We start from the raw sequence: 93561 nt of genomic DNA on the forward strand, positions 1-93561 counted from the left end.
GCGTGCTGCCGGACCCAGGCGTGGGTGGCGGACCCGGCGACCTCCCCGCGCCGCACGGCCTCCAGCGCGACCACGACGCGCGCCGCGGAGGCGCGGGCGGCGACCTCGTCGAGCAGCTCCATCAGCTCACCCAACCCGTCCCCGCACGCTCCGGTCAGGACCTCGTCGAGCCCGGTCAGGGCGTCCCGGGCAGCCTCGAGCCGGGAGCGGCGCTCCTCGAGTTCGGCTGTCCCCGTTGACATGTGACCATCCTGGCACCGCCCACCGACAGGACATCAGGTCAGGACGGGCACCTGTGGACGACGGTCGTCGCGAGCCGGGGCTGTGGAAAACCGCTGTCCTGCAGTCACGACCGAAATCGCTCGGCGCTAGGAGAGCAGCCCGCGCTTCGTCGCCTCGTAGACCGCCTCGGCGCGCCCCGACACCTCGAGCTTGCGCAGGATGTTGCCGACGTGGAACTTCGCGGTGGTCTCCGAGATGTAGAGCCGCTTGCCGATCTCCTTGTTGGACAACCCTCGTGCCAGGAGCTGGAGCACCTCGTCCTCGCGCGCCGACAGGGTCGGGGCGACCGGCTGCGGCGGCGCCTGCATCCCGCGCACCATCGCCGCCGCGGACCGTGCGTCAAACGCCGACTCGCCCTTGCTCACGTCGTGGATGGCGCGCACGAGCGCCGCGGTGTCGACGTCCTTGACGACGTAGCCGCGTGCACCCGCGCGCACCGCCTCGAGGACGAGCTGCTCGTCGAGGAACGTCGTCAGCACGAGGACGGCCACGCTCGGGTGGCCGGCGCTGATGGCCTGCGCGAGCTCGAGGCCCTCGGTGTCGCTCGACGACGACAGCTTGAGGTCGAGGAGGACCACACGCGGGGTCACGCGCTCGAGGACGGCCAGCGCCTCTCCGCGCGAGGAGGCCTCCGCGACGACGGTGATGTCGGGCTCGCGCTCCAGGACGGACCGCAGGCCCTGCCGGACGATCGCGTGGTCGTCGACGAGCATGACGCCGATGGTCTCGCGGTCGGCGGGGGTGTCTCGGACGTCGGCGGTGCTCAGCACGGCGTGGCCTCCTCGGCGGTCGGGGGAGCGAGCCCGGCGGGGACCCGGACGACGGGCAGGGGGACGCGGAAGGTGAGCCGGACGCCGCCCAGCCGCGAGCGACGGAAGGCCAGCGTCCCGCCCAGCCCCCGGACACGGGAGTCCATGTTGGCCAGGCCCTGGTGCCGGCCGTCTCGCACCGTCCGACGCTCGAGCTGGAGCATCCGGCGCAGCGCGGCGGGCTCGCCGTCGCCGTCGTCGGACACCGACACGACGAGGGCGTCCGGCATCCACCGCACCCGCAGGACCGCGCGCCGCGCCCCGGCGTGGGTGACGACGTTGAACAGGGCCTCGCCGACGACCCGGGCGACCTCGTGGTGCACGTCGTGCCCGAGCGCGGTCGTCCGCCCCGCGACGCGCACCTGGATGTCGAGCATCGGCCGGTGGTGGTGGACGACCTCGCGCAGCAGGTCCTCGAGCGACGCGACCGAGTCGGTGTGCGGACGGGTCAGGGCGAAGATCGCGGTGCGCAGCTGCTCGACCGCCGTCTGCGTCAACGACTTCGCGGTCTGCAGCTGCGCCCCGACCTGCCGCGCGCCGAGCGCCTCGGCCTCCCCGCGCGCGACCTCGACGGCCATCCCCGCCGAGAGCACGTACTGCGTCACGCTGTCGTGCAGCTCGCGGGCGATGCGGTGCCGCTCGGCGTCGACGAGCTCGCGCTGCTCGGCGACCGCGAGCCGGTGCTCCGCCGCCTCGAGTTCGGCCGTGCGTGTCGCGAGGTCGCGCGCCTGCGCCCGTGCCTCCTCGTGCAGCCGCTGGGCGCGCCGGTGCAGCGACAGCCCGGCCTGGTACTGCTCGCTCGTGTGCAGCGAGACCGCCGCCTGGTTGGCGAGGATGCGCAGCACGGCGAGGTCTTCCGGCTCCGGCTCCTCGTGGAGCCCGTGGCGTGCGGCGAGCCCGCCGACGCGGCGCCCCTCGAGGTACATCGGGACGCGGACCCAGACGTCGGTGCGCGCCGAGGGCCCGGCGTAGCCCGAGCGCACCGCCGACAGCTCGAGGCGCACGGCCTCGGGCACCTCGGTGGGGTCGCCGACGCTGCGGCGGTCCGGGCCGATGACGACGAAGCGGGGCCGCGCGCGCTCGAGGTGGCTGTCGGCGAGGGCCAGCACCGCCCAGTCGGCGTCGAGGTGGTCGGCCGCGGCCCGCGCCACCTCCTCGAGCAGCCCCCGCGGGCCCTCGACGGTGCGGACGACGGCCCGCGAGATCGTGTCCATCGCGCGCACCGCGCGCTGGGTGCGCTCGGTGGAGCGCACGTACGCCGGGTAGTAGGAGTTCTTGCCGGACCGCACCCCGGTCAGGCGCGAGAGGTCCGTCGCGCCCTCGGTCACAGCGCCGCCCGGAAGATGCGCTCGATGTCGGCCGCGTCCGTGGGGCGCGGGTTGGTCGTCAGGCAGGCGTCCTCGAGCGAGTTCTGCGACAGCGTGACGAGGTGCTCCTCGGTGATGCCGAGCGAGCGCAGCGACCGCGGTACCCCGACCTCGTCGGCCATGACGCGCACCTTCACCGCGAGGGCCTCGGCGGCCTCGGCCGGCGGCATCCCGTCGACGGCCAGCCCGGCGGAGCGCGCGAGCGGCACGAAGCGGTCGGGGGAGGACTCGGCGTTGTAGCGGATGACGTGCGGCAGGAGGATGCCGTTGATGACGCCGTGCGGGGCGTCGAGCAGCCCGCCGACCTGGTGGCTCATCGCGTGCGTCGCGCCGAGGATCGCGTTGGTGAAGGCGAGACCGGCGGCGAGCGCCGCCTCGGCCATCCCGGTGCGGGCCTCGGGGTCGTCGGGGGCCCGCATCGTCTGCACGAGGTGCTGGTTGACGAGGCCGACCGCGTTGAGCGCGTGGACGTCGGCGAGTGCGTTGTGCGCCCGCGAGACGAAGGCCTCGATGCCGTGGGTCAGCGCGTCGAGGCCGGTCGCCGCGTTGAGCCACTCGGGCATCGTCGTCAGCAGGCGCGGGTCGGTGATGGAGATGTCGGGCACGAGCGCGCGGCCCATGATCGTCACCTTCACGTGGCGCGTGGTGTCGGTGACGATGCAGAACTGGCTGACGTCGGCGCCCGTGCCGGAGGTCGAGGGCACCATGAGCAGCGGCGGGATCTCGCGGTGCACCTGGTCCACGCCCCGGTAGTCGAGGATCGAGCCGCCGTTGCCGGCGAGCACCGCGACCCCCTTGGCGGCGTCCATCGCGGAGCCGCCGCCGAGGCCGATGATGACGTCGCAGTCGTTGGCCCGGTAGAGGTCGTGCGCGGCCGCGACCTCGACGTCGCGCGGGTTGGGCGAGACGTCGCTGCAGACGACGGGGGAGAGGCCGACCTCGCGGAGGTGGCCGAGCAGCTCGTGGGCCCACCCGGCCTCGACGATGCCCGGGTCGGTGACGACGAACGGCCGGCGCGCCCCGAGCCGGCGGGCGGCGTAGCCGGCCTCGGCGAGGGCACCGATCCCGAAGACGATCTCGGGGGCCTGGAACTTGACGAGCGCGGAGGCGTCGAGCGGCCACGTCGTGGTCGTCGTCCCGGCTCCGTTGCCGTCCAGCGCCGTCATCGCGGCCCTCCTGCACCCCTCGGGTGGCAGCAACGGTAGCCCGCTCGGCCGGGACGCGCACCCGTCCGCCCGGCCCGTGGCAGCGACCGGCCACCCCCTCTCCGAACGGTCAGGTCGTGTGGCCCTCGGCGAGCGTGTCGCCCGCCGCCGACACGACCTCGAGGGTGGCGATGCGGCCCGCCGGGAGCGACGTCGCGCCGACGACGCGCACGACGTCGCGGTCGGTGGCCGACCACGTCGCGCCGGTCTCCCGGCGGCCGTCGGTGGCGTGGACGACGAGGGTGTAGCGGCCGGTCCGGGGGAGGTCGGCGAGCTCGAGCGCCACCTGGGTGCCCCAGGGGCGGGACTCGAGGTCGGCCCGTCCGCTCGGGCCCGAGCCCACGGTGGACGCGAGCGTCACGGCCGTGGTGGAGGCGGGTGGCGACGCGGCGTCGGCCAGGCGCGCCCCGAGGACGACGCCGGCCAGGAGGGCGACGGCCGCGGCGAGGGCGCCGAGGGCGACGGCGCGTCGGCGAGCGGCGCGGCGCCGCGCGGCCACGGCGCCGAGGAGCGGGGCCACCTCCTGCTCGGGTGTCGTCGCCCGGGCGGGCTCGGCCCACACGTCCTCCGGGACACGGCGCAGGAGGCCGGCCACGGGGGTGGAGGCCTCCACCTCCGCCCGGCACCCGTCGCAGGCGGCGAGGTGGGCGCCGAACCGGGCGCGGTCGGCGGCGTCGAGCCCGCCGAGCACCCAGGGCCCGAGCAGGTGCCGCAGCTCGTCGTGGTCCTCGGTCACCGGGTCACTCCCATCTCCTCGAACGCGACGCGCAGGGCGCGCACCGCGTAGTGGCTCCGTGACTTCACGGTGCCCTCTGGCACCCCGAGCCGGGCGGCGGCCTGGCGCACCGACATCCCCTCGTGGAACAGCAGCCGGACGACCTCGCGGTGGGCCGGCGCCAGCCGCCGCAGCGCCTCCGCCACGAGCCAGCCGTCGACGGCCTCCTCGAGGCCGTCGTCCCCGGCCAGGGCCTCGAGGACCGAGCCGTCGTCGAGGAGCTCGGGCCGGCGGCCCGCGGAGCGCCACGCGTCCGTCGCGACGTTGCGGGCGACGGTGAGGACGTAGGCCCGCACCTCGCGCTCGTCGCGCCCGGGCTCGAGCCGTCCGATGGTCCGCCACACCCGCAGGAACGTCTCCTGGAGCAGGTCGTCGGCCACCTGCGGGGAGGCCGCGCGGCGCCGCAGGTACGCGCGCACCGCCGGGGCGTGCGCGGCGTACACCGTGGCCAGCGCGGCCTCGTCCGCCGGTGGGGTCATGGGGGTGATGGTGGACCGTTCAGGGCCCGGTGACCACGAAGTCCACCGAGGCGACCTCGGACGCCAGCCCGAGTGCCCGCAGGTCGCGGGCGTCGACGTCGCCGTCCCCGTCCGCGTCCGGGACGACGGCGGGTGCGTCGTCGTAGCGGCCGTCGTGGTCGAGGTCGGCGACGACCGCGGCGAGGATGGTCGAGCGGGTGCCCGTGCCGAAGGACGGGGCGCCGACGATCCACGTGTCCATGACCGACACCCGGTCGGGCCGGTTGTCGGTGAGCGCCGTGAGGTTGAACAGGCCCGCGAGGTTCTGGCCCGCCCCGGCGCCGACCGCGGTCGTCGAGTCGAGGACGACGAGCCCCGGCAGCGCCTCGTCGGCGCCCGCGGCGAAGGCGCCGGGGAACGGGGCGGTGCTCGCGTGCGCGGCGGGGCCGGTCAGCTGCGGCGTGAACGCGGACCGGGTCAGCGCGTCGGGGCCGTGCACGGTCACGCGCAGGTCGACGGCCCAGGCGCGCCCGGCGACGCCGACGACGTCGTGGCGGGCGGGGGCGACGATCCGCACCTCGGCGCCGCGCTGCCGGTGGCCGTGGTCGCCGTCGGCGGCCGCGGGGCTCGGCGAGGCGGCGGCCACCGCGACGACGGCGGCGGTGCTCGCGATGGCGACGGTCAGGGCGGTGCGTGGTCCCACGGTGTCCTCCTCGGGCCGGCGGGTACCTCCCGCCGTCGAGGGGAGGTACGCCGGCGGGGCCCGGTCGGTTCAGCCGGCGACCGAGGGCACCGCTCCGGCGCGCTCCTGGCGCAGCGCGGGGAGGTAGCAGAGCGCACCGAGGACGCTGAAGGCCCCGGCGACGAGGATGCCGGTCGCGGTGCTCGTCGCCTCGGCGAGCGGGCCCAGGACGAGCAGGCCGAGGCTGTAGCAGCCGCCGGCCACCATCGAGTTGACCGACAGGACCGTGGTGCGGTTGGCGGCGTCGGCCTGGCGGTGCAGCAGGGTGCTGTGGACCGGGCCCGCGGTGCCGTGCAGCGTGTAGACGACGAAGAAGGCGGTGACGAGCCCGACCGGGCCGGTCATCAGGGCCATGACGACGACGAACCCGCCCTGGAGGACGCGGGAGGCGATGGCCGTCCACGTGACGCCGACCCGGCGGGCGGCGAGCGCGGCCGCCGCCGAACCCGCCGCGAACAGCCCCCACGCCGCGGCGGACACCGGGCCCATGAGCGCGCCGGCCTCGGTCTCGCCGCCGACGAGCTCGGAGAGGCGGACCGGCATGAACGTCTCGAAGGCGATCATCCCGACGCTCCAGAAGACCTCGACGAGCACGAGCGCCCGCAGGACGCCGTTGCGGCCGAGCAGCCGGACGCCGGCCACGACGACACGGGGCGCCTCGCGCGCGGAGTCGAGGGCGCGGCGCACGCCGCGGGCGTCGACGTGCGTGCTCGGCTCGTGCAGGAGGACGAGCGTGGCGACGAGGTTGACGACGACGAAGGCGATGGAGAGCCAGTACGCGTTCTCGAGCGCGGTGAGCGCGCGCACGGGGTGCCACGCGATGACGCCACCGGAGACGACGGCACCGAGCGCGATGGCGACGCCCAGGACCGTGCCGGCGCGGGCCAGGCCCTGCTCGACGGGGACGTCGGGGTCGTCGGCCTGGGCCGTGTCGACGTACCAGGACTCCAGCGGCCCGGAGTCGAGGGCCCGGAAGACGCCCTGGAGCAGGAGCGCGACGCAGAAGGCGGCGAAGGTCTGCGCGAGGACGAAGACGAGCGCCGACACGAGCGCGACGACGCTCGAGGCCACGAGGAGCGGGCGGCGACCGAGGGCGTCCGCGAAACCACCGGTCGGCAGCTCGAGCGCGAGCACGACGAAGCCCTGCATCGAGAGGATGACGCCGAGCTGCGCGAGCGACATCCCGCGCTCGAGGGCGAGGAGCGTCGTCACGCCGATGACCAGCCCGACGGGGAACCAGCGGGTGAAGGTCAGCAGCAGGAGGACGCGCAGCGCCTGCCGCGCGGTGAGCGGGGCGGTGCTCGACGCCGTCGTGCTCATCGCTGCTCGCCACCCCGCGGGGCGCGGTCGAGGTCGACCGGGTACATGACGGCGTAGACGGCGACCCGGCGGGCCGAGGGGTTGCCCTGGCCGACGCGGCGGTAGCGCGCGACGACGTCGTCGAGCTCCTGGCGCAGGGCCCGCGCCTGGTCCGGGGTGGCGACGACCCACGAGTCGTCCATCCCCATCGCGTCGCGCCAGTCGACCGGCCACGTCGACTCGACGTCGAGCCAGCGCTCGTAGCGCTCGCCGAGGTGGCGGGAGTAGTCGCGCTGGAGCCAGCCGAGCGCGCTCTCGGCGTCGTCGTCGCCGGCGAAGTCGCTCGGCTCCCACTGGTGGCTCTCGGTGGCGGCGCGCCACAGCCGGCGCTTGCCCTCGCCGTCGCCGGTGTCGGCGACGAGGCCGACCGCCTCGAGGCGGCGCAGGTGGTAGGACGTCGCCCCGGAGTTGGTGCCGAGCGCCGCGGCGAGGTCGGTGGCGGTCGCCGGGCCGCCGACCCGCAGGGCCGAGAGGAGGCGGCTGCGCAGCGGGTGGGCGAGGGTCTTCAGGGCCGCGGCGTCGAGCCGCAGGCCGGTCAGGTGCCCGTCGTCGGTGGGGTCGGAAGAGGCCATGTGTGCACACTACCTGTGCACAGTTTGTTTGCACAAGAGTCGTGCAGAGAGGATGTGGACGGCATCGCCGCAGGTCAGGGAGCGTCCGCCGGCGATTTGGGGGAGCGGGGCACGGGTCCGTAGCATGGACGACTGGTGTGCCGTGCGCTGTCACGAGGGCCGTCGCTCCCTCGCGGGAGCACTCGGCACACGCCATCCGACCCGCAACAAGAGGACTCTCATGCGTACCTTCACCCCGAAGCCGGGCGACGTGACCCGCGCGTGGCACGTCATCGACGCCACCGACGTCGTGCTCGGTCGGCTCGCGAGCCAGGCGGCCGTGCTGCTCCGCGGCAAGCACAAGCCGACCTTCGCGCCGCACGTCGACACCGGTGACTTCGTCATCATCATCAACGCCGACAAGGTCGCCCTGACCGGCTCCAAGGCCGAGCAGAAGAAGGCCTACCGCCACTCGGGCTTCCCGGGCGGTCTGCGCTCGACCTCCTACACCGAGCTGCTCGCCAAGAGCCCGGAGAAGGCGATCGAGAAGGCCATCCGCGGCATGGTCCCCAAGACCTCCCTCGGCCGCCAGCAGCTGACCAAGCTCAAGGTCTACCGCGGCGCCGAGCACCCCCACGCTGCCCAGCAGCCCAAGCCCTTCGAGATCACCCAGGTGGCCCAGTGATGTCCGAGAACGCCCAGATCGACGAGACCGCCGGGACGGACGTCAACGACGCCCCCGTCACCGAGTACACCTCCGAGTCCGACGGCACCGTCGCGACCGAGTCGACCCGCCGCCCGAGCGCCTCGGCGCCCGGTGGCGCGACCGGCCGCCGCAAGCAGGCCGTCGCCCGCGTCCGGATCGTCCCGGGCAGCGGCGAGTGGAAGATCAACGGCCGCTCGCTCGAGCAGTACTTCCCGAACAAGGTCCACCAGCAGATCGTCAACGAGCCGCTCAAGGTCCTCGAGCTCGACGGCGCCTACGACGTCCTCGTGCGCGTGCACGGCGGTGGCCCCTCCGGCCAGGCCGGCGCCGTCCGCCTCGGTGTCGCCCGCTCGCTCAACGGGGTCGACGAGGAGCTGAACCGCCCGGCGCTCAAGAAGGCCGGCCTGCTCACCCGTGACGCCCGCGTCCCCGAGCGCAAGAAGGCGGGTCTCAAGAAGGCCCGCAAGGCGCCGCAGTACAGCAAGCGCTGACCCGCGCCCCGCGCGACGAGCCGACGGCGGCACCCCTCGTGGGTGCCGCCGTCGCCGTGTCCCGGCCCGCCACACGGTAGGTTCGGTCGCTGCCCCACCACCGAAAGGCCCCCAGCATGTCCCGACTCTTCGGCACCGACGGCGTCCGTGGTCTCGCGAACCGCGACATCACCGTCGAGCTCGCGCTCGACCTGAGCATCGCCGCGGCCCACGTCCTCGGTGACGCCGACCGGCAGGCGGGCCGCCGCCCCCGCGCGGTCGTCGGCCGCGACCCCCGGGCCAGCGGCGAGTTCCTCTCCGCCGCGGTCACCGCGGGCCTGGCCTCGGCCGGTGTCGACGTGCACGACGTGGGGGTCCTGCCGACCCCAGCGGTCGCCTTCCTCACCGCGGACATGGGCGCGACCTTCGGCGTGATGCTCTCGGCGTCGCACAACCCGATGCCCGACAACGGCATCAAGTTCTTCGCCGAGGGCGGCCACAAGCTGCCCGACGCCGTCGAGGACGAGATCGCCGCCCGCATCGGCCAGGACTGGGACCGCCCGCAGGGCGCTGAGGTCGGCCGCATCCAGAGCAACCGCGCCGGGCAGGCGCGGTACATCGCGCACCTGCTGCGCACGCTGCCGAACCGCCTCGACGGCCTGACCGTCGTCATCGACGGCGCGCACGGCGCCGCGAGCGCGGTCTCGCCGGAGGTCTTCCGGCTCGCCGGCGCCGACGTCGTCGAGATCGGGACCGACCCCGACGGCCTCAACATCAACGACGGCTACGGCTCGACGCACCTCGACCGGCTCAGGGCGGCCGTCCTCGAGCGCGGGGCCGACCTCGGCATCGCCCACGACGGCGACGCCGACCGCTGCCTCGCGGTGGGCCACGACGGCCGCGAGGTCGACGGCGACCAGATCATGGCCGTCCTCGCGGTCGCCCTCAAGGAGCGCGGCGTGCTGCGCGAGAACACCCTCGTCGCCACCGTCATGAGCAACCTCGGCCTGATCCAGGCGATGGAGCGCGAGGGCGTCAAGGTGCGCCAGACCGGTGTCGGCGACCGGTACGTCCTCGAGGAGATGCGCCGCTCCGGCTACTCCCTCGGCGGCGAGCAGTCCGGGCACGTCATCATGCTCGAGCACGGCACGACCGGCGACGGGGTCCTCACCGGCCTCATGCTCGCGGCGCGCGTCGTCGAGACCGGCACGCCGCTCGCCGAGCTCGCGACCGTGATGTCGCGCCTGCCGCAGGTCCTCGTCAACGTCAAGGGCGTCGACAAGTCGCGCGTCGAGAGCGACGAGGAGCTCCAGGCCGCCGTCCGCGCCGAGGAGGAGGCCCTCGCCGGCACCGGCCGCGTGCTGCTGCGCAAGTCGGGCACCGAGCCGGTCGTGCGCGTCATGGTCGAGGCCGCGACCGAGGAGCACGCCCGCGAGGTCTGCGACCGGCTCTGCGCGGTCGTCAAGGAGCGACTGGCCCTCTGACGGGAATGGCCGCGCCGGGGGTTCGGTTGGCACGAGGGACCACCTGTCGACATCGAAGGAGAGCCTCCGTGCCCCACGAGTCCGTGACCAAGAAGTTCTACAGCATCTCCGCCACCTCCACCGGCGGCCGTGACGGCCACACCAAGAGCGCCGACGGCACCGTCGACGTGAAGCTGGGCAAGCCGAGCACCTCGAACCCGGTCGCCAACCCGGAGACGCTCTTCGCGGCCGGCTACGCCGCCTGCTACAACGGCGCGCTCGCGCACGTGGCGCAGCAGGACGGCATCGACGTCACCGGTGCGGAGACGACCGCCGACGTCACCCTCGGCGAGACGGCCACCGGTGTCGGCCTCGCGGTCGAGATCGTCACGACCATCCCGGGTGTCGACGCGGAGACCGCGCAGGCGCTCGCCGACAAGGCGCACGAGTTCTGCCCCTACAGCAAGGCGACCCGCGGCAACATCGACGTCACCGTCGTCGGCAAGCCCGCCTGACGCCCCCTGCACCACCCCACCGGCCTCCTCCCGTCACGACGGGAGGAGGCCGTTCTGTGAGCCAAGGAGTTGATTGAGGTACTTGTCTTCCTAAGCCCGCTTGGCCTCCGCCTTGTGTCGGGCGATCGCCAACGCCGCGGTGGCCGCCGGCGAGGACGCGTTGAGGACGTGCACGCAGCGGCCGGAGCGCTCGACGAGGAAGTCGTCGACGAGCGTGCCGTCGGGGCGCACCGCCTGGGCGCGGACGCCGGCGGGGGCCGGGCGCAGGTCCTCGTCCCGCAGGTCGGGGACGAGCCGGCGCAGGCTGTCGCCGAAGCGTCGGGCGTCGAGCGAGCGCGCGACCTCGTGGAGACCGCTGCGGGCGTGCCGGCGGGCCAGCCGCCACAGGCCCGGGTACGCGAGCGTCCCGGCGAGCTCGCGGGGCCGGACCACGCCCCAGCCGTAGCCCTCGCGGGCGAGCGCGAGGACGGCGTTCGGGCCCGCGTGCACGTGGCCGTCGACGCCTCGCGTCAGGTGCACGCCGAGGAAGGGCAGCTCCGGGTCGGGGACGGGGTAGACGAGGCCGCGGACGAGGTGCGCCGCCTCCGGGGCGAGCTCGCGGTACTCGCCGCGGAACGGCACGATGCGCACCGACGGCCGGTGCCCGAGCAGCTCGGCGACGAGGTCGGTCCGCAGGCCGGCGCAGGTGACGACGAGGTCGGCGGCCACCGTCCCGTGGCTGGTCTCGACCACGACCTCGCGGGCGCCGTCGTGCCCGCCGACGACCTCCGTGCCGGCCCGCAGGTCGGCGCCGGCGGCTGCGAGGCGGTCGACGAGCGCCGCGCACACGCCCGGGTAGTCGACGACCCCGGTCTCGGGGACGTGCAGCGCTGCGAGGGCGGCGACGTGCGGCTCGTGCGCGCGGGCGCCGTCGGCGTCGAGGCGGGTCACGGCGAGGCCGTTGGCCAGCCCGCGGTCGTGGAGCGCGGCCAGGCGGGGCAGCTCGTCGGGGGAGGTGGCGACGACGAGCTTGCCGGTGACGGCGTGGGCGACCCCGTGCTCGCGCGCGAAGACCAGGAGCTCGGCCGCGCCGCTGCGGCACCAGCGGGCCTTCGCGCTGCCCGGCGGGTAGTACAGGCCCGAGTGGACGACGCCGCTGTTGCGCCCGGTCTGGTGCCTCGCCCAGCCGGACTCCTTCTCCAGCACGGTGACCCGAGCCGCGGGGTCGTCCGTGACGAGCCGGTGGGCGACGGCGAGGCCGACGATCCCGCCGCCGACGACCACGACCCGGCGGCTCATCGGTCGGCCACTCCCGGCGTCATCCGCGCCCGTGGTGCTCCGCGATGACCCGCGCGTACTCGAGGCCGGAGTCCTTGATGGTCCGCACCTGCGTGTCGTAGTCGACGTGGACGATGCCGAAGCGCTTGTCGTAGCCGTAGGCCCACTCGAAGTTGTCGAGGAGGCTCCACGCGAAGTAGCCGCGGACGTCGGTGCCGCCCTCGATCGCATCGGCGACGGCGCCGAGGTGGTCGCGCAGGTACGCCACGCGCTCGGGGTCGTGGACGGCGCCGTCGGGGGAGACGGTGTCGTCCCAGGCCGAGCCGTTCTCGGTGATGTAGACCGGCAGGCCGCACTCGCGGGCGGAGCGCTCGATGATCAGCCGGTGCGACTCCGGCGACTGCTCCCAGCCCATCGCCGTGACCGGCGGGTGGGGGTCGATCTCGGAGACGCGCTCGCAGCCGGGCAGGAGGTGGGTGTTGCCGACCGGCTCGTCGCCGTCGGCCGTGGCGCGCACGCGGGTGGGGAAGTAGTTGTTGACGCCGAGGTTGTCCAGCGGGGCGCCGATGGTCGCGAGGTCGCCGTCGTGGACGAACGAGCCGTCCGTGAGGTGCGCGACGTCGTCGAGCATCCCGTCGGGGTAGGCGCCGTGGAAGAGCGGGCCGAAGAAGACGCCGTTGAGGGCGTTGTCGGCGCGGCGGACGGCGTCGAGGTCGGCCTCCGTGGGGTCGGCCGGGCCGTGGACCTGGGTCGGGTTGAGGGTGATCGACACCTGCGCGTCGCGGCAGTGCTCGCGGATGACGGGCACCGCGGTGCCGTGGGCCAGCATCAGGTGGTGGGCCGTGAGCAGGCCCTCCATCGGGTCGCGGTGGCCGGGGGCGTGGGCCCCGATCGAGTGGCTGAGCATCGAGGAGCACCACGGCTCGTTGAGCGTGGTCCAGTTGACGACGCGGTCGCCGAGCGCGCCGACGACGTGGGCGGTGTAGTCGGCGAACCAGCCGGCGACGTCGCGGGAGCGCCAGCCGCCACGGTCCTCGAGGGCCTGCGGGAGGTCCCAGTGGTAGAGCGTGACGACCGGGCGGATGCCGGCGCCCAGCAGCTCGTCGACGAGCCGGTCGTAGAACGCGAGCCCGAGGGGGTTGGCGGGGCCGGTGCCGTCCGGCTGGATGCGCGGCCACGCGACGGAGAACCGGTAGGCCTCGAGCCCGAGGCGCTGCATGAGCGCGACGTCCTCCGGCACCCGGTGGTAGTGGTCGCACGCGACCTCGCCGGTGTCGCCGTTCGCGACCTTGCCCGGGGTCGCGGAGAAGGTGTCCCAGATGGACTGGCCGCGGCCGTCCTCCTTGGTCGCGCCCTCGATCTGGTAGCTCGCGGTGGCGGCGCCGAAGAGGAAGCCCTCGGGGAAGGTGAGCTCGGAGGTCGTCATGCGCACGAACCTACCGGGCGGGCCGGACCTCGTCGCCGACGCGGACCTCGCCCGTGGACACCGGCACGAGCTGGACGGCGAACCACGTCGCGCCCTCCCAGCGCCGGTGGCGGGCGAGCGTGCGGATCGGCTCGTGGCCGCGCTCGCGGGTGGCGGGGTCGAGGGTGGTCATGACGCAGCGGTCGACCGGCTTGACGACGCGGAAGGTGACGGCGCCGACGGTGACCGCGCTCCAGCCGTCCTCCTCGAAGGGCTCGAGGTCGCCGTCGACGACGAGGTTGGGCCGGAAGCGGTCGATGCCGATGGTGGTCGGCTCCTCGCCGCGCTCGAGCGCGGTCTCCGCGACCCAGTCGCCGAGCCGCCGGAGCGAGGCCGCCGACGCGAGCGTGACCGGGTAGCCGTCGGCGAAGGCGGTCGCCTCGCCGGGGCGGGCGTGCGTCGGGTTGAGCGGTCGCGGGTCGGCGACGTGCACGAGCCGGACGTCGGTGCGCCGCAGGGCATCCCGCAGCCAGGCGTGGGCGGCGTCGTCGGCCAAGCGACCGGTGAGCGCCCGCCCGTGGACGGTCACGGGGACCGGCTCGCCGTGCGGGGGCTCGACGAGGAGGTCGTCGGCGCCGTCCGCGCGCAGCCGCAGCGCGGCGCCGAGACCGGGGTCGGTGGCCGGGGTGTCGGCCGTCAACGCGAAGAGGGCGTGCTCCTCGCGGGCGGTCAGGCCCTCGCCGTCGGGCGTGACGACCATCCAGCGGCGGTCGTCGCGCAGGCCCCAGGGCTCGACCGCGGCGGCCGGGACGGCGCGGACCGCGGTGCTCTTGACCGGGTGGAGCGCGACCCGTTCCAGCCGGGTGCTCACGCCTGCCGGCTGATGCGTCCGGTGTCGACGTCGTACATGAAGCCGCCGATGAGGGCCCGCTCGCCGATGAGGGGGTGGGAGCGCAGGACGTGGACGTCGTGCTCGAGCGCGGCCTGCTGGTCGGTGACGACGTTGAAGTCGTGCCACGACGCGTCGACCCCGGCCGACTCGCCGACCCGGCGCTGCAGCTCCTCCTCGGTGTTCGAGGCGACGGCGCAACGGGTGTGCGGGACGACGAGGACGCGGTTGACGTTGAGCAGGTGCACCGCGAGGACGATCGCCTCGAGGGCCTGCGGCGTGACGCGCCCGCCGGGGTTGCGGAAGATCTTCGCGTCGCCGGGGTGCAGGCCGAGCATCGCGAGCGGCGCGATCCGGCTGTCCATGCACGTGACGATGGCGATGCCCGCGTGGGCGACGCCGTCGAAGCCGGCGAGGTCGAAGGTCTCGGCGAAGTGCTCGTTGGCGGCAAGCAGGTCGTCGAAGTCGGCGGGCGTGGTGGTGGGCTCGCTCACAGCAGTCCGGTCCTCTTCTCGATGGTGAACGCGACGGGCTTGGTGACGCCGGCGAAGAAGTCCTCGCCCTTGTCGTCGACGACGATGAACGCCGGGAAGTCCTCGACCTCGATCTTCCAGACGGCCTCCATGCCGAGCTCGGGGTACTCGAGCACCTCGACGCTGCGGATGCAGTCCTGGGCGAGGCGCGCGGCCGGGCCGCCGATCGAGCCGAGGTAGAAGCCGCCGTGCGCCTGGCACGCGTCGGTCACCTGCCGGCTGCGGTTGCCCTTGGCGAGCATGACCATCGAGCCGCCCGCGGCCTGGAACTGCTCGACGTAGGAGTCCATCCGGCCGGCGGTCGTCGGGCCGAACGAGCCCGACGGCATCCCCTCGGGGGTCTTGGCCGGGCCGGCGTAGTAGACGGGGTGGTCCTTGAGGTACTGCGGCATCGGCTCGCCGGCGTCGAGGCGCTCCTTGATCTTCGCGTGGGCGATGTCGCGGGCGACGACGAGCGGGCCGGTGAGGCTCAGCCGGGTCTTGACGGGGTACTTCGTCAGCTCGGCGAGGATCTCGTCCATCGGCCGGTTGAGGTCGATCGGCACGACCGCGCCGGCCCCGGTGCCGCTGACGCCCTCGGCGTCCTCGAGGCCCTCGTGGGTCGTGTCGGGGAGGAAGCGGGCGGGGTCGGTCTCGAGCTGCTCGATGAAGACGCCCTCGGGGGTGATCTTGCCGAGGACCTGGCGGTCGGCCGAGCACGAGACGGCGATGGCGACGGGGAGGCTGGCGCCGTGGCGGGGGAGCCGGACGACGCGCACGTCGTGGCAGAAGTACTTGCCGCCGAACTGCGCGCCGATGCCGAACTGCCGGGTCAGCTCGAGCACGCGCTCCTCGAGCTCGGTGTCGCGGAAGCCGTGGCCGGTGGCGGGGTCGCCCTGCTTGGGCAGCTGGTCGAGGTACTTCGCGCTGGCGTACTTGGCTGTCTTGAGGGCGAACTCGGCGCTCGTGCCGCCGATGACGATGGCCAGGTGGTACGGCGGGCAGGCGGCGGTGCCGAGGCCGCGGAGCTTCTCGTCGAGGAAGCGCATCATCGCGTCCGGGTTGAGGATCGCCTTCGTCTCCTGGAAGAGGAAGGACTTGTTGGCGCTGCCGCCGCCCTTGGCCATGAAGAGGAACTTGTACGTCGTCTCGTGGCCGGGCGCGGTGTCGGCGTAGAGCTCGACCTGGGCCGGCAGGTTGGAGCCGGTGTTCTTCTCCTCCCAGGTCGTGACCGGGGCCATCTGGCTGTAGCGCAGGTTGAGGCGCGTGTAGGCGTCGTAGACACCGCGGCTCACGGCGGCCTCGTCGGTGCCCTCGGTGAGCACGTGCTGCCCGCGCTTGCCCATGACGATGGCCGTGCCGGTGTCCTGGCACATCGGCAGCACGCCTCCGGCGGCGATGTTCGCGTTCTTCAGCAGGTCGAGCGCCACGAACTTGTCGTTGTTGCTCGCCTCGGGGTCGTCGAGGATGTTCGCCAGCTGCTGGAGGTGCGCGGGGCGCAGGTAGTGGGCGATGTCGTGCATCGCGGTCTCGGTCAGCAGGCGCAGCGCCTCGGGGGCGACCTGGAGGAAGCGCCGGCCGCCCGGGCCGTCGACGGTCTCGACGCCGTCGGTCGTCAGCAGCCGGTACGGGGTCTCGTCGGCCCCGACGGGCAGCAGGTCCTCGTAGGCGAAGTCGGTCATCGGATCTCCTCCCGGGTGGGGGCGTAGGCGCCGGCGTGGCGGACGGTGACCCCGCTCGTGGCGAGGGCGCGCTCGACGGCGGGGTCGACGTCGGCGAGGGTGGCGCGGGCGAGGCGCTCGCGGGCGTCGGGGCTGCCGAGCAGCCCCGTGTCGAGGAGACCGGACACGAGGCCGGCCATGAAGGAGTCGCCGGCGCCGACGGTGTCGACGACGTCCTTGATGCGGGCCGGCGCGCGACCCTCCTCGCCGGACGCGGCGCGCCAGACGACGCCGTCACCGCCGAGGGTCACGACCGTCAGCGACGCGCCGAGGTCGGCCCACCGGGCCATGACGGCGGAGGGGGAGTCGCCCGGGTAGAGCCACTCGAGGTCGTCCTCGGAGCACTTGACGACGTCGGAGAGGCCGACGAGGTGCTCGACCCGGGGGCGGACGTCGGCGACGTCGCCCATGATCGTCGGGCGCACGTTGGGGTCGTACGAGACGGTGCCCTGGGCGCCTGCCCGGCGCATCGCGTCCTCGACCTCGGCGTCGCCCGGCGTGAGGGTCGTGGCGATCGACCCGGTGTGCAGGTGGCCGGTGCCGTCGGGCAGCTGCACCGGCGGGAGGTCCCAGTGCAGGTCGAAGACGTACGAGGCCGCGCCGTGCTCGTCGATGGTCGCGAGGGCGGTGGAGGTCGGGTGGTGCGGGCTGCGGCTGCCGGGCAGCAGGTGCGCGCCGCTGGCCTCCACGTGCTCGGCGCAGCGGGCGCCGCGGGCGTCCTCGCCGACGAGGCACGCGACGTGGGTGTCGTGGCCCAGCCGGGCGAGACCCACCGCGACGTTCGCGGGCGAGCCGCCGACGTGCTCGGCCGACCGCCCGTCGGGGTAGCTGACGATGTCGACGAGGAGCTCGCCGACGACGACGACCGGCGGCGCGGAGGCGCTCACGGCATCCCAACCTCTCTGGCGGCTGCTGACGGGCCCGCCCGTGGCCGGCACGGTCGAGGGCGGCGTGTCGAACCCTATCGTCGGCACCGATTGGGCGTCTGCGCCGCCCGTCGGCGACGATGGGGGAGTGAGCACCCCGACCGCCCCGAAGAGCCGCTACTCGATGGGGTCGACGAAGAACCTCGTCCTGTCGCTGCTCGCGGTGCTGGGGATGGTGCTCGTGCTGGTCTTCATGGTGCCGCGGGTCGACCGGGTCGGGGGGCCCGTCGTCGACGTCGCGACGAAGGCGCAGGAGATCCGGACGTCCTCGGGCTGGCCGATCGTCGAGCCGGAGGGGCTGCCGAGCGGCTGGTCGCCGACCTCGGTCCGGTACGTGCCGGTGACCGACGGCTTCCGGACCTGGCACGTCGGCTACCAGACGCCGTCCGGCACGTTCGTCGCCGTCGAACAGACGAAGGACCCCAGCCGCGGGTGGATCTCGGCGCAGACCAACCGGGCCCCGCGCGAGGGGACGGTCGAGGTGGCAGGGCGCACGTGGGAGAAGTTCGTCCGCGACAACAAGGTGCAGAACAGCCTGCTGTACGTCCCGCCGACCGGGTCGGGGGAGCTCGCGACGCTCATCACGGGCACCGCGACCTTCGAGGACATGGAGACGTACATCGAGTCGCTCCAGCCGGTGCGCTGACGCAGCCGGCGCGGGTCGAGGTCCGCGCTCACGCAGGTGCCCGCGCGCGGAAGGGCCCGGGCCTGGTGTGCACGTCCGGCCGCTGTCGTTCGCTCCTGTCCATGACGCAGACAGGATGAGCGGTCAGGCGCGACCGTTCGTCCCGGTTGCTCCGCCATCGGGAGCGAACGACAGTATCGGTCCGAAGGGTGTGCTGACGGGGGCCGGCCGCCTCGACCGGGCAGGCCTGCCGACACGGCATGCCCGAGCGATGAGTTCGCGGTGGCGGGGTGGTCCATCCGTGCGACAGCATCCACGTCACCCGCACGACCACCGGAGGACCCCATGACCCGCCTCGTCACCGCCCACCTCTTCCACGCCGTCAACGGCGTCGTCGAGTCCCCCGACCAGTGGCAGTTCGGCCACTTCGGCCCCGAGGAGGGCGAGATGATGGGCCGCACCCTGGCGAACGTCACCGACGTCGTCATCGGCCGCAAGCTCTGGCAGGAGTGGTCCGAGTTCTGGCCCGCAGCCGCCGAGGGCGACCCCTTCGCCGCGTTCGTCAACCCGGTCCGCAAGCACGTCGTCTCGAGCACGCTCGGGGACGACCTCGGCTGGAACAGCACCGGCATCGACGGCGACCCGCTGGAGCACGTCCGCGCCCTGCGCGAGGGCGACGGCGGCGACATCGCGGTCGTCGGCGGCGTCGAGACCGTCCGCTCGCTGTTCCTCGGCGGGGTGGTCGACCGGCTGACGCTCACCACGCACCCGGTCGTCGGTGCCGGGCGGCGGCTCTTCGGTGACGACGTGCCCGTCACGCGCCTCGAGCTGCTCGAGTCCACCGCGACCTCGGCCGGCAACGTCGTCACGACCTACGGTCTGCGCACCGCCGACTGACACGCGTCCCCGGCGTCACCCGAGGCGGAGGGGGCCGGCTCGCGGGCCTCAGTCCTGCGGGCCGGCGACGCGCTGCTCGGCCTGGTCGAGCCAGCGGCCGCAGTGCGCCGCGAGCGCCTCGCCGCGCTCCCACAGCACCATGCTCTCCTCGATGCCGACCTGCCCGCTCTCGAGCCGGGCGACGATGTCGACCAGCTCGTCCCGCGCCTGCTCGTACCCCAGCTCGGCGACGTCGGCGTTCGCGCCGGTGCCGGCGTCGGGGGCGGGGGCGTCCTTCGGCATGCCGCGAGACTACCGACGCCCACCGACCCCCGCCGGTCGAGGGCGCACGGAGTAGCTGAGGCTGACGACCCCGTCGACCACCACGACGAGCGACCAGAGGCGCAGCGTCCCGAGCAGCGCCTCCGTCCGGGCGGCGTCCCCGATGACGAGGATGCCGACGCCGAGCAGCGACGCGCCCACCCCGTACGCGACGAGGTGACGCAGGAAGCCGCGGCGCTCGCGGGCCGCGTGCGCGCGTCCGGCGCGGGGACGAGGGGCCGGGGCGGGGCCGCCCGCGAACCGGTGCGCGAAGCGTTCGTCGGCCCAGCGGACCATCGAGTGCCCGAAGCCCACCGAGACCCCGACGTAGACGGCGGCGAGGGCGTGCGCCGTCGTCGCCGTGGCGCCGCCGCGCAGGTCGAGCACGGTCGCGACGAGCAGCACGAGGTCGACGAGCGGCGCGGCGACGAGGAGCCACCCACCCGCCCTCGGTCGGCGCAGCAGGTAGCGCACGGCGAGCCCCGCGAGCACGAGGACCCAGAACAGGACCTCGCAGGTGACGATGACGGCGACGAGCACGGTGCGTCCCTCCCGATTTGTTGGTACGACCGTACCAAATAGATGGACCCGCCGCCCCGGGCTGCTAGACAGGGTCCGTGCCCAGGGTCGTCGACCAGCAGGCGCGCCGCCAGCTCATCGCGGACGCGCTGCTGGCCGTCGTGCGCCGGGACGGGATCGGTGCGGTGTCCGTCCGGTCCGTGGCGGCGGAGGCAGGCCTGTCCGTCGGCTCGATGCGGCACACGGTGGCGAGCCAGGACGACCTCGTGGCCTTCGCGATGCGCGCCGTCGCCGACCGGGTCGGGGCCCGGGTGGCGGCCCGCGTCGGCGGGTGGGACGCCGCCCACGCCGCGGACCTCGACGACCTCGTCGACCTCTGCGGGGAGGTGCTGCCGCTCGACGACGAGCGGCGCGCCGAGGCCGCGGTCTGGCTCGAGCTCGTCACCCTGGCCCGCACCGCCCCGGGGCTCGCCGAGGTGTCGACGCAGGCGCACCTCGGCATCCGCTCCCTCGTCGACCGGGTCGTCGCCGCCCTGCTGCCGGCAGCCCTCCCCGCCCGCCACGAGGTCGAGGCCGCCGGGTTGCACGCCCTCCTCGACGGCCTCGCGCTGCACGTCGTGCTCCAGCCGGAGGTCACCGACCTCCGGGGCGTGCGTGCGGCCGTCCGGCACCACCTCGCCCATCTGGCCGCCGGCTGAGCGACCCCGGCGCCAGCGGGGTCAGGACCCGAGGACGCGGACCCCGAAGTCCCCACGGGCGACACGGACCCGCAGCAGCTCGTCGGGCGCGAGGTCGGCGGGGTCGGTGACGAGGCCGCCGCCGACCTGCTGCACGACCGCGTACCCGCGGTCCAGCGTCGACTGCGGTGAGAGCGCCCGGGCCTGCGCGCGGAGGTGGTCGACCCGGTCGCGCTGCCGGTGCAGCCCGGCCTCGACCCGGTGCAGCGCGCGGGAGCGCAGCGCCTCGACGACCTCGCGCTGCGAGCGCAGGAACGCCCCCTTGTCGGCGAGGACCGGGCGGCTCGCGAGCTCGGCGAGGCGGCGCCGCTCGTGGTGCAGCCGTCCGCCGACGGCCCGGTGCCCGCGCTCACGGGCGACCTCGAGCCCGCGCCGCTCGGCGACGGCGTCCGGGACGATCGCCTTCGCGGCGTCCGTCGGGGTGGAGGCGCGGTGGTCGGCGACGAGGTCGAGCAGCGGGGTGTCGACGTCGTGCCCGATCGCGCTGACGACCGGGGTGGTCGCGGCGGCGACGGCGCGCAGCATCGTCTCGTTGGAGAACGGCAGGAGGTCCTCGACGCCCCCGCCCCCGCGGGCGATGACGACGACGTCGACCTCGGGGTGGGCGTCGAGCTCGGCGAGGGCGGCGGTCACCTCGGCCACCGCGTTGGTGCCCTGCACCGCGACCTGCCGGATCTCGAACCGTGCGCTCGGCCAGCGGCGCAGCGTGTTCTCGACGACGTCCTTCTCGGCGGCGCTGGCCCGGCCGCAGACGAGGCCGATGCGCCGGGGGAGGAAGGGCAACGGGCGCTTGCGGTCGCGGTCGAACAGGCCCTCCTGCCCGAGGTGGCGCTTGAGGTACTCCAGACGCGCCAGCAGCTCGCCGACGCCGACCGGCCGGATCTGGCGGGCGTCCAGGACGAGGGAGCCGCGCTGGCTCCAGAACGACGGCTTGGCCTGGAGGACGACCCGGGCCCCCTCGCTGAGCGGGCCGGGCATCGCGTCGAGGGCGTTGACGTGGACCGAGCACGAGAGGCTCATGTCGACGTCGGGGTCGCGCAGGGTGAGGAACGCGGTGCGCGCGCCGGGCCGCCGGGTCAGCTGGACGACCTGTCCCTCGACCCAGAGGACCGACATCTTCTCGACGTACTCGCCGATCTTCATCGAGAGCAGGCGGACCGGCCACGGGTTCTCGGCCGTGGTGTCGACCGCCCGCTCGGGCAGGGGTGCGCGCGCCGGGGTGCTCACGGGGGCCACCCTAGGCGGCGGCACCGTCAGCCCGTCCGCCCGCGATGCGGGCCCGGACGAAGGCCCCACCTACGATGGACACATGGCTGAGACGACCAAGCGCGTGCTCCTCGCGGCCCCCCGCGGCTACTGCGCCGGTGTCGACCGGGCCGTCGTCACCGTCGAGAAGGCCCTCGACCTCTACGGCGCCCCCGTCTACGTCCGCAAGGAGATCGTCCACAACAAGCACGTCGTCACGACGCTGCAGCAGCGTGGTGCGATCTTCGTCGACGAGACCGACGAGGTGCCCGAGGGCGCGACCGTGGTCTTCTCGGCGCACGGCGTGGCCCCGGTCGTTCACGAGGAGGCGCGCGCGCTGAGCCTGCGCACCATCGACGCCACCTGCCCGCTCGTCACCAAGGTGCACCGTGAGGCCGTCCGGTTCGCCGACAGCGACTTCGACATCCTCCTCATCGGCCACGAGGGCCACGAGGAGGTCGTCGGCACCGCCGGCGAGGCGCCCGAGCACATCCAGCTCGTCGACGGCCCGGACGACGTCGACAACGTCATCGTCCGCGACCCCGAGAAGGTCGTCTGGCTCAGCCAGACCACGCTCTCGGTCGACGAGACGATGGAGACCGTCCGCCGGCTGCGCGAGCGCTTCCCGAAGCTGCAGGACCCGCCGAGCGACGACATCTGCTACGCGACGCAGAACCGCCAGCTCGCGGTCAAGCAGATGGCCGCCGACTGCGACCTGATGATCGTCGTCGGCTCCCGCAACTCGTCCAACTCGGTGCGCCTCGTCGAGGTCGCGCTCGAGCACGGCACGCGGGCCGGCCACCTCGTCGACTACGCGGACGAGATCGACGAGTCCTGGCTCGGCGGCGTCTCGACCGTCGGCGTGACCTCCGGCGCGTCCGTGCCCGAGATCCTCGTCCGCGGCGTGCTCGACTACCTCGCGGCGCGGGGCTTCGAAGACGTCCGCCCGGTCGTCGCCGCCGAGGAGTCGCTGATGTTCGCGCTGCCGAACGAGATCCGGCGCGACCTCAAGGCCGCCGGCATGTCGGACAAGATGCGCCACGACGGCTCGTTCGCCGAGACCAGCGCCCTGCGCTGACCGGCGGCACGTGGACGCCCGGGTCGAGCTCGCGACGACGAGCGCCGGGCTGGCCCTCGCCGGGCGGCTGCTCGACGCGTTCAACACCGAGTACGACGACCCGTCGCCCGGCCCGGACGCCCTCGCCGCGCGGCTCGCGGAGCTGACCGGCCGCGGCGACACCGAGGTGCTCCTCGCGGGTGAGCTCGGGGTGGCGGTGGTCCGCTACCGCCCGGCGCTCTGGAGCAAACGCGACGAGGCCTACCTCGCCGAGCTCTGGGTGGCGCCGGCCGCCCGCGGCCACGGCCTCGGGCGGGCTCTGCTGCGGGCCGTCCTCGACCGGGCCCGCGCCCGCGGGTGCGACCTGCTCGACCTCGCGACGAGCGCCGACGACGTTGCGGCCCGAGCCCTCTACGAGAGCGAGGGGCTGCACGCCACCGAGGGGCCGGGCGGCCCCACGACGTACCACTACGAGATCGACCTCTGACCCTCCCCGTCGTCGGGGCGCCGCTCGTCGAGCACCAGCTGCGGGCGCGCGTCGGGCTCGGTGACGGCGTCGATGAGCTCCTGCGCGGTGAGCGGCCGAGGGCCGGTGCGGACCGGCTCGAGGACGGACAGCTCGTCGGTGACGACCTCGAGGTCGCGCATCCGCCGGGCGGTGACGAGCACGCGCGACTCGAGCGCCCCGACCATCGCGTTGTACGCCTCGACGCTCGACTGGAGCGAGCGGCCGACCTTGGCCGTGTGCGCGCCGAGCGTGCCGAGCCGGCCGTAGAGCTCGCGGCCGAGGTCGAGCAGCTCACGGGCGCTCTGCGAGAGGGCGTCCTGCTGCCACGTGAACGCCACGGTGCGCAGCAGGGCCATGAGCGAGGCCGGGCCGACGAGCACGACCCGGCAAGCCAGCGCCTTCTCGTGCAGCGCCGGCTGGGCGGCGAGGGCGGCGGCGAGCATCGCGTCGCTCGGGACGAAGCAGACGACCATCTCGGGGCCGTCGCGGAAGGCGGCCCAGTACTCCTTGGCGGCCAGGGTCGCGACGTGGCCCGCGACGGCGTCGGCGTGCCGGCGCAGCAGCGCGGTGCGCTCGTCGTCGGTCAGCTCCTCGGCCTGCGCGTCGAGGAAGTGCGTCATCGGCGCCTTGGCGTCGACGACGAGCGACTTGCCACCGGGGAGGCGCACGACGACGTCGGGGCGGACCTGCCGGTCGTGCGGCCCGAGGACGCCGACCTGCTCCTCGAAGTCGCAGCGCGAGAGCATCCCCGAGGCCTCGAGGACGCGGCGCAGCTGGACCTCGCCCCACGCGCCGCGCACCGACGACGAGCGCAGCGACCCGGCGAGCGAGGCGGTGGCCCGGCCCAGGCCCTGCGTCTCGGCCTCGACCCGGCCGAGCAGCGCCCGCAGCGAGCCGTACTGCTGCGACCGGTCGCGCTCGAGGACACCCACGTGCTCCTCGACGCGCACCAGGGCGTCCTTGAGCGGCGCCAGCAGGGCCGCGGTCTCCATGTCCTCGGCGAGCGAGGTCTCGAGGTCGAGCACCCGCTCGCGCAGCAGGTCGCGCTCGGTCTCGACCCCCGCCACCGCCGCCCGGTGCACGAGCCGCGCGAGCAGCCACGCCACGACCGCGCCGACGACCAGCCCGAGCACGCCCCAAGTCATCCCGTCCATGCGAGGACCATGGCAGAGCCCTCCGACAGGCCCGGCAATCCGCCGCGCGCCGCGAGTCCGAACCTCCACCCGACCCGGTGACCGCCCCGAGAGGACCTCGCATGCCCGTGCTCCACGACTTCTCCGCCACCTCGCTGTCCGGCACGCCGCAGACGCTCGACGACTACGCCGGCCAGGTCGTGCTCGTCGTCAACACCGCGTCGCAGTGCGGCTTCACGCCCCAGTACGACGGCCTCGAGGCGCTCTGGCAGGAGTACAAGGACCGCGGCCTCGTCGTCCTCGGCTTCCCGTGCAACCAGTTCGGCGGCCAGGAGCCGGGCAGCGCCGAGGACATCGGCGAGTTCTGCCGCGTCAACCACGGCGTGACCTTCCCGCTGTTCGACAAGGTCGAGGTCAACGGCGACGACGCCCACCCGCTCTTCCGGTGGCTGCGCCACGAGGCACGCGGCGCCCTCGGCAGCGAGAAGATCAAGTGGAACTTCACGAAGTTCCTCGTCGGGCGCGACGGCACGCCGATCAAGCGGTTCGGCTCCAGCACCAAGCCCGAGAAGCTGCGCGGCGCCATCGAGAAGGCCCTCGCCGCCTGAGCCGTCCTAGGCTCGCGGGCATGCCCGAGAGCGCCGAGGAGTACGCCGCCCGCGTCGTCGCCGCGCAGGACCGCGACGGTCGCCTGCCGGTCGGGGGCCAGGAGGTCCTCGGGTGGGACGTGTTCCCCTTCGAGGTCGACGGCCTCCGGGCCAAGGTCGGGCCCGTCCTCGTCGACGTCGAGCCGCCGCGACGCGGCGAGGATCCGAGCGGTTGCCACTGCCGCGAGGCGGCGATGGAGGGTCCGGCCGCGACCGGCGACTGGGCCGCCGTCTGGGAGGGGATGGGCTGGCGGGTCAAGGTCGCCCCGCCGTCGGGCTCGCCGCTGGTTCTCGTCGCCGAGCCCTTCGAGCACCTCGACGTCGATGCGCTGAGCGACGACCTCGCGGCGGCCCTGGGGCGCCTGCAGGTGGCGCTCGTCGGCGCCGTCGAGGCGCTGCCCTCCGTGGGCCGCTGCCACGTGCTGCGGCTCGGGGACGGTGGCGCCCACGCCCATGTGTGGTTCGTCGCCCGCCCCGCGCGGATGCCGCAGCTGCGCGGGTCGTTCATGGTGGTCTGGGACGACCTGCTCCCGCCGGTCCCGGCAGCGGTGCGGGACGCCAACGCGGCCTTCGTCGTCGAGCGGCTCGTCCGGCGGCTCGGCGGCCGGGCCGTCACCGCGCTCGCGTAGGGTCACGGCATGGCGCGACGCGAGGAGACCGAGGCCGAGCGCCTACGGCGGATCGCCATCCTCAACGCCCGGCTGCCCAAGAAGCGCAACATCGCGCAGGGGCTGCTGCGCAACCCGGCCGGTGAGGTCCTCCTGTGCGAGCTGTCGTACAAGAAGGAGTGGGACCTGCCCGGCGGCGTCGTCGACCCGGGGGAGCCGCCCGCCCTCACCGTCGCCCGCGAGGTCGACGAGGAGCTGGGGCTCGAGGTCGCCGTGGGTGGTCTCGTCGCCGTCAACTGGCTGCCGCCGTGGCGCGGCTGGGACGACGCCCACCTCTTCCTCTTCGACCTCGGCGTCTTCGAGGGCGAGCTCGACCCCGCCCGCTTCCTGCCGCGCGAGATCGCCGGCGCCCACTGGGTCCGGCCCGAGGCCGCGGCCGAGCACGTGGCCCCGTACACCGCGCGGATGCTCGAGGTCGTCGCCGGATGGACCCCCGGCACGACGCTCTACCTCGAGAACAGCGAGCCGGCCGGGGGAGCGGCGTGAACGGCGAGCACCGCCTCGCCCTGATGCTGCTCGGCGGGCTCGTCCTCGTGAGCCTCGGCATCCTCGGCTACATCCTCGTCTCCGCCCTCACCGCCTGAGCGGCGGCTGTCACCGCGTCGCCCTACCGTCGGGTCATGACCCCGTCCGAGCCGGTCCTCGAGTTCCCCGACCGCGACGCTCTCTGGGCGTGGCTCACCGCCCACCACGAGAGCGATCCGGGAGGCTGGGTGCGCCTGGCCCGGGCCCGGTCGGGCCTGCGCAGCGTCACCTTCGAGGAGCTGCTCGAGGCCGGCATCGCCTTCGGGTGGAGCGAGAGCACCCGCCGCCGGTACGACGAGCGGTCCTACCTCCAGCGCTTCACCCCGCGCCGCGGGCGCGGGACGACGTCCGAGCGCAACCGCCGCATCGCGGACCGGCTGGAGGCGCAGGGCCGGATGACGCCGGCCGGGCGCCGGGCCCTGGCGGTCGGGGCGACGCCCGGGGCTCGGTAGACTCCTCGTCCTGTGGCACTCACCATCGGAATCGTCGGTCTCCCCAACGTCGGCAAGTCGACGATGTTCAACGCGCTGACGAAGAACGACGTCCTGGCGGCGAACTACCCGTTCGCGACGATCGACCCCAACGTCGGCGTCGTCCCGCTCCCGGACGCCCGCCTGCAGCGCCTGGCCGAGATCTTCGGCAGCGAGAAGATCCTCCCCGCCACCGTGTCCTTCGTCGACATCGCCGGCATCGTCCGTGGCGCGTCCGAGGGGGAGGGGCTGGGCAACAAGTTCCTCGCCAACATCCGTGAGGCCGACGCCATCTGCCAGGTCGTCCGCGCCTTCGAGGACGGCGACGTCGTGCACGTCGACGGCCAGGTCTCGCCCGAGTCGGACATGGAGACCATCCACACCGAGCTCGTCCTCGCCGACCTCCAGACCCTCGAGAAGGCCGTCGCCCGTCTCGAGAAGGAGGCGCGGATCAAGAAGGAGTCCAAGCCTCTCCTCGAGAACGCGCTGGCGGCCCAGAAGGTGCTCGAGGAGGGCAAGACCCTCTACGCGCACGGGGCCGCCGCCGGCGTCGACCTCGGGATGGCCACCGGCCTCGGGCTGCTGACGACCAAGCCGTTCATCTACGTCTTCAACCTCGACGAGGACCAGCTCGGCGACACCGACCTCCACGCCCGGCTCGCGGCCCTCGTCGCGCCGGCCGAGGCGGTCTTCCTCAACGCCAAGCTCGAGATGGACCTCATGGAGATGTCCCCCGAGGACGCCCGCGAGATGCTCGAGTCCTTCGGCGCCGAGGAGTCCGGCCTGGACCAGCTCGCGCGGGTCGGCTTCCACACCCTCGGCCTGCAGACCTACCTCACGGCCGGTCCCAAGGAGTCGCGCGCCTGGACCATCCGCCAGGGCTGGACCGCGCCGCAGGCGGCCGGGGTCATCCACACCGACTTCCAGCGCGGCTTCATCAAGGCCGAGATCGTCTCGTTCTCCGACCTCGACGAGCTCGGCTCGATGGCCGCCGCGAAGGCCGCCGGCAAGGCGCGCATGGAGGGCAAGGACTACGTCATGCAGGACGGCGACGTCGTGGAGTTCCGCTTCAACGTCTGACCTCCGGCGTCGACGGAGACCCGCGCACCACGCCCGCCGCTGGCCGCGCACCGCCAGGGTGTCCCCCGAGGCGCTGCTCGTGGCGCCGACGTGGGGGTGATCACCCCCTCTCCGACGCCGCGGGGGCAGCCGCGAAGGCCTCCCGCGCGAGATTCTTGACGTTCTCCTGAGGTGCGGGTTGCCTGCGGTTGACCCTTCCCGTGCCCGCCTCCGACCTCCCGGACACCTTCGCCCGGCCGTCGCCGAGGCCGCGTGCAGTCGGCGCAGTGAGGTCGGCGGCACCAAAAACATTGCAGTGCAGGCGTTTCGAGGCCCTGAAGGCATCCCGATGGGTCCGAGACCGTCTCGCAGTGCTCGTCGGATGACGAGTTCCTGACGGCCACCTGAGGGCCGGATGACGACCGTCTGAGCGTCCGGTGACGAGCGGCTGACGGTGGGCTCACGCCTGCGTGACAAATGGCCTCCAGCCCTCGGCAGGGAGGGGTCCGGGGCGGTCACACGGTCCGCGTGGATCGCCGCAGGGGGCGTTCCCGGACAACTGCAGGGGTTGGTCGTGATGCAGGGACACCACCACGTCGACACACAGGGCACGAGCGGTGCGGCGCACCGGTCGGGCCGGCGGCCGTCGGGCCCGCGGGCCGTGCTCCGTCGCCTCGTGACGCTCGTCGGGTCGGTCGCGCTGACGCTGGGGTCGGCGGTCGCCGTCCCGGTGCTCACCGCGGCGCCGGCGCAGGCCGCGTCGACGAACGCGGTGACCCTGCGGGTCACGAGCGCCCGCGACGGGCTGCACCCGCCGAACGACACCGTCCGGGCCGGGGACCCCGTCCCGGGCTACCGATACATGATCAACGTCGACGACACCGGCACCGGTGACCCCGTCGGCGCCCCATCGCCCGGCTCCGGCTGCTCGGCGGACGACGCGGACTACCCGACGAGCTGCACCTGGGCCTCCCTGCACGAGGTGACCGGCGCGCCCATCTACACGCAGGGCACCGACCAGGACTTCGCCGGCGGCGCCTCGCTGGACCTGCCGGACGGCCGTTACGTCGTGAGCGTCCTCGCCGACGGCTTCAAGATCGACGGCGCCCACTTCACCGTCCCGATGACGACCGACGGCACCGGCCCGGGCGTCGTCGACGTGACCGTCCAGCCCGACCCGCTCGTCGACTCGACGCTGCGGGCGTTCGTCTACCGCGACGAGGGCTCGACGAACGGGGCGATCGACAACGGCGAGGACGGCCTCGCGGGCTTCCAGGGCCACATCAACGACATCCTCGGCGAGGTCACGACCGACGTGTACGGCAACCCGCTGTGCACGACGTACAAGAACGAGGACGCGAACCACCAGATCCCGTGGGACGCCGCGTCGCGCGACGCCGACGGCGCGCCCATCGTCGCCACGGTCGGCGGCAAGTGCTTCAGCGACAGCACCGGCATGCTCGTCATCCCGCACCTCGGCACCAACCGGTACACGACGTGGATCAGCCCGCCGGACGGGCAGGACTGGATCCAGACGACGACGCTCGAGGGCAACCACGACTGGGACACCTGGCTGATGGAGGGGGCCACCGGCTTCGACACCGAGTTCACCCTCGCCGGCGAGCCGGTGCCGACCCCGCAGTTCGGGTTCGTGCAGCCGAAGAACCTCCTGGGCACCTCGGCCGCCGGCTCGGTGACCGGCACGATGGTCGCGGTCAAGCAGTACTACCCGCCGCGCGGCGGCAGCTTCAACCAGTACTGGGGGAGCGTCGGCAGCAAGCTCGACAAGCCCATCGCGGACGGCGTCCTCTCGCTGAACGACCTCGACAGCGGCGACCGTGCCGTCTGGGTGGGTCGCGCCGCGAGCAACGGCACCTTCACGATCCCGCACGTGCCGGACGGCAACTACATGCTGACCTGGTGGGACGAGGCGCAGGACTACATCCTCCAGCTGACCAACGTCACGGTGACCAACGGCGAGGCGGTCGACCTCAAGCAGCTGCCGCTCAACGGCTGGTGGACGCCGATCAAGGGTCACGTCTTCCTCGACGCCAACAACAACGGCAAGCGCGACGCGGGTGAGCAGGGCGTCGCCCAGTTCCCGCTGACGCTGCGCAAGAAGGACAACTCGCTGATGGACCGCGGCTCGACCGCCGCCTCCACCGACACCACCGGCTACTACGAGTTCCCGAGCGGCTACCCGCTCGCCGAGTGGCTCGTCCTCGAGGCGTACTCCGACAGCTTCTACACGACGGGTGTCACCTACCAGGCCGACAACCAGCCGACCCCGACGACCGTCAAGGGCTCCGGCGTCGACGTCAGCGTGCTGCCGATCATCGGGCTCGGCGGCACCGTCGACTGGGGCGTCCAGAAGTACGACGCGACCGGGCGCACCAGCCGCCCGCGCAACGGCGGCATCGTCGGCTCGGTCTCGTACGACACGACCCGCAACGAGCTCGACCCGCAGTACGCCGCGACCGAGGACTGGCAGCCGGGGATCCCCGACGTGCCCGTCAAGCTCTACGCCCCGGTCCGGTGCGGCACGAACGCCGGCGCGCCCTGCGACGCGAGCGACACCTACGAGCTCGCGGGCGACGGCTCCTACAAGAAGGGCAGGCTCCTCAACTCCTACGTCTCCGAGCACTGGAGCCGGCCGACCGGGTGCACCGCCCGGGACGCCGACGGCACCCCCTACACCCACGGCACGGACGAGAACGTCACGGCGCACGACCAGGACACGACCGGCGAGTGCGTCTCGGCCCTCGTCCAGGGCTTCCAGGTCGGTGCCTACGGCGCAGACCAGGGCACGGCCGACGCGAGCTTCGGCGCCTCCGTCGACGGCAACTACGGCTTCGGGGACGCGTGCACCGGCACCCTCACGGACACCGACCCGGCCAACCCGTCCTGCAGCAGCACCTTCGCGCCGCTCGCCGCCGGTGACTACCTCGTCTCCGTCGAGGTGCCCAAGGACGCCCGCGGCCGTCCGATGTACGACGTGACCTCGGAGGAGGACATCAACATCGGCCGCGGTGACCAGGTGGTCCCGCAGGTCCCGCCGTCGGCGTGCGTCGGTGCGCTGCACACGGTCGACGTCAAGGACGTCGCGAACGACGGGTACGCCGCGAAGTCCGGTGCCGCCGACGGCCTCCCGGCCGGCGTCACCGTCCCCGCGTCGAGCGCCGTCGACAACGCGACCTTCGTCGACATCGGTGGCTCGCCCTACGAGGGCATGGTCCGACCGCGCTGCGACACCAAGCTCGTCAGCCTCAACAACGGCAAGTCCATCGTGCCGATGTTCCACCTGTTCACCGACGTCCCGGTGCCGTCGCGGATGCGCGGCATCGTCGTCGACGACCTCAACTACTCGACGGACAAGCGCACGGTCCTCTTCGGCGACAAGGCCGGGGTGGCGAACGCGCCGGTCGGCATCTACGACTTCGCCGGTGACCTCAAGTACACGGCGCACTCGGACTACAACGGCTTCTACGACGTCCTCATGCCGTCGACCGACCACATCAGCTGCCCGACGCCCTCCGGTGTCTGCCAGGGGATGTACCGCTTCGTCGGCAACGACCCCGGTGTCCCGGGCGCCCTGAACGCCGACTACAACCCGCGCTTCCGGACCATCGCCACCGAGTTCGAGGCGACCCCCGGCGTGACGATCCCGACCGACCTCGCGCCGACCCAGGTCGGGGTCAGCCTCGGCACGCCCGGCACGAGCCCGACCACGGTCAAGTGCATGGTCAACCCGGTCCGGCCGCAGCTGTTCTCGGTCGACAAGCCGGTCCTCACCCCGACGGACACGACGACGGCCCAGCGGCGGGTCACTCTCCGCGGCACCGGCTTCGGGGCCACCCGAGGGACCGGTTCGGTCCGGCTCGGCAGCACCGCCCTCACCGTGGCGAGCTGGAGCGACACGACGATCCAGGTCGACGTGCCCGCCGCTGGGCCCGGCACCGGGCAGGTCCCCGGCGGAGCCCTCCAGCTGACCGTCACCGCCGGCAACGGGCTGAGCTCCGTCACCGGCCTGACCTTCCAGCTGCTCGGCGCCGTCACGACGACGAGCTCCTACCTGCCGACGGTCTACCGCGTCGGCCCGGGTGTCGCCGTCGCGAAGTACGACCCGACCAAGACGGCCAGCCAGACCGGCACGGCCGGTGTGCCGCACGCCATCCAGAACGCCGTCGACGACGCCGTGCGAGCCGGGGGCAACGCGGTCGTGGTGGTGTTCCCGAACACGCCGACGAGCACCAACCCGCGCGGCGCCTACTACGAGAACCTCGTCGTCAACGGGCCCGTCAAGCTCCAGGGCGTCGGCGCCGGCGGGTTCCAGGGCAGCGGCACCTCGAGCACCTGGGTGCCGGGGTCGGTCGTCGACGGCAGCGCGTTCGGTGGTGTTACCGACCTCGCGACGGACTGGTTCACCAAGGTCGGCTCGCTCGACTGGTCGGGCAACCAGACCGTCAGCGACGGGGCGGTCGTCTACCTCCTCGGGTCCGAGGGCGACTCGTCGACCGTGCGGACCTACCCGCTCGGTGCGACCTTCAAGCCGGCCGTCGACGGGTTCGACCTGCGCGGCGGCGACCAGATGGGCTTCCCCGGCAACATCAACGACCTCACCGGCCAGGCCACCGGCCTGCCGCCGAACATCACGACGCAGGGTGGCGCGATCTTCGCCAACGCCTTCGTCCGTGAGCTGCAGGTGACGAACAACGTCGTCGAGAACAACGGCGGCGGCTACGGCACCATCCGCGTCGGCACCCCCGACCTCACCGGGGCCGACGAGAGCCAGCACAACGAGAACCTGCGGATCGCGAACAACCGGATCGTCCAGAACGCCGGCACCAACTACGCCGGGGCGATCGGCCTCTTCGCGGGCTCGGACGGGTACGAGGTGTCCGGCAACGACATCTGCGGCAACTTCTCGCTCGAGTACGGCGCGGGCGTCACCCACCTCGGGTTCAGCCCGAACGGACGGATCCACCACAACCGGATCACGCTCAACAACTCGAACGACGAGGGCGCCGGGATCATGGTGGCCGGCGCGCTGCCGGCCGACCCGACGACGCTGTCGCACGGCGCCGGCGCGGTCGAGATCGCCGCCAACGAGATCCAGGGCAACCTCGCCAACGACGACGGCGGCGGCATCCGCTTCCTCATGGCGGGCAACTACCCGATGTCGGTGCACGACAACGTCATCACGAGCAACGTCTCGACCCACGAGGGAGCCGGCATCGCCATCGACGACGCCCCCGACGTCCGCATCGTCAACAACACGATCATGGACAACATCACGACCGCCACGGCCGTGACCTCCGACGGGATGCCGGCCCCCGCCGGCATCGCGACCGGGCAGAACAGCGACCAGCTGCAGGCCACGCTGCCCCCGGGCTCGCCGACCTCCAGCAACCCCGTCCTGCTCGACAACGTCCTGTGGGACAACCGCGCCGGCACCCGGGCGGGCACCACCGTCACGGGCATCGGCCTGGGTGGGGCGAGCGACGTCGAGACGTGGGACCTGGGTTCGCTCGACCCGACGATCTCGCTCGCGCCGGTGGGCTCGGTCCTCCAGCAGGACCCCACCGCCCACCCGTACACCGACGCACCCTCGAACAAGCACGCCGACCCGCAGGTCGTCCGGACGTGGCCGGTGTCGGTCTCCTTCGCCACCTGGCGGCAGAACCCGGCCTTCGTCGACGCGAACATCGCCGTCGTCGAGGTCCCCGCCGACCTCATGGGTGACTACCACCTCGTCGGCTGCGGGACGGGCCAGTCGCCGGCCTGCGACATCGGCCTGGCGTCCCTCGGCACGGCCACCGTGGCGAGCGTCGACATCGACGGCGACGCCCGCCCGGCGACGACGGGGAACCCCGCCGACGCGGGTGCGGACGAGGTGCCCCGCGTGGCCCCGCCGCCGCCCCCGCCGCCCGTGTTCGACTTCTCGATCACCGGCTCCGGCACGATCCCGGGCGTCAGCGGCACGGCCGACGCCTCGGACATCCACCACTACGACGGCGCGACGAACGCCTACTCGCGGCTGGTCGACGTGCAGGCGACGCCACGGCCCGGCCTGCCGGCCAACGCGCTCGTCGACGGCCTGGCCGTCGTGGACGCCACGCACTACTACGTGTCCTTCGCGAACGACATCTTCGTGCCGGGCGTCGGGACGGTGCAGGACGAGGACGTCGCGTACTACAACGCGGGGACGTGGTCGGTCTGGTTCGACGGCACCTCCCGCGGGCTCACCTCCGCCAACCTCGACATCGACGCCATCTCGATCAAGGGCGGTGTCCTGTACTTCTCGACGACGGGCAACAGCAACCCGCGCGGTGTCACCGGGACGGCCGACGACGCCGACGTCTACAGCTGGAACGGGACGTCGTTCGCCCGGGTCTGGGACGCCACGACGAAGGGGGTCCCGGCCACCGCGCGGGTGGACGGGGCGGTCTTCGACTCGCCGACCCACGCCTGGTTCTCCTTCGCCGACAACGTGACCCTGCCCGGCGTGGGGACCGTCCAGGACGAGGACCTCCTCGAGTACACCAACGGCACCTGGAAGGTCTGGTTCGACGGCACCTCGCACGGCCTGACGACCGCCGGGCTCGACATCGACGCCTTCTCGCTCGCGGGCACCACCACCACGTCGGCCGCGGCCCTCCGCGCACTCACCACCACCAAGGGGACGACCCGATGACCAGCACCGAACCACAGCGGGGCGCCGCACCGACCTCCGTCGCCCTCGACGGGCCACCGCGGGTGAGTCGCCGCCGGGCCCTGGGCCTCGCGGGGAGCGCCGTCGCCGTCGCCGGCGTCGGCACCTGGGCCGGGCGCGTCCTCGCCCCGGAGCAGGTGGCCTCGGCCGCCGACGCGCCGGCGAACCTCTACCTCGCCGGCACCGACGGGTGGATCCACCTGCCCCCGACCCCGGCCATCCCGCCCTACCACCCGGACCCCATCGGGGCGACGGTCGCGCCGGGGATGACGACCTACGTCTTCGGGTTCCGCAACGTGACGGGCATGACCGACGTCCAGCGGCTGGGGCAGAAGTACCACGCCCAGCACTCCGCGCCGCTGTTCTGGGTCGACGAGTACGACGGCGACCCGGCCCACGAGTTCCGGGTGCGGCTGACCAACCTCGGTCTCGAGCTGCGGCCCGACCTGTTCGACGCGCACACGCTGCACTGGCACGGGTTCCGCAACGTCATCCCGTTCTTCGACGGCGAACCGAGCGGGTCGGTGTCGGTCCGCGCGGGGGGTGAGTTCACCTACGTCTACCGTCCCCGAGACCCCGGCACCTACATGTTCCACTGCCACGTCGAGGACGTCGAGCACGTCCACATGGGCATGACCGGCATGGTCTTCGTGCGGCCGAGGCAGAACGGGCAGACCAAGACCCACGACGGTCGCCAGTACTCGAGGTTCCTCTACAACGACGGCGACGGCAGCACCGGCTACGACCGCGAGTTCTCGATGTTCCTCTCCGAGGTGTGGGCCGAGGCGCACTGGGCCGACGCGCACATCCAGCTGCCGGAGTGGAGCGACTACCGCGCCGACTTCGCCCTCCTCAACGGGCGCGTCCACCCGGACACGCTCGAGCCGAACGGACCCGGCGTCAACGCCTTCGACGTCGAGGAGGGGCGGACGTTCGACGCCGACGGCGACCTCATCGCGCCCCCCGGCCGGCCGGACCTCAGGTACCAGCCCATCTCCTCACTGGTGACCTGCGTCGAGGGGGAGCGGGTGGCCCTGCGCTTCGCCAACCTCGGCTTCCGCGAGTCCGCGATGACCATCGCCGGCCTGCGGATGCGGGTCGTCGGCCGCGACGCCACCCCGATGCGAGGGCGCACGGGGGCCGACACCTCGTACGAGACCGACACGCTGAACATCGGTCCCGGCGAGAGCTACGACGTCATCGTCACCGCCCCGCCGAAGACGGGGTCGGGCGAGTACGACACCTACCTGCTCTACAACCGGTCGTTCACCCGCTCCGACAACCTCGCCCCCGGCGGGCTCGGCGGCCAGGCGACAGAGATCAGGGTCTACGCCGACGGCCCCGGAGCGCCTGCGGCACAGTCCTTCCCGAACGACTGGGGGTTCACGGCATGAGCACCGACCCACGCGCCGTCCGACGCGTCCTGCGCCGCGGTGCGGTCCTCGCCACGGGCGTGCTGGTCGCCGTCGCCGGGGCCGTCGCCCCCGGTGCGTCGTCGGCCGGGGCGGCCGCGCCGCCGCGCAACGGCATCGTCTGCACGACCGGTGGACCCGGCGCCGCCGACCACCACCCGGTCTTCGACCTGACGACCCGCACCGGCTACATCGACCTGCCCGACGGCAACACCGCCTACATGTGGGGCTACTCGAGCGGCTTCGACGACTTCCAGCACCCCGGGCCGGTCCTCTGCGTCACCGAGGGCGACGTCGTGACGGTCATCCTCCACAACACCCTCGACGTCCCCGCGTCGGTCGTGTTCCCCGGCCAGGACGACGTCCTCGCCGACGGGGTGCCCTCGCAGCCGCAGACCGGGTCGGGGGGCTTCATGACGAGCCTCGCGCAGCCGGCTGCCGCGCAGACCGGCACCGTGACGTACAGCTTCACCGCGGGCCACGCGGGGACCTTCCTCTACGAGTCCGGGACCGACCCCGAGACCCAGGTCCGGATGGGCCTGTTCGGCGCGCTCATCGTGCGCCCGTCGATGGGCGCCGACTACGCGTACGACTACGCGGACACGCAGTTCGAGCCCACCGAGGAGTTCATGGTCCTCCTGTCGGAGATCGACCCGTACCAGCACGCGGCGGTCGAGCAGGGCAAGCCCTTCGACCTCACCCGCTACAAGGCCCGGTACTGGCTGATCAACGGCCGGGGCTACCCCGACAGCATCGCCGACAACTTCGCGTCGTGGCTGCCCTCGCAGCCCTACGGGTCGCTCGCCACGGTCAAGCCGTACGACCCGGTGACCCACCCCCGGTCGGGGATGGCGCGCTACCTCAGCGTCGGCAGCGAGGACTACCCCTTCCACCCGCACGGCAACAACGGGCTCGTCGTCGGCCGCGACGGCCGGCCGGCCCGCGCGCTGTCCAGCGGCCAGGAGGACCTCTCGATGGAGAAGTTCGCCGTCAACATCGGTCCCGGACAGACGTGGGACGTGCTCTTCCGGTGGAAGGACGCCGAGGACTACAGCGTGGCCAACCCGGTGACGGTCACCGTCCCGAGCCTGGCCAACCAGGTCGTCGGCACGTTCTACAGCGGGAGCCCGTACCTCGGGAACACCCACGACCTGCCACCGGGCGTCCAGACGCTCAACCAGTGCGGCGAGTTCTACATCATCTCGCACAACCACGCCCTGTTCCAGATCACCTCCTGGGGCGTCAACATGACCGGCCCGATCACGTACATGCGGATCGAGCCCCCGAACAACACCTGCCCGTGAGAGAGGGGACGACGATGACGAAGCACCTGCGCACGGCCGCTCTCTCGACGCTCGGCGGCGGGGCCCTGGTCGCCCTCGGCCTGCTGTTCGGGCCGGTCGGGTCGGCCAGCGCCGCCGACGTGGACATCCACCTGGAGGCGACGACCGGCACGACGAGCCTGCCCGGCAAGAGCGGACCGACGAGCGTCCCTGTCTGGGGCTACTGCGTGCGCCCCGACGCGGCCACGCCCTGCGGCCCGCTCGAGCGGCCCGGAGGACCCACCCTCACGGTTGACGAGGGCGACCACGTGACGATCACCCTCCACGACGGGCTGCCCGAGCGGACCTCGCTGCTGCTCGGCGGGCAGCAGATGGCCCCCGACACGGAGGGTGCCGCGGCCGGTGGCGAGCACACGTACTCGTTCACCGCCTCGCGCCCCGGCACGTACCTCTACCAGGCGGGTCCCACGGGCAACTTCCAGCACCAGGTCGCGATGGGCCTCTACGGCGCGCTCGTCGTCCGCCCGGCCACGAGCGGCCGTGCCTACGACGACGCGGCCTCGGCCTACGACGCCGAGCAGGTGCTCGTCGTCGGGGAGATCGACCCCGCGCTCAACACCGCGAACGACCCGGCGGCGTTCGACATGCGCAGGTTCGTCGCACGCTACGAGCTCGTCAACGGCCGGGTGCACCCGGACATCCAGCCGGTGGCCGCGGCCTCCGGGCAGGACGTCCTGCTGCGGTGGGTCAACGCCGGCGTCGGCTACCACTCGATGGCGGTGCTCGGCGCCGACCAGCGCGTTATCGCGTACGACGGCAGTCGTCTGCTCAACGACGGTGGCGCACTGGACATCTCGCGCCGTCTCGTCGCCGACACCTTCGGGCCGGGGCAGACCGCCGACGCGGTCGTCCACGTGCCCGCGACCACCACCGACCGCCGGCTGGCCGTCTACGACGCCGGCCTCGGGCTGCACAACGGCCAGGCGGCGGGCACCGGCGGAGCCGTGACCTTCATCGACGTCGCCGCCTCGGGCGGGCCCGTCGACAACGTCGGTCCGGTGACGACCGGTGTCCGCTGGGACGCCGGGACCCTCACGGCCGAGGTCAGCGACGAGAGCACCGGCGGCAGCGCCGTCGACCTCGTCGAGTACCTCGTCGACACCACGGTCGGCTCCGGCACCGCGATGGCCGGCACCCCCGGCACGCCGACGGTGCACGCCACCGCCGACTACGCCGTGCCCCCGGGGCCGCACGTCGTCTACGTGCACGGCCGCGACGCCGACGGGGCCTGGGGCCCGTGGAGCTCGGTGCTCGTCCAGGGCAGCGACACCGTCGGGCCGGCGACCACCGGCCTCGAGGTCGCCCCCGACCACACCAACGGCTCGGGCTCGGTCGCCCTCTCCGCGACCGGCAACGACTCGGCGACCGGCAACCACGAGATCGCCGGGGCCGAGTGGTCGCTCGACGGCGGCACCGCGTCCGCGATGACCGTCGAGACCACCGGACCCGTGGCGAGCCTCGTCGCGACGATCCCGGGCAGCGCGCTGAGCGGCCTGCCCGACGGCCTGCACGCGGTCACCGTGCGCTCGCGCGACAGCGCCGGTGCGTGGGGCCCGGTCTCGAGCGTGCAGCTCGCGATCGACCACGCGGCTCCGGTGGCCTCCGACCTGTCTGTGTCGCCGAACCCGAACAACGGCACGCTGGCGATCAACGGGTCGTCCTCGGCCGTCCGCCTCGTCGCGACCCTCACCGACCAGCTGACCGGTGACGGCGTCGGGTTCGACCCGGTCCAGAGCACCGTCGACCGGGCCGAGGCGTTCCTCGACACGGCGGGCGCGAACGGCACCGGCATCCCGATGGAGGCCGCGGACGGTGCCTTCTCGACGAGCACGGAGAACGTCTACCTCGACATCCCGCTCGCCACGGTGCGCCAGATGTCCGCGGGGACGCACAAGCTCTGGGTGCACGGGCACGACGCCGCCGGCAACTGGGCGGAGCCGGTGTCGGTCGACCTCGTCGTCGACAAGACGGCGCCGACCCTCGCGGCCTTCGCCGTCGCCCCGAACCCGACCGCCGGCGCCACGACGGTGACGGTCTCGGGTGGCGCCGGAGCCATCGGTGCCGACCCGTCCGGCTTCTCCCTCGTCGAGGTCTTCGCGGGCACCGACCCCGGGGTCGGTCGGGGAACGGCGCTCGTGCGCAACGCCGACGGCTCGTTCAGCGGGCAGCTGCCCGTCGACCGGCTCCCCGAGGGCGCCACGACGGTCCGGCTGCGGGTCCGGGACGGCGCCGGCAACACGGCGACGCGCTCGGTGGCACTCACGGTGACCCGTCCGCTGTGGTTCGCCACGCTCCAGGCGGTCAACCCGACCGGTGTGCCGGCGCCCGCTCGCACCTCGGACGTCTTCCGGTGGAGCGGCACCGCGGCGAGCAAGGGCTACCAGCTCTCCACGCTCGGGGTGCCGACCAGCGCCAACGTCGACGGCTTCACCCGGGTGGACGCGACGCACTTCTACGTGTCGTTCTCCAACCCGAGCGTGGTCGTCACCGGCCTGGGCACGGTCAACCCGCGCGAGGTCATCTACCGCGACGGCAGCACCTGGAGGCGCTTCTTCAACGGGGCGAACGCGGGCATCCCCGCGACGGCGAACGTCGACGCCATCGACGTCGTCGGCGCCTGGCCCAACCCGACGCTGTACGTCTCGGTGAGCACCTCCGCCGTGCCGGGCGGCGCCGCCACCGGAGGCACCGGCAGCCCGACGGACGTCTACCGCTGGGACGGGACCACCCACTGGACCCGGGTCGTCGACGCCTCCGCGATCGGCATCCCGGACGCCGCGAACACCGACGGCTTCGTCTGGCTCGGCGCGGACGACTGGGCGTTCTCGTTCGCCGCCAACACCACCCGGGTGCCCGGCATCGCCGCGCTCGTCCCCGACGAGGACGTCGTCCGCCGGACGGCCGGCGTGTGGTCGACCTGGTTCGACGGGTCGACGCACGGGCTGGGCGGCGCCAACGTCGACGTCGACGCGTTCGACCTGCCCTGACCCGACCCCGACCCGGGGCGCCGGCCGCGAGAGAGCTCGCGGCCGGCGTCCCGCACCACCAGGAGGACCGATGAGCACCGCCACCGCCCCCGCCCCGCACGTCCCCCCGTCCGCACCGTCGCGCACGCGTCATCGCCTCCTCGTGCTCGCGGCGCTCGTCGTGCTGGCGCTCGCGGCGACGCTCGGCGTCCGCGCGGTGATGGCGCACGCCGACGACGTCCGCTCCGGCACCGAGGCGGTCTCCGCGGAGCAGTTCGCGAGCCGCACCGGAGCGAAGCTCACCCTCCTCGGGGTCACCGGGGGAGGGGGGATGGTCGAGCTGCGCTACCAGGTGACCGACCCCGACAAGGCGAGCCTGCTGCTGCACCAGGAGGACAAGCGCCCGGTGCTCGTCGTCGAGGACACCGGGGCCACCCTCGCGATGGTCTCGCGGCCGCACAACCACAAGGCCGAGCTCAACCTCGGCGGGACGTACTTCTTCCTCATGGCGAACACCCGCAACGCCATCCACGACGGCACGCGGGTGACCATCATCGTCGGCGACGTCAGGCTCGAGCACGTCGTGGCGCAGGCATGACCGAGGTGCGCGGCGGGGGGCGCCGGGGGGCGGTGGCGGCCCTGTTCGCGCTGCTGGCGCTGCTCGTCCTCGCGCCGTCGGCCTCGGCGCACGCGACGCTCGAGCGCTCCGACCCACCGAACGGCGGCATGGTGGCGACCGGTCGCACCGCCCTCACGCTGTGGTTCGGCGAGGACATCGCCCCGGCGGCGAGCAGCTTCACCCTCGAGGGCGCCGAGGGCCGGGTGCCGGTGACCGTGGTGGTCGAGCCCGGTGAGAGGGTCGTCCACCTCACGACGCCCCCGCTGGCCCGCGGCACCTACACCGTCACGTGGGCGGTGGTCGCCGCGGACGGTCACCCCACCCGGGGCACGGTCGTCTTCGGCAGCGGCTTCCGCCCCGACGGGCTCCCGGACGCCGACAGCCCCCTGCCCCCGGTCGTCCCGGTCCTCCTGCGCGGGCTCGACCTCGCCGGCACGCTCGTCGCGCTCGGGGCCCTGCTCGCGCTGCGCCGGGTCGTCCCTGTGCTCGGGGCGCTCGCCGGCCCGACCCGACGGCGCGTCGTCACCGCGGGGGCGCTCGGCGCCACCGTCGCGCTCGTCGCCGCGGTCGCCACCCCGCTCGTCACGACGACGACGCAGACCGGTTCCGCCGTGGGCTCCGACGCCTGGACGAGCGCGCTCGGCGAGGTCCTGACGGAGAGCACCTGGGGCCGCCTCTGGCTGCTGCGCCTGGTGCTGCTGGCCGTCGCCTACGGTGCGCTGTGGCGCGGTCGGTACGCGGTGGCCGGTGGTGGCCTCGTCCTCGCGGTCGCCGTGGACGGATGGGTCGGCCACGCCTCCGCGCTGCCGAGCGGTGTGGTCGTGGCGTGGGCCGCCGCGACGCTGCACGTGGTGGCGGCCGGTGCCTGGGCGGGCGCCCTGCTCGTCCTCGCCCTCACCCTGCGTCCGCTCGGCCGGCTCGAGGGGGACGAGCGGTCGGCGGTCGTGCTCGGCGCGTGGCGGGCCTTCAGCCCGACCGCCGCGGTGTCGTCCGGCGTGCTCCTCGCCACCGGGCTCTACGAGGCCGGAGCCCACGTCGAGACCTGGCCCGCACTGCTCCGCGGGGTCTACGGGCCGGCCGTCGTCGGCAAGGTGCTCGTCGTCACCGTGGCCCTCGGCCTCGCGGCGTGGAACACCGTCATGGTCAACCCCGGCGTCGCGCGCCGGGTCGGAAGGGTTCTCGGCCTCGGGCGCGACTGGTCCGCCCCGGTGCACCGGCTGCGCACCACGGTCCTCGTCGAGGCGCTCGTCCTGCTCGTCGCCGTCGGCCTCGCCGCCCTCATGACGGCCGTCCCGACCGCACGCGAGGTCACGGCGGCCCGCACCGCCGACGCCCCGCAGAGCGCGCGCGCCGACGGGCTGTTCGTCACCGTCGACGCCGTCCCCGTGGCCGGCCGCACCCGTCTCGTCGTCCGGGCGCAGCCCGTCATCCGTCCCGTGGGTGCGCCCGTCACCGGCGTGGAGGTCGCGGTCTCCGAGGGCGTGCTGACGAGCCCCGCCGCCGACCCGACGGACCGGGTCGTGCTCTCCCGCACCGAGCCCGGACGCTGGGAGGCCAGCATCCCCGACCCCGGGCAGCGGGACTGGACCGCCGAGGTCCTCCTGCACCGGGCGGGTGCCCGCACCACGGTCGTCCTCGTCCCCTGGAGCAGCGCCGCGGGATGGCCGGGGCTGCGCGTCGCGGCCGTCACGGCCGCGGTCGTCCTGCTCCTCGTGCTCGCGGCGGGCCTGTGGTGGGCACGTCGGCGACGGACCCACCAGCCGGCTCCCGACGGTGCCGACCGGGCCGTCGTCCCCGTCCTGGAGGAGGTGGGCTCCCGATGAGGCTCTCGCTCGTCGTCTCCGTGGTGGCGGCGGCCACCGCCCTCGCCGCCGCGCCGGCCGCCCCCGCGGCACCGCTCCTCGCCGCGCCGCCGGTCGTGCCCGCGGCGGTCGAGAGGATGCTGGCCGGCGTACCGGACGGTGCGGTCGTTCCCGTGCTGGTCCGCCTGCGAGAGAACGGTCCCGGGCCGTCCGCGCTCGCGGCCGGTCGGACCGAGGGGGCCCGCCGCACCGCCCTGGTGCGCGGGCTGCGCGAGGGCGCGGGCGCCCGCCAGCGAGGCGTCCTCGCGGCGGTCGACGGGCTGGCCCGGCGCGGCGAGGTCCGCTCGCGCACCGCGCTCTGGGTGACGGACGCCGTCGCGGTCACCGCCACGCCGGACGCCGTCCGCGAGCTGGCCGCGCGACCGGACGTCGCGTCCGTCGTCCCCGACCGGATCGTCCTCACCCCCGCGGCGGTCCCCGTCGAGCCGACGATCGACGCCACGGGCGCGCCCGCCGTGTGGGCCGCCGGACGCACCGGCACCGGGGTCGTCGTCGCGTCGCTCGACTCCGGGGTGGACCTCACGAACCCCGACCTCGCGGCGACCTGGCGCGGCGGCAGCAGCTCGTGGTTCGACCCCTACGGCGAGCACCCCGACGCGCCGGTCGACCTGCTGGGCCACGGCACGGCGGTCACCGGGACCATGGTCGGGGGCGAGGACGCGGGGTCCGCGTACGGCATGGCACCCGGCGCCCGCTGGGTGGCGGCACGGGTGTTCGACGACCGCGGCGCCGCGACACTGTCGGCGCTCCACGAGGCCTTCCAGTGGGTCCTCGACCCCGACCACGACCCCTCGACGGACGACGCCCCGGACGTCGTGGACCTCTCGTGGTCGCTCGGCACCGGCCCGGGATGCGACCTCGCCGTGCAGCCCGACCTCGCGGCGCTGCGGGCGGCCGGCATCCTCCCCGTCGCGGCCGCCGGGAACTTCGGCGCAGCGGCGGGCACGAGCGCGAGCCCGGCCAACTACCCCGAGGCGCTCTCGGTCGGTGCCGTCACGACCTCCGGTGCCCTCTGGTCGTTCTCGAGCACCGGGCCCAGCGACTGCGGCGGGCGCACCCGGCCCTTTCCGGACCTCGTGGCGCCGGGGGTCGACGTGCTCTCCGCGGACCTGTACGGCTCCTACCAGGTGGTCGACGGCACCTCCATCGCGGCGCCCCACGTCGCCGGGGCGGCGGCGCTCCTGCTGCAGGGTCGTCCCGCGACGACCCCCGACGCTCTCGCGGCGGCCCTGACGACGACCGCCCGCGACCTCGGCGCGACCGGCCCCGACGACGTCTTCGGTGCCGGGCTGGTCGACGTCGCGGCCGCGGACGCCGCCCTCACCCCGGCCGCGCCGACCGGCGACTTCTCCGTCGTGGTGCGTCCCCGACGGGTGGCGCTCACTCCCGGCGCCACGGCGTCGATCATCGTGCGGGTGACCCCGACCGACGGCTACGACGCGGCGACCTCCCTGTCGCTCAGCGGGATCGACCCGAGCGCGGCCCGGTGGCGGTTCGTGCGGCAGCAGGTGGGTCCCGGGGCCTGGCGCACCCGGCTCCTCCTCCGGGTCCTGCCGTCGGCGACCCGGGGCGTGCACCCGCTGGTCGTCACCGCGACCGGTGGCGGCATCGAGCGGACCGCTCCGCTGACCGTCGTCGTCGTGCGCCGGCGCTGACGGCCGCGGGCGGAGCCGGCGGGCTCAGGCGCGCGGGACGACGAGGGCGACGCGGGCGCCGCCGTCCGCACCGCGCCCCGCGACGAGGTGACCATCCGCCGACCGCGCGATGCCCTGGACGATGCGCAGCCCGAACCCGGTCTGCGAGTAGGCGTCCCGCAGCTGGGCCGAGACGTCGTTCTCGTCGTCCTCGCTCGCGACGTCGTCGCGGTTCACCGTCGTGACGAGGTCGGCGGACATCCCCGGGCCGCTGTCCTCGACCCCGATCTCGACCCGGTCCTCGAACGCCTCGCTGAACAGGCAGATGCGGTCGCCGGGCCCGGTGTAGCGCACCGAGTTCTCGACGAGGGTGTCGAGGGCCGCCCGCAGCCGTTCCGGGTTGACGGGCACCGGCCCCGCCTGTGCCCGCACCACGATCTCGCGGTCGGTGATGACCGCCCAGCGCCGACGCACGTCGTCGAGCAGCTCGGCGTCGTCCGACGGGACGTCGGGCGCCCCGAGGTCGAGCGAGACGGCGCGCACGAGCCGGTCGGCGAGCCGGGTCAGCTGGTCCAGCTCCTCGCGCACCGTCGTGAGGTCCTCGCGGCGGGCGTCGTCCGGCTCGCTCGCCGCGAGGTGGTCGACGTAGCCGCGGGCGATGGTCAGCGGCGTGCGCAGCTCGTGCGAGGTCATCCGGCCCAGGCGCTCGCGCGCCCGCGCCCGGCGCCGGTCGGCCGCGGCGAGGGCCTCGGCGGTCTCGATGGCGTCGTCGCGCCGGCGCACGTGGTAGGTGACGACGGCTGCGAGGACGACGGGGGTGACGACCTCGACGAGCTCGACGGCCGGGAGGTCCCCACGCAGGACGCGGGGCAGCATGATCGCCGCCGCGACGACGGCGAAGGCGCTGACCGACACCACCGTCCGCACGACCGGCCACGAGCCGAAGCCGTAGAGCACGGCGAAGGAGAGGACGACGATCTCGACGGCGGCGAGCTCGACGCTCGGCACGAGGAGGAGGAAGAGCCCGCAGACGACGAGGATGCCCAGCCAGAGCAGGAAGAGGGCGCCGGCGCGGCCCTCCTCACACCTCCGCGACGCAGTACCCCACACCACGGACGGTCTCGATCGTCGACGGGTCCCCGATCTTCGTCCGCAGCCGCGCGACGCACACCTCGAGGACGTTGCTGCCGGGGTCGAAGTCGAAACCCCAGATGTCCTTGAGCAGCTCCTCGCGCGTGCAGACGTCGCCCTCGCGCCGCAGGAGGTAGGCGAGCACCGCGGCCTCCCGCTCGCTGAGGGAGCGTGTGCCCTCCGGCGTGATGAGCACCCGCCGGCGGGTGTCGAGGCTGAGGTCCCCGTGGGTGAGGAAGCGCCCGGACTCGGAGACCGTCCGCGGCACCCCGAGGTGGCGGTTGACGCGGGCGAGGAGCTCGGCGGTGACGAACGGCTTGGTGAGGAAGTCGGTCGCCCCCTCGTTGATCGCCTGGACGCGGGTGCCGACGTCGCCGACCCCCGACAGGACGATGACCGGCGGGGGAGCGTCGATCTGCTGGACGTGCCGCAGGACGGTCAGGCCGTCCATCCCGGGCATGACGAGGTCGAGGAGCACGAGGTCGACGGTGCGGGAGCGGACCGTCTGGCAGGCTTCGGCGCCGTCCGCTGCCGTGAGCGGACGGTGACCGGCTGCGACCAGGGTCCGGCTGAGCAGCGTGCGCAGTCGGACCTCGTCGTCCACGATGAGGATGTCAGCCACGCAGTGCCACCTCTCATGACCACTTGCTGACGCGAGGCTAACCTTCCCATGACCTTCGCGTAAGACATTCGTGATAATCGATCCCCGGTGCTGGCGGCTCGGGGGGCTCGCGGAGCACGCTGGGCCCACTGGGGAGCGACGTCCGGGTGCCCCGCCCGGCCGACGGTCACGGCGACCACCCTGCCTCGGTGGAGCCATCCTCGACGGTCGCCGTGACCGGTTCCACGCGCTCGCTGTGACCCACGAGACTGCGTCACCGGCCGCCGGCGGAGGACGCTGGGGTCATGGCCGAGAACGTGCTCTCGCAGCAGTCGGGCCGGGGTCCCGAGGGACCGGCCCGCCCACCGGTCGTCGCCGCGCTCGACGGCTCCGCCCACGAGGCGGCCGTCCTCGCGTGGGCCGCGGCCTGCGCGGTGCGGCAGGGGGTGCGGCTCGACCTCGTGCACGTCGTCGAGATCGGCCCCGTGCTCGCGCCGTACTCGGTGCTGGCGACCGAGGCGCCGTGGTTCGGCGAACAGCTCGAGGTGGCCGAGCGGGCCCGGCTCGACGGGCTCGCGGCCGTGCTGCGTGAGCGCCACCCGGGCCTCGAGGTCGGTGTCCGCACCCCCGTGGGGTCACCGGCCGGTGTCCTCGTCCACCTCTCGGAGCGCGCCACGGTGGTCGTCGGCGCCTCCACCCACGACCGGCTGGAGCGCCTCGTCCTCGGGTCGACCGCGCTCGCGGTCGTGGCCCACGGGCACGGGACGGTCGTCGTCGTGCCCGAGTCGCTGCCGCCGGTGGAACCGCACCGGGTGGTCGTCGGGGCCGACGGCAGCGACGCCGGGGGTCGCGCCCTCGCCCACGCGGTGGACGAGGCCGCGTCCGTCGGTGGCGTCGTCACCGCCGTGACGGCCTGGACGGTCGAGGTCGAGGACGGCGTCGTCGTCACCGAGCCCGGGACCGACCGCTGGTCCCGGGTCGAGGAGCGCGTGGGGGCAGCCACCCGCGCGGACCTGGCCGAGGCCGGGGCGGCCCACCCGGACGTCGAGGTGGCCGTCGTCGTCCGCAACGACCGGCCGGCCCGCGCCGTCCTCGACGTGGCCGACGAGGTCGACGCCGACCTCGTCGTCGTCGGGCGGCGGGGCAGGGGCGGCTTCGCCGGGCTCCTCATGGGCGGCGTCAGCCGCACCGTGGTGCAGCGGACGACCCGGCCGGTCGCCGTCGTCCACTGAGTGCGGCGGCGCGGCCGCTCAGCCCATCGCGGCCCGGACCAGCGGCGCGAAGCCGTCGCGGTACCCGGCCCTCGTCGGGTGGTAGATGTCGAGCAGGCCGGTCTTCTTGCCCCAGACGAACGGCGTCGCCGAGCAGACCTCGTGACCGGTGAAGGTGGCGGCGGGGTCGAGGTAGGTGAAGCCCGCGGCCTTCGCCCGGGCGGCGAGGACGCGGTCGAGGTGCGCGGAGACGCCGTCGAGCAGCCCGGCCTCGCGGGTGTTCACGCCGCTCGCCTGGCTGCACGAGACGGCGCCGCCGAAGGGCTTCGGGTAGCCGACGACCATGACCTTCGCGCCGGGGGCGCGGGTGCGGATGTCGGCGTACGTCGCGTCGAGCTTCGCAGGCAGCTCGGCGTCGATGCGGGCGTCGACCTTCGCGACCGTCGAGCGGCAGAGCAGCTCGTCCCAGCTGTTGACGCAGCTGAGGATGAGGTCGACGAACCCGACGTCGTTGCCGCCGATGCTCACCGTCACGAAGTCGGTCGAGGACGACAGGGCCGCGGTCTGGCCGCCCGTCACGTCACCGGTCTCGGCGCCCGAGCACGCCCGGAAGGTCAGGCTCGTGTTCGGGCGGGCCTTCGCGACGAGGGGTGCGTACGCGAGGCTGCTGCGGTAGCAGGAGAGGCTGAGGTCGGGCCAGCCGGTGCCGTTGCCCGCGGCGTAGGAGTCGCCGAGCGCGACGTACTGGTCCGGCTCGGCAGCAGCCGCGGACGGGAGGGCGGTGGCGGCCAGGGCGAGGGGCAGGGCCGCGACGGCGGCGGCGAGCGAGCGCAGGCGGGGACGAACGGGCAACGGGCACTCCTTCGTGCGGTGTCGCGGGCGGCTCGCCGCCCCGGGCCCCTGCAGCGTGGACCCGGTCGGCACCCCTCGCAACCGGAGCGTCGACCCGGCGTCGGGCTCAGGCCACGGCGAAGGGCCAGCCGTCGACGAGCCCGGCCGCGCGGCCCGGCTCGAGGTAGTGCTCGAACCCGAACACGGCCTCGAACACCTCCAACGGCATCGCGAGCATCATGCCCACGTCGCTCGTCTGGCTGGCGTGCGCGCCGAGCGCGGTCCGCTTGCGCTCGAGCTGCGGGCGGACGTCGACCCTCCAGTGCAGCTCGGCCTCGGGCGTGCCCATCGGGTTGCCGTCGTCCATCGGCCGGTCGGGGTCCCAGTCGTCGTCGCGGCCCGCGGCCTTCGCCAGCTCGTACATCCGGCGCATGGCGTCGCGGTTCATCGAGGACTCGAGGACCCGCGGGCGGCGGGCGGCCAGCTCGACGCCCCGGTACAGGACCCGGTGGACCTGGACGTGGTCGGGGTGGCCGTAGCCCCCGTGCCAGTCGTAGCCGACGGCGACGTCGGCGTCCTCCTCGTCGAGGACGTCCGCGAACCGGCGCGCGGCCTCGTCGAGGTCGGCGCCGGTGAACGCGCCCTCGTGGGCGTTCTGCTCCCACCCGGTCATCCCGGAGTCGGCGTAGCCGAGCCACACCACGCGGTGCAGGCCGATGGCCGCGGCGGACGCGGCGAGCTCCGCCCGGCGCCGTTCGACGACCGTCTCGCCCTCGGCGAGGTCGTCGGGCGCGGTGCCGTGGTCGCCGTTGGTCGCGACGACGAGGACGACGCGGTGCCCCTCGTCGACGGCGCGGGCCATCGTGCCGGAGGTCTGCGAGGCCTCGTCGTCGGGGTGGGCGTGGAGGAAGACGATGGTCGACACGCCGCCCATCATGCCGAGGCCCACCGACGTCGTCGGACACCGACCGGCGCGGAAACTCCCCACACGCCCCACCAGTCCCTACGGTGTCGGGTGGTCCGGTCGCCGCCGGACCTCCACCGGGGGTCCCAGGAGGGTCCATGAGCAACGTCCACACCGGGCACGACGGGGAGGGCGGCGCAGGCGCCGTCGACCACGACACCGTGCCGCCCGCGAACAAGAAGCTGCTCGCCGTCGCCGGCGTGCTCCTCGCGCTGCCCGTCGTCGCGCTGCTCTGGGTCGGCAGCTACAGCCGCGTCGAGCCGCGGCTGTGGGGCTTCCCCTTCTTCATCTGGTACCAGTTCCTCTGGGTCTTCCTCTGCTCGGCGCTCACGTACACGGCCTACCGGATCGTGCTGCGCGCCCGCCCGCACCGCCCGATGACCGGCCACGGCGCCGGCGACCGGACGGGGGAGCAGGCGTGAGCGGGGTCGACGGCGTCGCGCTGGCCGTCCTCACCGTCCTCTTCCTCCTCGTCACCGTCATGGGCTTCCTCGCGACCCGCTGGCGGCGACCGACGTCGATGGAGTCCCTCGACGAGTGGGGTCTCGGCGGACGCTCGTTCGGCACGTGGATCACGTGGTTCCTGCTCGGCGGCGACCTCTACACCGCGTACACCTTCGTCGCGGTGCCGGCGGCGATGTTCGCCGCAGGGGCGGTCTCGGGCTTCTTCGCGGTGCCCTACACGATCGTCCTCTACCCGATCATCTTCGTCTTCATGGCGCGCCTGTGGTCGGTCAGCCACCGGCACGGGTACGTGACGACGGCCGACTTCGTGCGCGGACGCTTCGGCTCGCGCGGGCTCTCGCTCGCCGTGGCCGTCACCGGCTTCCTCGCGACGATGCCGTACATCGCGTTGCAGCTCGTCGGCATCCAGGCGGTGCTCGAGGTCGTCGGCCTCGGCGGCGGCAGCAACATCATCGCCAAGGACGCGCCGCTGTTCATCGCCTTCGCGCTGCTCGCGGCCTACACCTACTCGAGCGGCCTGCGTGCGCCGGCCGTCATCGCGTTCGTCAAGGACTTCCTCATCTACCTCGTCATCATCGTGGCGATCGTCTACCTGCCCTCGAAGTTCGGTGGCTGGGACGCGATCTTCTCGGCGGCCGAGCAGAAGATGGCCACGCCCAACCCGACCGACGGCAAGCCGACCGGCGCCTTCGTGCCCGGGGCGCAGGCGCACTGGGCCTACGCGACGCTGGGGCTCGGGTCGGCGCTCGCGCTCTTCATGTACCCGCACTCGGTGACGGCCAGCCTGTCGGCCAAGGACCGCAACACGATCCGCCGCAACGCATCCATCCTGCCGGCGTACTCGTTCGTGCTCGGCCTGCTCGCCCTGCTCGGCTGGGTCGCCATCGCCGCGGGGACCAAGCCGATCGGGCTCGACGGCAAGCCGAACGCGCAGCTGGTCATCCCGCAGCTGTTCGAGGACTCGTTCCCGTCGTGGTTCGCGGGTGTCGCCTTCGCGGCCATCGCCATCGGGGCGCTCGTGCCCGCGGCGATCATGTCCATCGCGGCGGCCAACACCTTCACGCGGAACATCTACAAGGAGTGGCTCAAGCCCGACGCGACGCCGCAGCAGGAGGCCAAGGTCTCCAAGCTCGTGTCGCTGCTCGTCAAGGCGTTCGCGCTCGTCTTCGTCCTCGCGCTCGACAAGCAGAACGCCATCAACTTCCAGCTGCTCGGCGGCATCTGGATCCTCCAGACCTTCCCGGCCGTCGTCCTCGGGCTCTACACCCGCTGGCTGCACCGCTGGGCGCTGACCGCCGGCTGGGCCGTCGGGATGGTCTACGGCACCTGGCAGGCGTGGCAGGTCGCCAACCCGCGCGCGGGCATCAACCACTTCGGTGGCTCGCTCTCGGAGATCCCCTTCATCGGGCAGATGGGCTACATCGCGGTGACGGCGTTCGCGCTCAACCTCGTCGTGGCGGTGCTCGGCACGTTCGTGCTCCGGGCGGCCAAGGCCCCCGAGGGCGAGGACGAGACCATCCGCGGCGACTACTTCGCCGACGCCGGTGACCCGCGGGTCCAGAAGGTGCTCCAGCCGCTGCACCAGGAGACGCCGAACCCCTGACCCGGGACGGCACGGGGGCGGGCGCGGACCGGGAGTCCGCGCCCGCCCCTGCCGTTGGCAGGATGGGGGCATGCAGCCCACCCCGTCGCCCCGGCTCGTCGAGCTCGCCCAGGCGCACGGCGTCGCCACCGAGTACTGGGACTGGCGGGGGCAGCACGTCGTCGTGCCCACGTCGTCGATCGTCGCGGTGCTCGCGGCGCTCGGGGTCGAGGCCTCGGACGACGCCGCGGTCGAGGTCGCGCTCGCCGACCACGCCGACCGGCCGTGGCGGCGCACGCTGCCCCCGACCGTCGTCACCCGCGCCGGGCGCACCGCGCAGGTGCAGGTGCACGTGCCCGCCGGGTCGGGCGTCGGGCTCGTCGTCGAGCTCGAGGACGGGGGACGGGTCGAGGCGGCGCAGGTCGACCGCTGGGTGCCGGACCGCGTCGTCGACGGGGTGCCGCTGGGGGAGGCGACCTTCGAGCTGCCGGCCGACCTCCCGCTCGGGTGGCACCGGCTCGTGGCCGTCGGGGACGCCGAGCCGCTCGAGGCCGCGTCGGCCACCGCGACCCTCGTCGTCACGCCGGAGCGGCTCGAGCTGCCCGAGCCGGTCGCGTCGCGCCGGGTCGTCGGGCTCATGGCCCAGCTCTACCAGGTGCGCTCGGCGACGACCTGGGGCGTCGGCGACCTGCGCGACCTCGCCGGCCTCGCGACGTGGGCCGCCGCCGCGCACGACGCCGACTTCGTCCTCGTCAACCCGCTGCACGCGGCCGAGCCTGTGACGCCGATGGAGGCCTCGCCCTACCTGCCGACGACCCGCCGGTTCGTCAACCCGCTCTACCTCCACGTCGAGGACGTCCCCGAGGTCGCCTCGCTCGACGCGACGGCGCACCGGACCTTCCTCGGGCTCGCCGCGCGGGGGCGGGCGCTCAACGACGGCGACCGCATCGACCGCGACGCCGCGTGGACGGTCAAGCGCGAGGCGCTGCGGCTCGTCTTCGACGCCGGGCGCTCCGGCGCGCGGGCGGACGCCTTCGAGGAGTTCTGCGCCCGCGAGGGGGAGGGGCTGCTGCACTTCGCCACGTGGTGCGCCCTCGCCGACGTCCACGGGCTGCCGTTCACGCAGTGGTCGGCCGACCTCCAGGACCCCGACGGGCCGGGCGTGCGCGCGTTCGCCGCCGCCCACGCCGACGACGTCGACTTCCACCGGTGGATGCAGTGGCTCCTCGAGGAGCAGCTCGCCGGGGCGCAGCGCGAGGCGACGGCGGCCGGGATGACGCTCGGCGTCGTCCACGACCTCGCCGTCGGGGTGCACCCGGTGGGTGCCGACGCGTGGGGCCTCGGGGACGCGCTGGCCCGCGGCGTCACCGTCGGCGCGCCGCCGGACCCGTTCAACCAGCTCGGCCAGAACTGGAGCCAGCCGCCGTGGCGCCCCGACCGGCTCGCGGAGCTCGGGTACGCGCCGTTCCGCGACATGGTGCGGACCGTGCTGCGCGACTCCGGCGGCATCCGGGTCGACCACATCCTCGGGCTGTTCCGCCTCTGGTGGATCCCGGCCGGCGGCTCGCCCGTCGACGGCACCTACGTCTACTACGACCACGAGGCGCTGCTCGGCATCCTCGTCCTCGAGGCGCAGCGCGCGGGCGCCGTCGTCATCGGCGAGGACCTCGGGGTCGTCGCGCCCAACGTCCGCGACGTCCTCCTCGAGCGCGGGCTGCTCGGCACGTCCATCCTGTGGTTCGAGTGGGACGACGACACCGTGCGCCAGCCGGAGTCCTACCGCGACCTGTGCCTCTCGACGGTCACGGTGCACGACCTGCCGCCGACCGCGGGGTACCTGACCCTCGAGCACGTGGCGGTGCGCGAGCGGCTCGGGCTGCTGACCCGGCCGGTCGAGGAGGAGCGCGAGGTCGAGCAGGCAGCCATCGGGCGGGTGCGCGCGGCGCTCGCGGAGCGCGGGCTGCTCGCGGCCGACGCGGACGTCGACGAGACCGTCGTGGCCCTGCACCGCTGGCTGGCCCGCACCCCGAGCCGGATGCTCGCCGTCGCGCTGCCCGACCTCGTCGGTGACCGTCGGGCCATCAACCAGCCGGGGACCAACGACGAGTACCCCAACTGGCGGCTGCCGCTCGCCGGCCCGGACGGCACCCCGGTCGACCTCGACGACATCCGCGAGGCACCCCTCGCCGAGGCCCTCTTCACCGCCCTCCGCACCCCCTGACCCCGTCCGGTCCCGGCTACACCGCAGTAAGTGCTGCTGTGGCGACACTTACTGCGGTGTAGCCCGCGGTGCGGTGCTCGCGCGAAGGGTGCTGAATGCCTCTGCGGTGATGCCGAGTCAGGTCCAGGACTGCGTCGTCACGTGCGAGGCCACGACGGGCGGGCGGGGGCGCAGGCGTGCGGTGCGCCACGTCTGCTCGACGCGCGCGAGCACGAGAGCCGGCGATCGTCGGACCTGCCGGGGGGTGATGCCCACGACCACGACGCCCGCGGCCACGAGGTCGGCGTCCGCGCTGACCGTGGCGTCCCAGGCGTCCCCCTGCGCGTGATGGGTGTGCGAGTGGACCATGATCGCGACGGCGACGTCGTCCAGCCAGGCATCCGGTGTGGTGAGCCGCTTCCCCTCGCTGTCGTGCAGCACCGGGTTCGGCTCCGCCTGCGGCAGCACGGTCGAGGTCGAGAGCAGCTCGAGCAGCTCGTGCTCCGGCTGGGACCACGCACCCGAGCCCGCGGCACGCAGCGCAGCCATGAGTGGGGCGGCGTCCCGGGGGCGCAGGCGGTAGACGGACTCCGCGAGCGCGTCCAGGCTGAGGACCTGCTTCTGCACCGCCTCGATGAACAGCGCCTCCCGGTCGCGTGGTGAACGGCTGTCGGCGGCGGCGTCGACCACGGCCCGGGCGACGGAGCAGGTCCTCAGGCCGTTGAGCTCGAGGGGCACGTCCCCGACGAGGGTGCGCCGGACCGAGGCGTAGCCGGCGCTCCGGCTCCGTCGCGGAGGCGGGACGAGGAGCTCGACGGACTGCCTCTCGGGCATGGAGGTGAGGCCGTGCAGCCTGACCGCCGTCCGGCCGGCGAGCGACGCCTCCGGCCCGGCCCACAGGAGGGCGGCCCGCAGCCGCTGGCGTGGCGTCGGGCGCGCCGTGTCCATCAGGTACACGCGGGGAAGCACGACCCGCCAGTGCCGCCCGGCGTTCCAGCGGATCGTGCTGGGCGTCATCCCCGCCGCCGCGAGCTGCTGGCGGGTGGCGAGCTGGTCCTGCAGGCCAAGGAGTGCTTCGAGCTCCGTCGTCATGCCGGCACCGTCGTCCCCGAGGGGCGCCGGCACCAGAGGTGCCGCGGCATCTGTGGACGGTCTCGCGCGCCGACGCCTCCTGTGGATGGTGCCGACGCCGCCCAGTGCGCGGGCTACACCGCAGTAAGTGCTGCTGTGGCGACACTTACTGCGGTGTAGCCCGCGACGGGGTGCGTGGGGCTCGTCGCGGCGGCCATGCGGGGGTGGGTGGCTCGGGGTCAGGTGAGCTGGGCGAGGAAGCGGCCGGCGAGGGGCTGCCACGCCGTGCGCAGCGCCTCGCGGGCGGCGGTGACCTCGGCGAGGGCCGCGGTCCCGGAGGCGGAGTCGGGCTCGGCGCGCACCCAGTCCGCGAACAACTCCGGGGAGGTCTCGGGGTGGAACTGCACCGACCACGCCCGCAGCCCGAGCCGCAGCGCCTGCGGCCGACCGTCCGGCAGCGTGGCGAGGAGCGTCGCGCCCGGCGGCAGGTCGAGCACGACGTCGTCGTTGTAGTGCACCGCCGGCGCCCCCGCCGAACCCCCGAGCAGCGGGTCGGCCGCGCCCTCGCGGGTCAGCGCGACCGGTGCGACCCCGATGGTCCGACCCGACGGGTTCGGCCCCGCGCGGCCGCCGAGCGCCACGGCGGCGAGCTGGTGGCCGAGGCACACGCCGAGCACCGGCTCGCCGGCGCGGGCGGTGTCGCGCAGCAGCGCCTTGGTCGGGGTGAGCCAGGGGTGCTCGGCGTCGTCGTTCGCGCCCATCGCCCCGCCGAGGACGACGAGCCCGTCGTGGCCGCCGTCGGCGAGGCGCGCGGGCACCGGTTCCCCGAGGTCCCCGCGGACGACCTCGAGCCCGACGCCGAGCGCGGCCCACCACTCGCCGAGCCACGCCGGAGGGGCGTCCGGCTCGTGCTGGACGACGAGGAGCCGCGGCACGGCCTAGCCGACCTGGGTGCCGACGAGCGAGCCGATCGCGTAGGTCAGGGCCATCGCGAGCAGGCCACCGACGACGACGCGGACGGTCGCCCGCTGCGCGTCGGCGTCCCCGAGGCGGGCGCTGACCAGGCCCGTCCCCGCGAGCGCGAGGACGACGGCGAGCACCGTCACCGGCACGCGCCACTCCGTCGGTGGCAGGAGGATGGCGACCAGCGGCAGCAGCGCCCCGACGGTGAAGGCGATCATCGACGCCCACGCGGCGTGCCACGGGTTGGTGAGGTCCTCGGGGTCGATGCCGAGCTCGGCCTCGGCGTGCGCGCCGAGGGCGTCGTGGGCGGTCAGCTCGACGGCGACCTGCTCGGCGAGCGCGGGGGAGAGGCCCTTGCCCTCGTAGATCGCCGCGAGCTCGGCGAGCTCGGCCTCCGGCTCCTCGCGCAGCTCGCGGATCTCCTTGGCGATGAGGGCCTTCTCGCTGTCGCGCTGGGTGCTCACCGAGACGTACTCGCCGACCGCCATGCTCATCGCGCCGGCCGCGAGCCCGGCGAGGCCCGCCGTCAGCACCGGCCCGCGCTCGGCCGTCGCGGCGGCCACGCCGATGACGAGGCCGGCGGTCGAGACGATGCCGTCGTTCGCGCCGAGCACCCCGGCGCGCAGCCAGTTGAGCCGGCTCGAGAACGAGCGGTCGTGGGCCTCGTCGTGGCCCTCGAGCGCGGCGGCGTCGACGCGGTCCGGCGCCTGGTGGTCGGGGGTCACGTCAGTCACGGAAGGTCGCCCCCTCGGCGCGCGCCGCGGTGGAGATGCGGTGGGCCAGCTCGATGTCGAGCTGGGTGAGCCCGCCGGCGTCGTGGGTCGTCAGCAGCCACCGGGTCGTGCGCCAGCGGATGTCGATGTCGGGGTGGTGGTTCATCTGCTCGGCCTCGTCGGCCGCGGCGGCCACCAGCCGGATCGCGGCGGGGAAGTCGGGCGCCTCGATCGAGGCCACGAGGGCGTCATCCTCGCGCACCCACCCGGGCAGGTCGGCGAGCTGGCGGGTGACCTCGTCGTCGGTGAGGAGTCGGCTCATCAAGCCATCATCGGCCACCCGGGGCGCCCACGGCACCTCAGGTGAGCCTCACCGTGCCCGGTGTCAGAAGCCCCCGCCGGACCCGGCCTGGTTGCCGGTCGGGTGGATCTGGGCCTCGGCGACCGACGCCGGGCCGATGGCGTCGCCGTCGTCCTCGCCGCGCCAGTCCTGCGTCGTCGCCGTGGCGGTGACCTCGTGCCGCTGAATCTCGCCGCGGGCGATCTCCTCGGCGAAGTGGCACGCGACCCGGTGCGAGGCGGGAACGCCGTCGACCTCGACGACCCGTAGCTGCGGGCGCTCGTCGTCGCAGCGCGTCTCCTGCCGCCACGGGCAGCGGGTGTGGAAGCGGCAGCCCGACGGCGGGCGCGACGGGGAGGGGAGGTCGCCGACGAGGAGGATCTGCTCGCGCGCGTCCTCGGCCGCCGGGTCGGGCAGCGGCACGGCCGAGAGCAGCGCCCGCGTGTACGGGTGCAGCGGCTGCGCGTAGAGGTCGTCGGCCGACGCCTCCTCGACGAGCCCGCCGAGGTACATGACGCCGATCCGGTCGCTGATGTGCCGGACGACCGCGAGGTCGTGGGCGACGACGAGGTAGGTGAGGTCGAACTCGTCCTGGAGCTCCTCGAGCAGGTTGATGACCTGCGCCTGCACCGACACGTCGAGCGCAGAGACCGGCTCGTCGGCGACGATGAGCTTCGGCTCGACCGCGAGGGCGCGGGCGATGCCGATGCGCTGGCGCTGGCCGCCCGAGAACTCGTGCGGGTACTTCTTGAGGGCCGCCGCGGGCAGGCCGACGGCCGCGAGCAGCTCGCGCAGCCGCTTCGCCGTGGCCTTGGCGTCGGTCGCGAGGCCGTGCGCCTTCATCCCCTCGACGAGGAGCGACTCGACCGACTGCCGGGGGTCGAGGCTGCTCATCGGGTCCTGGAAGACCATCTGGAAGTCCTTGCGCCGCCGGCGCAGTGCGGCGCCCTTGAGCGAGGCGACGTCGGTGCCGTCGACGAGGACGCTGCCCTCGGTCGGCGGCTCGAGGTTGAGGATCGCCTTGCCGAGGGTCGACTTGCCGCAGCCGGACTCGCCGACGAGGCCGTAGGTCTCGCCCTTGCGGATCTGCAGGTCGACCCCGTCGACCGCGTAGACGTGGCCGATCACCTTGTCGAGGATGACGCCGCGCTTGATGGGGAAGTGCACCTTGACCCCGCGGGCGTCGACGAGCAGCTCGCGCTCGTCGGCGGGCGTCTCGGCGGGCGTGGGCTCGGCGGTGGCGGTCATCGGGGTCCTCCGACGGGGTTGAAGCAGCGCAGCGCGCGGCTGCCGGACTCCTCGAGCTCCGGCGTCCGCTGGGTGCAGACGTCGACCGGCTGCGAGCAGCGGGGGGCGAAGGCGCAGGCGCTCGTCCACGGCAGGTTGTCCGACACCGAGCCGGGGATGGGCGTCAGCGGGGCGCGCTCGGCGTCGAGCCGGGGGATCGACGCGAGCAGGCCGTTCGTGTAGGGGTGGCGCGGCTGCCCGAAGAGCTCGTGCCGGCCGCCGCGCTCGACGATCCGGCCGCCGTAGAGGACGTTGACCTCGTCGCAGAGCCCCGCGACGACCCCGAGGTCGTGCGTGATCATGACCAGGGCCGTCCCGGTCTCCTGGACCAGCTCCTTGAGCAGGCTGAGGATCTGCGCCTGGATCGTCACGTCGAGCGCGGTCGTCGGCTCGTCGGCGATGAGCAGCCGCGGCGCGCAGGCCAGGGCCATCGCGATGAGCGCGCGCTGGCGCATCCCGCCCGACATCTGGTGCGGGTAGTCCTTGAGCCGGCGGTCGGGGTCGGGGATGCCGACGCGCTTGAGGAGGTCGCGGGCCAGGGGCGTCGCCGCCTTGCGCGACATCTTGCGGTGGCGCTCGAGGACCTCGGTGACCTGCAGGCCCACGGGCACCACCGGGTTCAGCGACGAGAGCGGGTCCTGGAAGATCATCGCGATGTCGCGACCGCGCCGGTCACGCATCTCGGAGGAGCCGAGGCGCAGCAGGTCGGTGCCGTCGAAGGTCGCGGTGCCCTCGACCCGGTTGCCGCGCCGGGGGAGCAGCCCCATGATCGCGAGCGAGGTGACGGACTTGCCGCAGCCGGACTCGCCGACGAGGCCGACGGTCTGGCCGGGCCGGACGTCGAACGAGACTCCGTCGACGGCGGTGAAGGGCTCCTCGCCCTGCCGCGTGAACGTGACCCTCAGGTCGCGGACGGACAGCAGCGGCTCGTCGCCGTGACGGTTCGTGGACGGGGTGGTCGCCGTGGCGGTCATCGGCGGGTCACCTCCTGCTCTTGGGGTCGAGGGCCTCGCGCAGCGACTCGCCCATGAGGGTGAAGCCGAGGGCGACGACGATGATGCACAGCGCCGGGTACACGGCGAGGTGCGGGTAGTCGTAGATGTAGGTCTGGGCCTTGCCGAGCATCTGGCCCCACTCGGGCTGGCGGTCGTTGGGGTTGCCGAGCCCGAGGAAGCTCAGGGCGGCGGCGTCGATGATCGACGTCGCGAGCACGAGCGTCGACTGGACGATGACCGGGCCGAGCGCGTTGGGCAGCATGTGCCGGAAGACGACGGCCCGCTCGGTGACACCGAGGGCACGGGCGGCGAGCACGTGGTCGCTGTGCCGCTGTGCGAGCATCGACCCGCGCAGCAGGCGCGCGAAGATCGGCACCTGGACGGCCGCCACGGCGATGATGACGGTCAGCTGGCTCGGGCGGGCGGCCAGCGCGGCGATGGAGAAGGCGAGCAGCAGCGAGGGGATCGAGAGCAGGACGTCGACGATGCGCATGACGAGCGCGTCGACCCACCCCCCGAACGCGCCCGCGAGGATGCCGAGGACCATCCCGCCGGCGAGTCCGAACAGCGTCGCGAAGACCCCGACGATGAGCGTCTGCTGGCTGCCGACGATGAGGCGGGAGAGCAGGTCGCGGCCGGCGTCGTCGGCGCCGAGCGGGAACCCGGGCTGGGGGCCCGGCACGGGGTTGGACTGGGGGCGCACCTGGTCGATGAGGTAGCCGACCGCGGGGTCGTGCGGGGCGATGACGCGCGACACGAGGGCGAGGACGACGAAGAGGAGCGTGATGCCCGCACCGATGAGGAAGACCGGGTTGCGGCGCAGGCGCTTCCACGCGCTGGCGATGAGCGAGACGCCGGGCTTCTCGTCGACCGTCCCGGCCTCGCGGACGAGGGTGGCCGTGCCGCCCGAGGTGGCGGCGAGGTCGTCGATGCGGTCCTTGCGGCGGTTCATGGGGTTGGTGGGGCTCATCGGGTCCTCACCCTCGGGTCGATGACGGCGTACGCGATGTCGACGAGCAGGTTGATGATGACGTAGATCGCGGCGGCCGCGAGGATGAGGACCTCGAGGACCGGGTAGTCGCGCCGCTGGAAGGCCACCGCCAGCGCGTTCCCGATGCCGCCGAAGTTGAAGACCTGCTCGGTGAGCACCGCTCCGGCGAGCAGGCCGCCGGTCTGGAGGCCGATCGTCGTGACGACGGGCAGCAGGGCGTTGCGCAGGACGTGCCGGCCCCGGATGACGCGGGCGTTGAGGCCCTTGGACTCGGCGGTGCGCACGTAGTCCTCACCGAGCACGTCGAGGACCGAGGCGCGGGTGATGCGGTAGATGACCGCGAAGGGGATCGTCGCGAGGGCCACCGACGGCAGGACCAGGTGCTTGAGGGCGCTCGCCGAGCAGTCGAACTCCCGGGTCAGCAGGCCGTCCAGGACGAAGAAGTTCGTCACGCGGGTGCAGCCGATGTTGTCCTGGCGACCCGAGACCGGGAACCAGTTGTGCTCGACCGAGAGCTGGTACTTGAGGAGGAAGGCGAGGAAGAAGACCGGGACGGCGACACCGACGAGCGAGACGATGACCAGCCCGCTGTCGAGCGGCGAGTTGGCGCGCCGGGCGGAGACGTAGCCGAGCGGGATCGCGAGGACGACGGCGATGAGCAGGGCGAGGAAGCTCAGCTCGATGGTGGCCGGCAGCCGGTCGAGGAAGATCGTCATGGCGTCGGTCCCGGGCAGGACGCCGGTCGAGACGCCGAACTCGCCCCGGAGGGCGCGGGTGAGGAACTTCCAGTACTGGACCCAGATCGGCTCGTCGAGGCCGAGCGCCTTGGTCAGCGCGGCCCGGGTCTCGGGCGTGGCCCGCTCGCCGAGGATCGCGGAGACCGTGCCTCCGGGCAGGGATCGCAGCCAGAAGAACAGGAGCAGCGAGAGCACGAAGACCACCCCCACCATCTGGAGGAGTCGTCTGATGATGAAACGCGCCAACGTGAGGCTCCTGGTGTTCCCGGTGGACGACGGTGGCCGCCCCGAACGGCTGTGTTCGGGGCGGCCACCGACCCTATACGGACGTGCTCGCGGGGTGGGGACCCCGCGCGGTCACTTGCCTGCGGTGACGGTGTCGAACGTCTCCGCCGTCAGCGGGCTGGCCACGAGGCCCTGGACCTTGCCGCTCGTGACGAGCGCCGGCGGGGAGTGGCTGACGGGGATGCCCGGCAGGTACTCCTCGGCGATGCGCTTGTTGATGTCCTGGTAGGCGGCGTCGCGCTCACCCTCGTCGACGATGGCGTCGGCCTTCTTGAGGTCCTCGGAGAGCGTCTTGCCCCACGGCATCACGCTCGTGTGGAAGTCGTTGCTCTTGAGGTTGCTGAAGAAGGTGCCGAGGAAGTTGTCCGCGGCGTTGTAGTCGCCGGTCCAGCCGAGCAGCCACATGTCGTACGCGCCGTTGGCCGACACGTCGTCGAGGTAGCCACCGTTCCACGGCTTGCTCACCTGCTCGACCTTGATGCCGACGGCCTCGAGGTCCTTGGTGAACGCGGCGTGGATCTTCTGGGGGTCCGGCATGTACGGCCGCGAGACCTCGGTCGGGAAGGCGAACTTGAGGGTCATGCCCTCGGCGCCGGCCTCGGCGAGGAGCGACTTGGCCTTCTCCGGGTCGTACGCGTACGGCTGGAGCTGGGTGTTGTAGCCGGAGACGGTGTCGGGCATGAACTGCGAGGCCACCTTGGCGCCCTCGGGCAGCTGGGTCTTGACCATCTGGTCCCGGTTGAGGGCGTAGGCGATGGCCTGGCGCACCTTGAGGTCCTTGAGCTTCGGGTTCCGCTCCGGGTTCAGGCCCAGGTAGAGGATGTTGAAGGCGGGGCGGACCTCGACCTTGTTGCCGGCGTCCTCCAGACCCTTCCAGTCGACCGGGTTGGGCAGGTCGTAGCCGTCGATCGAGCCGGCCTGCAGCTCCTGGCGGCGGGTGCTCTCGTCGGGGATGATCTTGAAGACGAGGGTCTTGGTCTTCGGCTGCTCGCCGTAGTAGTTCTCGTTGGCGACGAGGGTGACGGTCTTGTTCGCCTCGTCGTACTTCGAGAGCTTGTACGGGCCGATGCCGACCGGGGCCTTCGAGTAGGCGGGGTAGGTGAAGCCCTCGCCCTGCGCCTGGACGTTGTTGGCGTCCCCGTCCTTGAGCGCCTTCGGCGACTGCATCGAGAAGGAGTCGAGCGACAGGATCGTCGGGAAGCTCGAGGTGGTGCGGGTGACGTCGATGACCGCGGTGTTCTCGTCCGGCGCCTCGCACGACTTGTAGAGCGAGCCCGACGGGTCGTCGCTGAACGAGCCGAAGAAGTAGCCCCAGTACTCGGCCGCCGTCTGGCCGGCGCCCTTCTGCTCGAACATGCGCTGCATGTTGTCGCAGACCGCCTGGCCGTTGAACGGCTCGCCGTCGGAGAACTTCACGCCCTGGCGCAGCTTGAAGGTCCAGGACAGGCCGTCCTCGGACGGGGTCCAGCTCTCGGCCAGCTCGGGCTGGATGTCGGCGGTGCCGGGCTTGATGCCGAGCAGGCCCGAGTGGATCTGGCGGGTGATGCGGAAGGTCTCGCCGTCGGTCGCGTAGAGCGGGTCGAAGACGTCGGGGGCTCCCGCCGCGCCGAACGTGAAGGTGTCCTTCACGTTCGTGGCACCGGATGCGCCCGTCCCTCCGTCGGAGTCCCGCTCGGACTGGGCGCACGCCGTCATGCTCAGGGCGGCGGCCGTCAGGAGCACGAGGGGCGCCGTGCGCTTGCGTGTCATCAGTGTGAACCTCGCTTGGGTGTGCGATCGCTCGGACCGCCCGGGTCGGGCGGACGAGGTCCCGCGCGGGCACCGGTCGCCCGGCCCCTCGCGGTTGCACGGACCCTAGCCAGCAAATTGCGCGGGGGGAACGGCCCGACGCGAGTGGTTACCCAAGTGAGACCGAATCCGCGGCGCAGACCTTTCGGCGCGTCCCCGCTGCCGCGCCACTACGCCGATTCGGTCGCTGGCGCAAGACCTGAGAGACTGGTGGGCATGTCTGCCTCCCGCCGCGACGACCTCCGTAACGTCGCCATCGTCGCGCACGTCGACCACGGAAAGACCACGCTCGTCGACAAGATGCTGTGGCAGTCCGGAGCCTTCGGCGAGCACCAGCACGTCGACGAGCGCGCCATGGACAGCGGTGACCTCGAGCGCGAGAAGGGCATCACCATCCTCGCGAAGAACACCGCCGTCCGGTACGCCGGCCCGGCCGCGGTCGACGCCGGGATCACCGACGGCATGACGATCAACATCATCGACACCCCGGGCCACGCCGACTTCGGTGGCGAGGTCGAGCGCGGCCTGTCGATGGTCGACGGCGTCGTCCTGCTCGTCGACGCCTCCGAGGGCCCGCTGCCCCAGACCCGGTTCGTCCTGCGCAAGGCCCTCGCCGCGCAGATGCCCGTCGTCCTGTGCATCAACAAGGTCGACCGCCCCGACGCCCGCATCGCCGAGGTCGTCGACGAGGTCTACGAGCTCTTCATGGACCTCCTCGTCGACGCCGAGCACCACCAGGACCAGCTCGACTTCCCGGTCGTCTACGCCTCGGCCAAGGCCGGCCGCGCCTCGCTGACCCGCCCGGCCGACGGCGGCCTGCCCGAGGACGAGGACCTCGAGGCGCTGTTCCGGACGATCATCGAGACGATCCCGGCGCCCTCCTACGACGACGAGGCCCCGCTCCAGGCGCACGTCACCAACCTCGACGCCTCGAACTTCCTCGGCCGCCTCGCCCTCCTGCGCGTGCACAACGGCACGATCCGCAAGGGCCAGCAGGTCGCCTGGTGCCGCCGCGACGGCTCGACCGTCCCGGTGAAGATCACCGAGCTGCTCATGACCGAGGCGCTCGAGCGCCGCTCCGCGGAGTCCGCCGGCCCGGGCGACATCATCGCCGTCGCCGGCATCCCCGAGATCACCATCGGCGAGACCCTCGCCGACCTCGACGACCCGCGGCCGCTGCCGCTCATCACGGTCGACGAGCCGGCCATCTCGATGACGATCGGTATCAACACCAGCCCGATGGCCGGCCGCGTCAAGGGCGCCAAGGTCACCGCGCGCCTGGTCAAGGACCGCCTCGACCGCGAGCTCATCGGCAACGTCTCGATGCGCGTCCTGCCGACCGAGCGCCCCGACGCCTGGGAGGTCCAGGGCCGTGGCGAGCTCGCGCTGGCCATCCTCGTCGAGCAGATGCGCCGCGAGGGCTACGAGCTGACCGTCGGCAAGCCGGTGGTCGTCACCCGCGAGGTCGACGGCAAGGTGCAGGAGCCGGTCGAGCGCCTGACCATCGACACCCCCGAGGAGTACCTCGGCTCCATCACCCAGCTGCTCGCCGTCCGCAAGGGCCGGATGGAGCAGATGACCAACCACGGCACCGGCTGGGTCCGGATGGAGTACCTCGTCCCCTCGCGCGGCCTCATCGGCTTCCGGACGCAGTTCCTCACCGACACCCGCGGCACCGGCATCGCCAACCACGTCTTCGAGGGCTACGAGCCCTGGCTCGGCGAGATCACGACCCGCATCAGCGGTTCGCTCGTCTCGGACCGCTCGGGGCCCGCGACCGCCTACGCGATGATGAACCTCCAGGAGCGCGGGACGCTCTTCATCCCGCCGACCACCGAGGTGTACGAGGGCATGATCGTCGGCGAGAACTCGCGCGCCGACGACATGGACGTCAACATCACCAAGGAGAAGAAGCTCACCAACGTGCGCTCCGCCGGTGCCGACGTCCTCGAGCGGCTCGCGCCGCCGCGCGCCCTCTCGCTCGAGCAGTCCCTCGAGTTCTGCCGCGAGGACGAGTGCGTCGAGGTGACCCCCGAGGCGATCCGCATCCGGAAGGTGGAGCTCGACCAGACCCTGCGCGCCCGCGCCGCGGCCCGCGCCAGGAGGAGCTGACCGCAGGGCATGACGAGCAGGAGCGACCGCAGTCCCGAGCAGGCCGCCGTCTCGCGCAGCGCGCGGCGGCGGGCGAGCCGGCGCCGTCCGACGCGCCTCGTCGTGGGGCTGGCCCTCATCGTCGTCGCGGTGCTCGTCGGGGCGGGGGTGGTCGTGGCGCGCCAGCGCGGCGGCGGCACCGGCTCCGACACGCTGCCGAGCTCGGCGGTCGGGGACCGCGTCGACACCCGCGGGGGCACGCTCAGCGCGCTCGCCCTGGGTCCGGTGCCCTCGTGGGACCCGCAGCGGATCGCGTCGCGGGCCGACATGGCCTTCGCCGGGCGGGTGTTCGCGCGGACCCTCACGGCCTACGCCCCGAGCACCGACCCGCAGCAGCAGTCGCGGCTCGTCGGTGACCTCGCGACCGACACCGGCACCGCGAGCGAGGACCTCAAGACCTGGTCCTTCACCCTGCGCGAGGGCCTGCGGTGGCAGGACGGCAGCGAGCTGACCTGCGCGGACGTCGCCTACGGCATCTCGCGGACCTTCGCCACCGACGAGGTGACGGGCGGCCCGACCGACGCGCTGGCCGTGCTCGCCATCCCGCGCGAGGCCGACGGGTCGAGCACCTACACCGGTCCGTACGGCTCCGGCGAGAAGGCGAAGGCCGCGCAGGCCGTCTTCGACAAGGCCGTGACGTGCGACGACCGCCAGATCACGTTCAGCCTGAGCACCCCGGTCGGTGACTTCGCCGAGATGCTCTCGCAGCCCGCGTTCGGCCCGGTCAAGAAGTCCGCCGACCGTCGGGCCGACGGCACCTACGACGTGTTCAGCAGCGGCCCGTACATGCTGCGGGGCGCGTGGGAGCCCGGCCGCGGCGGCCTCTTCGTGCGCAACCCGCACTGGGACGCCGCGAGCGACCCCGTGCGCAAGGCCTACCCGGACCAGATCCGCTACCAGGAGGGCCTGGACGCGGAGGCGATCGCGCAGCAGGTGAGCGCCGACAACGCCGCCGGCCGGGCCGCCGTGGCCCTCGCGTCCGTGCCGCCCGCCATCCAGCAGCAGGTCACCGCCGTGCAGAGCCTCGGTGACCGGTCGGTCAACCCGCTGACCGGCGTGGTCGACTACCTCGTGCCGAACGTCAAGAGCCCCGTCTTCGCGGACGAGAAGGTCCGGCTGGCGCTCGCCGCCGCGACCAACCGCGACGCGTACGTCACCGCGATCGGCGGCGCCACCGCGGCGCAGCCGTCGGTGTCGCTCCTGCCGAGCGCCCTGCCGTCGGCGCACGACGACGACCCGGTGGGGGCCGGGGTGCGCGGCGACGCCGCCCGGGCCAAGGCCCTGCTCGCCGAGGCGAAGGTCGAGGGCCCGGTGGAGTTCACCCTCGCCTACCGCTCCGACCCCACGGCCGACAAGGCCGTCGCGGCCCTCGTCGCGGGCTGGCGGCAGGCCGGCTTCGCGCCGACCGTCGAGCCGATCACCGAGGACTACTTCTCGACGATCGTCCAGAAGTCCGCCGCCGAGGACTACGACGTGTTCTGGTCCAACTGGGCACCCGCGTGGCCCTCGGGCTCGACGGTGCTCCCGCCGCTGTTCGACAGCACGATCAACATCACCGACGCAGGCCCCGGCCGCGACTACGGCTACTTCAGCGACGAGCGCCTCGACGAGCAGATGGCCAAGACCTCGACCGTCGCCGACCGGACGGCCCGCGAGCGGGGCTGGGCCGACGTCGACCGCCGGCTGCTCCAGCAGGGCGCCTACATCGGGCTCGCGGAGCGCCGCGCGCTGTACGTCGCGGGCAGCGACGTGCGCAACCTCTCGGCCAACACCGTGCTCGGCGGCGTCGTCGAGCTCGCCGACATCGCGGTCGTGCCGTGAGGGGCCTGCTCGACGGCCTCGACCTCGGGGGGAGGCCGGCGCGGATGCTCTTCGTCCACGCCCACCCGGACGACGAGACGCTGACGACCGGGGTCGCGCTGGCCCACCACGCGGGCCGGGGAGACGAGGTCCACGTCCTCACGTGCACGCTCGGCGAGGAGGGCGAGGTCATCCCGCCGGCGCTCGCGCACCTCGAGGGCGACGGCCCCGCGCTCGCCGCGCACCGCCGCGACGAGCTGCACCGGGCGATGGCCGTCCTCGGCGTCACGCACCACCTGCTCGAGGACGCCGACGGCGCCTTCCGCGACTCGGGGATGGCCGGCTCGGCCGCCGCGGCCCACCCGCGCGCCTGGGCCGGGGTGGCGCCCGAGGTCGCGGCCGCCGCGGTCGCCGCCGTCGTCGAGCGCCTCGACCCGGACGTCGTCGTCACCTACGACGCGGGGGGTGGCTACGGCCACCCCGACCACGTGCGCACCCATGCGGCGACCCGGCAGGCCCTGCGCACCACGGGGGCCGACCTGCCGCTGCTCGGCCGCCTCACCCCGCTGACCTGGGCGAGCGAGGACCACGCCTGGCTCGCCGCCCACGTTCCCGCGGGCGAGGGATGGGTCGTGCCGGACGCGACGAGCGAGTACGCGGGCGACGTCGTCCCGGACGAGGTCGTCACCCGGGCCGTGGTCGACACCTCCGTCGTGCCCGCCCAGGAGCAGGCCCTGCGGGCCCACGAGACCCAGGTCGTCGTCGGCCCGGGGTGGTACGCCCTGTCCAACCGCCACGTCTTCCGGCTCGCCGGCCGCGAGGGCTACGCGCGCCTCGACCTCGCGACGGGCCGCCCGGTGGGGGAGGCGTCGTGAGCACCCCCGACGAGGCCGTCTTCCGGCAGGCGATGGGCCGGATGGCCCAGGGCGTCAGCATCATCACGACGCGCCAGGGCGGTCACGACCACGCGATGACCGCCGACACCGTCACCTCGGTCTCGCTCGACCCGCTGCTCGTCCTCGTCTGCGTCGAGACCGAGAGCCGCTTCCACGACGCCGTCGTCGACGCCGGCGTCTGGGGTGTCAGCGTGCTCGGCGTCGACCAGCGGCCGCTGTCGGACTGGTTCGCCACCCGCGGCCGCCCCCTGCACGGCCAGCTCGACCGCGCGCCGCACCACCGCGGCCCGCAGACCGGCGTGCCGCTCGTCGACGGCGCCCTGACGACGCTGGAGTGCCGGACCACGGCCGTCCACCCCGCGGGGGACCACGTCATCGTCGTCGGCGAGGTGCTCGGCGTCGACATCCCCGACACCGTCGGGCCCGCCCTCGTCCACTACCGCGGCCGCTACGGGAGCCTCGCATGACCGACGACCTGCTCGGGCCGGACACCTGGGAGGAGCCGGCGTGGGAGGACCCCGCGCCCGGCCGCCGGCGCTGGCCCTACGTCGTCGGCGGGGCGATCGTGCTGCTCGCCGTCGTCTACGGCGCGACCGCGGCCTGGGCCGCGGACCGGGTCGCGCGTGGCACCACCGTCGCCGGCGTCGAGGTCGGCGGGCAGAGCGCGGCGCAGGCCCGCGCGACGCTCGCGCGCGCGCTCGGTGACGGCTCGGGCCGCCCGCTGACGCTCACGTCCCCGGCCGGCGAGGCGTCCGTCGACCCGGCCGACGCCGGGCTCGCCGTCGACGTCCCGGCCAGCGTCGACCCGCTCGTCGGCTTCAGCCTCGCCCCCGCCGACGTCTGGCGACAGGTCGCCGGCGGCGGGGAGCAGCCGGCCGCCGTCACCGTCGACGAGGCCGCGTTCGGCGAGGCGCTGGAGGGCGTGCGGGACGAGCTCGACGCGTCGGCGAAGGAGGGCAGCGTCTCCGTCGCCGGCGGCAAGGTGGCCTACGAGGAGCCGGTCGCCGGGGTCGAGACCGACGTCGCGCGGACGGCTGCCGCGGTGCGTCGCGCCTGGCCCGGCCGCGACACCGTCGCCGTCGTCGGCGACGTCCGGGCCCCGAAGGTGTCCGCGCAGGAGCTGCAGCGGGTCCGCGACGAGTTCGCGGAGGTGGCCGTGTCCGCGCCGGTCACCGTGCAGGTCGGCGGGTCCTCCTTCGAGCTGTCCGCGAAGCAGCTCGCCCCGGCGGCCGTGCTCACGCCGGCCGACGACGGCACGATCACGCCGCGCGCCGACGACGAGAAGCTGCGCGCGATCGTCCACGCGGCCGCGAAGAAGGCGAAGCTCGAGGTCGCCCCGAAGGACGCCGTCGTCACGTTCGCCGGCAACGACTGGCGCAAGCCGAAGGTCGCCCCGTCGGCCCCGGGCAGCGCGCTCGACGACGCCTCGATCAGCGCCGCGGTCTGGACGGCCTTCTCCACCCCGTCGAAGACCGCCACGGTGACGACCAAGGAGGTGCAGCCGGAGTTCACGACCGAGGTCGCGAAGAAGACGCTGCCCCGGGAGAAGGTCTCCAGCTTCACCACCTACTACGAGCCGGGTGCGGCGCGCGTCACCAACATCAAGAACGCCGCCCGCTACCTCGACGGCACCTACGTGCCCCCGGGCGAGCAGTTCAGCATGAACGGCGTCCTCGGCGAGCGGACCCCCGACAAGGGCTACGTCAAGGCGGGGATCATCCTCAACAACCGGCTCTCCGACAGCTACGGCGGCGGCATCTCGCAGGTCTCGACGACGATCTTCAACGCCTCGTTCTTCGCCGGCGTGCAGCTCGACGCGTGGCAGGCCCACTCGTTCTACATCTCGCGCTACCCCGAGGGCCGGGAGGCGACGATCTCGTGGCCCGACCTGCACAACAAGTTCACGAACACGCTCGACGGCGGCATCCTCATCGACGTCGTCGCGACGGACACCTCGGTCACCGTCACGTACTGGGGCACGAAGAAGTACGACGTCGAGGCGACCAAGAGTGCCCGCTACGACATCGTCCAGCCGAAGGTCGTCCGGGACGACAGCCCGACCTGCAAGCCGCAGGGGCCCGTCCCCGGCTTCAAGGTCGACATCGGCCGCATCTTCAAGCAGGGCGGCAAGGTCGTCCGGAAGGCCTCGTTCACGACCTCCTACGTGCCCGAGGACGACGTGACCTGTACCGCCTCCGGCCGCTGAGCCGATGCCGGTGTCGTCCCTTCGGACAGCTCCTCGTCGTGGGTGAGAGCGGTTCTGCGCCAGCCTTGTAGCGTTTCCGGCCGGGGACGACGAAGGGGCTGGACGTGGGTCGGGGACAGGTGCGTGGATGGGCCGCGCTCGCGGTGGTGGCGGCGCTCCTGCTGCCCCCGGCGACGGCGGTCGCCGCGCCGACGGCGGCGGGCAGCGGGGTCGCCGCGGCGGCCGTCGCGCGACCGGAGGCGGGCAGCTACCGGGCCGTCTTCCCCGCCCGCCTGGCCGACACCCGCACCACCGGCCAGAGGCTGCGCCCCGGTGGGCGGCTCGTCGTCCCGGTCGTCGGTCGCGGGGGGCTCCCCGCCGCCGGGGTGGGTGCGGTGCAGCTGCACGTCACCGCCGTCGGGGCCTCCGGCTCGAGCCACCTCACCGTCCACGCCTCCGGCACGACACCTCCTGCCGCGTCGTCCCTCAACTTCCCCCGCGCCCGCGCGGTCGCGAACACCGTCCTCGCGCGACCGGGGGCCGACGGCGCGGTCGTCGTCACCAGCGGCGGCGCGGCCGTCGACGTCGTCGTGGACCTCGTCGGGTGGTACGCCGCGAGCCCCCGGCCCACGACACCGGGCGTGCACGCCGTCGCGCCCGTGCGGGTCCTGGACACCCGCCGGACCGGGCGTCGGGTCTCGACGGTCCCGACGACGGTGCGGGTCACCACCGGCGCGGTGCCCGTCGGCGCCACCGCCGTCGTCGCCAACCTCACGTCGGTCTCGTCGAGCGCGAGCGGGCTGCCCCTGCTCTCGTGGGCGAACGGCAGCCCCCGCCCCTCCACGTCGAACGGCAACACGGTCCGCGACCAGGTCGTCGCCACCCAGGCGCTCGTCGGCGTCGGCCCGGACGGTCGTCTGGCCCTCGCCACGGGGGCCGGCTCCACGCACCTCGTCGTCGACGTCGTCGGCTACCTCGTCGGTCCCTCCGCGGCGGGCGGGCGGCTCCAGGCGCTGCGGCCGACGCGTCTCGTCGACACCCGCACGAGCGGCGCCCCGGTCGGCTCGGGCCGCCGGCTCGACCAGCAGGTCGCCGGGCGCGGGGGCGTCCCGGCCGGCGCCTCGGCGGCCCTGCTCACCGTCACCGCGGTGCCCGGCCGGGGCGCCGCGGGCACGCTCGTCCTCGTCGGGACCGGGGAGCGCACCCCCGCGACGTCCGACGTCAACGCGCGCGACGACGTCCCGGTCGCCCGGCAGGTGCTCGTGCCCCTCGGTGTCGACGGCGGGGTCTCCGTCGTCCGGTCCGGGGGCAGGGGGCACGTCGTCGTCGACCTCGTCGGCTACGTCGGCGCCGTCCCGGAGCCGACGGTCGCCGTCGCACCGGGCGCGGCCGTCCTCGCCGAGGGGCTGCGCGACGGCCCGCTCCGCGACGACGCCGAGTCGGTGCTGCGGACCTCGGTCCGGCACGGCCTGAGGACCTGGTGGCCGAAGACCGCTCCGTCGCTGCTCGCCCGGCCGATGGACGCCGCGGCGCAGGCCGACCGGACCGACGCCGTCCGACGCCTGTCCATGGAGGCGCTCGGGGTGTCGACGGCGCTCGCCGCCGACGTCTACGACGCGCAGGACGCGGGGATGTCGCGGGCGCAGGCGCTCGCCGTGGTCGACCGGGTCGTCGGCACCGTCGCCTGCCGACACCGGGCCACGCGCGTCGGTGGGTGGGGGCACTCCTGGCAGAGCACGATGTGGTCCTCGCTCGCGGCCCGGGCGGCGTGGCTGTCGTGGACCGGCCTGTCCGCACGGACCCGGGAGTGCGTGCGCGACATGGTGGTCTCGGAGGCCGACTTCGCGACGACGGCCGAGCCGTACGTCATGGTGTCGAGGTCCGGCGTGGTCCTGCGCCCGGGCAACTCCGGCTCCGAGGAGAGCTCGTGGTTCGCCCTCGCCCCGGCCGTCGCCCTGGCGATGCTCCCCACCGCCGAGCGCCGCGACGTCTGGCGGGCGGCCCAGGTGCGCCTGCTCGCGAACTCGTTCAGCCGCCGTGCCGACCTCTCGAGCACGGCCACGGTCGACGGGATCCCGCTGGGGTCGCTCCTCCTGGGCTGGAACGTCGAGGACGACGGGTCGGTCGTCAACCACGATCGCGTCGCCCCCGACTACGCGACCAACGCCTACCAGAACGTCGACGCCGTGCTCCTGGCCCGGCTGGCGGGGACCGACGCGCCCCAGGCGGCGTTCGTCGGGCTGCCCGCGGTGTACGCCGGGCTGGTCGACACCGAGTACGACGTGGCCGACGGGTACGCCGCGCCCGGAGGCAGCGTGTACCGCCCGCTGCCCCCCGCCGACGCCGGTGACGCCGGCGACGCCGCGACCCGGTCCGGGTACGGCGTCTACTACCCCCAGGGCTGCGACTGGGGGGAGGGGCAGGTGCTGCCCTTCGCGCTGCTCGACACCCAGGCGGCGGCGTTCGGCTTCGCCGACGGGCCGCGCGGCGCCGGGGCCCGGGCGTCCGCGGCCCACCACCTGTCCCTCGCGGTGCAGATGCAGGCCCGTGCGGCAGACGGCCGGATGTACGTCGACCCCCGCGAGTACACCTACGTCGGCCGCGAGGAGCACACCGCGCAGCTCGCCGCGCAGCTCGTCCTCACCCTGGCCCTTTCGCCGCTCTCCGCCGCCGACGACGACGGCGACGGCGTGCGCGTGGCGCCGGACGCGACGTCCACCGCCCCGCTGGACGCGCCACCGCCGGCGGGTGACGAGTCCCTGCTCATCGACCCGCGGGCGTCCTCGGACGGGTGAGCGTCGTGTACTCGTGGTGCACGACGAACCCCGCCCTCCGGTAGAGCTCCTGCGCGGCCGCGTTGTCGGTGTCGGTCTGCAGGTGCAGGGACCGCACACCCCGGTCGGCCGCCGCGCCGGCGAGCCGGCGCAGCAGCGCGGAGGCGACGCCCCGCCGGCGGGCCCGCGGCTCCACGAACATCGCGGCGATGCCGCCCCACGTCGACGCCACACCCAGGCGCCCGACGCCGAGGACGCCCTCGGCGTCCTCGGCCGACGCGAACACCTGCTCCGGCGACCCGGTGAGCACGGCGCGTGCCGGTCCCTCGGGCGCCTCGCGGTAGCCGCGGTAGGCGTCGAACCAGCGGTCATCGAGCGTGGTCGAGGTCGTGACCCGCAGCCCTCCGTGGGCCGGCTCCGGCACGGCGGCCAGCACCTCGTCGACGGCGGCGGTGAGGGCGCTCGTGGCGACCCGGGGGACGTAGCCGCGCGCGACGAGCAGGGCTCCGAGCGGGTCGGCGTCCGGTCGGGCGCCGACCGGCCCGGCGAGCGTCAGCATCGACGGCAGCCCTCGCTGGCCGTACCAGGCCTCGACGAGCTCGACGGCCCGCTCGAGCGTCGTGCCCGGGTCGCCCACCGTGAGAGCGGAGTTGGCGCGGTGCGTGAAGCCCGACGTCGCACGCAGCAGCCAGTCGCCGAGGTGCTCGCTCTCGGCCGCCGGCCACGCGCCGACCATGACGCGCTCCAGGTCGTCGACCGAGAGGGCGAGGTGGGGTGCGCCGCGCCGGGACGGGCGCGGCGGCAGCTCCTTGACGACCGTCACCGACGGCCGGGGGACGGCGACCTCGCCGCGGCGGGTGCGGACGAGCAGGTGGTCGGCGTCGGCCACGAGGAGGTCGCCGACGACGTCGGTCAGCGTCGCCCCCGAGAACGGGTCGGGCGCCGGGAGCCGGTGCCGGACGACGACGCGTGTCCCGACGGGCGGGACGTCGGCGGAGTGCGGCGGCGGGCCGCCCTCCGGGGTGCTCATGGCGTGAATAGTATGGGCGGCATGACGTACGTGATCGCGCAGCCCTGTGTGGACCTGAAGGACAAGGCCTGCATCGAGGAGTGCCCCGTCGACTGCATCTACGAGGGCGAGCGCAGCCTCTACATCCACCCCGACGAGTGCGTCGACTGCGGTGCGTGCGAGCCGGTCTGCCCGGTCGAGGCGATCTACTACGAGGACGACGTCCCCGAGCAGTGGGCCGACTACTACAAGGCCAACGTCGAGTTCTTCGACGACCTCGGCAGCCCCGGCGGTGCGGCCAAGCTCGGCGTCATCGCCAAGGACCACCCGATCATCGCCGACCTGCCCCCGCAGGAGCACGACGAGTGACGGGGTGCTGACCCTTCCCGACTTCCCCTGGGACTCGCTCGCTCCGGCCAAGGAGCGGGCGAGCGCCTTTTCCGACCCCGACCTCGGGCCGGACGCGGGGCACGGGCTCGTCGACCTGTCGGTCGGCACCCCCGTCGACCCGACCCCCGGGCTCGTGCAGCGCGCGCTCGCCGACGCTGCGGACGCCCCGGGCTACCCGCAGACCTACGGCACGCCGGACCTGCGCGAGGCCGTGGCCGCCTGGTTCGCGGCGCGGCGCGGCGTGCCGGGGCTCGACCCCGCCGGTGTCCTGCCCACGGTCGGCTCCAAGGAGCTCGTCGCCTGGCTGCCGACCCTCCTCGGGCTGGGGGAGGGCGACGTCGTCGGCTTCCCGCGCGTCGCCTATCCGACCTACGACGTCGGCGCCCGGCTGGCCCGCGCAGTGCCGATGGCGGTCGATGCGCTGACCGCCCTCGGTCCGCTCACCCCCGCCACCACGCCGCGGCTGCTGTGGCTCAACACCCCCGGCAACCCGACGGGCAAGGTCCTCGGCGTCGAGCACCTGCGCAAGGTCGTCGACTGGGCCCGCGAGCACGGCGTGCTCGTCGCCTCCGACGAGTGCTACGCCGAGCTGGACTGGCGTCCGCGAGAGGCGGGTTCGACCGAACCGCCCACCACGCCCTCGATCCTCGACCCGCGCGTCTGCGGCGGTTCGCACGAGGGGCTGCTCGCCGTCTACTCGCTCTCCAAGCAGTCCAACCTCGCCGGCTACCGGGCGGCCTTCGTCGCGGGCGACCCCGCCGTCGTGCGGCAGCTCCTCGAGGTGCGCAAGCACGCCGGGATGATCGTCCCCTGGCCCGTGCAGCGGGCCCTCGTGGCGGCCCTGTCCGACGCCGGCCACGTCGAGGAGCAGAAGGCGCGCTACGCCGCCCGGCGCGCGGTGCTGCAGCCGGCCGTCGAGGCCTTCGGGCTGCGCGTCGACGACTCCGAGGCCGGCCTCTACCTCTGGGCCACCGCGGGCGAGGGCTCGCGGACCACCCTCGACCGCCTCGCCGACCGGGGCGTGCTCGTGGCCCCCGGGGACTTCTACGGGCCCGCCGGTCGCGAGCACGTGCGCATCGCGCTCACCGCGACCGACGAGCGCATCGAGGCCGCCGCCCGTCGTCTGGCCCGACCCGAGCGTTGAATCTCACGTCGCCCCCGTTTTTTCCACCGGTGACCGGCGGGTAGGGTCGAAAGGACGCCCAACGCCCATCGACCCCAAGGATCGCGACATGACCGACGGAGCAACCCTCCACGCCGCGGGCACGCAGCTCGACCTCCCCCTCGTCCCCGCGACGGAGGGCAACAGCGGCTACGACATCTCGAAGCTGCTCAAGGAGACGGGGAACGTCACCCTCGACGCAGGGTTCACGAACACCGCCAGCTGCTCCAGCGCCATCACCTACATCGACGGCGACGCCGGCATCCTCCGCTACCGCGGATACCCGATCGAGGAGCTCGCGAAGAGCTCGACGTTCCTCGAGACCTCGTACCTGCTCATCTACGGCAACCTGCCGACCCCGACCGAGCTCACCGACTTCGAGGACCGCATCCGCGAGCACACGATGCTCCACGAGGACCTCAAGGGGTTCTTCCGCGGCTTCCCGCGCGACGCGCACCCGATGCCCGTCCTGTCCTCCGCCGTCTCGGCGCTGTCGACCTTCTACCAGGACAGCCTCGACCCGTTCGACGAGGACCAGGTCGAGATCTCGACGATCCGCCTCCTCGCCAAGCTGCCGACCATCGCGGCTTACGCGTACAAGAAGTCGATCGGCCAGCCGTTCCTGTACCCGGACAACGACCTCAGCCTCGTCGAGAACTTCCTCCGGATGACCTTCGGCGTCCCGGCGACCCAGTACGACCTCGACCCCGAGATCGTCAAGGCCGTCGAGCTCCTCCTCGTCCTGCACGCCGACCACGAGCAGAACTGCTCGACCTCGACCGTGCGCCTCGTCGGCTCCTCCCACGCGAACCTCTTCGCGTCGGTCTCGGCGGGCATCAACGCCCTGTTCGGCCCGCTGCACGGCGGCGCGAACCAGGCGGTCCTCGAGATGCTCGAGCGCATCGACGGCGCCGAGTACACCGCCGAGGAGTTCATGAAGAAGGTGAAGAACAAGGAGGACGGCGTCCGCCTCATGGGCTTCGGGCACCGGGTCTACAAGAACTACGACCCGCGCGCGGCCATCATCAAGGACACCGCCCACAGCATCCTCGCGAAGACCGGCGGCAACGACCGGCTCCTCGACATCGCGATGCGCCTCGAGGAGATCGCGCTGGCCGACGACTACTTCGTCGAGCGCAAGCTCTACCCGAACGTCGACTTCTACACCGGCCTCATCTACAAGTCGATGGGCTTCCCGACGCGGATGTTCACCGTCCTGTTCGCCCTCGGCCGCCTCCCGGGCTGGATCGCCCAGTGGCGCGAGATGATCGCCGACCCGGCGCTGAAGATCGGCCGCCCGCGGCAGGTCTACATCGGCGAGGGCGAGCGCTCCTACGTGCCGCTCGACCAGCGCTGACCGACCGCGCCCGCCGACGGCCCGGCGCCCCACGGGGTGCCGGGCCGTCGCGCGTCCGGGGTGAGCCGTCAGGCGGCGAGGCGGATGACGACCTCGCGGTCGCCGACGCCGCCCCCGTCGGTCCACGTGAACGCCGAGTCGTCCATCGAGCGGTCCCAGTGCAGGCCGTGGGTGCTCACCTGGGTGGCGCCGGTGTCGGTGGCGCGGGCGACGGCCCACGAGGCGACCGCCCAGGCCTCCTGCGAGGAGCCGGTGCTCACCCGCACCGTCCCGTCGCGCCGGGTGGCGGTCAGGCCGAAGTCCTTCTTCACGAGGGCGACGAGCGCGTCGGGGTCGCCGGCCGACTCGGGGGCCTTGAGCGCGCAGCCGATGCCGCGTGGCGTCTGGCCGGAGAGCACCGACGCCGTCGTGCGCGCCTTGTCCTCGTGCTGGGCGTAGGCCGACCCGGCGGCCGAGCGCTGCACCTCCTGGGCCGCGACGGCGATCTCCATCGAGGTGTAGCCCTTGACCTTCTCGAGCGCGTCGTAGAACTTGTTCGTCGAGTACTCGGGGTCGAGGATCTGCTCCGCCGAGCCCCAGCCCTGCGAGGGCCGCTGCTGGAACAGGCCGAGGGAGTCCCGGTCGCCGTAGCGCACGTTGCGCACCTTCGACTCCTGCATCGCCGTCGCGAGGGCGATGGAGGCGGCCCGCGGCGGCAGCCCCCGCTTGACCGCGATCGCGGTGATGGCGGCCGCGTTGCTCGCCTGGTCCGGGGCCCACTCGTGGGTGGTGCCGGCGGCGGTGACGCGGCACTGCTCGCCGGACACCGCGTGGAGGAGGCGCTGCACGCCGCCCCAGCCGACGACACCGAGCCCGACGACGAGGGCGAGCACGAGCACGGCCGCGACCCGGCGGCCGCGGCGGGCGGGCCGTCGCTGCTCGGCGAGGGTCACGGAGCCCTTGCGGGTGCGCGGCATCGGGGACGGTCCTCCGGGGTACGGGTCGGGCGGTGGAGCGGGTGGTCGGTCAGTCGTTGGCGTGCAGGGCCGAGTTGAGGACGATGCCGTGCCCGTCGCGCGGGCGGGCCTCGACGGTGCCCGTCACCGAGTTGCGCAGGAAGAGCAGGTTGGACTGCCCGGACAGCTCGCGGGCCTTGGTGACCGTGCCGTCCGGCAGCGTCACCTTGGTGCCGGCGGTCAGGTAGAGCCCGGCCTCCACGACGCAGTCGTCACCGAGGGCGATCCCGAGCCCGGCCTCGGCTCCGAGCAGGCAACGCCTGCCGATGCTCACGCGTTCCGTGCCGCCGCCGGAGAGGGTCCCCATCGTCGAGGCGCCGCCGCCGATGTCCGAGCCGTCGCCGACGACGACGCCCTGGCTGATCCGGCCCTCGACCATCGAGGACCCGAGCGTGCCGGCGTTGAAGTTGACGAAGCCCTCGTGCATGACGGTGGTGCCGCTCGCGAGGTGGGCGCCGAGGCGGACCCGGTCGGCGTCGCCGATGCGGACGCCGGTGGGCAGGACGTAGTCGACCATCCGCGGGAACTTGTCGACGGCGAGGACCTGGACCGGGCCGCGGGCCTGCATCCGGGCGCGGACGGTCTCGAAGCCCTCGACGGCGCAGGGCCCCTGGGTGGTCCACACGACGTTGGGGAGCACCCCGAAGAGCCCGTCCAGGTTGAGAGAGTTGGGCTCGGCGAGGCGGTGGGAGAGCAGGTGCAGGCGCAGGTAGGCGTCCTCCGTCGACGCCGGCGCGGCGTCGAGGTCGACCCGGACGGTCACCGTCTCGCGGGCCACGCCGCGCACGTCGTCGGCGACCGCGAGGGCCCGCAGCTCCTCGGGGGCCTCGGCGCCGTCGGGCTCGCCGAGGGCGGGGGCGGGGAACCAGGCGTCGAGGACGGTGCCCTCGGCCGTGCGGGTCAGGAGGCCGTGGCCCCAGGCGGTGCGCGTCATGGTCTCCAGCCTACGGGGGCGGCCCGGGCGCCCCGGACGACCCCGCCGAGCGCTCACTAGGGTGTCGGCATGACCGGTCCCACGCCCGTCCTCGACCTCTCCCTCGACGTCACGAGCCTCACCGCGCAGGTGTGCGACGTCCCGTCGGTCAGCCTCGACGAGGCGGCCCTCGCGGACGCCGTCGAGGCCGCCGTCCGCGCCGTCGGCCGCCTCGAGGTCACCCGCCTCGGCAACACGGTCGTCGCACGCACCGACCTCGGTCGAGCCGAGCGCGTCGTCCTCGCCGGCCACCTCGACACCGTCCCCCTGACGAGCGACCCGGCCAACCTGCCGACCCGCCGCGTCCCCGGCGCCGACGGCGAGGTCCTGTGGGGCCGCGGCACGGTCGACATGAAGGGAGGGGTGGCGGTGATGCTCCGCGTCCTCCACGAGGTCGCCGAGCCGAACCGCGACATCACGTACGTCTTCTACGAGGGAGAGGAGATCGACAGCGAGTTCAACGGGCTGCTCCACGTCGAGCAGCAGGCGCCGCACCTCGTCGAGGACGCCGACTTCGCCGTGCTCCTCGAGCCGACCGACGGCCGCGTCGAGGGCGGCTGCAAGGGCACGCTGCGGGCCGAGGTGTCGACCAAGGGGATCGCGGCGCACTCGGCGCGCCCGTGGAAGGGCCACAACGCCATCCACGACGCCGCCGAGGTGCTGGCCCGGCTCGTCGCCTACCGGCCGCGGACGGTCGAGGTCGACGGGCTCGAGTTCGCCGAGGCGCTCAACGCCGTCAAGGTCGAGGGCGGCATCGCCGGCAACGTCATCCCCGACCGCTGCGTCGTCACCGTCAACTACCGCTACGCGCCCTCGCTGTCGCCGGAGGAGGCCGAGGCGCACGTCCGGGAGGTCTTCGACGGCTTCGAGGTGAGCGTCGGCGACAACGCCGGCGGCGCGCGTCCCGGCCTGCACCTGCCCGCGGCGAAGGCGTTCGTCGAGGCCCTCGACCTGCCGGTCCTCGCCAAGCAGGGCTGGACCGACGTCGCCCGCTTCTCGGCGATGGGCGTGCCGGCCGTCAACTTCGGCCCGGGCGACCCCAACCTCGCCCACATGGACGACGAGCAGTGCCCGGTGGCGCAGTACGACGCCTGCGAGGCCGCCCTCCTGCGCTGGCTGCGCGGGTCGGACGGGTGAGCCACCTAGGCTGACGCCGTGGAGACCCCCGAGCAGCCGCAGGAGCGCGACTACCACCAGGGCCCGGTCGTCATGCGCCGGTCCAAGGTGCCGCGCTCGACCACCGACCAGCGCCTCCTCGACAGCCGCGGCTCCGCGGAGTGGGTCCACTCCGACCCGTGGCGCGTCATGCGGGTGACGTCGGAGTTCGTCACCGGCTTCGGGGCGCTCGCCGAGCTCGGCCCGGCGGTCAGCGTCTTCGGCTCGGCCCGCACCCGCCCCGACAGCCCCGAGTACGCGCTCGGCGAGCGGGTCGGCCGGGCTCTTGTCGAGGCCGGCTACGCCGTCATCACCGGGGGCGGTCCCGGCGCGATGGAGGCGGCGAACAAGGGTGCGCTCGAGGCCGACGGCACCTCGGTCGGGCTGGGCATCGAGCTCCCCTTCGAGGCCGGCCTCAACCCCTACGTCGACCTCGGCGTCAACTTCCGCTACTTCTTCGCCCGCAAGACGATGTTCGTCAAGTACGCGTGCGGCTTCGTCGTCCTGCCCGGCGGCTTCGGCACCCTCGACGAGCTCTTCGAGGCGGTGACCCTCGTGCAGACGCAGAAGGTCACGAGCTTCCCGATCGTCCTGCTCGGCACCGACTACTGGGGCGGCCTGCTCGACTGGCTGCGCGGGACCGCCGTGGCGGCCGGCACGATCAGCGAGAAGGACCTCGCGCTGCTCATCGTCACCGACGACCCCGACGAGGCCGTGCGCGTCGTCGTCGAGGCCGACCGGGCGGTCGCCGAGCAGCGGGCCGCGACGGCCCGGCCCGAGTGACACCGAGGACCCGGCCCGGCCGCAGGTCCGGATCGTAGGATCCCCCTCGTGGTCCCGGTCCTGCTCGCCCTCGTCGCGCTGGCGCTCGTCGCCGTCGTGGCCCTCGTGGCGACCGGCCGCCTGCGCGTCGACCCCCTCGCCGACGCCGTGACGACCACGCCCGACCACGGCCTGCCGCCCGAGCCGGCGGCCGCCGACGTGCGCTCCGTCCGCTTCGACACCGCCGCCCGCGGCTACCGGATGGACGAGGTCGACGCCCACCTGCTCGACCTCGCCGACACCCTCGCGGCGCGCGAGCGCGAGGTCGCCGAGCTGCGGGGCGACGCCGCGGCGCCCGCCCCCGCCGACCCGACCGACCCCACCTCCCGGGAGACCTGATGGCCTTCACGATCCGCCGCGCGAGCGACCTGCCCCGCGAGGCCGCCTGGGACGCCGTGACCGACCTGCGCGCCCACACCGCCCACGTCCCGCTCACCGATGTCGAGGTGCCCGACGGCGGCCTCGCCCTCGGGGCCGAGGTCAACGCGGTGACCCGCCTCGGGCCGGTCGCCGGCTCGGACCGGATGCTCGTCACCGCGCTCGAGCCCGGGCGCCGGCTGCGGCTGGTCAAGACCGGCTGGTTCCTGCGCGGCTGGGCCGACATCACCGTCGACGACGACCCCGCCGGCAGCCGCGTCACGTGGACCGAGGAGATCTGGCTGCCCGGCCTGCGCCGCCTGACGCGCCCGGTCGGCGACCGCCTCGGACCGCTGCTGTTCGGGAAGGTCGTCGAGGGCCTCGTGGCCGGCGCCGAGCGCCGTCGGGGCGGCTCGTGACCTGGTCGGTCCTCGCGGCGGTCCTCGGTGTCGGCGCGGTCCTCGGCGCGGCGTGGTGGCTGGGCCGCCAGCGGACGGACGACGAGGTGCTCGTCGACGACCCACGGGCCGGCACCTACCGCACGACCTTCCGGGGCTACCGCACCGACCAGGTCGACGAGGTCGTCGACCGGCTCGAGGCCCGCATCGCCGAGCGCGAGGCCGAGCTGCGGGTGCTGCGCGGCGAGGCGCCGCCGGCGCCCGCCGCCCCGACGGGGGCGGGGGAGGACGAGCCGCCCCCTCGAGGACGTCCGGCACCCGGGCGTGACCCGGTTGCCGGACGCCCCGCGCCGCTGCGCCGCACCGACCTCCTCGCCCCGCTGGCCTACCTCCTCGTCGCGGCCTACGTGACGATGCACCTGCTCGGCGAGGTCCGCACCGGCTACCTGTCGCAGGGCGTGCAGGACCAGCAGGCCTTCGAGTGGTACTTCGGGGCGACCGCGCACAACCTCGCCACGCTCTCCAACCCGCTGCTCAGCGACCTCCAGAACTTCCCGACGGGCGTCAACCTCATGGCCAACGCCGCGGTCCTCGGGCTCGGGGTGCCGCTGACCCCGCTCACCCTCCTCGCCGGGCCGGAGGTCACCTTCGTCCTCGTCGAGCTCCTCGGCCTGGCCCTGACGGCGAGCGGCTGGTACTGGCTCGTGCGCCGGCGGCTCGCGGTGCACCCGCTCGCCGCCTTCCTCGCGGGGGCGCTCGCGGGCTTCGGTCCGGGGATGGTCAGCCACGCCAACGGGCACCCCAACTTCGTCGTCCAGGCCCTCGTGCCGGTGATCGTCGACCGGGTGCTGCGGCTCGCCGAGGGGCGCCGTCCGGTGCGCGACGGGGTCGTCCTCGGGCTCCTCGTCGCGTGGCAGGTGCTCATCGGCGAGGAGGTGCTGCTGCTCACGGCGGTCGGGCTGCTCGTCGGCGGCGTCGTGTGGGCCGCCCACGGGCGCGTCCGCTGGCGCCCGCTCCTCACCGGTGGCGGGGTGGCCGGCCTCGTCGCCCTCGTGCTCGTGGGCTTCCCCCTCTGGTGGCAGTTCCTCGGTCCGCAGAGCTACGCCTCCATCTGGCACCCGCCCGGCGGCAACGACCTCGCCCAGCTGTGGGGGAGGGCCACGCGCACCGTGGGGGCGGACCCGTGGGCGTCCGCGGCCCTCTCGATGAACCGCACCGAGGAGAACTCGTTCTTCGGCGTCGCCCTCTGGGTGGCCGTCGGGCTCACCGTGGTCGCGCTGTGGCGCAGCGTCGTCGTCCGGGCGCTGGCGGCGGTCGTCGTCGTCACCTGCTGGCTCTCGCTCGGCGAGGAGGTCACCCTCCACGGCACGGCGCTCGGCATCCCCGGGCCGTGGGCGCTCCTCGAGCTCGTACCCGTCGTCCAGAACGTCCTGCCGACCCGGTTCACCCTCGTCGCCCTCCCGGTGCTCGGGGTGCTCCTCGCCCTCGGCGTCGAGCACCTGCGGCGGGCCGTCGACCGGCTCGCCGAGCAGCCCGGGCCCGGGCTCGCGATCGGCCTCGCCGCAGGAGTCGTCGCCCTGCTGCCCGTCGTCCCGACCCCCCTCGTCGTCGACCCGCGCCCCGTCGTCCCCGCGTTCTTCACGCAGGGCGCGTGGCGCGACCACGTCGACGACGGTGGCTCGGTCCTCGCCGTGCCCCCGCCGAACGTCGCCGACGCGCGCGCCCTGGAGTGGCAGGCCGCCGCCCGCTGGGGCTTCCCCGTCGTCGCCGGCTACTTCGTCGGCCCGAACGGGGGCCCCGACCGGGGCGGCCAGTACGGCGCCACCCCGACCGGGCTCACCGTGTGGCTGGCTCAGGTCGCGCAGACCGACGTCGTCGTCCCCGCGAGCGCGCAGGAGCGGGCCGGCTTCGTCGAGAACCTGCGCGACGGGCGCGTCGACGCCGTCGTCCTGCCCGACGACCGCCCGGCGGCCGGCTCCCTGCGAGACTCTCTCGTGACGCTCCTCGGTGACCCGCAGCACCTCGACGGGGTGTATCTCTGGGACGTGAGGAGGCTGACCGATGGCGCAGGCTGAGCTGGCCCCCGCCACCGAGGCCGTGACCGGCACCGGTCGCGGCCCGCTGCTGCGCCGCCTCGCGACCTCCGCCGGGCGGCACGAGCTCGCCGGGCGCGCCCTCCAGCGGCCGGTCCTCACCATCCTCGCCGTGTACGCCGTCTCGCGGGTCGTCGCCCTCGCGGCGCTCTGGGTCGCCGCGACCTGGTTCCAGAACCCCGCGGGCGTCGGCCACCAGGACCCCACCGTCGGCGACCTCGTCGGGCTCTGGGACGGCGTCTGGTACCACCGCATCGTCGAGGACGGCTACCCCGTCCCGCTGCCGCGCGACGCCGACAACGGGCGGATCACCTACAGCGCGTGGGCCTTCTACCCGCTCTACCCCTACCTCGTGAAGGGGCTGATGCTCACCGGGATGTCCTTCGAGGTCGCGGGGGTCGTCCTCAACCTCGTCCTCGGCGCCGTCGGGGCCGTGCTCATCCACGCGCTCTTCCGCAGCACCTACCACGCGGCGCGCCAGCCGCAGCGCGAGCGCCTCGCCCTCGTCGCCGCGTGCCTCTGGTGCTTCTACCCGACGACGTCGGTCATGCTCAAGCCGTACACCGAGGCGCTCGCCGTGGCCCTCGTCGCCGCCGCGCTGCTCGTCCTCGTGCGGCGCCACTACCTCCTCGTGGCGGCGGTCGCCCTGCCCCTCGGCTTCACGCGCGGCGTCGCCCCGGCCCTCGGGCTCGCGGTGCTCATCCACCTCGGGGTCCGCTGGCGCGAGGAGCGGGCCGCCGGGCTGCGCCCGCTCGCCGGGCAGTGGCCGCGCATCGTCGTCATGCTCGCCTCGGTCGGCGTCAGCGCGATCGCGTGGCCGGCCGTCGCCGGGTTCGCCACCGGCGTCCCGACCGCGTTCTTCGACGTGCAGGCCGCGTGGGGCCAGAAGCCCGCCGACGGCCCGTTCGTCCTGTGGTTCCAGTGGGCCTGGGACGGCAAGGGCCTGGCCGGCGTGCTCGTCCTCGTCGCGCTCGCCGCCACCTACGTCGCGCTCGTCCTCGGCCGGCACGGGCGCTGGATGAGCGTCGAGATGCGCGTGTGGGCCCTCGCCTACCCGTTCTTCCTCTTCGCCGTCGTCCGGCCGATCACCTCGATGTGGCGCTTCCTCCTCCTCGACATGCCGCTGGCCGCGCTCGTGGCGTCGGTCGCGATGCGCACGGCCGACGGCGGGCAGGTCGTGCCGCACTGGAAACGGCGGGTGGCCGTCGTCGTCGTGGTCCTCGTCGGCGGCATCCTCTGGTGGACCTGCAGCCTCCTCACGTACACCCCGTGGGGCTCCTTCCCCCCGTGACGTGCGGGTTCGGATTTCGCCACGCCGCAAGCCTGCTGCGATAATGGTCTCCGAGTCTCGGCGGTCCGGCGTCGAGCAGGACGCGGCGCGACCCACGCTGCCGCGACGAAGAAGGGAATCACGCCATGGCGGCAATGAAGCCGAGGACGGGCGACGGCCCGCTCGAGGTCACCAAGGAAGGTCGCGGCATCGTGCTGCGCATGCCCCTCGAGGGCGGTGGGCGGCTCGTCGTCGAGATGACCCCCGACGAGGTGCGCGCGCTGGGCGAGGCCATCGACAACTGCGACGGTCTCTGACCGGCAGGCCGCCGACGGGAGCCCTCACCGATCATCCGGTGGGGGCTCCGTCGTGTCCGGGGGAGGTGTCGCGGCGAGCGTGGGGGGTACGCGGTGAGACGGTGTGGCGCCGCCGCGCCGCCCCCGCCTACGGTCGAGGGCCACGACACGACGACCCGCCGGGACCCGGCGGCCGAGGAGGACCCACGGATGAACGCCGGCTACGGACTGACGGTGCGCTGGTCGCTCGAGGACGCCCCTGCGGGGGTGGCCGACGAGCTGCGCGAGTACGTCGTCGGCACCTCGATCGCGCGCTTCATGTTCCTCGACGGCCTGGCCTTCAAGGTGTGGCGGATGCGCGAGGGCGAGTGGTTCGAGGGCACCTACGTCTTCGACAGCGAGCAGGAGCGGCAGCACTTCCGCGAGGGGTTCGAGCCGGGGGCGGCCACCGCGCCGGGCAGCGCGATCATCGGGTCGGCGCCGAGCACGATCGAGGAGTGGGAGGTCGTCGCGATCGCCGAGGGCCCGGCCGGCTTCCGCCGGGGCGCGGGGCCCTCGGTCAGCTGACGCCGGTCCTCAGCGGCGGACGGCGACGAGGACGCCGTCGCTGACCGGCAGGAGCGCGGTGACGAGGTCGTCGTGGTCGCGCAGGGTCTTGCCCAGGTCGCGCAGCGTCGTCGTCGTGGCGTCCCGCGAGGCGGGGTCGGCGACCTTGTCGTGCCAGAGCATGTTGTCGACGACGAGCACCCCGCCGCTGCGCAGCAGCCGGACCGCGTGCTCGACGTAGGTCGGGTAGGTGTCCTTGTCGGCGTCGACGTGGACCATGTCGTAGCCGCCGTCGGCCATCCGCGGCAGGACCTCGGCGGCGGCGCCGGTGATGACGCGCGTGCGCTGGTGCGGGTAGCCCGCCTCGGCGTACGCCTGGCGCGCGAGCCGCTGGTGCTCGGCCGAGACGTCGATCGTCGTGAGGATGCCGTCGTCGGGCATCCCCGAGAGCAGCCAGAGCCCGGAGGTGCCGGCGCCCGTCCCGACCTCGAGGACGTGCTTGGCCCGCACGCTCGCCGCGAGCAGGCGCAGCACGGCGCCCGCCCCGGTGCCGACGGGGGAGGCGGCGCCGAGCTCGGCGCCCCGGCGGCGGGCCGCCTCGACGACCTCGGGCTCGGGGACGAACTCCTCCGCGTAGGACCAGCTGGCCGGCTTCAGTCCGCTCATGGCGGCAACCCTAGTGCGCCCGGCAGGGGGTGGCGCGCCACCGGTTCCCAGCCGGCGTTCAGCCTTCCCGGGAACAATTCACGGTTCCGGCACGTATCGATGGGTGGCATGAGCAGCGTGGTGAGCGAGGAACCGATGGCGACGACCGCAGACCCGGCCCCGGTGGGCACGGGGACCGCGTGGGTGCCCCCGTCGTGGGAGGAGGTCGTCGAGCAGCACTCGGCGCGCGTCTACCGCCTCGCCTACCGCCTGACCGGCAACGTCCACGACGCCGAGGACCTCACGCAGGACGTCTTCGTCCGCGTCTTCCGCTCGCTGCACACCTACCAGCCCGGCACCTTCGAGGGCTGGCTGCACCGGATCACGACCAACGTCTTCCTCGACAAGATGCGCCGCAAGCAGCGCATCCGCTTCGACGCCCTCTCGGACGAGTCGGCGGCGCGCCTGCCGAGCCGCGACCTCGGCCCCGAGCAGACCTTCGCCGACACCCACCTCGACGACGACGTCCAGCGCGCGCTCGACGCGCTCTCGCCGGACTTCCGCGCCGCGGTCGTCCTCTGCGACATCGAGGGCCTCTCCTACGAGGAGGTCGCCGCGACGCTCGGCATCAAGCTCGGGACGGTGCGCTCGCGCATCCACCGCGGCCGGGCCCAGCTGCGCGAGGCGCTCGCCCACCGGGCCCCCCGCCCGCGCCCCGAGGTCACCGCTCCCACCCGCCGCGGCCCGGTCGTCCGGCGACCCGCCGCCGGAGTCGTATGACGGCCCGCGCGGGCGTGCAGTGCCTCGGCGACGAGCTCTCGGAGTACGCCGCCGGCCGTCTCGGCGCGTCCCGCGAGCAGGCCTGGGACCGGCACCTCGTCGCCTGCGAGATGTGCCGTCACGCGGTCGGTCAGGAGCGCCGCCTGCGGGCGGCCCTCGCCGGGGCACCGTCGATGCCCGGTGACCTGCGGGTCACCCTGCTCGCCCTCGCGCGCGACCTCGAGCCGCCGGCCACCTCCGCGCCGGCGGCGACCGCCGGACCGGACCCCCTCCGGCTGCTCGCCCCGTCCGCCCCGCCCTGCCACCGCAGCGCGCTGCGCGCCACCGTCGTGGCAGCCGCCGCTGCGGGCGTCTCCGCCGCGGCCGCCTGGAGCCTGACGGTCATCGGCAGCCCCGCCGTCGTGCGGCCCGCGGGCTCCCCGGCCGGGCCCGCCTCCGCGACGACGCGGGTCGTCGTCCCGCACGGGACGACGGCGTTCGCGCAGGTCAGCCTCACGACGCGCACCTCCCCGCCCGCGCCGTCGCGCCAGCAGGCACAATCGACGCCATGAGTGAACGGGACCGCGGGTCCGACGACTGGCAGCCGTGGGACCGCGAGCCCCCGAGCGGCCCGGCGACCGAGCCGGTGCCCGCCGCGGAGCCGCAGTGGGCGAGCGCCGCCGGCGCGGAGCCGACCACCGAGCTCCCGGCCGGCCCGCCCCCGCCGCCGTACCAGCCGATCAGCGGCTCGTGGGGCGCCCCGCCCGTGCCGCCCTCCGCCTCGGCGGCCCACCCCGTCTCGCAGCCCGAGCCCCGTCCCGGCCGGCGCGGCCCGGGGTGGGGTGCGCTCGTCGGCGTGGCCCTGGCGACCGCCCTCGTGGCCGGCACGACCGGTGGCATCGTCGGTGGTGCGCTGGCCGACCGCGGCTCGGGCTCGTCGGGCACGTCCGTCGCCGCCCCGCAGCCCGGGGCCGGTGCGACGACCCGGCCGCGCGGCTCGGTGGCCAACATCGCCGCCACGGCGCTGCCCAGCGTCGTGACGCTGCGCGTCGAGGGGGCGGACGGTGGCGCCACCGGCTCCGGCTGGGTCTACGACGACCAGGGGCACGTGGTGACGAACAACCACGTCGTCGCCGGCGCCGGCGACTCCACCATCACCGTCGTCCTCTCGAACGGGAAGCAGGTGTCCGGCAAGGTCGTCGGGCGTGACGGGTCCTACGACCTCGCCGTCGTGCGGGTCGAGGGCGCCGACCTCACGCCGCTGCCGGTGGGCAGCTCCGCCGACGTCGTCGTCGGTGACGAGGTCATCGCCGTCGGCGCGCCGCTCGGCCTCGACTCGACCGTGACGAGCGGCATCGTCAGTGCGCTCGACCGCCCCGTCACGCCGGGGCAGCAGGACGACCAGTCGTTCATCAACGCGATCCAGACCGACGCCGCGATCAACCCCGGCAACTCCGGCGGCCCGCTGCTCGACATGCAGGGCCGGGTCATCGGCGTCAACTCCGCCATCGCCCGGGTGCCCGGCACCTCGCTCGGCGGCCAGAGCGGCAACATCGGCGTCGGCTTCGCCATCCCGAGCGACCAGGTCGCGACGACCGTCGACCAGCTCATCAGGACCGGCAAGGCCGAGCACCCCATCATCGGCGTGTACCTCGACAGCTCCTACGACGGCGAGGGCGTGCGCGTCGCCGACGACGGGCCCGACGGCGACCCGGCGGTCAACCCGGGCGGACCGGCGGACGAGGCGGGCATCGAGGCCGGCGACGTCATCACCGCCTTCGAGGGCCGGCCGGTGACGGACGACGGCGAGCTCGTCGTCAAGATCCGCGCGCGGAAGGTCGGGGAGTCCGTCAAGCTGACCATCGTGCGCGACGGTCGGGAACGGGATGTCACCATGGTGCTCCAGGGGTCGGAGTGACCCCCCGCAGCGAAGGGGCGTGACGCGGTGTTCGGCGTCAACGGGTGGGAGATCATCCTGCTCGCACTCATCGCGGTGTTCGTGCTCGGCCCGGACAAGCTGCCGGAGTACGCGGCCAAGCTCGCGCACGGCATCCGCCGGCTGCGGGTGATGGCCGAGGGCGCCAAGGACTCGCTGCGCGACCAGCTCGGCCCGGAGTACGACGACATCGACTGGCGTCAGTACGACCCGCGCCAGTACGACCCCCGACGCATCGTCCGCGAGGCGCTGCTCGACCCGCTCGACGAGGCCGTCGCCCCGGTGCGCGGCGAGATCTCGAGCGTGCGCGACGCCGCCCGCGTGCGACGTCCCGCGGGCGACGCGGCCGCCGCCGGGGCGGCAGGGGCCGCGGCCGGGGCGACCGCTGCGGCGGCGAACGGGTCGGCCGCCGCGTCGACCCCCACCGACACCGACGCCGACCTCGGTGACGGGTACGTCGAGGACGGCTACGACGACGAGTACGTCACCGTGCAGCCGTGGATGACGCCGACGGCGTTCGACCCCGCGCTGCCCACGCCGTTCGACACCGACGCGACCTGACCGGCTCGGTCGCTCGCGCCGGCGGGGTCAGCGACCGACGGGCGAGAGGCCGAGCGAGCGACCGGCGAGGCCGCGCGAGCGCGTGGCGAGGCCGGAGGCGATGCCCCGCAGCGCGACCGCGGCGGGGGAGTCCGGCTCGCCGAGGACGACCGGGCTGCCCTGGTCGGCGCCGATGCGCAGGCGCGTGTCGAGCGGGATCTGGCCGAGCAGCGGGACCTCGGCGCCGATCGAGCGCGAGAGGGACTCGGCGACCTCTCGGCCGCCGCCGGAGCCGAAGATCTCCTCGCGGGAGCCGTCGGGCAGCTCGAGCCAGCTCATGTTCTCGATGACGCCGGCGACCCGCTGGTGGGTCTGGAGGGCGATGGAGCCGGCGCGCTCGGCGACCTCGGCGGCCGCCTGCTGCGGCGTCGTGACGACGAGGATCTCGGCGCCCGGGATGAGCTGCGCGACGGAGATCGCGATGTCGCCGGTGCCCGGCGGGAGGTCGAGGAGGAGGACGTCGAGGTCACCCCAGAAGACGTCGGCGAGGAACTGCTGCAGCGCCCGGTGGAGCATCGGCCCGCGCCAGACGACCGGCTGGTTGCCCGGCACGAACATCCCGATCGAGATGACCTTCACGTCGTGGCTGACCGGCGGCATGATCATGTCGTCGACCTGGGTCGGCTTGTGCTCGACGCCGAGCATCCGGGGGATCGAGAAGCCGTAGATGTCGGCGTCGACGACCCCGACGCGCAGGCCCTGCGCGGCGAGGGCGGCCGCGAGGTTGGCGGTGACCGAGCTCTTGCCGACGCCGCCCTTGCCGGAGGCGACGGCGTAGACGCGGGTCAGCGAGCCGGCCTTGGCGAAGGGGACCTCGCGCTCGGCGGTGCCGCCGCGCAGCTTCGTCTTGAGCTCGGCGCGCTGCTCGTCGCTCATGACGCCGAGGGTGACGCTGACGTCGGTGACGCCGTCGACCGCCGCCAGGGCGTTCGTCGTGTCCCGGGTCAGCGTGTCCTTGAGCGGGCAGGCGGCCACGGTGAGCAGGACGGTGACGGCCACGCGGCCGTCGTCGTCGCACGCGAGGTCGCCGACCATCCCGAGCTCGGTGATCGGGCGCCGGATCTCGGGGTCGATGACCTTCTCGAGGGCGGCGTGGAGGACGTCGGTGCTGACCTGCGGCATACCCCCGAGTCTAGGTCCGCGGCGCGGTCCGGCCGTCGTCGGCCCCGGTCGGAGCGGGGGGCTGTTGCACGACGACGAGGCCGCGCTCCTCCATCTCGTCGAGCAGGTCGCGCAGCTCGCTGCGGACGAAGTCGCGGGTCGCGGTGTCGCGCATGGCGATGCGCAGTGCGGCGACCTCGCGGGTGAGGAACTCGGTGTCGGCGAGGTTGCGCTCGTCGCGCGAGCGGTCCTGCTCCAGGGCGACGCGGTCGCGGTCGGCCTGGCGGTTCTGCGCGAGGAGGATGAGCGGGGCGGCGTAGGAGGCCTGCAGCGACAGGATGAGCGTGAGCAGCGTGTAGTTGAGCGAGCGGGGGTCGAACTGGAGCACGGCCGGCAGGAAGGTGTTCCAGGCGAGCCAGACGACGACGAAGACCGTCATCCCGATGAGGAAGTACGCGGTGCCCATGAACCGGGCGAACTTCTCGGACAGGACGCCGAAGGCCTCCCCGGAGAACGCGGCGGGCAGCGTGAAGCGCCGCCGGCCGGCCTCGCGGGGGGTGTCGATGCGGGAGCGGCGCTCGCGCTCAGCCACGGGTCACCTCCTCGTGGGGGACGACGTCGTGGCGCTCCTCGCGCCAGTCGTCGGGAAGGATGTGGTCGAGCACGTCGTCGACGGTGACCGCGCCGAGCAGGTGCCCCTCCTCGTCGACGACCGGCATGCCGACGAGGTCGTACGTGGCGAGCGTCCGGGTCACCTGGCCCAGGCTCGCGGTGGGCGGCAGCGGCTCGACGTCCTTGTCGAGGATGCCGCCGATCGGCTGGTGCGGCGCCTCGCGCAGGAGCCGCTGGATGTGGACGACGCCGAGGAACTTGCCGGTGGGGGTCTCCAGCGGCGGGCGGCAGACGAAGACGGTGCAGGCCAGCGCGGTCGAGAGCTCCTGGCGGCGGACGACGGCGAGGGCCTCGGCGATCGACGCCTCCGGGCCGAGGATGACCGGCTCGGTCGTCATGAGGCCACCGGCGGTGTTCTCGTCGTAGGTGAGGAGGCGGCGCAGGTCCGCGGCCTCGTCGGCGTCCATCTTCTCGAGCAGCTCCTCCTGGCGCTCCGGCGGCAGCTCGGAGAGGAGGTCGGCGGCGTCGTCGGGCTCCATCGCCTCGAGGACGTCGGCGGCGCGGGCGACCTCGAGGCCGACGAGGATCTCGACCTGGTCGTCCTCGGGCAGCTCCTCGATGACGTCGGCGAGGCGCTCGTCGGTGAGGGCGGCGGCGACCTCGGCGCGGCGGCGCGGGCTGAGGTCGTGGATGACCTCGGCGAGGTCGGCGGGCTTGAGGTCCTCGTAGGTCTCGAGCAGCTTGGCCGCGCCCTGCCCCTCGCTCGCGGTGCGCAGGCCGACGACGTCCTCGATCGTCGCGACGAAGGTCTCGCCGCGGCGGCGCCCGAGCCGGCCGAGGCGGGAGGGGCGCGAGGCGTCGAGGCGCACGGCGACGCGGGTGACGTTCCAGCCGCGCTGGCCCAGCTGCTCGATGCCGACGTCCTGGACCGTGGCGGTCGCGATGTCGCCGTCCTCGGTGCGGACCTGGACGGTGCGCTCGAGGAGCTCGGCGACGACGAGGGTCTCGTTCGGGCGCTGCTCGAAGCGGCGCATGTTGACCAGGCCGGTCGTGATGACCTGGCCGCCCTCGACGGACGTGACCCGGGTCATCGGGACGAACACGCGGCGACGGCCCGGCACCTCGACGACGAGGCCGATGGCCCGCGGACGGGACTTCGTGGCGCTGAACGTGACGACGACGTCGCGGACGCGGCCCACCTTGTCGCCGAGCGGGTCGAAGACGTCCAGCTCGGACAGGCGGCCGACGAAGGCCCGGGTCGGCGTGCTCACGTCCGACAGGCTATCCGCCGTCGGAGGGGGGCGTGGACGGCTCGTCCGGGGTGTTGCGCCGGGCGCCGGCCCGGCCGCGCCAGTGCCAGGGGCGCCACCGCGCGGTCGCGGGCGCCGCGGGTCGGACGGGGGCCGCGCCGCTGCTCGTGCCGTGGTGGCCGGGCTGCTCGCCGGGTCGCCCGTGCGGGGTGAGGACGTGGAGGGTGTTGTGCGCCCGCCAGCGCTCGAGGACCTCCTCGGCGCTGCCCGGGGCGTTGAGCCGCTCGGGCCGCAGCACCGCCGCGGCCTGCTCCCACGCGTCGGTGCCCGGCTCGAGGACGCGGGTGGTGGCATGGATGGTGAGGAGGCGGCCGCCGGTGTCCTTGCTGCGCAGGATCAGCTCCACCTCGTCAGGCAGCCACGGCAGGTGCTGCTCACCAGGACCGGAGACCACGTAGGCGGCCGGGCCGGTGCCCCGCTCGTCGCCGTCGTCGTGCCACACGTGCCAGGCGGGGTACGTCGAACCGTCCGGGAGGCGGACCCACAGCAGCCCCGACTTGGACGCGGCCTCGTTGAGCAGCTTCGTCACGTCGACCCGCGGGGGAGCGGGCGCGGCGGGGGCGCTGGCGGCGTCGGTGGTCGCCTCGTCGGACATGTCCAGCACTCTCCCACAGCACCCGCTCGTCCCGGCTGCTGTGCATCCTGACGCACCCGGGACGAGCGGTCGCGGTGCGTCCCGCCGGTGCCCTCTCACCCTGCCGGTGCGACCTCGCCCGGCCGGTGCCTCATGGCACCCCGGCACGGCGAGACCCGGGCGGCACGGCGAGACCACGACGGCGGGGCTGCGAGGGGGTCGGGCAGGAGGGGAGCCGGAGGGGGGTTCTGCTTCTCTCGGGACGACGAATTCTGTTCTGCTGAGGGCGAACCGGGACACAGTAAGGCTTGCAACTAGAACACCAGTTCGATAAACTGAGCATGGACACCGAGACCCTCTCCCGCCGCATCGCGGGGCTACGCGAGGAGTGCGCGCGGCTGGGGGCCGAGCTGGTCGAGCAGGGTCACGGGCTGTCCTCGGAGGAGGCGTTCGGGCTCGCCGGGGAGCTGCAGGGTGTCGTGAACGCGGCCGAGGGGGCCACGGCGGTGGCTGGCGCGTGGGGTGCGCGGGTGGAGACGACGGTGCGCTCGGGCTCGTGGGAGCGGGTGCACCCGGTGGGGTTCGTCGACGCGATGGCGCCGACACGGATGTCGCTCGCGACGGGGCTGACCGAGGGGGTGGCGGGTCGGAAGGCGGCGCTGGGTGCCGCGCTGGGTGAGTGGTTCCCGCGGGTGCGTGAGCTGCTCCTCGAGGGTGCGGTCGCTTGCGTGAGCGTGCAGAAGGTGGTCGACGCGTGCGCCGGGCTGGACGTGGCGGCGTGCCTGCGGGTCGATGCCGATCTCGCGCCCCGGTTGGCGGGGATGGACCCGGCCCGCGTGACGGGTGAGGCGCGGCGGGTCGCGACGCGGGTGGCGGCCGACCAGGTCGCC

Annotated in this window: 87 protein-coding genes; 47 read left to right on the top strand and 40 right to left on the bottom strand. The window is 73.9% G+C overall.

What is annotated here, in order from left to right; translation table 11 throughout:
• The 9 genes from J3473_RS17805 to J3473_RS17845 form a co-directional block, all read right to left on the bottom strand.
• On the bottom strand, positions 1-242 hold a 242-nt coding region (locus tag J3473_RS17805; protein ID WP_207025168.1), incomplete at its 3' end, for a hypothetical protein.
• A 126-nt stretch (positions 243-368) separates the two neighbouring features.
• Positions 369-1052 (bottom strand): response regulator transcription factor, encoded by a 684-nt coding sequence (locus tag J3473_RS17810; protein ID WP_306790197.1) that lies wholly within the window; start codon positions 1050-1052, stop codon positions 369-371.
• Positions 1046-2419 carry a sensor histidine kinase gene (locus tag J3473_RS17815; RefSeq protein WP_051750712.1) on the bottom strand — a complete coding sequence of 458 codons (1374 nt, stop codon included), beginning with the start codon at positions 2417-2419 and terminating at the stop codon, positions 1046-1048. Before J3473_RS17815 ends, J3473_RS17810 begins: the two co-directional genes overlap by 7 nt.
• The gene (locus J3473_RS17820; protein WP_207025169.1) at positions 2416-3624 is read right to left on the bottom strand and encodes an iron-containing alcohol dehydrogenase; all 1209 of its coding nucleotides are present in this window, start codon (positions 3622-3624) and stop codon (positions 2416-2418) included. Before J3473_RS17820 ends, J3473_RS17815 begins: the two co-directional genes overlap by 4 nt.
• Positions 3625-3733: 109 nt before the next feature.
• The gene (locus J3473_RS17825; protein WP_207025170.1) at positions 3734-4399 is read right to left on the bottom strand and encodes an anti-sigma factor; all 666 of its coding nucleotides are present in this window, start codon (positions 4397-4399) and stop codon (positions 3734-3736) included.
• Positions 4396-4917: a sigma-70 family RNA polymerase sigma factor gene (locus J3473_RS17830; RefSeq protein ID WP_207025171.1), complete on the bottom strand. Its 522-nt coding sequence runs from the start codon at positions 4915-4917 to the stop codon at positions 4396-4398. Before J3473_RS17830 ends, J3473_RS17825 begins: the two co-directional genes overlap by 4 nt.
• 19 nt (positions 4918-4936) lie before the next feature.
• On the bottom strand, positions 4937-5599 hold the full coding sequence (locus tag J3473_RS17835) for a hypothetical protein (RefSeq protein ID WP_207025172.1): 663 nt from the start codon (positions 5597-5599) through the stop codon (positions 4937-4939).
• A 69-nt stretch (positions 5600-5668) separates the two neighbouring features.
• Positions 5669-6958, bottom strand: coding sequence for an MFS transporter (locus J3473_RS17840; protein ID WP_207025173.1), 1290 nt, complete (start codon positions 6956-6958; stop codon positions 5669-5671).
• Positions 6955-7569, bottom strand: coding sequence for a helix-turn-helix transcriptional regulator (locus tag J3473_RS17845; RefSeq protein WP_030529483.1), 615 nt, complete (start codon positions 7567-7569; stop codon positions 6955-6957). The genes J3473_RS17840 and J3473_RS17845 overlap by 4 nt, the downstream gene beginning before the upstream one ends.
• Positions 7570-7789: 220 nt before the next feature.
• On the opposite strand from J3473_RS17845, the gene rplM reads away from it, so the two are divergent.
• The 4 genes from rplM (at position 7790) to J3473_RS17865 (ending at position 10702) form a co-directional block, all read left to right on the top strand.
• Entirely contained in the window at positions 7790-8233 is a 444-nt protein-coding gene (gene rplM, locus J3473_RS17850; protein WP_030529484.1) for a 50S ribosomal protein L13, read from the top strand.
• Positions 8233-8745 carry a 30S ribosomal protein S9 gene (rpsI, locus tag J3473_RS17855; protein ID WP_030529485.1) on the top strand — a complete coding sequence of 171 codons (513 nt, stop codon included), beginning with the start codon at positions 8233-8235 and terminating at the stop codon, positions 8743-8745. Before rplM ends, rpsI begins: the two co-directional genes overlap by 1 nt.
• Before the next feature lie 116 nt (positions 8746-8861).
• The gene (gene glmM / locus J3473_RS17860; RefSeq protein ID WP_207025174.1) at positions 8862-10208 is read left to right on the top strand and encodes a phosphoglucosamine mutase; all 1347 of its coding nucleotides are present in this window, start codon (positions 8862-8864) and stop codon (positions 10206-10208) included.
• Between the two features lie 68 nt (positions 10209-10276).
• Positions 10277-10702 carry an Ohr family peroxiredoxin gene (locus J3473_RS17865; protein WP_030529487.1) on the top strand — a complete coding sequence of 142 codons (426 nt, stop codon included), beginning with the start codon at positions 10277-10279 and terminating at the stop codon, positions 10700-10702.
• Between the two features lie 90 nt (positions 10703-10792).
• Here J3473_RS17865 and lhgO read toward each other — a convergent pair whose 3' ends face one another.
• The 6 genes from lhgO to J3473_RS17895 are packed head-to-tail and all read right to left on the bottom strand — an operon-like array spanning position 10793 to position 17373.
• Positions 10793-11980, bottom strand: a complete 1188-nt coding sequence (lhgO, locus tag J3473_RS17870) for an L-2-hydroxyglutarate oxidase (RefSeq protein WP_207025176.1) — start codon at positions 11978-11980, stop codon at positions 10793-10795.
• A 19-nt stretch (positions 11981-11999) separates the two neighbouring features.
• A complete protein-coding gene (locus tag J3473_RS17875) occupies positions 12000-13385 on the bottom strand; it encodes a GH1 family beta-glucosidase (RefSeq protein ID WP_207025177.1) in 1386 nt (461 codons plus the stop codon).
• 10 nt (positions 13386-13395) lie between these two features.
• Positions 13396-14235 (bottom strand): MOSC domain-containing protein, encoded by an 840-nt coding sequence (locus J3473_RS17880; protein WP_207025178.1) that lies wholly within the window; start codon positions 14233-14235, stop codon positions 13396-13398.
• Positions 14232-14747: a carbonic anhydrase gene (locus J3473_RS17885; protein ID WP_030529491.1), complete on the bottom strand. Its 516-nt coding sequence runs from the start codon at positions 14745-14747 to the stop codon at positions 14232-14234. The genes J3473_RS17880 and J3473_RS17885 overlap by 4 nt, the downstream gene beginning before the upstream one ends.
• Positions 14744-16447, bottom strand: coding sequence for a fumarate hydratase (locus J3473_RS17890; protein WP_207025179.1), 1704 nt, complete (start codon positions 16445-16447; stop codon positions 14744-14746). The genes J3473_RS17885 and J3473_RS17890 overlap by 4 nt, the downstream gene beginning before the upstream one ends.
• Positions 16444-17373, bottom strand: coding sequence for a carbohydrate kinase family protein (locus tag J3473_RS17895; RefSeq protein WP_207025180.1), 930 nt, complete (start codon positions 17371-17373; stop codon positions 16444-16446). Before J3473_RS17895 ends, J3473_RS17890 begins: the two co-directional genes overlap by 4 nt.
• Positions 17374-17500: 127 nt before the next feature.
• On the opposite strand from J3473_RS17895, the gene J3473_RS17900 reads away from it, so the two are divergent.
• Together J3473_RS17900 and J3473_RS17905 are read left to right on the top strand one after the other, a co-directional pair.
• Positions 17501-18058: a DUF4245 domain-containing protein gene (locus J3473_RS17900; protein ID WP_030529494.1), complete on the top strand. Its 558-nt coding sequence runs from the start codon at positions 17501-17503 to the stop codon at positions 18056-18058.
• A 324-nt stretch (positions 18059-18382) separates the two neighbouring features.
• The gene (locus J3473_RS17905; RefSeq protein WP_207025181.1) at positions 18383-18934 is read left to right on the top strand and encodes a dihydrofolate reductase family protein; all 552 of its coding nucleotides are present in this window, start codon (positions 18383-18385) and stop codon (positions 18932-18934) included.
• Between the two features lie 48 nt (positions 18935-18982).
• Here the strand turns inward: J3473_RS17905 and J3473_RS17910 are convergent, their stop codons facing one another.
• Positions 18983-19216, bottom strand: a complete 234-nt coding sequence (locus tag J3473_RS17910; RefSeq protein WP_030529496.1) for an exodeoxyribonuclease VII small subunit — start codon at positions 19214-19216, stop codon at positions 18983-18985.
• Between the two features lie 9 nt (positions 19217-19225).
• Positions 19226-19774, bottom strand: a complete 549-nt coding sequence (locus J3473_RS17915) for a hypothetical protein (protein ID WP_207025182.1) — start codon at positions 19772-19774, stop codon at positions 19226-19228.
• 77 nt (positions 19775-19851) lie between these two features.
• On the opposite strand from J3473_RS17915, the gene J3473_RS17920 reads away from it, so the two are divergent.
• Complete coding sequence (locus tag J3473_RS17920) at positions 19852-20451, top strand: TetR/AcrR family transcriptional regulator (protein WP_207025183.1); 600 nt, start codon at positions 19852-19854, stop codon at positions 20449-20451.
• Between the two features lie 21 nt (positions 20452-20472).
• On the opposite strand, the gene xseA is transcribed toward J3473_RS17920, so the two are convergent.
• Positions 20473-21717 carry an exodeoxyribonuclease VII large subunit gene (xseA, locus tag J3473_RS17925; RefSeq protein WP_242525951.1) on the bottom strand — a complete coding sequence of 415 codons (1245 nt, stop codon included), beginning with the start codon at positions 21715-21717 and terminating at the stop codon, positions 20473-20475.
• Positions 21718-21799: 82 nt separating this feature from the next.
• On the opposite strand from xseA, the gene J3473_RS17930 reads away from it, so the two are divergent.
• The gene (locus J3473_RS17930; protein WP_207025184.1) at positions 21800-22813 is read left to right on the top strand and encodes a 4-hydroxy-3-methylbut-2-enyl diphosphate reductase; all 1014 of its coding nucleotides are present in this window, start codon (positions 21800-21802) and stop codon (positions 22811-22813) included.
• Between the two features lie 10 nt (positions 22814-22823).
• Positions 22824-23279, top strand: coding sequence for a GNAT family N-acetyltransferase (locus tag J3473_RS17935; protein ID WP_242525952.1), 456 nt, complete (start codon positions 22824-22826; stop codon positions 23277-23279).
• On the opposite strand, the gene J3473_RS17940 is transcribed toward J3473_RS17935, so the two are convergent.
• Positions 23261-24454: a DNA recombination protein RmuC gene (locus J3473_RS17940; RefSeq protein ID WP_207025185.1), complete on the bottom strand. Its 1194-nt coding sequence runs from the start codon at positions 24452-24454 to the stop codon at positions 23261-23263. The genes J3473_RS17935 and J3473_RS17940 overlap by 19 nt on opposite strands.
• A 101-nt stretch (positions 24455-24555) precedes the next feature.
• On the opposite strand from J3473_RS17940, the gene J3473_RS17945 reads away from it, so the two are divergent.
• The 12 genes from J3473_RS17945 to J3473_RS18000 all read left to right on the top strand — a co-directional run bounded on the left by J3473_RS17945 (position 24556) and on the right by J3473_RS18000 (position 44371).
• Positions 24556-25041, top strand: a complete 486-nt coding sequence (locus tag J3473_RS17945; protein WP_207025186.1) for a glutathione peroxidase — start codon at positions 24556-24558, stop codon at positions 25039-25041.
• Positions 25042-25061: 20 nt separating this feature from the next.
• A complete protein-coding gene (locus tag J3473_RS17950; protein WP_207025187.1) occupies positions 25062-25709 on the top strand; it encodes a hypothetical protein in 648 nt (215 codons plus the stop codon).
• 9 nt (positions 25710-25718) lie between these two features.
• Complete coding sequence (locus J3473_RS17955) at positions 25719-26234, top strand: NUDIX hydrolase (protein ID WP_207025188.1); 516 nt, start codon at positions 25719-25721, stop codon at positions 26232-26234.
• A gap of 134 nt (positions 26235-26368) precedes the next feature.
• Positions 26369-26725: a YdeI family protein gene (locus J3473_RS17960; protein WP_207025189.1), complete on the top strand. Its 357-nt coding sequence runs from the start codon at positions 26369-26371 to the stop codon at positions 26723-26725.
• Positions 26726-26737: 12 nt separating this feature from the next.
• Positions 26738-27823, top strand: a complete 1086-nt coding sequence (ychF, locus tag J3473_RS17965) for a redox-regulated ATPase YchF (protein ID WP_207025190.1) — start codon at positions 26738-26740, stop codon at positions 27821-27823.
• Between the two features lie 556 nt (positions 27824-28379).
• Positions 28380-34496, top strand: coding sequence for an SdrD B-like domain-containing protein (locus J3473_RS17970; protein WP_242525956.1), 6117 nt, complete (start codon positions 28380-28382; stop codon positions 34494-34496).
• Complete coding sequence (locus J3473_RS17975) at positions 34493-35908, top strand: multicopper oxidase domain-containing protein (protein WP_207025192.1); 1416 nt, start codon at positions 34493-34495, stop codon at positions 35906-35908. The genes J3473_RS17970 and J3473_RS17975 overlap by 4 nt, the downstream gene beginning before the upstream one ends.
• Positions 35905-37230, top strand: a complete 1326-nt coding sequence (locus J3473_RS17980) for a multicopper oxidase domain-containing protein (protein WP_207025193.1) — start codon at positions 35905-35907, stop codon at positions 37228-37230. The genes J3473_RS17975 and J3473_RS17980 overlap by 4 nt, the downstream gene beginning before the upstream one ends.
• A gap of 14 nt (positions 37231-37244) precedes the next feature.
• Positions 37245-40256: a multicopper oxidase domain-containing protein gene (locus J3473_RS17985; RefSeq protein ID WP_207025194.1), complete on the top strand. Its 3012-nt coding sequence runs from the start codon at positions 37245-37247 to the stop codon at positions 40254-40256.
• 70 nt (positions 40257-40326) lie between these two features.
• Positions 40327-40833 carry a hypothetical protein gene (locus J3473_RS17990; RefSeq protein WP_207025195.1) on the top strand — a complete coding sequence of 169 codons (507 nt, stop codon included), beginning with the start codon at positions 40327-40329 and terminating at the stop codon, positions 40831-40833.
• Positions 40830-42677, top strand: a complete 1848-nt coding sequence (locus tag J3473_RS17995) for a copper resistance CopC family protein (protein WP_207025196.1) — start codon at positions 40830-40832, stop codon at positions 42675-42677. Before J3473_RS17990 ends, J3473_RS17995 begins: the two co-directional genes overlap by 4 nt.
• Entirely contained in the window at positions 42674-44371 is a 1698-nt protein-coding gene (locus J3473_RS18000) for a S8 family serine peptidase (RefSeq protein WP_207025197.1), read from the top strand. The genes J3473_RS17995 and J3473_RS18000 overlap by 4 nt, the downstream gene beginning before the upstream one ends.
• Before the next feature lie 24 nt (positions 44372-44395).
• Here the strand turns inward: J3473_RS18000 and J3473_RS18005 are convergent, their stop codons facing one another.
• Positions 44396-45463: a sensor histidine kinase KdpD gene (locus tag J3473_RS18005; protein WP_207025198.1), complete on the bottom strand. Its 1068-nt coding sequence runs from the start codon at positions 45461-45463 to the stop codon at positions 44396-44398.
• Positions 45432-46103, bottom strand: coding sequence for a response regulator transcription factor (locus tag J3473_RS18010; protein ID WP_207025199.1), 672 nt, complete (start codon positions 46101-46103; stop codon positions 45432-45434). Before J3473_RS18010 ends, J3473_RS18005 begins: the two co-directional genes overlap by 32 nt.
• A gap of 284 nt (positions 46104-46387) precedes the next feature.
• Between J3473_RS18010 and J3473_RS18015 the strand changes: the two genes are divergently transcribed.
• Complete coding sequence (locus J3473_RS18015) at positions 46388-47314, top strand: universal stress protein (protein ID WP_207025200.1); 927 nt, start codon at positions 46388-46390, stop codon at positions 47312-47314.
• An 18-nt stretch (positions 47315-47332) separates the two neighbouring features.
• Here J3473_RS18015 and J3473_RS18020 read toward each other — a convergent pair whose 3' ends face one another.
• Both J3473_RS18020 and J3473_RS18025 read right to left on the bottom strand, forming a co-directional pair.
• Positions 47333-48145 (bottom strand): SGNH/GDSL hydrolase family protein, encoded by an 813-nt coding sequence (locus tag J3473_RS18020; RefSeq protein WP_207025201.1) that lies wholly within the window; start codon positions 48143-48145, stop codon positions 47333-47335.
• A 106-nt stretch (positions 48146-48251) separates the two neighbouring features.
• The gene (locus tag J3473_RS18025; protein WP_207025202.1) at positions 48252-49049 is read right to left on the bottom strand and encodes a PIG-L family deacetylase; all 798 of its coding nucleotides are present in this window, start codon (positions 49047-49049) and stop codon (positions 48252-48254) included.
• Between the two features lie 137 nt (positions 49050-49186).
• Here J3473_RS18025 and J3473_RS18030 point away from each other — a divergent pair, with 137 nt between their 5' ends.
• The 3 genes from J3473_RS18030 (at position 49187) to malQ (ending at position 53356) form a co-directional block, all read left to right on the top strand.
• On the top strand, positions 49187-49510 hold the full coding sequence (locus J3473_RS18030) for a DUF3311 domain-containing protein (RefSeq protein ID WP_207025203.1): 324 nt from the start codon (positions 49187-49189) through the stop codon (positions 49508-49510).
• The gene (gene mctP, locus J3473_RS18035) at positions 49507-51156 is read left to right on the top strand and encodes a monocarboxylate uptake permease MctP (protein ID WP_030529523.1); all 1650 of its coding nucleotides are present in this window, start codon (positions 49507-49509) and stop codon (positions 51154-51156) included. The genes J3473_RS18030 and mctP overlap by 4 nt, the downstream gene beginning before the upstream one ends.
• A gap of 70 nt (positions 51157-51226) precedes the next feature.
• Complete coding sequence (gene malQ, locus J3473_RS18040) at positions 51227-53356, top strand: 4-alpha-glucanotransferase (RefSeq protein WP_207025204.1); 2130 nt, start codon at positions 51227-51229, stop codon at positions 53354-53356.
• A 117-nt stretch (positions 53357-53473) separates the two neighbouring features.
• On the opposite strand, the gene J3473_RS18045 is transcribed toward malQ, so the two are convergent.
• From J3473_RS18045 to J3473_RS18085, 9 genes are all read right to left on the bottom strand, one after another.
• Complete coding sequence (locus tag J3473_RS18045) at positions 53474-54427, bottom strand: hypothetical protein (protein ID WP_207025205.1); 954 nt, start codon at positions 54425-54427, stop codon at positions 53474-53476.
• A 218-nt stretch (positions 54428-54645) separates the two neighbouring features.
• A complete protein-coding gene (locus J3473_RS19685) occupies positions 54646-55341 on the bottom strand; it encodes a type 1 glutamine amidotransferase (RefSeq protein WP_207025206.1) in 696 nt (231 codons plus the stop codon).
• 3 nt (positions 55342-55344) lie between these two features.
• Complete coding sequence (locus tag J3473_RS18055) at positions 55345-55995, bottom strand: VIT family protein (RefSeq protein WP_242525957.1); 651 nt, start codon at positions 55993-55995, stop codon at positions 55345-55347.
• A gap of 100 nt (positions 55996-56095) precedes the next feature.
• Entirely contained in the window at positions 56096-56404 is a 309-nt protein-coding gene (locus J3473_RS18060; RefSeq protein WP_207025208.1) for a 4a-hydroxytetrahydrobiopterin dehydratase, read from the bottom strand.
• Positions 56405-56467: 63 nt separating this feature from the next.
• Positions 56468-57670, bottom strand: coding sequence for an ABC transporter ATP-binding protein (locus J3473_RS18065; RefSeq protein WP_207025209.1), 1203 nt, complete (start codon positions 57668-57670; stop codon positions 56468-56470).
• Positions 57667-58683 (bottom strand): ABC transporter ATP-binding protein, encoded by a 1017-nt coding sequence (locus J3473_RS18070; protein ID WP_207025210.1) that lies wholly within the window; start codon positions 58681-58683, stop codon positions 57667-57669. Before J3473_RS18070 ends, J3473_RS18065 begins: the two co-directional genes overlap by 4 nt.
• Before the next feature lie 7 nt (positions 58684-58690).
• Entirely contained in the window at positions 58691-59674 is a 984-nt protein-coding gene (locus tag J3473_RS18075) for an ABC transporter permease (RefSeq protein ID WP_030529531.1), read from the bottom strand.
• Positions 59671-60678, bottom strand: a complete 1008-nt coding sequence (locus J3473_RS18080) for an ABC transporter permease (protein WP_207025211.1) — start codon at positions 60676-60678, stop codon at positions 59671-59673. The genes J3473_RS18075 and J3473_RS18080 overlap by 4 nt, the downstream gene beginning before the upstream one ends.
• Positions 60679-60789: 111 nt before the next feature.
• Positions 60790-62466: an ABC transporter substrate-binding protein gene (locus J3473_RS18085; RefSeq protein WP_207025212.1), complete on the bottom strand. Its 1677-nt coding sequence runs from the start codon at positions 62464-62466 to the stop codon at positions 60790-60792.
• A 255-nt stretch (positions 62467-62721) separates the two neighbouring features.
• Here J3473_RS18085 and typA point away from each other — a divergent pair, with 255 nt between their 5' ends.
• The 6 genes from typA (at position 62722) to J3473_RS18115 (ending at position 72332) form a co-directional block, all read left to right on the top strand.
• Entirely contained in the window at positions 62722-64617 is a 1896-nt protein-coding gene (typA, locus tag J3473_RS18090; protein ID WP_207025213.1) for a translational GTPase TypA, read from the top strand.
• A 9-nt stretch (positions 64618-64626) separates the two neighbouring features.
• On the top strand, positions 64627-66477 hold the full coding sequence (locus J3473_RS18095; protein WP_207025214.1) for an ABC transporter substrate-binding protein: 1851 nt from the start codon (positions 64627-64629) through the stop codon (positions 66475-66477).
• Complete coding sequence (locus tag J3473_RS18100; protein ID WP_242525953.1) at positions 66474-67331, top strand: PIG-L family deacetylase; 858 nt, start codon at positions 66474-66476, stop codon at positions 67329-67331. The genes J3473_RS18095 and J3473_RS18100 overlap by 4 nt, the downstream gene beginning before the upstream one ends.
• Positions 67328-67819 (top strand): flavin reductase family protein, encoded by a 492-nt coding sequence (locus J3473_RS18105; protein ID WP_030529537.1) that lies wholly within the window; start codon positions 67328-67330, stop codon positions 67817-67819. The genes J3473_RS18100 and J3473_RS18105 overlap by 4 nt, the downstream gene beginning before the upstream one ends.
• Positions 67816-69558, top strand: a complete 1743-nt coding sequence (locus J3473_RS18110; protein ID WP_207025215.1) for a VanW family protein — start codon at positions 67816-67818, stop codon at positions 69556-69558. The genes J3473_RS18105 and J3473_RS18110 overlap by 4 nt, the downstream gene beginning before the upstream one ends.
• Positions 69559-69662: 104 nt before the next feature.
• Positions 69663-72332: a hypothetical protein gene (locus J3473_RS18115; RefSeq protein WP_207025216.1), complete on the top strand. Its 2670-nt coding sequence runs from the start codon at positions 69663-69665 to the stop codon at positions 72330-72332.
• On the opposite strand, the gene J3473_RS18120 is transcribed toward J3473_RS18115, so the two are convergent.
• A complete protein-coding gene (locus J3473_RS18120) occupies positions 72301-73341 on the bottom strand; it encodes an N-acetyltransferase (protein WP_207025217.1) in 1041 nt (346 codons plus the stop codon). The two genes, J3473_RS18115 and J3473_RS18120, sit on opposite strands and share 32 nt — an antisense overlap.
• 21 nt (positions 73342-73362) lie before the next feature.
• Between J3473_RS18120 and fdxA the strand changes: the two genes are divergently transcribed.
• From fdxA to J3473_RS18135, 3 genes are all read left to right on the top strand, one after another.
• The gene (gene fdxA / locus J3473_RS18125) at positions 73363-73689 is read left to right on the top strand and encodes a ferredoxin (protein ID WP_030529541.1); all 327 of its coding nucleotides are present in this window, start codon (positions 73363-73365) and stop codon (positions 73687-73689) included.
• 4 nt (positions 73690-73693) lie between these two features.
• Complete coding sequence (gene dapC / locus J3473_RS18130) at positions 73694-74854, top strand: succinyldiaminopimelate transaminase (RefSeq protein WP_207025218.1); 1161 nt, start codon at positions 73694-73696, stop codon at positions 74852-74854.
• A gap of 88 nt (positions 74855-74942) precedes the next feature.
• Positions 74943-76229 carry a citrate synthase gene (locus tag J3473_RS18135; protein WP_207025219.1) on the top strand — a complete coding sequence of 429 codons (1287 nt, stop codon included), beginning with the start codon at positions 74943-74945 and terminating at the stop codon, positions 76227-76229.
• Between the two features lie 68 nt (positions 76230-76297).
• Here the strand turns inward: J3473_RS18135 and J3473_RS18140 are convergent, their stop codons facing one another.
• Positions 76298-77185, bottom strand: coding sequence for a hypothetical protein (locus tag J3473_RS18140; protein ID WP_207025220.1), 888 nt, complete (start codon positions 77183-77185; stop codon positions 76298-76300).
• A 49-nt stretch (positions 77186-77234) separates the two neighbouring features.
• Positions 77235-78158: a 2,3,4,5-tetrahydropyridine-2,6-dicarboxylate N-succinyltransferase gene (dapD, locus tag J3473_RS18145; RefSeq protein WP_207025221.1), complete on the bottom strand. Its 924-nt coding sequence runs from the start codon at positions 78156-78158 to the stop codon at positions 77235-77237.
• Between the two features lie 69 nt (positions 78159-78227).
• Here dapD and dapE point away from each other — a divergent pair, with 69 nt between their 5' ends.
• The 8 genes from dapE to J3473_RS18185 all read left to right on the top strand — a co-directional run bounded on the left by dapE (position 78228) and on the right by J3473_RS18185 (position 85155).
• Positions 78228-79334, top strand: a complete 1107-nt coding sequence (gene dapE, locus J3473_RS18150) for a succinyl-diaminopimelate desuccinylase (RefSeq protein WP_207025222.1) — start codon at positions 78228-78230, stop codon at positions 79332-79334.
• Positions 79335-79406: 72 nt separating this feature from the next.
• The gene (locus J3473_RS18155) at positions 79407-80135 is read left to right on the top strand and encodes a TIGR00730 family Rossman fold protein (RefSeq protein ID WP_051750728.1); all 729 of its coding nucleotides are present in this window, start codon (positions 79407-79409) and stop codon (positions 80133-80135) included.
• A gap of 48 nt (positions 80136-80183) precedes the next feature.
• Complete coding sequence (locus J3473_RS18160) at positions 80184-80513, top strand: DivIVA domain-containing protein (protein ID WP_242525954.1); 330 nt, start codon at positions 80184-80186, stop codon at positions 80511-80513.
• The gene (locus tag J3473_RS18165) at positions 80513-80950 is read left to right on the top strand and encodes an SRPBCC family protein (protein ID WP_030529549.1); all 438 of its coding nucleotides are present in this window, start codon (positions 80513-80515) and stop codon (positions 80948-80950) included. The genes J3473_RS18160 and J3473_RS18165 overlap by 1 nt, the downstream gene beginning before the upstream one ends.
• Positions 80947-83004, top strand: a complete 2058-nt coding sequence (locus J3473_RS18170) for a DivIVA domain-containing protein (protein WP_207025223.1) — start codon at positions 80947-80949, stop codon at positions 83002-83004. Before J3473_RS18165 ends, J3473_RS18170 begins: the two co-directional genes overlap by 4 nt.
• Positions 82991-84313, top strand: a complete 1323-nt coding sequence (locus tag J3473_RS18175) for a hypothetical protein (protein WP_242525955.1) — start codon at positions 82991-82993, stop codon at positions 84311-84313. Before J3473_RS18170 ends, J3473_RS18175 begins: the two co-directional genes overlap by 14 nt.
• A gap of 125 nt (positions 84314-84438) precedes the next feature.
• Positions 84439-84609 (top strand): DUF3117 domain-containing protein, encoded by a 171-nt coding sequence (locus tag J3473_RS18180; protein ID WP_084696920.1) that lies wholly within the window; start codon positions 84439-84441, stop codon positions 84607-84609.
• 189 nt (positions 84610-84798) lie between these two features.
• Positions 84799-85155, top strand: coding sequence for a hypothetical protein (locus tag J3473_RS18185; RefSeq protein ID WP_030529552.1), 357 nt, complete (start codon positions 84799-84801; stop codon positions 85153-85155).
• 9 nt (positions 85156-85164) lie between these two features.
• Here J3473_RS18185 and J3473_RS18190 read toward each other — a convergent pair whose 3' ends face one another.
• Entirely contained in the window at positions 85165-85800 is a 636-nt protein-coding gene (locus tag J3473_RS18190; protein WP_207025224.1) for an O-methyltransferase, read from the bottom strand.
• A gap of 135 nt (positions 85801-85935) precedes the next feature.
• Between J3473_RS18190 and sigE the strand changes: the two genes are divergently transcribed.
• From sigE to J3473_RS18210, 4 genes are read left to right on the top strand one after another with little or no spacing between them, the layout of a single operon-like run.
• A complete protein-coding gene (sigE, locus tag J3473_RS18195; RefSeq protein ID WP_051750730.1) occupies positions 85936-86559 on the top strand; it encodes an RNA polymerase sigma factor SigE in 624 nt (207 codons plus the stop codon).
• The gene (locus J3473_RS18200; protein ID WP_207025225.1) at positions 86556-87110 is read left to right on the top strand and encodes an anti-sigma factor; all 555 of its coding nucleotides are present in this window, start codon (positions 86556-86558) and stop codon (positions 87108-87110) included. Before sigE ends, J3473_RS18200 begins: the two co-directional genes overlap by 4 nt.
• Positions 87107-88456, top strand: a complete 1350-nt coding sequence (locus J3473_RS18205; RefSeq protein ID WP_207025226.1) for a S1C family serine protease — start codon at positions 87107-87109, stop codon at positions 88454-88456. Before J3473_RS18200 ends, J3473_RS18205 begins: the two co-directional genes overlap by 4 nt.
• A 27-nt stretch (positions 88457-88483) precedes the next feature.
• A complete protein-coding gene (locus J3473_RS18210) occupies positions 88484-89035 on the top strand; it encodes a twin-arginine translocase TatA/TatE family subunit (RefSeq protein WP_207025227.1) in 552 nt (183 codons plus the stop codon).
• A 27-nt stretch (positions 89036-89062) separates the two neighbouring features.
• On the opposite strand, the gene J3473_RS18215 is transcribed toward J3473_RS18210, so the two are convergent.
• The 4 genes from J3473_RS18215 to J3473_RS18230 are packed head-to-tail and all read right to left on the bottom strand — an operon-like array spanning position 89063 to position 92692.
• Positions 89063-90196 carry an Mrp/NBP35 family ATP-binding protein gene (locus tag J3473_RS18215; RefSeq protein WP_030529558.1) on the bottom strand — a complete coding sequence of 378 codons (1134 nt, stop codon included), beginning with the start codon at positions 90194-90196 and terminating at the stop codon, positions 89063-89065.
• 10 nt (positions 90197-90206) lie between these two features.
• Positions 90207-90767 (bottom strand): DUF1003 domain-containing protein, encoded by a 561-nt coding sequence (locus tag J3473_RS18220; protein WP_207025228.1) that lies wholly within the window; start codon positions 90765-90767, stop codon positions 90207-90209.
• The gene (locus J3473_RS18225; protein WP_030529560.1) at positions 90760-92058 is read right to left on the bottom strand and encodes a CBS domain-containing protein; all 1299 of its coding nucleotides are present in this window, start codon (positions 92056-92058) and stop codon (positions 90760-90762) included. The genes J3473_RS18220 and J3473_RS18225 overlap by 8 nt, the downstream gene beginning before the upstream one ends.
• Positions 92059-92068: 10 nt before the next feature.
• On the bottom strand, positions 92069-92692 hold the full coding sequence (locus J3473_RS18230; protein ID WP_207025229.1) for a hypothetical protein: 624 nt from the start codon (positions 92690-92692) through the stop codon (positions 92069-92071).
• Positions 92693-93012: 320 nt separating this feature from the next.
• On the opposite strand from J3473_RS18230, the gene J3473_RS18235 reads away from it, so the two are divergent.
• A partial coding sequence (locus tag J3473_RS18235; RefSeq protein ID WP_207025230.1) for a hypothetical protein occupies positions 93013-93561 on the top strand: 549 nt, incomplete at its 3' end.

The organism is Phycicoccus sp. DTK01, assembly GCF_017312765.1.
GTDB classification, from domain to species: Bacteria; Actinomycetota; Actinomycetes; order Actinomycetales; family Dermatophilaceae; genus Phycicoccus; species Phycicoccus jejuensis.

What these genes read in the sequence shown, in the direction of transcription:
- J3473_RS17930 (WP_207025184.1), top strand. Translation starts at nt 21,800, where the DNA reads ATGGCTGAGACGACCAAGCGCGTGCTCCTCGCGGCCCCCCGCGGCTAC.
- J3473_RS18215 (WP_030529558.1), bottom strand. Translation starts at nt 90,196, where the DNA reads ATGCCGCAGGTCAGCACCGACGTCCTCCACGCCGCCCTCGAGAAGGTC.
- malQ (WP_207025204.1), top strand. Translation starts at nt 51,227, where the DNA reads ATGCAGCCCACCCCGTCGCCCCGGCTCGTCGAGCTCGCCCAGGCGCAC.
- J3473_RS17905 (WP_207025181.1), top strand. Translation starts at nt 18,383, where the DNA reads ATGACCCGCCTCGTCACCGCCCACCTCTTCCACGCCGTCAACGGCGTC.
- J3473_RS17875 (WP_207025177.1), bottom strand. Translation starts at nt 13,385, where the DNA reads ATGACGACCTCCGAGCTCACCTTCCCCGAGGGCTTCCTCTTCGGCGCC.
- J3473_RS18015 (WP_207025200.1), top strand. Translation starts at nt 46,388, where the DNA reads ATGGCCGAGAACGTGCTCTCGCAGCAGTCGGGCCGGGGTCCCGAGGGA.
- J3473_RS18200 (WP_207025225.1), top strand. Translation starts at nt 86,556, where the DNA reads ATGACGGCCCGCGCGGGCGTGCAGTGCCTCGGCGACGAGCTCTCGGAG.
- J3473_RS18185 (WP_030529552.1), top strand. Translation starts at nt 84,799, where the DNA reads ATGAACGCCGGCTACGGACTGACGGTGCGCTGGTCGCTCGAGGACGCC.
- J3473_RS17955 (WP_207025188.1), top strand. Translation starts at nt 25,719, where the DNA reads ATGGCGCGACGCGAGGAGACCGAGGCCGAGCGCCTACGGCGGATCGCC.
- J3473_RS17995 (WP_207025196.1), top strand. Translation starts at nt 40,830, where the DNA reads ATGACCGAGGTGCGCGGCGGGGGGCGCCGGGGGGCGGTGGCGGCCCTG.
- J3473_RS17845 (WP_030529483.1), bottom strand. Translation starts at nt 7,569, where the DNA reads ATGGCCTCTTCCGACCCCACCGACGACGGGCACCTGACCGGCCTGCGG.
- J3473_RS18085 (WP_207025212.1), bottom strand. Translation starts at nt 62,466, where the DNA reads ATGACACGCAAGCGCACGGCGCCCCTCGTGCTCCTGACGGCCGCCGCC.
- J3473_RS17820 (WP_207025169.1), bottom strand. Translation starts at nt 3,624, where the DNA reads ATGACGGCGCTGGACGGCAACGGAGCCGGGACGACGACCACGACGTGG.
- J3473_RS18230 (WP_207025229.1), bottom strand. Translation starts at nt 92,692, where the DNA reads ATGTCCGACGAGGCGACCACCGACGCCGCCAGCGCCCCCGCCGCGCCC.
- J3473_RS17950 (WP_207025187.1), top strand. Translation starts at nt 25,062, where the DNA reads ATGCCCGAGAGCGCCGAGGAGTACGCCGCCCGCGTCGTCGCCGCGCAG.
- J3473_RS17830 (WP_207025171.1), bottom strand. Translation starts at nt 4,917, where the DNA reads ATGACCCCACCGGCGGACGAGGCCGCGCTGGCCACGGTGTACGCCGCG.
- rpsI (WP_030529485.1), top strand. Translation starts at nt 8,233, where the DNA reads ATGTCCGAGAACGCCCAGATCGACGAGACCGCCGGGACGGACGTCAAC.
- J3473_RS18205 (WP_207025226.1), top strand. Translation starts at nt 87,107, where the DNA reads ATGAGTGAACGGGACCGCGGGTCCGACGACTGGCAGCCGTGGGACCGC.
- J3473_RS18175 (WP_242525955.1), top strand. Translation starts at nt 82,991, where the DNA reads ATGGCGCAGGCTGAGCTGGCCCCCGCCACCGAGGCCGTGACCGGCACC.
- J3473_RS18030 (WP_207025203.1), top strand. Translation starts at nt 49,187, where the DNA reads ATGAGCAACGTCCACACCGGGCACGACGGGGAGGGCGGCGCAGGCGCC.
- J3473_RS18065 (WP_207025209.1), bottom strand. Translation starts at nt 57,670, where the DNA reads ATGACCGCCACCGCCGAGCCCACGCCCGCCGAGACGCCCGCCGACGAG.
- rplM (WP_030529484.1), top strand. Translation starts at nt 7,790, where the DNA reads ATGCGTACCTTCACCCCGAAGCCGGGCGACGTGACCCGCGCGTGGCAC.
- J3473_RS18190 (WP_207025224.1), bottom strand. Translation starts at nt 85,800, where the DNA reads ATGAGCGGACTGAAGCCGGCCAGCTGGTCCTACGCGGAGGAGTTCGTC.
- fdxA (WP_030529541.1), top strand. Translation starts at nt 73,363, where the DNA reads ATGACGTACGTGATCGCGCAGCCCTGTGTGGACCTGAAGGACAAGGCC.
- J3473_RS17910 (WP_030529496.1), bottom strand. Translation starts at nt 19,216, where the DNA reads ATGCCGAAGGACGCCCCCGCCCCCGACGCCGGCACCGGCGCGAACGCC.
- lhgO (WP_207025176.1), bottom strand. Translation starts at nt 11,980, where the DNA reads ATGAGCCGCCGGGTCGTGGTCGTCGGCGGCGGGATCGTCGGCCTCGCC.
- J3473_RS18060 (WP_207025208.1), bottom strand. Translation starts at nt 56,404, where the DNA reads ATGAGCCGACTCCTCACCGACGACGAGGTCACCCGCCAGCTCGCCGAC.
- J3473_RS17890 (WP_207025179.1), bottom strand. Translation starts at nt 16,447, where the DNA reads ATGACCGACTTCGCCTACGAGGACCTGCTGCCCGTCGGGGCCGACGAG.
- J3473_RS17960 (WP_207025189.1), top strand. Translation starts at nt 26,369, where the DNA reads ATGACCCCGTCCGAGCCGGTCCTCGAGTTCCCCGACCGCGACGCTCTC.
- J3473_RS18140 (WP_207025220.1), bottom strand. Translation starts at nt 77,185, where the DNA reads ATGCCGCGCACCCGCAAGGGCTCCGTGACCCTCGCCGAGCAGCGACGG.
- J3473_RS18000 (WP_207025197.1), top strand. Translation starts at nt 42,674, where the DNA reads ATGAGGCTCTCGCTCGTCGTCTCCGTGGTGGCGGCGGCCACCGCCCTC.
- J3473_RS18165 (WP_030529549.1), top strand. Translation starts at nt 80,513, where the DNA reads ATGGCCTTCACGATCCGCCGCGCGAGCGACCTGCCCCGCGAGGCCGCC.
- typA (WP_207025213.1), top strand. Translation starts at nt 62,722, where the DNA reads ATGTCTGCCTCCCGCCGCGACGACCTCCGTAACGTCGCCATCGTCGCG.
- sigE (WP_051750730.1), top strand. Translation starts at nt 85,936, where the DNA reads ATGGCGACGACCGCAGACCCGGCCCCGGTGGGCACGGGGACCGCGTGG.
- J3473_RS18075 (WP_030529531.1), bottom strand. Translation starts at nt 59,674, where the DNA reads ATGAGCCCCACCAACCCCATGAACCGCCGCAAGGACCGCATCGACGAC.
- dapD (WP_207025221.1), bottom strand. Translation starts at nt 78,158, where the DNA reads ATGACGCGCACCGCCTGGGGCCACGGCCTCCTGACCCGCACGGCCGAG.
- J3473_RS18180 (WP_084696920.1), top strand. Translation starts at nt 84,439, where the DNA reads ATGGCGGCAATGAAGCCGAGGACGGGCGACGGCCCGCTCGAGGTCACC.
- J3473_RS17945 (WP_207025186.1), top strand. Translation starts at nt 24,556, where the DNA reads ATGCCCGTGCTCCACGACTTCTCCGCCACCTCGCTGTCCGGCACGCCG.
- J3473_RS17975 (WP_207025192.1), top strand. Translation starts at nt 34,493, where the DNA reads ATGACCAGCACCGAACCACAGCGGGGCGCCGCACCGACCTCCGTCGCC.
- J3473_RS17840 (WP_207025173.1), bottom strand. Translation starts at nt 6,958, where the DNA reads ATGAGCACGACGGCGTCGAGCACCGCCCCGCTCACCGCGCGGCAGGCG.
- J3473_RS18070 (WP_207025210.1), bottom strand. Translation starts at nt 58,683, where the DNA reads ATGACCGCCACGGCGACCACCCCGTCCACGAACCGTCACGGCGACGAG.
- J3473_RS18110 (WP_207025215.1), top strand. Translation starts at nt 67,816, where the DNA reads ATGACCGACGACCTGCTCGGGCCGGACACCTGGGAGGAGCCGGCGTGG.
- glmM (WP_207025174.1), top strand. Translation starts at nt 8,862, where the DNA reads ATGTCCCGACTCTTCGGCACCGACGGCGTCCGTGGTCTCGCGAACCGC.
- J3473_RS17980 (WP_207025193.1), top strand. Translation starts at nt 35,905, where the DNA reads ATGAGCACCGACCCACGCGCCGTCCGACGCGTCCTGCGCCGCGGTGCG.
- J3473_RS17985 (WP_207025194.1), top strand. Translation starts at nt 37,245, where the DNA reads ATGACGAAGCACCTGCGCACGGCCGCTCTCTCGACGCTCGGCGGCGGG.
- J3473_RS17970 (WP_242525956.1), top strand. Translation starts at nt 28,380, where the DNA reads ATGCAGGGACACCACCACGTCGACACACAGGGCACGAGCGGTGCGGCG.
- J3473_RS18155 (WP_051750728.1), top strand. Translation starts at nt 79,407, where the DNA reads ATGCGCCGGTCCAAGGTGCCGCGCTCGACCACCGACCAGCGCCTCCTC.
- J3473_RS18135 (WP_207025219.1), top strand. Translation starts at nt 74,943, where the DNA reads ATGACCGACGGAGCAACCCTCCACGCCGCGGGCACGCAGCTCGACCTC.
- J3473_RS18120 (WP_207025217.1), bottom strand. Translation starts at nt 73,341, where the DNA reads ATGAGCACCCCGGAGGGCGGCCCGCCGCCGCACTCCGCCGACGTCCCG.
- J3473_RS18045 (WP_207025205.1), bottom strand. Translation starts at nt 54,427, where the DNA reads ATGACGACGGAGCTCGAAGCACTCCTTGGCCTGCAGGACCAGCTCGCC.
- dapE (WP_207025222.1), top strand. Translation starts at nt 78,228, where the DNA reads ATGACCGGTCCCACGCCCGTCCTCGACCTCTCCCTCGACGTCACGAGC.
- J3473_RS17990 (WP_207025195.1), top strand. Translation starts at nt 40,327, where the DNA reads ATGAGCACCGCCACCGCCCCCGCCCCGCACGTCCCCCCGTCCGCACCG.
- J3473_RS18095 (WP_207025214.1), top strand. Translation starts at nt 64,627, where the DNA reads ATGACGAGCAGGAGCGACCGCAGTCCCGAGCAGGCCGCCGTCTCGCGC.
- J3473_RS17940 (WP_207025185.1), bottom strand. Translation starts at nt 24,454, where the DNA reads ATGGACGGGATGACTTGGGGCGTGCTCGGGCTGGTCGTCGGCGCGGTC.